General features: G+C 74.3%; 99 protein-coding genes, 2 tRNA genes, 3 pseudogenes and 1 riboswitch (2 of these 105 only partly in view). Of the genes and pseudogenes, 60 read left to right on the forward strand and 44 right to left on the reverse strand.

Translation table 11 applies throughout. The features are described from left to right. The 4 genes from CP974_RS20530 to nudC form a co-directional block, all read left to right on the forward strand. Window positions 1-1,501 carry the end of an ATP-dependent helicase gene (locus CP974_RS20530; RefSeq protein WP_150485840.1) on the forward strand. 2,177 nt of this gene lie to the left of the window's left edge, so the window shows 1,501 of its 3,678 coding nt (coding positions 2,178-3,678); its start codon lies beyond the left edge, outside the window; it ends in the stop codon at window positions 1,499-1,501. 97 nt (window positions 1,502-1,598) lie between these two features. After that, complete coding sequence (locus tag CP974_RS20535; RefSeq protein WP_150485841.1) at window positions 1,599-5,267, forward strand: ATP-dependent DNA helicase; 3,669 nt, start codon at window positions 1,599-1,601, stop codon at window positions 5,265-5,267. Window positions 5,268-5,277: 10 nt separating this feature from the next. Beyond that, complete coding sequence (locus CP974_RS20540) at window positions 5,278-6,684, forward strand: dipeptidase (RefSeq protein ID WP_031133610.1); 1,407 nt, start codon at window positions 5,278-5,280, stop codon at window positions 6,682-6,684. A 49-nt stretch (window positions 6,685-6,733) separates the two neighbouring features. Continuing rightward, window positions 6,734-7,669: an NAD(+) diphosphatase gene (nudC, locus tag CP974_RS20545; RefSeq protein ID WP_031133612.1), complete on the forward strand. Its 936-nt coding sequence runs from the start codon at window positions 6,734-6,736 to the stop codon at window positions 7,667-7,669. Between the two features lie 213 nt (window positions 7,670-7,882). Here the strand turns inward: nudC and CP974_RS20550 are convergent, their stop codons facing one another. Continuing rightward, on the reverse strand, window positions 7,883-8,140 hold the full coding sequence (locus CP974_RS20550) for a mycoredoxin (RefSeq protein ID WP_031133614.1): 258 nt from the start codon (window positions 8,138-8,140) through the stop codon (window positions 7,883-7,885). Between the two features lie 168 nt (window positions 8,141-8,308). Between CP974_RS20550 and CP974_RS20555 the strand changes: the two genes are divergently transcribed. From CP974_RS20555 to CP974_RS20570, 4 genes are all read left to right on the forward strand, one after another. Beyond that, on the forward strand, window positions 8,309-10,492 hold the full coding sequence (locus CP974_RS20555) for an ATP-dependent DNA helicase UvrD2 (protein ID WP_031133616.1): 2,184 nt from the start codon (window positions 8,309-8,311) through the stop codon (window positions 10,490-10,492). Between the two features lie 169 nt (window positions 10,493-10,661). After that, a complete protein-coding gene (locus CP974_RS20560) occupies window positions 10,662-10,997 on the forward strand; it encodes a hypothetical protein (protein WP_031133617.1) in 336 nt (111 codons plus the stop codon). A gap of 169 nt (window positions 10,998-11,166) precedes the next feature. Further along, a complete protein-coding gene (locus tag CP974_RS20565) occupies window positions 11,167-11,535 on the forward strand; it encodes a WhiB family transcriptional regulator (protein WP_031133619.1) in 369 nt (122 codons plus the stop codon). Continuing rightward, a complete protein-coding gene (locus CP974_RS20570; RefSeq protein ID WP_031133620.1) occupies window positions 11,532-11,858 on the forward strand; it encodes a putative WhiB-interacting protein in 327 nt (108 codons plus the stop codon). Before CP974_RS20565 ends, CP974_RS20570 begins: the two co-directional genes overlap by 4 nt. 366 nt (window positions 11,859-12,224) lie before the next feature. On the opposite strand, the gene CP974_RS20575 is transcribed toward CP974_RS20570, so the two are convergent. After that, window positions 12,225-13,574 carry an ABC1 kinase family protein gene (locus CP974_RS20575; protein WP_031133622.1) on the reverse strand — a complete coding sequence of 450 codons (1,350 nt, stop codon included), beginning with the start codon at window positions 13,572-13,574 and terminating at the stop codon, window positions 12,225-12,227. Between the two features lie 62 nt (window positions 13,575-13,636). Continuing rightward, window positions 13,637-14,989 (reverse strand): TOMM precursor leader peptide-binding protein, encoded by a 1,353-nt coding sequence (locus CP974_RS20580; RefSeq protein WP_373276707.1) that lies wholly within the window; start codon window positions 14,987-14,989, stop codon window positions 13,637-13,639. 328 nt (window positions 14,990-15,317) lie between these two features. On the opposite strand from CP974_RS20580, the gene CP974_RS20590 reads away from it, so the two are divergent. From CP974_RS20590 to CP974_RS20610, 5 genes are all read left to right on the forward strand, one after another. Further along, window positions 15,318-15,830 carry a M48 metallopeptidase family protein gene (locus CP974_RS20590; protein ID WP_085921258.1) on the forward strand — a complete coding sequence of 171 codons (513 nt, stop codon included), beginning with the start codon at window positions 15,318-15,320 and terminating at the stop codon, window positions 15,828-15,830. Between the two features lie 117 nt (window positions 15,831-15,947). Beyond that, on the forward strand, window positions 15,948-17,606 hold the full coding sequence (locus tag CP974_RS20595) for a TerD family protein (protein ID WP_150485842.1): 1,659 nt from the start codon (window positions 15,948-15,950) through the stop codon (window positions 17,604-17,606). 14 nt (window positions 17,607-17,620) lie between these two features. Further along, complete coding sequence (locus tag CP974_RS20600; RefSeq protein ID WP_031132557.1) at window positions 17,621-18,301, forward strand: AIM24 family protein; 681 nt, start codon at window positions 17,621-17,623, stop codon at window positions 18,299-18,301. Window positions 18,302-18,323: 22 nt separating this feature from the next. After that, entirely contained in the window at window positions 18,324-19,079 is a 756-nt protein-coding gene (locus CP974_RS20605) for an AIM24 family protein (protein WP_031132559.1), read from the forward strand. 182 nt (window positions 19,080-19,261) lie between these two features. Then, window positions 19,262-19,735: a GNAT family N-acetyltransferase gene (locus tag CP974_RS20610; RefSeq protein ID WP_031132561.1), complete on the forward strand. Its 474-nt coding sequence runs from the start codon at window positions 19,262-19,264 to the stop codon at window positions 19,733-19,735. A gap of 71 nt (window positions 19,736-19,806) precedes the next feature. Here CP974_RS20610 and CP974_RS31020 read toward each other — a convergent pair. The 3 genes and pseudogenes from CP974_RS31020 to CP974_RS20630 all read right to left on the reverse strand — a co-directional run. After that, window positions 19,807-19,908: pseudogene (locus CP974_RS31020) on the reverse strand (integrase); the annotation flags it as partial. 376 nt (window positions 19,909-20,284) lie between these two features. Beyond that, the gene (locus tag CP974_RS20625; RefSeq protein WP_031132563.1) at window positions 20,285-20,800 is read right to left on the reverse strand and encodes an NUDIX hydrolase; all 516 of its coding nucleotides are present in this window, start codon (window positions 20,798-20,800) and stop codon (window positions 20,285-20,287) included. Further along, complete coding sequence (locus CP974_RS20630; protein ID WP_031132565.1) at window positions 20,797-22,314, reverse strand: zinc-dependent metalloprotease; 1,518 nt, start codon at window positions 22,312-22,314, stop codon at window positions 20,797-20,799. Before CP974_RS20630 ends, CP974_RS20625 begins: the two co-directional genes overlap by 4 nt. A 190-nt stretch (window positions 22,315-22,504) precedes the next feature. Here CP974_RS20630 and CP974_RS20635 point away from each other — a divergent pair, with 190 nt between their 5' ends. The 4 genes from CP974_RS20635 to CP974_RS20650 all read left to right on the forward strand — a co-directional run bounded on the left by CP974_RS20635 (window position 22,505) and on the right by CP974_RS20650 (window position 25,739). After that, entirely contained in the window at window positions 22,505-23,614 is a 1,110-nt protein-coding gene (locus CP974_RS20635) for an SDR family oxidoreductase (protein WP_031132567.1), read from the forward strand. A 140-nt stretch (window positions 23,615-23,754) separates the two neighbouring features. After that, on the forward strand, window positions 23,755-24,216 hold the full coding sequence (locus CP974_RS20640) for a molybdenum cofactor biosynthesis protein MoaE (RefSeq protein WP_031132569.1): 462 nt from the start codon (window positions 23,755-23,757) through the stop codon (window positions 24,214-24,216). A gap of 202 nt (window positions 24,217-24,418) precedes the next feature. Continuing rightward, window positions 24,419-24,625: a hypothetical protein gene (locus tag CP974_RS20645; RefSeq protein ID WP_031132571.1), complete on the forward strand. Its 207-nt coding sequence runs from the start codon at window positions 24,419-24,421 to the stop codon at window positions 24,623-24,625. Window positions 24,626-24,650: 25 nt separating this feature from the next. Further along, a complete protein-coding gene (locus CP974_RS20650; RefSeq protein WP_031132572.1) occupies window positions 24,651-25,739 on the forward strand; it encodes a YlbL family protein in 1,089 nt (362 codons plus the stop codon). Window positions 25,740-26,054: 315 nt separating this feature from the next. Here the strand turns inward: CP974_RS20650 and CP974_RS20655 are convergent, their stop codons facing one another. After that, window positions 26,055-26,612 carry a PPA1309 family protein gene (locus CP974_RS20655; protein ID WP_031132574.1) on the reverse strand — a complete coding sequence of 186 codons (558 nt, stop codon included), beginning with the start codon at window positions 26,610-26,612 and terminating at the stop codon, window positions 26,055-26,057. Between the two features lie 153 nt (window positions 26,613-26,765). Between CP974_RS20655 and CP974_RS20660 the strand changes: the two genes are divergently transcribed. The 4 genes from CP974_RS20660 (at window position 26,766) to CP974_RS20675 (ending at window position 32,291) form a co-directional block, all read left to right on the forward strand. Next, entirely contained in the window at window positions 26,766-29,822 is a 3,057-nt protein-coding gene (locus CP974_RS20660) for a UPF0182 family membrane protein (RefSeq protein WP_031132576.1), read from the forward strand. A 103-nt stretch (window positions 29,823-29,925) separates the two neighbouring features. Continuing rightward, window positions 29,926-29,999: transfer RNA gene (locus CP974_RS20665), tRNA-Met, on the forward strand. Window positions 30,000-30,191: 192 nt separating this feature from the next. Beyond that, window positions 30,192-32,141: a tetratricopeptide repeat protein gene (locus CP974_RS20670; protein WP_031132578.1), complete on the forward strand. Its 1,950-nt coding sequence runs from the start codon at window positions 30,192-30,194 to the stop codon at window positions 32,139-32,141. 76 nt (window positions 32,142-32,217) lie between these two features. Then, window positions 32,218-32,291, forward strand: a tRNA-Met gene (locus CP974_RS20675). Window positions 32,292-32,466: 175 nt separating this feature from the next. Here the strand turns inward: CP974_RS20675 and CP974_RS20680 are convergent. After that, window positions 32,467-32,883, reverse strand: coding sequence for a Fur family transcriptional regulator (locus CP974_RS20680; RefSeq protein WP_031132580.1), 417 nt, complete (start codon window positions 32,881-32,883; stop codon window positions 32,467-32,469). A gap of 144 nt (window positions 32,884-33,027) precedes the next feature. Here CP974_RS20680 and CP974_RS20685 point away from each other — a divergent pair, with 144 nt between their 5' ends. Continuing rightward, window positions 33,028-34,479 (forward strand): catalase, encoded by a 1,452-nt coding sequence (locus CP974_RS20685; protein WP_031132582.1) that lies wholly within the window; start codon window positions 33,028-33,030, stop codon window positions 34,477-34,479. A gap of 84 nt (window positions 34,480-34,563) precedes the next feature. Here the strand turns inward: CP974_RS20685 and hisN are convergent, their stop codons facing one another. The 5 genes from hisN to CP974_RS20710 form a co-directional block, all read right to left on the reverse strand. Then, complete coding sequence (gene hisN, locus CP974_RS20690) at window positions 34,564-35,364, reverse strand: histidinol-phosphatase (protein WP_031132584.1); 801 nt, start codon at window positions 35,362-35,364, stop codon at window positions 34,564-34,566. A 32-nt stretch (window positions 35,365-35,396) separates the two neighbouring features. After that, entirely contained in the window at window positions 35,397-35,720 is a 324-nt protein-coding gene (locus tag CP974_RS20695; protein ID WP_031132586.1) for a DMT family transporter, read from the reverse strand. Window positions 35,721-35,973: 253 nt separating this feature from the next. Next, window positions 35,974-36,984, reverse strand: coding sequence for a ribosome small subunit-dependent GTPase A (gene rsgA, locus CP974_RS20700; protein WP_031132587.1), 1,011 nt, complete (start codon window positions 36,982-36,984; stop codon window positions 35,974-35,976). 5 nt (window positions 36,985-36,989) lie between these two features. Continuing rightward, window positions 36,990-38,336, reverse strand: a complete 1,347-nt coding sequence (gene aroA, locus CP974_RS20705) for a 3-phosphoshikimate 1-carboxyvinyltransferase (protein WP_031132589.1) — start codon at window positions 38,334-38,336, stop codon at window positions 36,990-36,992. 27 nt (window positions 38,337-38,363) lie between these two features. After that, complete coding sequence (locus tag CP974_RS20710) at window positions 38,364-39,068, reverse strand: M50 family metallopeptidase (protein WP_031132591.1); 705 nt, start codon at window positions 39,066-39,068, stop codon at window positions 38,364-38,366. Window positions 39,069-39,116: 48 nt separating this feature from the next. Here CP974_RS20710 and CP974_RS20715 point away from each other — a divergent pair, with 48 nt between their 5' ends. The 9 genes and pseudogenes from CP974_RS20715 (at window position 39,117) to CP974_RS20755 (ending at window position 48,754) form a co-directional block, all read left to right on the forward strand. Then, window positions 39,117-39,932 (forward strand): SOS response-associated peptidase, encoded by an 816-nt coding sequence (locus CP974_RS20715; RefSeq protein ID WP_031132593.1) that lies wholly within the window; start codon window positions 39,117-39,119, stop codon window positions 39,930-39,932. Between the two features lie 449 nt (window positions 39,933-40,381). Further along, a complete protein-coding gene (locus CP974_RS20720) occupies window positions 40,382-41,023 on the forward strand; it encodes an alpha/beta hydrolase family protein (protein ID WP_031132596.1) in 642 nt (213 codons plus the stop codon). Window positions 41,024-41,331: 308 nt separating this feature from the next. Further along, window positions 41,332-42,000: a sigma-70 family RNA polymerase sigma factor gene (locus CP974_RS20725; RefSeq protein ID WP_031132598.1), complete on the forward strand. Its 669-nt coding sequence runs from the start codon at window positions 41,332-41,334 to the stop codon at window positions 41,998-42,000. Next, on the forward strand, window positions 41,997-42,296 hold the full coding sequence (gene rsrA, locus CP974_RS20730; protein WP_031132599.1) for a mycothiol system anti-sigma-R factor: 300 nt from the start codon (window positions 41,997-41,999) through the stop codon (window positions 42,294-42,296). Before CP974_RS20725 ends, rsrA begins: the two co-directional genes overlap by 4 nt. 189 nt (window positions 42,297-42,485) lie before the next feature. Then, window positions 42,486-44,033, forward strand: a pseudogene (locus CP974_RS20735) (HD-GYP domain-containing protein); the annotation flags it as partial. Window positions 44,034-44,677: 644 nt separating this feature from the next. Then, window positions 44,678-45,958 carry an HD-GYP domain-containing protein gene (locus tag CP974_RS20740; RefSeq protein WP_223844356.1) on the forward strand — a complete coding sequence of 427 codons (1,281 nt, stop codon included), beginning with the start codon at window positions 44,678-44,680 and terminating at the stop codon, window positions 45,956-45,958. Between the two features lie 97 nt (window positions 45,959-46,055). Further along, a complete protein-coding gene (locus tag CP974_RS20745; RefSeq protein WP_031133977.1) occupies window positions 46,056-47,036 on the forward strand; it encodes a tetratricopeptide repeat protein in 981 nt (326 codons plus the stop codon). Between the two features lie 74 nt (window positions 47,037-47,110). Beyond that, entirely contained in the window at window positions 47,111-47,761 is a 651-nt protein-coding gene (def, locus tag CP974_RS20750; RefSeq protein WP_031133974.1) for a peptide deformylase, read from the forward strand. Between the two features lie 255 nt (window positions 47,762-48,016). Then, complete coding sequence (locus CP974_RS20755; protein WP_031133972.1) at window positions 48,017-48,754, forward strand: D-Ala-D-Ala carboxypeptidase family metallohydrolase; 738 nt, start codon at window positions 48,017-48,019, stop codon at window positions 48,752-48,754. A 120-nt stretch (window positions 48,755-48,874) separates the two neighbouring features. Here CP974_RS20755 and CP974_RS20760 read toward each other — a convergent pair whose 3' ends face one another. From CP974_RS20760 to CP974_RS20770, 3 genes are all read right to left on the reverse strand, one after another. After that, window positions 48,875-49,831: a ribonucleotide-diphosphate reductase subunit beta gene (locus tag CP974_RS20760; RefSeq protein ID WP_223844355.1), complete on the reverse strand. Its 957-nt coding sequence runs from the start codon at window positions 49,829-49,831 to the stop codon at window positions 48,875-48,877. A gap of 53 nt (window positions 49,832-49,884) precedes the next feature. Next, complete coding sequence (locus tag CP974_RS20765) at window positions 49,885-52,263, reverse strand: ribonucleoside-diphosphate reductase subunit alpha (RefSeq protein WP_031133968.1); 2,379 nt, start codon at window positions 52,261-52,263, stop codon at window positions 49,885-49,887. Window positions 52,264-52,406: 143 nt separating this feature from the next. Beyond that, window positions 52,407-52,537, reverse strand: a riboswitch (cobalamin riboswitch). Window positions 52,538-52,573: 36 nt separating this feature from the next. Next, window positions 52,574-53,089, reverse strand: coding sequence for a GNAT family N-acetyltransferase (locus CP974_RS20770; protein ID WP_031133966.1), 516 nt, complete (start codon window positions 53,087-53,089; stop codon window positions 52,574-52,576). Window positions 53,090-53,258: 169 nt separating this feature from the next. Between CP974_RS20770 and CP974_RS20775 the strand changes: the two genes are divergently transcribed. Further along, a complete protein-coding gene (locus tag CP974_RS20775; RefSeq protein ID WP_031133963.1) occupies window positions 53,259-53,498 on the forward strand; it encodes a hypothetical protein in 240 nt (79 codons plus the stop codon). Between the two features lie 31 nt (window positions 53,499-53,529). Next, on the forward strand, window positions 53,530-53,802 hold the full coding sequence (locus CP974_RS20780) for a type II toxin-antitoxin system PemK/MazF family toxin (RefSeq protein ID WP_231717363.1): 273 nt from the start codon (window positions 53,530-53,532) through the stop codon (window positions 53,800-53,802). Window positions 53,803-53,864: 62 nt separating this feature from the next. On the opposite strand, the gene mctP is transcribed toward CP974_RS20780, so the two are convergent. The 4 genes from mctP to CP974_RS20800 all read right to left on the reverse strand — a co-directional run bounded on the left by mctP (window position 53,865) and on the right by CP974_RS20800 (window position 57,199). Then, window positions 53,865-55,487, reverse strand: a complete 1,623-nt coding sequence (gene mctP / locus CP974_RS20785) for a monocarboxylate uptake permease MctP (RefSeq protein ID WP_031133960.1) — start codon at window positions 55,485-55,487, stop codon at window positions 53,865-53,867. After that, a complete protein-coding gene (locus CP974_RS20790) occupies window positions 55,484-55,750 on the reverse strand; it encodes a DUF3311 domain-containing protein (RefSeq protein WP_031133958.1) in 267 nt (88 codons plus the stop codon). The genes mctP and CP974_RS20790 overlap by 4 nt, the downstream gene beginning before the upstream one ends. A gap of 164 nt (window positions 55,751-55,914) precedes the next feature. Beyond that, the gene (locus tag CP974_RS30390) at window positions 55,915-56,232 is read right to left on the reverse strand and encodes a hypothetical protein (protein WP_085921577.1); all 318 of its coding nucleotides are present in this window, start codon (window positions 56,230-56,232) and stop codon (window positions 55,915-55,917) included. A 181-nt stretch (window positions 56,233-56,413) separates the two neighbouring features. Beyond that, window positions 56,414-57,199 (reverse strand): GntR family transcriptional regulator, encoded by a 786-nt coding sequence (locus tag CP974_RS20800; RefSeq protein ID WP_031135438.1) that lies wholly within the window; start codon window positions 57,197-57,199, stop codon window positions 56,414-56,416. 294 nt (window positions 57,200-57,493) lie between these two features. Between CP974_RS20800 and CP974_RS20805 the strand changes: the two genes are divergently transcribed. From CP974_RS20805 to CP974_RS20820, 4 genes are all read left to right on the forward strand, one after another. Beyond that, the gene (locus CP974_RS20805; RefSeq protein ID WP_069977930.1) at window positions 57,494-58,777 is read left to right on the forward strand and encodes an extracellular solute-binding protein; all 1,284 of its coding nucleotides are present in this window, start codon (window positions 57,494-57,496) and stop codon (window positions 58,775-58,777) included. A 75-nt stretch (window positions 58,778-58,852) separates the two neighbouring features. After that, the gene (locus tag CP974_RS20810; protein ID WP_031135434.1) at window positions 58,853-59,863 is read left to right on the forward strand and encodes a carbohydrate ABC transporter permease; all 1,011 of its coding nucleotides are present in this window, start codon (window positions 58,853-58,855) and stop codon (window positions 59,861-59,863) included. A 122-nt stretch (window positions 59,864-59,985) separates the two neighbouring features. Beyond that, window positions 59,986-60,774, forward strand: coding sequence for a carbohydrate ABC transporter permease (locus tag CP974_RS20815; RefSeq protein ID WP_223844354.1), 789 nt, complete (start codon window positions 59,986-59,988; stop codon window positions 60,772-60,774). An 8-nt stretch (window positions 60,775-60,782) separates the two neighbouring features. Beyond that, window positions 60,783-62,306 (forward strand): glycoside hydrolase family 3 protein, encoded by a 1,524-nt coding sequence (locus CP974_RS20820; RefSeq protein ID WP_031135431.1) that lies wholly within the window; start codon window positions 60,783-60,785, stop codon window positions 62,304-62,306. A 164-nt stretch (window positions 62,307-62,470) separates the two neighbouring features. Here the strand turns inward: CP974_RS20820 and nagB are convergent, their stop codons facing one another. Further along, on the reverse strand, window positions 62,471-63,256 hold the full coding sequence (gene nagB / locus CP974_RS20825) for a glucosamine-6-phosphate deaminase (RefSeq protein ID WP_031135429.1): 786 nt from the start codon (window positions 63,254-63,256) through the stop codon (window positions 62,471-62,473). 887 nt (window positions 63,257-64,143) lie between these two features. Between nagB and CP974_RS20830 the strand changes: the two genes are divergently transcribed. Continuing rightward, window positions 64,144-65,607 (forward strand): sensor histidine kinase, encoded by a 1,464-nt coding sequence (locus tag CP974_RS20830; RefSeq protein WP_031132421.1) that lies wholly within the window; start codon window positions 64,144-64,146, stop codon window positions 65,605-65,607. Window positions 65,608-65,767: 160 nt separating this feature from the next. On the opposite strand, the gene CP974_RS20835 is transcribed toward CP974_RS20830, so the two are convergent. Together CP974_RS20835 and CP974_RS20840 are read right to left on the reverse strand one after the other, a co-directional pair. Next, window positions 65,768-66,025: a WhiB family transcriptional regulator gene (locus tag CP974_RS20835; RefSeq protein ID WP_003953983.1), complete on the reverse strand. Its 258-nt coding sequence runs from the start codon at window positions 66,023-66,025 to the stop codon at window positions 65,768-65,770. Window positions 66,026-66,342: 317 nt separating this feature from the next. Beyond that, a complete protein-coding gene (locus tag CP974_RS20840) occupies window positions 66,343-67,311 on the reverse strand; it encodes a diacylglycerol/lipid kinase family protein (protein WP_031132423.1) in 969 nt (322 codons plus the stop codon). A 215-nt stretch (window positions 67,312-67,526) separates the two neighbouring features. Here CP974_RS20840 and CP974_RS20845 point away from each other — a divergent pair, with 215 nt between their 5' ends. After that, entirely contained in the window at window positions 67,527-67,949 is a 423-nt protein-coding gene (locus CP974_RS20845) for a hypothetical protein (RefSeq protein WP_031132424.1), read from the forward strand. A 99-nt stretch (window positions 67,950-68,048) separates the two neighbouring features. On the opposite strand, the gene CP974_RS20850 is transcribed toward CP974_RS20845, so the two are convergent. The 3 genes from CP974_RS20850 to CP974_RS20860 all read right to left on the reverse strand — a co-directional run bounded on the left by CP974_RS20850 (window position 68,049) and on the right by CP974_RS20860 (window position 70,578). After that, entirely contained in the window at window positions 68,049-69,026 is a 978-nt protein-coding gene (locus tag CP974_RS20850; protein ID WP_078915644.1) for an RNA polymerase sigma factor SigF, read from the reverse strand. Continuing rightward, window positions 69,023-69,436: an ATP-binding protein gene (locus CP974_RS20855; protein WP_028963827.1), complete on the reverse strand. Its 414-nt coding sequence runs from the start codon at window positions 69,434-69,436 to the stop codon at window positions 69,023-69,025. Before CP974_RS20855 ends, CP974_RS20850 begins: the two co-directional genes overlap by 4 nt. Before the next feature lie 263 nt (window positions 69,437-69,699). Then, window positions 69,700-70,578 (reverse strand): 1-aminocyclopropane-1-carboxylate deaminase/D-cysteine desulfhydrase, encoded by an 879-nt coding sequence (locus CP974_RS20860; protein WP_051839517.1) that lies wholly within the window; start codon window positions 70,576-70,578, stop codon window positions 69,700-69,702. A 391-nt stretch (window positions 70,579-70,969) separates the two neighbouring features. On the opposite strand from CP974_RS20860, the gene CP974_RS20865 reads away from it, so the two are divergent. From CP974_RS20865 to CP974_RS20880, 4 genes are all read left to right on the forward strand, one after another. Then, window positions 70,970-72,394 (forward strand): family 2B encapsulin nanocompartment shell protein, encoded by a 1,425-nt coding sequence (locus CP974_RS20865; protein WP_031132430.1) that lies wholly within the window; start codon window positions 70,970-70,972, stop codon window positions 72,392-72,394. Between the two features lie 94 nt (window positions 72,395-72,488). Further along, on the forward strand, window positions 72,489-73,622 hold the full coding sequence (locus tag CP974_RS20870) for a family 2 encapsulin nanocompartment cargo protein polyprenyl transferase (protein ID WP_078915646.1): 1,134 nt from the start codon (window positions 72,489-72,491) through the stop codon (window positions 73,620-73,622). 290 nt (window positions 73,623-73,912) lie between these two features. Next, a complete protein-coding gene (locus tag CP974_RS20875; protein WP_031132434.1) occupies window positions 73,913-74,500 on the forward strand; it encodes a dihydrofolate reductase family protein in 588 nt (195 codons plus the stop codon). 422 nt (window positions 74,501-74,922) lie between these two features. Beyond that, window positions 74,923-75,405 carry a DUF6304 family protein gene (locus tag CP974_RS20880; RefSeq protein WP_174887733.1) on the forward strand — a complete coding sequence of 161 codons (483 nt, stop codon included), beginning with the start codon at window positions 74,923-74,925 and terminating at the stop codon, window positions 75,403-75,405. Between the two features lie 202 nt (window positions 75,406-75,607). On the opposite strand, the gene snpA is transcribed toward CP974_RS20880, so the two are convergent. Further along, window positions 75,608-76,282 (reverse strand): snapalysin, encoded by a 675-nt coding sequence (gene snpA, locus CP974_RS20885; RefSeq protein ID WP_051839511.1) that lies wholly within the window; start codon window positions 76,280-76,282, stop codon window positions 75,608-75,610. A 199-nt stretch (window positions 76,283-76,481) separates the two neighbouring features. On the opposite strand from snpA, the gene CP974_RS20890 reads away from it, so the two are divergent. After that, window positions 76,482-77,435, forward strand: a complete 954-nt coding sequence (locus CP974_RS20890) for a LysR family transcriptional regulator (protein WP_031132440.1) — start codon at window positions 76,482-76,484, stop codon at window positions 77,433-77,435. 185 nt (window positions 77,436-77,620) lie between these two features. On the opposite strand, the gene CP974_RS20895 is transcribed toward CP974_RS20890, so the two are convergent. Next, complete coding sequence (locus CP974_RS20895; protein ID WP_223844348.1) at window positions 77,621-78,898, reverse strand: alpha/beta hydrolase family protein; 1,278 nt, start codon at window positions 78,896-78,898, stop codon at window positions 77,621-77,623. On the opposite strand from CP974_RS20895, the gene CP974_RS20900 reads away from it, so the two are divergent. The 5 genes from CP974_RS20900 to CP974_RS20925 all read left to right on the forward strand — a co-directional run bounded on the left by CP974_RS20900 (window position 78,897) and on the right by CP974_RS20925 (window position 84,594). Beyond that, on the forward strand, window positions 78,897-80,126 hold the full coding sequence (locus CP974_RS20900) for a LysR family transcriptional regulator (protein WP_223844347.1): 1,230 nt from the start codon (window positions 78,897-78,899) through the stop codon (window positions 80,124-80,126). The two genes, CP974_RS20895 and CP974_RS20900, sit on opposite strands and share 2 nt — an antisense overlap. Window positions 80,127-80,155: 29 nt before the next feature. Next, window positions 80,156-80,698 (forward strand): ATP-binding protein, encoded by a 543-nt coding sequence (locus tag CP974_RS20910; RefSeq protein WP_031134542.1) that lies wholly within the window; start codon window positions 80,156-80,158, stop codon window positions 80,696-80,698. 674 nt (window positions 80,699-81,372) lie between these two features. After that, window positions 81,373-81,723, forward strand: a complete 351-nt coding sequence (locus CP974_RS20915; protein ID WP_140160840.1) for a hypothetical protein — start codon at window positions 81,373-81,375, stop codon at window positions 81,721-81,723. A gap of 73 nt (window positions 81,724-81,796) precedes the next feature. Further along, a complete protein-coding gene (locus CP974_RS20920) occupies window positions 81,797-82,456 on the forward strand; it encodes an ABC transporter ATP-binding protein (RefSeq protein WP_031134544.1) in 660 nt (219 codons plus the stop codon). Next, the gene (locus tag CP974_RS20925) at window positions 82,453-84,594 is read left to right on the forward strand and encodes a hypothetical protein (protein ID WP_031134546.1); all 2,142 of its coding nucleotides are present in this window, start codon (window positions 82,453-82,455) and stop codon (window positions 84,592-84,594) included. The genes CP974_RS20920 and CP974_RS20925 overlap by 4 nt, the downstream gene beginning before the upstream one ends. 166 nt (window positions 84,595-84,760) lie before the next feature. Here the strand turns inward: CP974_RS20925 and sodN are convergent, their stop codons facing one another. Continuing rightward, entirely contained in the window at window positions 84,761-85,156 is a 396-nt protein-coding gene (gene sodN, locus CP974_RS20930; RefSeq protein ID WP_031134548.1) for a superoxide dismutase, Ni, read from the reverse strand. 153 nt (window positions 85,157-85,309) lie between these two features. On the opposite strand from sodN, the gene sodX reads away from it, so the two are divergent. Continuing rightward, window positions 85,310-85,738: a nickel-type superoxide dismutase maturation protease gene (gene sodX / locus CP974_RS20935; RefSeq protein WP_037938758.1), complete on the forward strand. Its 429-nt coding sequence runs from the start codon at window positions 85,310-85,312 to the stop codon at window positions 85,736-85,738. Here the strand turns inward: sodX and CP974_RS20940 are convergent. The 4 genes from CP974_RS20940 to CP974_RS20955 form a co-directional block, all read right to left on the reverse strand. Beyond that, on the reverse strand, window positions 85,642-86,271 hold the full coding sequence (locus CP974_RS20940; protein WP_031134552.1) for a CGNR zinc finger domain-containing protein: 630 nt from the start codon (window positions 86,269-86,271) through the stop codon (window positions 85,642-85,644). The genes sodX and CP974_RS20940 overlap by 97 nt on opposite strands. Before the next feature lie 268 nt (window positions 86,272-86,539). Then, entirely contained in the window at window positions 86,540-87,307 is a 768-nt protein-coding gene (locus CP974_RS20945; RefSeq protein ID WP_031134554.1) for an amino acid ABC transporter ATP-binding protein, read from the reverse strand. Then, window positions 87,304-88,242 carry an amino acid ABC transporter permease gene (locus CP974_RS20950; RefSeq protein ID WP_051839808.1) on the reverse strand — a complete coding sequence of 313 codons (939 nt, stop codon included), beginning with the start codon at window positions 88,240-88,242 and terminating at the stop codon, window positions 87,304-87,306. Before CP974_RS20950 ends, CP974_RS20945 begins: the two co-directional genes overlap by 4 nt. A gap of 42 nt (window positions 88,243-88,284) precedes the next feature. Further along, window positions 88,285-89,274, reverse strand: a complete 990-nt coding sequence (locus CP974_RS20955; RefSeq protein ID WP_031134558.1) for an ABC transporter substrate-binding protein — start codon at window positions 89,272-89,274, stop codon at window positions 88,285-88,287. A 935-nt stretch (window positions 89,275-90,209) separates the two neighbouring features. Here CP974_RS20955 and CP974_RS20960 point away from each other — a divergent pair. Beyond that, complete coding sequence (locus tag CP974_RS20960; protein WP_031132605.1) at window positions 90,210-91,433, forward strand: NAD(P)-dependent malic enzyme; 1,224 nt, start codon at window positions 90,210-90,212, stop codon at window positions 91,431-91,433. Window positions 91,434-91,642: 209 nt separating this feature from the next. On the opposite strand, the gene CP974_RS20965 is transcribed toward CP974_RS20960, so the two are convergent. Further along, entirely contained in the window at window positions 91,643-91,906 is a 264-nt protein-coding gene (locus CP974_RS20965) for a GntR family transcriptional regulator (RefSeq protein WP_174887732.1), read from the reverse strand. Between the two features lie 268 nt (window positions 91,907-92,174). Here CP974_RS20965 and CP974_RS20970 point away from each other — a divergent pair, with 268 nt between their 5' ends. From CP974_RS20970 to CP974_RS20995, 6 genes and pseudogenes are all read left to right on the forward strand, one after another. After that, a complete protein-coding gene (locus CP974_RS20970) occupies window positions 92,175-92,369 on the forward strand; it encodes a hypothetical protein (RefSeq protein WP_037938122.1) in 195 nt (64 codons plus the stop codon). Beyond that, window positions 92,366-92,629: a hypothetical protein gene (locus CP974_RS20975; RefSeq protein ID WP_031132609.1), complete on the forward strand. Its 264-nt coding sequence runs from the start codon at window positions 92,366-92,368 to the stop codon at window positions 92,627-92,629. Before CP974_RS20970 ends, CP974_RS20975 begins: the two co-directional genes overlap by 4 nt. A gap of 254 nt (window positions 92,630-92,883) precedes the next feature. Continuing rightward, window positions 92,884-94,465, forward strand: a pseudogene (locus tag CP974_RS20980) (serine/threonine-protein kinase). Window positions 94,466-94,584: 119 nt separating this feature from the next. After that, window positions 94,585-95,151, forward strand: a complete 567-nt coding sequence (locus tag CP974_RS20985) for a Uma2 family endonuclease (RefSeq protein WP_031132611.1) — start codon at window positions 94,585-94,587, stop codon at window positions 95,149-95,151. Between the two features lie 310 nt (window positions 95,152-95,461). Continuing rightward, on the forward strand, window positions 95,462-96,430 hold the full coding sequence (locus CP974_RS20990; protein ID WP_031132613.1) for a zinc-binding dehydrogenase: 969 nt from the start codon (window positions 95,462-95,464) through the stop codon (window positions 96,428-96,430). 91 nt (window positions 96,431-96,521) lie between these two features. Beyond that, window positions 96,522-97,985 (forward strand): glycoside hydrolase family 5 protein, encoded by a 1,464-nt coding sequence (locus CP974_RS20995; protein ID WP_031132615.1) that lies wholly within the window; start codon window positions 96,522-96,524, stop codon window positions 97,983-97,985. Window positions 97,986-98,116: 131 nt separating this feature from the next. Here CP974_RS20995 and CP974_RS21000 read toward each other — a convergent pair whose 3' ends face one another. Next, window positions 98,117-99,256: a PadR family transcriptional regulator gene (locus CP974_RS21000; protein ID WP_031132617.1), complete on the reverse strand. Its 1,140-nt coding sequence runs from the start codon at window positions 99,254-99,256 to the stop codon at window positions 98,117-98,119. Window position 99,257: 1 nt separating this feature from the next. Next, the gene (locus CP974_RS21005) at window positions 99,258-100,151 is read right to left on the reverse strand and encodes a DUF4097 family beta strand repeat-containing protein (protein WP_051839539.1); all 894 of its coding nucleotides are present in this window, start codon (window positions 100,149-100,151) and stop codon (window positions 99,258-99,260) included. Window positions 100,152-100,330: 179 nt separating this feature from the next. On the opposite strand from CP974_RS21005, the gene CP974_RS21010 reads away from it, so the two are divergent. Further along, window positions 100,331-101,179, forward strand: a complete 849-nt coding sequence (locus tag CP974_RS21010; protein ID WP_051839541.1) for a hypothetical protein — start codon at window positions 100,331-100,333, stop codon at window positions 101,177-101,179. A 281-nt stretch (window positions 101,180-101,460) separates the two neighbouring features. Here the strand turns inward: CP974_RS21010 and CP974_RS21015 are convergent, their stop codons facing one another. The 7 genes from CP974_RS21015 to CP974_RS21045 form a co-directional block, all read right to left on the reverse strand. Beyond that, window positions 101,461-101,640, reverse strand: coding sequence for a DUF6104 family protein (locus tag CP974_RS21015; RefSeq protein ID WP_023586593.1), 180 nt, complete (start codon window positions 101,638-101,640; stop codon window positions 101,461-101,463). Window positions 101,641-101,798: 158 nt separating this feature from the next. Continuing rightward, window positions 101,799-105,692: a multifunctional oxoglutarate decarboxylase/oxoglutarate dehydrogenase thiamine pyrophosphate-binding subunit/dihydrolipoyllysine-residue succinyltransferase subunit gene (locus CP974_RS21020; protein WP_085921551.1), complete on the reverse strand. Its 3,894-nt coding sequence runs from the start codon at window positions 105,690-105,692 to the stop codon at window positions 101,799-101,801. A 300-nt stretch (window positions 105,693-105,992) separates the two neighbouring features. Beyond that, window positions 105,993-107,039, reverse strand: coding sequence for a HAMP domain-containing sensor histidine kinase (locus CP974_RS21025; RefSeq protein WP_031129024.1), 1,047 nt, complete (start codon window positions 107,037-107,039; stop codon window positions 105,993-105,995). A 380-nt stretch (window positions 107,040-107,419) separates the two neighbouring features. Continuing rightward, window positions 107,420-108,157, reverse strand: coding sequence for a response regulator transcription factor (locus CP974_RS21030; protein ID WP_031129023.1), 738 nt, complete (start codon window positions 108,155-108,157; stop codon window positions 107,420-107,422). An 82-nt stretch (window positions 108,158-108,239) separates the two neighbouring features. Further along, window positions 108,240-108,971 (reverse strand): spermidine synthase family protein, encoded by a 732-nt coding sequence (locus CP974_RS21035; protein ID WP_031129022.1) that lies wholly within the window; start codon window positions 108,969-108,971, stop codon window positions 108,240-108,242. A gap of 129 nt (window positions 108,972-109,100) precedes the next feature. Further along, window positions 109,101-109,757: a GNAT family N-acetyltransferase gene (locus CP974_RS21040; protein WP_031129020.1), complete on the reverse strand. Its 657-nt coding sequence runs from the start codon at window positions 109,755-109,757 to the stop codon at window positions 109,101-109,103. A gap of 56 nt (window positions 109,758-109,813) precedes the next feature. Beyond that, entirely contained in the window at window positions 109,814-110,314 is a 501-nt protein-coding gene (locus CP974_RS21045; protein ID WP_031129019.1) for a YfbM family protein, read from the reverse strand. A gap of 180 nt (window positions 110,315-110,494) precedes the next feature. On the opposite strand from CP974_RS21045, the gene lon reads away from it, so the two are divergent. Next, complete coding sequence (gene lon, locus CP974_RS21050; RefSeq protein ID WP_051838983.1) at window positions 110,495-112,924, forward strand: endopeptidase La; 2,430 nt, start codon at window positions 110,495-110,497, stop codon at window positions 112,922-112,924. 586 nt (window positions 112,925-113,510) lie between these two features. Here the strand turns inward: lon and CP974_RS21055 are convergent. Beyond that, on the reverse strand, window positions 113,511-114,566 hold the full coding sequence (locus CP974_RS21055) for a helix-turn-helix transcriptional regulator (protein ID WP_031129016.1): 1,056 nt from the start codon (window positions 114,564-114,566) through the stop codon (window positions 113,511-113,513). Window positions 114,567-114,721: 155 nt separating this feature from the next. Here CP974_RS21055 and CP974_RS21060 point away from each other — a divergent pair, with 155 nt between their 5' ends. Beyond that, window positions 114,722-114,909, forward strand: partial view of a M4 family metallopeptidase gene (locus tag CP974_RS21060; RefSeq protein WP_031129015.1) — the 5' end (the start) only. The gene runs 2,845 nt beyond the window's last position; only the first 188 of its 3,033 coding nucleotides appear in the window; the start codon lies at window positions 114,722-114,724; its stop codon lies beyond the right edge, outside the window.

A 114,909-nucleotide genomic window follows, 5' to 3' on the forward strand; every position in this document is an offset into this window, starting at 1 on the left:
CCTCGACGCGGTGTGCGCGCTGTTCGACACCGCGGCCCGCGCCGAGGAGCGCACCGGCGGGCGCGGCGCCCTGAACTTCCTCGCGGAGCTGGAGGCGCAGGACATCGCCGCCGACACGCTGTCCAGGCGGCAGGTCCGCCCCGACGCCGTACGGCTGATGACCGCCCACCGGTCCAAGGGCCTCGAATGGGGCCTCGTGGTCGTCGCGGGCGTGCAGGAGGGGCTCTGGCCCGACCTCCGGCGGCGCGGCTCGCTGCTGGAGGCCGACCGGATCGGCCGCGACGGCCTGGCCGAACCGCTCACCCCCGGCGCCCTCCTCGCGGAGGAGCGCCGCCTGTTCTACGTCGCCGCCACGCGCGCGCGGGACCGGCTCGTCGTCACCGCCGTCAAGGCGCCCGCCGAGGACGGCGACCAGCCGTCGCGGTTCCTCGCCGAGCTGGGCGTCGAGCCGAAGGACGTCACCGCCCGCCCGCGCCGTCCCCTCGCGGTCGCCGCGCTGGTCGCGGAGCTGCGCGCCACCACCGTCGACCCGGACGCGTCGCCCGCCCTGCGGGACGCGGCGGCCCGCAGGCTGGCCCGGCTCGCCGCGCTCGCCGACGACGAGGGCCAGCCCCTGGTCCACGCCGCCCACCCGTACCGCTGGTGGGGCCTGTACGACCCCACGCACGCCCCCGCGCCGCTCCGGGACCGCGACCGGCCCGTCGCGCTCTCCGGCAGCGCCCTGGACCAGCTGGTCCACACCTGCTCCCTCCAGTGGTTCCTGGGCCGGGAGGTGAAGGCGGACGCCCCCGCGACCGCCGCACAGGGCTTCGGCAACGTCGTGCACGTGCTGGCCGACGAGGTCGCCTCCGGCCGTACCCCCGCCGACCTGGCGGTCCTCATGGAGCGCCTCGACTCCGTGTGGGAGGCCCTGGCGTTCGAGGCGCCCTGGAAGTCCGCTCAGGAGAAGGAGCACGCGCGCGCGGCCCTGGAGCGCTTCCTGCGCTGGCACGTGATGGACCGGGGCGGGCGTGCCGTCGCCGCCACCGAGCACGGCTTCGACGTGACCCTGGAGGCGGGGGGGTACGAGGTCCGCATCCGCGGCTCCATGGACCGTGTCGAGCGAGACGAGCTGGGCCGGGCCTACGTCGTGGACTTCAAGACGGGCAAGCAGGCCCCCACCAGGGACGAGGTGGCCCGCCACCCCCAGCTCGCGGTCTACCAGACCGCGGTACGGGAGGGCGCCGTGGACGAGGTGTTCGACGGCCGGCGCCCCGAACCGGGCGGCGCCGAACTGGTCCACCTGCGGCAGGCCGCCCCCAAGAGGGAGGGCGGCGACGCCCTGCCGCGCGTCCAGGCGCAGGAGCCGCCGTCCGAGGAGTGGGTGGCCGACCTGCTCGCCACCGCCGCGGGCCGCGTCCTCGACGAGCGCTTCACGCCCAGCACGGGCCAGCACTGCACGAACTGCGCCTTCCGCGCCTCGTGCAGCGCCCTCCCCGAAGGCCGCCACGTCGTCGAGTAGCGCACCGCCCGCGCGGCCGGAACGCTCCGGTGAGCGCCGGATGAGGGGTTTTCCACAGGCGGCCCGGACTGTCCGCGCCCCCGGCTAGCCTGCATGGGTGACCTCACGCATCACCGACCCCGAGCAGCTCAAGGAGCTGCTCGGCATCCCGTTCACCCCGGAGCAGACGGCCTGCATCACCGCGCCGCCCGCCCCGCAGGTCATCGTGGCCGGAGCCGGGTCGGGGAAGACGACGGTGATGGCCGCCCGCGTGGTGTGGCTGGTCGGCACCGGCCAGGTCGCCCCCGAGCAGGTCCTCGGCCTGACGTTCACCAACAAGGCCGCCGGTGAGCTGGCCGAGCGGGTCCGCTCGGCCCTGGTCCGCGCGGGCGTCACCGATCCGGACGCGGCGGGCCCGGACGACCCGCCTGGCGAGCCCCGCATCTCGACCTACCACGCCTTCGCCGGGCAGCTCCTCACCGATCACGGCCTGCGCATCGGCCTGGAGCCCACCGCCCGCCTCCTCGCCGACGCCACGCGCTTCCAGCTGGCCGCCCGCGTCCTGCGCGAGGCGCCCGGCCCGTACCCGGCGCTCACGCGGTCGTTCCCCACGCTCGTCAGCGACCTCCTCGCCCTCGACGCGGAGCTGTCCGAGCACCTGGTCCGCCCCGAGGACCTGCGGTCGTACGACTCCGCGCTGCTCACCGCCCTCGCCTCGGCCCGCCTCGGCAACGCCGACCTCCGCAAGGTCCCCGAGGCCTCCGCCGCCCGCCGCGAACTGCTCGACCTGGTCGTCCGCTACCGCGCCGCCAAGCGGGAGCGGGACCTGCTGGACTTCGGCGACCAGATCGGCCTCTCCGCCGAGCTGGCCCTCACCCGCCCCCAGGTCGGCGCGCAGCTGCGCGACGAGTTCCGCGTCGTCCTCCTCGACGAGTACCAGGACACGTCCGTCGCGCAGCGGCGGCTCCTGTCGGGCCTCTTCGGCGGCGGCACGGGCCACCCGGTGACCGCCGTCGGCGACCCCTGCCAGGCCATCTACGGCTGGCGCGGCGCGTCCGTGGCCAATCTGGACGACTTCCCCGAGCACTTCCCTTACGAGGACGGGCGCCCCGCCTCCCGGTACGCGCTCAGCGAGAACCGGCGCAGCGGCGGGCGGCTCCTCCAGCTCGCCAACGGCCTCGCCGAGCCGCTGCGGGCCATGCACGCGGGGGTGGAGGCGCTGCGGCCCGCCCCTGGAGCCGAACGCGACGGCGTCGTGCGGATCGCGCTGCTGGCCACGCAGGCGGAGGAGACCGCCTGGCTCGCGGACTCCATCGCCCACCTGGTCCGCACGGGCAAGGAGCCCGGCGAGATCGCGGTCCTGTGCCGCACGGCGACCGACTTCCCGCAGATCCAGGCCGCCCTCGTCGCGCGCGACGTGCCGGTCGAGGTGGTCGGCCTCTCCGGGCTGCTGCACCTCCCGGAGGTCGCCGACCTGGTGGCCGTCTGCGAGGTCCTCCAGGACCCGGGCGCCAACGCCTCCCTGGTCCGGCTGCTGACCGGCCCCCGATGGCGGATCGGCGCCCGCGACCTGGCCCTGCTGGGCCGCCGCGCCCGCCTGCTGGTGCACCGTGCCGCCGACGAGGCGGCCGACGCGGACGAGCGCCTGGCCGCGGCCGTGGAGGGCGTCGACCCGGCCGAGGTGGTCTCCCTGGCGGACGCGCTGGACACGTTCCTGGACAACGGCGGGCACGACGACGGGCTGCCCTTCTCGGCGGAGGCCCGCGTCCGCTTCGCGCGCCTCGCCGCCGAGCTGCGCGACCTGCGGCGCTCGCTCGCCGACCCGCTGATGGACGTCCTGCACCGCGTGCTGGCCACCACCGGCCTGGAGGTGGAGCTCTCCGCCTCTCCGCACGCCCTGGCCGCCCGCCGCCGCGAGACCCTGTCGAACTTCCTGGACGTCGCCGCCCGTTTCGCCTCCCTCGACGGCGAGGCGACGCTCCTGGCGTTCCTCGGGTTCCTGCGGACGGCGGCGCAGTACGAGAAGGGCCTGGACAACGCGCTCCCCGGCGGAGAGAACACCGTCAAGGTGCTCACCGCGCACAAGTCCAAGGGCCTGGAGTGGGACGTGGTCGCCGTGCCCGGCCTGGTCACCGGCCAGTTCCCCAGCAGCAGGTCCCGTGAGGCGTGGACGTCCCAGCCGCAGGTGCTGCCGCACGCCCTGCGCGGCGACGCCGACACCCTGCCCGGCATCGACGGCTGGGACGCCGGGTCGCTGAAGGCCTTCAAGGAGGCCATGCGCGACCACCAGCACACCGAGGAGCTGCGCCTCGGGTACGTGACGTTCACCCGCCCCCGCTCGGTGCTGCTCGGCTCCGGCCACTGGTGGGGGCCCACGCAGAAGCGCCGCCGCGGCCCGTCCGACTTCCTGCACGCGCTGTACGACCACTGCGCCGCCGGGCACGGCGAGATCGAGGCGTGGGCGGACGAGCCCGACGAGGACGCCGAGAACCCGGCGCTCAGCGAGGCCGTCCGCGACCAGGTGTGGCCGCTGCCGCTGGACCCCGACTCGCTCGCCCGCCGCCGCGCGGCCGCCGACACGGTCCTGGCCTATCTGGAGCACCCGCCCGCGGAACCGGACGAGCCGGCCGGCCAGACCCCGCCCGCCGGGCAGGCCACGGCCGACCCGGGCGACCTGCTGTGGCCCGACGACGCCCCCTGGCCCGACGACGCCTCCTGGCCCGACGACGCACCGCCCGAGGAGGACCCTTCCACCGACGCCTTCACCGACCCGTTCCCCGCCTTCACCGACCCGTTCCCCGACGTCCCCGGCGCCCAGGACCCTCCGCCGGTCGAGCCCCCCACCGGTCCCGCTGCCGACGCGGACGGCGAGGAGCCGTCCCGGCCGCCGGCCGCCCACGCGGGCCCGCGCCCGACGGCCGCCCCCCACCCGCCCGCCTTCCCCCACCAGCGCGAAGCCCCCGCCGACGCCCCCGCGAGCGCCCCCGCCGACGCGCCGACCCGCGCCCGAGGCCCGGCCGCGCGATCCGCTGCGGCACCCAGCACCGGCGCCCCGGCCCCGCTCACCCCCGAGGAGGCCCGCACGGTCGCCTCCTGGGACCGCGACCTCGACGCGCTCACCGGCGAGCTGCTGCGCGCCCGCGCCACCACGCGCGAGGTGCCGCTGCCCGCCTCGCTCTCCGCCTCCCAGCTGCTGCGCCTCGCCGCCGATCCGGACGGCTTCGCGGCGGAGCTGGCCCGCCCCATGCCGCGCCCGCCGCAGCCGGCCGCCCGGCGCGGGACGCGCTTCCACGCCTGGGTCGAGTCCCGGTTCGAGGAGGTGCCGCTGCCCATGCTGGGCCCCGACGAGCTGCCCGGCGGCGACGTGTACGCCGACGAGCCGGAGATCGCCGACGAGCGGGACCTGGCCGCGCTCAAGGAGGCGTTCGAGGACACCCCGTACGCCCACCGCACCCCGTACCGCGTCGAGGCACCGTTCCAGATCACCCTCGCCGGGCGGGTGGTGCGCGGCCGCATCGACGCCGTCTACCGCGACCCCGGCACGGGCGCGTACGAGATCGTCGACTGGAAGACCAACCGCCACCGCACCGGCGACCCGCTCCAGCTCGCGGTGTACCGGCTCGCCTGGGCGGAGCTGCACGGCCTGCCCCTCGACGCCGTCACCGCCTCGTTCGTCTACGTCCGCACCGGCGAGGTCGTGCGCCCCGAGGCGCTGCCCGGCCGCGAGGAGATCGAGCGGCTCCTGCTCGGTGAGACGGCCGACGGCCCGCCCCCCGGCGCCGGATAGGCTCGGAAGCATGAGCGACACCCCGGACAGCGCCGTCCGCACCGTACGGAAGTACATCGAGCAGCACCGCGCCGCCTTCCTCGACGACCTCGCCGAGTGGCTGCGCATCCCCTCCGTCTCGGCCCGGCCCGAGCACGCCTCCGACGTGCGGCGCAGCGCCGAATGGCTCGCCGCGCGCCTCACCGGCACCGGTTTCCCGGTCGTGGAGGTCTGGGAGACGGACGGCGCCCCCGCCGTGTACGCGGAGTGGCCCTCCGCCGACCCCGGCGCCCCGACGGTCCTCGTCTACGGCCACCACGACGTGCAGCCCGCGGCGCGCGAGGACGGCTGGCACACCGACCCGTTCGAGCCCGTGGTCCGGGACGGCCGGCTCTACGCGCGCGGGGCCGCCGACGACAAGGGCCAGGTGTTCTTCCACACCCTCGGCGTCCGCGCCCACCTGGAGCTGACCGGCCGCACCACCCCGGCCGTCAACCTGAAGCTGCTCGTCGAGGGGGAGGAGGAGTCCGGGTCCCCCCACTTCCGCGCCTTGGTCGAGGCGAGGCGCGACCGCCTCGCCGCCGACGCCGTGGTCGTCTCCGACACCGGCATGTGGTCCGAGACGACGCCCACGGTCTGCACCGGCATGCGCGGCCTCGCCGACTGCGAGATCGAGCTGTACGGTCCCGACCAGGACATCCACTCCGGGTCCTTCGGCGGCGCCGTGCCCAACCCGGCGACCGTCGCCGCCCGCCTGGTCGCCGCCCTCCACGACGAGCACGAGCGCGTCACCGTCCCCGGCTTCTACGACGGCGTGGCCGAGCTCACGGAGGCCGAGCGGGCGCTCATCGCGGAGCTGCCCTTCGACGAGGCCGCCTGGCTCGCCACCGCCCGCTCCCACGGCACGCTCGGCGAGGCCGGCTACTCCACCCTGGAGCGCGTCTGGGCCCGTCCCACCGCGGAGGTCAACGGCATCGGCGGCGGCTACCAGGGCCCCGGCGGCAAGACGATCGTCCCGTCGTCCGCGCGGCTGAAGCTGTCGTTCCGGCTCGTCGCCGGGCAGGATCCCGACCGGATCGAGCGGTCGGTGCGCGACTGGGTCGCCGCCCGGGTCCCCGACGGCGTCCGCCACGCCATCAGCTTCGGCGCGGCCACGCGGCCCTGCCTCACCCCGCTGGACCACCCCGCGCTCCGCGCCGTCACACGCGCCATGAGCCTCGCCTTCGACGGCGCCGCGATCCGCTACACGCGCGAGGGCGGCTCGGGCCCCGCCGCAGACCTCCAGGACGTGCTGGCGGCTCCGGTGCTGTTCCTCGGCATCTCCGTACCGTCCGACGGCTGGCACGCGCCGAACGAGAAGGTGGAGCTGGACCTGCTGCTGAAAGGCGTGGAGGCGTCCGCCCACCTGTGGGGCGGGCTCGCCGACGCGCTCCGCTGACCACGACGCCGAACAGACACCCAGACATCCGGGGGAGTTGGAAGCACCAGTGAGCACCATCAGCAACGAGGCCGGTCCCCGCCCGATCGGCTTCACCGCCCCGAGCGGTATCGACCGCGCCGCCCACCACCGCCTCGACGAGGCGTGGCTCGCGGCGGCGTGGAGCCACCCCACCACGCGCGTGTTCGTCGTGTCCGGTGGCCAGGTGCTGGTCGACGACACCCCGGACGGGCGGACCGAGCTCGTCATGACGCCGTCCTTCGAAGCGCCGCTGACCGAGACCCACCGGTACTTCCTGGGCACCGACGACGACGGCGTCAGCTACTTCGCGCTCCAGAAGGACTCGCTGCCCGGCCGCATGGACCAGTCCGCCCGCCCCGCCGGGCTGCGGGAGGCCGGCCTGCTGCTGGACGCGCGCGACGCGGCCCTCATGGTCCACGCGGTCGCCCTGGAGAACTGGCAGCGCCTCCACCGCTTCTGCTCCCGCTGCGGCGAGCGCACGGTCATCGCGGCGGCCGGGCACGTCCGCCGCTGCCAGGCGTGCGGCGCCGAGCACTACCCGCGCACCGACCCGGCGGTGATCATGCTGGTCACCGACGAGCAGGACCGGGCGCTGCTCGGCCGGCAGGTGCACTGGCCGGAGGGCCGCTTCTCCACCCTGGCCGGGTTCGTCGAGCCGGGCGAGTCCATCGAGCAGGCCGTCGTCCGCGAGGCGTACGAGGAGGCCGGCGTCACGGTCGGCGAGGTGCGGTACGTCGCCAGCCAGCCGTGGCCGTTCCCGTCCAGCCTCATGCTCGGGTTCACGGCCCGCGCCACCTCGTCCGACATCGACGTCGACGGGGACGAGATCGAGGAGGCCCGCTGGTTCTCCCGCGACGAGCTGGCTGCCGCCTTCGCGTCCGGCGAGGTCCTCCCGCCGTACGGGATCTCCATCGCCACCCATCTGATCGAGACCTGGTACGGCAGGCCGCTGCCCAGGCCGTAGACCGCCTTGCCCCTCCGGTCGCCCCGTCCCTCCGCCCGCCCCCGCCCCTCAGGTCGTCCCGCCTCTCCGGGCGCTCCCGGCGCGCCGGCCCCCTCGGCCGCTCGCGCCCCCCGTGCGGTGATCCCCGCCCCGGCCCGCGCTCGGGGCGGCGGCACAGCAAAGCGCCCCCGCCGGGCCACCGGACGGGGGCGCTCGCGCCGAGGTGCCGCCGGATCAGCCGGCGAGGGCCTGCCGCACCTGCATCAGGCTCGGGTTGGTCATGACGACGTCCTCACCGCCGCCGTGCGGCGTGATCAGCACGGTCGGCACGGTCTGGTTGCCGTTGTTGACCTTCTCCACGAAGGCGGCGGACTCCGGGTCCTGCTCGATGTTGATCTCGTTGTACGCGATGCCCTCGCGGTCCATCTGGCTCTTGAGCCGCCGGCAGTACCCGCACCAGGTCGTGCTGTACATCGTCACAGTGCCCTGCATCGTCTCTTCCGCTCCTCGGATGACTGGAGTGTGGCTGGAGTGCCCGAACGCATCCGGAGAACATACGCCCACCTCACCGGCATTCCCCGCCCGGCTCCGGTATGACCGGCGTCCCACCCCTGTGGACGACGGGCACGGGCCGTTCCGGGGACCTGGCAGCATGGCAGGGTGACACCAGCGACCCACTCCACCCTCTTCCCGCAGGTCCCCGACTCGGCCGACGCGGTGCTCGACGGGCTCGACCCGGAGCAGCGCGAGGTGGCGACGGCCCTGCACGGCCCGGTGTGCGTCCTGGCGGGCGCCGGCACGGGCAAGACGAGGGCGATCACCCACCGCATCGCCTACGGGGTGCGCGCCGGGATCCTCCAGCCCGCCAGCGTGCTGGCCGTCACGTTCACCAACCGCGCCGCGGGCGAGATGCGCGGCCGGCTGCGGCAGCTCGGCGCGGGCGGCGTCCAGGCCCGCACGTTCCACTCCGCGGCCCTCCGGCAGCTCCAGTACTTCTGGCCGAAAGCCGTCGGCGGCGACCTGCCGCGGCTCATCGACCGCAAGGCCCAGCTCGTCGCCGACGCCGCCACCCGCTGCCGGATCCGGCTGGACCGCACCGAGCTGAGGGACGTCACGTCCGAGATCGAGTGGGCCAAGGTCACCCAGACCGTCCCCGCCGACTACCCGGCGGCCGTCGCCAAGGCCCAGCGCGACGCCCCCCGCGACCCCGCGGAGACCTGCCAGGTCTACGCCATGTACGAGCAGCTGAAGCGGGAGCGCGACGTCCTCGACTTCGAGGACGTGCTGCTGCTCACGGTCGGCGTCCTCCAGGACCGGCACGACATCGCCGAGCAGGTCCGCCGCCAGTACCAGCACTTCGTCGTGGACGAGTACCAGGACGTCTCCCCGCTCCAGCAGCGCCTGCTCGACCTGTGGCTCGGCGACCGCGACAGCCTCTGCGTCGTCGGCGACGCCAGCCAGACGATCTACTCCTTCACCGGCGCCACCCCCGACTACCTGCTGGACTTCCGCACCCGCCATCCGCACGCCACGGTCGTCAAGCTGGTCCGCGACTACCGCTCCACCCCCCAGGTCGTCCACCTCGCCAACGGTCTCCTCGCCCAGGCGAGCGGCCGCGCCGCCGACCACCGGCTGGAACTGGTCTCCCAGCGCGGCCCCGGACCCGAGCCCGTCTACACCGAGTACGGCGACGAACCCACCGAGGCGGAGGGCACCGCCCGACGCATCCGCGACCTCGTCGCCTCCGGCGTCCCGGCGGGCGAGATCGCCGTGCTGTACCGGGTGAACGCCCAGTCCGAGATCTACGAGCAGGCCCTCGCCGACGCGGGCGTCCCCTACCAGCTCCGCGGCGCCGAGCGGTTCTTCGAGCGCCAGGAGGTGCGGGAGGCGGGCGCCGCCCTGCGCAGCGCCGCCCGGTTCGGCGGGAACGACTCGCTCCTGGACGACGTCGTCGACCTGCCGTCCCAGGTCCGCGCCGTGCTCTCCACCAAGGGCTGGACGACCGAGCCCCCCGCCGGTTCCGGCGCCGTACGGGACCGCTGGGAGTCGCTGGCCGCGCTGGTCCGCCTGGCCGAGGACCTCGCCCGCGCCCGCCCGCAGGCCACCCTCGCCGACCTGGTGACCGAGCTCGACGAGCGGGCCGCCGCCCAGCACGCCCCGACCGTCCAGGGCGTCACCCTCGCCTCCCTCCACGCGGCGAAGGGCCTCGAATGGGACGCCGTCTTCCTCGTCGGCCTCACCGAGGGCATGCTGCCCATCACCTACGCCCGCACCGACGAGCAGGTGGAGGAGGAGCGACGGCTGCTCTACGTCGGCGTGACCCGCGCCCGCAGCCATCTGAGCCTGTCGTGGTCGCTCTCCCGCTCGCCCGGTGGCCGGCCCCACCGCGAGCCGTCCCGCTTCCTGAAGGGGCTGCGCCCCGGCAGCGGGTCCCCCGCCCCGCGCACCGTCCGCGCGGCCGGCGGCGCCGAGCGCGGGGCGGCGGGGCCGGCCCGCGCCCGGCGCGCCCGGGGCCCGGTCCGCTGCCGCGTGTGCGGGACGACGCTCACGGTCGCGGGCGAGATGAAGCTGATGCGCTGCGAGGACTGCCCGTCGGAGATGGACGAGGGGCTGTACGCGCGGCTCCTCGACTGGCGTGCCGCCCGGGCCCGCCGGATCGGGCAGCCCGACTACTGCGTCTTCACCGAGAAGACCCTCATCGCCATCGCCGAGACCGTCCCGTCCACCGACGCCGAACTGGCCGCGATCCCCGGCGTCGGCATCCGCAAGCTCAACCGCTTCGGAGCCGAAGTGCTGGCCATCTGCGCAGGTGGGGAAGGGGTGGACGAGGACGGCGAAGACTGATCACAACTCGTCGGAAAAATAGTTTGCGCCTGCCCCACGAAGCCCCATAGGTTCTTAACCACGCGAACAGCGGCTTCCTTGAAGCCCTGTCGTCGTGCTGTACTTATCCGAATACCCGCGGGCCCGGTTCCGGCCGGTCCCCCCGAGACGCCGAGAGGAGGCGATTCCAGTGATCAGCATCAAGACCAGCTTCGTCAGCACCGCCAAAATGACCGATCGCTCGGTCGTCTCCGCCTGCGCGCTCGGCCTTTCCGGTTCGGCGTTCCTCGGCAGCGGTCTGTCCGGCTTCCGGGCCTTCCGCCTGCCGTCGTCCCCGCTGGCTCTCCCCGTCGTCGAGGGCTTCGAGGGCAATGAGCGACCGACCAAGGCACTGGAAGCAGGAGTAGCAGCGGCGCAGGCCCCGGCCTATGCCCTTGCGGCGACCGGTGCCGAGAAGACGAAGCAGACGCAGCACCACACGATGTGGGCCTTCCGTGGGCTCGAACCCTGGAGTGATCCAGCCTGATCCAGGATCAGGCCGGCGCCTTCAGGGCCGCGGAACCCCATCAGGGATCCGCGGCCCTTCTGTTTTGCCCGAACGGGTGAAGCGGCCGAAGGCGCCTCGGGACCAGCAGAACCCGGTACCAGCCCACCGGCCGACCAGCCGGACCGACCAGACGAGGAAAACCACCACCGTGCAACTCGAAGCGCACGCCCCGTCCGTACCGCCTTCCCAGACGCTCCCCCCGCCCGGCCTCACGGAGGACCACGACGTGACCGCCCTCACCGCGCTCACCGCACTCGACGACGCCATCGAGAACCTCGGCGTGCCCGTCCCGTGCCGCACCTACGACCCGGAGGTCTTCTTCGCGGAGTCCCCGGCGGACGTGGAGTACGCCAAGTCCCTCTGCCGCACCTGCCCGCTGATGGCCGCCTGCCTCGCCGGGGCCAAGGAGCGGCGTGAGCCGTGGGGTGTCTGGGGCGGTGAGCTGTTCGTCCAGGGCGTGGTCGTCGCCCGGAAGCGGCCGCGTGGCCGCCCGCGCAAGAACCCGGTCACGGCATGAACACCGTCGCCGGAACCATCGACCGCCCCCTCACGCACGACCCCCAGAAGCAGGCCCCGATGACCTCTTCCGCGAGCGAGCCCATGGGCTCCGCCACCCCAGACGTCACCACCCTCGGCGCGCACGCCGCGCGCCAGAACAGGAACCGAGAGATGCAACTCATCCCAGAAGCCCTGGCCCGCGCACATATGCGCGAGCGCCTGAGGCAAGCCGACGAGCAACGCCAGGGCACGCGCCTGATCGCCGCCCGCCGGATGCAGCGCCGCGCGGAGCGCGCGTCACTGCGCGCCCGCCGTGCGCTGGCCATGGCGGTCATGCAGTAGCCGGCCACGGCGCCCACACGCACCTGTCGTCCCCGCGGGGGCCGGTCCACCGGACCGGCCCCCGCGCCGCGTGCGGGAACCGGTCCCCCGGCGGGGCACCCCCGCCGACCGGGCGCCACGGATACGGACCGGGTGCCCCGGGCCGCCGCCCCGTCCCGCCCGTCCGGCTTACCCACCCGGCTCGGGCCGTTGCGGGCGGTCGCCCCGAGGCCCGGCCACCAGGCCGGTCCTCGGATCCGGCCACCAGGCCGGGTCGGGAACGAACCGGCGGGACGGTCAAGAACGGGCGGGTGGCCGTGAGCGGGCGCGGCCGGAACGGTCGTCCGAACGGGCGCGCGGAACGGGCCGGCCGAGCGGGCCGGTGGGTCAGGCGGGCTGCTTCGACTGGTCCTCCGGGAGGAAGCCCGGCAGCCACTCCTCCAGCTCGTCGCGGAGCCGGACCGTCGCGTTCAGCTGGCACAGGACGCCGATCGTGCTCAACGTCACCCGGTGGATCAGCAGATACGCGGGCGGCAGGTTCATCTGCTTGCCCAACTGGTGCGCGGGGGAGCGGGGGTCCGCGATCCGCGCGGCCTGCGCGCGGATCCACTCGCGGCCGAACGGGAACGCGTCCACCCCGGCCGGCTCGATGATCGGCAGCAGGTAGTCCAGCACCGCGTCGGGGTCGAGGTCGATCGACTCCTTCACGAACCCCTCGTCGCACAGCAGCTCGTAGACCGTCTCCGCCTCTCCCTCCAGAGCCATCCGCAGGCAGACGCCGATCGTCTCCGGCAGCCCGCCCGGCAGCCGGTCCACCGTGCCGAAGTCCAGCACGCCCAGCCTGGGCCGGCCGCCGTCCTCACCCGGCAGCAGGCGGAAGTTCCCCGGATGCGGGTCGGCGTGCAGCAGCCCCGTGCGCGCCGGTCCCGAGAACAGGAACCGCGCCAGCAACTGCCCCGCCCGGTCCCGCTCCTCCGGCGTCCCGCCGGCTATCACCTCCGACAGGGGCACCCCGTCGATCCATTCCGTCACCAGCACCTGGTCCGACTGGAACACCACACCGGGGACCACCACGTCCGGGTCGTCGGCGAACTCGGCCGCGTGCGCCCGCTGCGCGCGCGCCTCCAGCTCGTAGTCCAGCTCCTCCGAGACCCGGTCGCGCATCTCGGCGATCAGCGGCTTGATGTCCATGCCCGGCACCAGCGGACCCAGCAGCCGGGCGAAGCGGCTGAGCTGCGTGAGATCCGACAGCAGGGCCTCGCCCGCCCCGGGGTACTGCACCTTCACCGCGACCCGGCGCCCGTCCTGCCACACCGCCCGGTGCACCTGGCCGATCGACGCAGCCGCCGCGGGCTTGTCGTCGAACTCCAGGAACAGGTCCCGCCACTCCTCGCCCAGGCGCTCGGCGAGCACCCCGTGGACCGTGCGCGCGGGCATCGGAGGCGCCGCCTCCTGGAGCTTCGTCAGCGCCGCCCGGTAGGGCCCGGCGACCTCCTCCGGGAGCGCCGACTCGAAGACGGACAGGGCCTGCCCGAGCTTCATCGCCCCTCCCTTCAGCTCGCCCAGGACCTTGAAGAGCTGGTCCGCCGTGCGCTGCTGAAGCTCCCGCGCCACGATCTCGGCCGACTTGCCCCCGATCCGCTTGCCGAGCCCCCACGTGGCCCGGCCCGCGAACCCCAGGGGCAGCGCGGCCAACTTGGCGGTACGGGTGACCGCCTTCCGGGGAAGATCAGACATACGCCCCTCCAAAACCCAGACTGCCGTGCCGCGTTGCCTGACACGCGCCCCGCTGACGGCGGTTACCCCGCCATTGTGTCCTGCCGGTCGCCGGCGTCCGAGGCCCGCTCCCGTTCCCACCACTCCGGCTCCCCGGACCCCCTCTCCCGCCTGCGTCCCGCCGCCCCGCACGGGCACGCGCCGTGCGGGCGCAGCCGCCACGAACGCCACTCCAGCAGCGGCGACGACACCTCCCAGCGGGCGCCCGCACTCGCCGGGGCGCCCCCGTCGAGGAACGCCAGCGCGTGCGCCGCGGTCAGACCCGCCACCACCGCCGCCAGCCCCACGTCGCCCGCCGGCACCCGGCCGCTCCGGCCGCCCGAACGCCACTGGGCCAGCAGCCGCGGCCACGCCGGGTCGGCGTCCACCCGCTCCAGTTCCGCGCACCGCGCACACGCGGTCTCGCCGGGCACCACCAGCGGTCCCACCACGCCCGTGGCCTCCAGGACACCCGCGAACAGATGCGGTGTGCCCGTCTCCACCCAGGTCCCGGCCGTCACCGGATCCGGTGCGTACGCCGCGAGACCGTCCCGCGGAGCGACGACGACCAGTGACAGCCCCGGCTCCGGCCCGCCGACCGGACCGGCCGCCCAGGCCCCCCGCCCGGCGCGCGTCCAGGCCCTGCCCGGCGACGCCCTCGCCACCAGCCGCCCGGCCGCCGCGTCCCGCCGCTCGCCGACCGACTCGGGCGGCAGCCCGCCCGGCGCCGCGTCCCACGGCTCGACCCGGCCCCCGTCCAGGACGTCCACCCGGCCCACGCCCGCCGCGGACAGCAGCGCCGCCACGGTCGCACCCACCCGGCCCGCGCCCCGCACCTGCACCCGCATGGCGCTCCGCGCGGCCAGCCGCCGCAGGGGCTCGCCCGGCCCGCGGTGCACCACCGACAGCGACCCCAGATCGGGCCGCAGCCGGTCCGGCACCCCCGCCCCCGGACCGGACACACCCGTCGCGGAGCCCGCGCGGGCCGAACGGGAGCCGCGCTCGTCCCCGTCACCCCCATCCGAGTGGGCCGGTGCCCGCCCCCCTCGGGTGCGCCACCCGCTCCCGCCAGGCCCGCCCGCATCCGGTCCGCCCGTCCCCGCCCCACCCGCTCCGGTCGCCCCGGCTCTCCCGTCGGTGCCCCCGCCACCCCCGGTCTCCTCCAGCAGGCCGGCCCGCGCCAGCCGTCCCAGCAGTCCCTCCAGCCAGTCGTCCGGCAGGCCCAGTCCACGGGCCTCCTCCCGTAGTCGCGGCAGGTCGCGCGTCCCGTCGAGCAGCGCCAGCAGACTCCCCGTCGCCATGTCCAGCGGCCCCACCACCACCGCGTGCGCGGGCGCGACCCCGAACTGCACATGGTGGAGGTCCCGCCAGGCACGCCGCAGCGCCGGCCTCACCATCGGACGCACGCCCGTCCCCCCGTCGAACCCCATCCCGGCCCACCTCCATGCCCCTCGCCGTCATCCGTCACGAGTCAGCATGCGAGCCGACGCCCCACCCGTGCCGCGCCCCGTCCACACCCCCGGTCGTCTCGTCGTACGAATGGTTCGGCCTGTGGACGGGCGGTGCGCGGCGGGCTGCGGCAAGGGGACGCTGTACGGGTCGCGCGGGTACGGTCGACGCGTGCCCGCCGAACCGCAGAGCAGCCCGACCACCGAGACCGGCCCGACCACCGAACACAGCCCGACCACCGCCCCCTCCGGCGCCCGGCGCACCCCGGCCGTCGAAGTGCGCCGCAGCTCCAGGCGCCGACGGACCGTCTCGGCGTACCGGGAGGGCGACCGCACCATCGTCATGATCCCCGCCCGGATGTCGGAGGCGGAGGAACGGCGCTGGATCCGGGTCATGCTCGACAAGCTCGCCGCGCAGGAGCGGCGGCGCAGGCCGGGCGACGCCGAGCTGGTGGAGCGGGCCGAGCGGCTCTCCGGCCAGTACATGGGCGGCCGGGCACGCCCCGCCTCTGTGCGCTGGGTCACCAACCAGAACACGCGCTGGGGTTCCTGCACCCCCGCCGAGGGGAGCATCCGCCTGTCGCACCGGCTGCAGGGGATGCCCGAGTACGTCGTCGACTACGTGCTGCTGCACGAGCTCGCGCATCTGCTGGTGCCCGGTCACGGGCCGGACTTCTGGCGGCTGTTGGATGCCTACCCCCGCACGGAGCGGGCGCGGGGCTACCTGGAGGGCGTGGCCGCCGCCGCCCGCCTGCCGCACCCGCCGGCCGGCGCGCCGGAGCCCGGCTGACGATCACCGGGCCTGTACCGAGTCCGTACCGAGTCGGTTGCCGGCGTGTCCGGTGTCCGAGCCAGCGGTTAGCCTGGCGCGACGCACATCAATCGGGATGGGGGACGGTCGTCACGCATGTCCAGGGAATTCCAACGGGGCCACAAGGCCCGGATCAGTGACCTGACCGCCGGGACCGATCTGTACGTCGGCGTGCAGATCGGGGGCCCGGGGCTGACCTTCGACATCAGCTGCTTCGGCCTCGACGCCGACGAGCGCCTCTCCGACGACCGGTACTTCGTCTTCTTCAACCAGCCGAAGTCGCCCGAGGAGTCCATCCAGCTCCTGGGGGCGCAGGCCGGCGACACCGAGTCGTTCCGCGTCACGCTCGACCGCGTCCCCGACTCGATCCACAAGCTGTCCTTCACGGCGACGATCGACGGTGCCGGGCAGATGTCCCAGGTCGGTCCGGGATACATCCGGATCGTCGCGGGCGGTGAGGAGGTCGCGCGCTACGCGTTCGGCGGCGCCGAGTTCAGCACCGAGCGCGCGGTCATGCTCGGCGACTTCTACCGCAAGGACGGCTGGCGCTTCGCCGCCGTCGGGCAGGGCTTCGACGGCGGGCTGGAGGCGCTGCTGAAGAACTTCGGCGGTGAGGTCCTGGAGGAGGAGCCCCCGGCTCCGCCGCAGGCCCCGCAGCCGGCGCCCGGTTTCGCCGCGCCGGGTTTCGCGCCCCCGCCCGGCGGCCCCGCCCCGGCGCAGCCGCACCCGGCGCCGGGCTTCGCTGCCCCCGCTCCGGCCCCGGCGGCGGCTCCCGCCCCCGCGCCGGCCCAGCCGCAGCACCCGCTGCACGCCCAGCCCACCATGGTGGGCCCCCTGCCCACCCCGCCCCCGGCCCCGCAGGCGCCCACCCCGCCCCCGGCCCCGTACGGCGTCCCGCCGCAGCACCAGCCGGGGCCCCACGGGCACGCGCCCGGCCAGACGCCCCCGCACGGAGCCCCCGCCCCGCACGGAGCCCCCGCCCCGTACGGGCAGAGCGCCCCGTACGGCCAGCCGCCCATGGGCATGCCGCCCGGCGCCCACCAGGCCCCGCCGCCCGGCGCCCACCCGGGCATGCCGCAGGGCGCCCCGCAGGCGCCCGGCCTCGCCGCCGCGCTCCAGAAGTACCGCGAGACGCCCACCGGCCAGCGCTGGACCGCGCAGAACGCGCAGCTCATACGGGTCGACCTGGCCATGGGCCAGACCCCCGTGCTCGCCCGCCAGGGCAGCATGGTCATGTACCAGGGCAAGGTCGACTTCGGCTACAAGGGCGCCGGGTTCGCCGGCCGCGTCGTCGGCAACGCCACCGGCCAGGAGATGCAGCTCATGCGCTGCACGGGCCGGGGACAGGTGTTCCTCGCCGAGAGCAACGCCCATCTGCACCCGATCGAGCTCCAGGGCGACGCCATCTGCGTCTCCGCCGAGAACGTCCTCGCGTTCGACGAGTCGCTGCACCACGAGGTCCGCCGCATCGAGGGCCACGGCATCCCGGGCGGCGCCCTGTTCACGATGGTGTTCCAGGGCACCGGCACCGTCGTGGTGAAGACCCAGGGCGTCCCGGTCGTCCTGCCGGTCACCCCCACCACGTTCGCCGACTGCAACGCCGTCGTGGCGTGGTCGGCCGCCGCCCAGGTGGTCCTGTCCAGCCAGGTCCGGCTCCGCCGCAACGCCTATCCGGGCCACAGCGGCGAGACCGTGAACCTCCAGTTCCGGGGCGCCCCCGGCAACTTCATCGTCGTCCAGCCGTACGAGGTCTGAGGGAGCCCGACACCATGAACCAGCAGCTCGCGGGCTATGCCCCGACCCCGGCCGCCGCGCGCATGGAGAACCACGGCAGCGCCATGCTGAAGGTCGCCATGGCCACCGGCCAGGACCTCTTCGCCCGCTCCGGCTCCGTCGTCGCCTACGAGGGCTTCATCCAGTACGAGCCCAACCCGCCCGCGGTGCGGCAGATCGCCTCCTCGTGGGTCACCGGCGAGGGCGCGCCGCTGATGAAGTGCTCCGGCGACGGCCTGCTCTACCTGGCGGACTACGGCGCCGACGTGGTCGTCGTCCACCTCGACAACGACGCCCTCTCCGTCAACGGCACCAACGTCCTCGCCTTCGACGCGCACCTCCAGTGGGGCGTCGAGCGGGTCAAGGGCATGGCGAAGTTCGCCGGCCAGGGCCTGTGGAACGTGCAGATCAGCGGCACCGGATGGGTCGCGCTCACCTCGCGCGGCACGCCGGTCGTCGTCGACTGCGGCCGGGGCGACGACGAGACGTACGTCGACCCCGACGCGCTCGTGGCCTGGTCGCCCGGCCTGAAGGTGAAGGGCAAGCGCAGCTTCAAGGCGTCCTCCCTGATCGGGCGGGGCAGCGGCGAGGCGTACCAGATGGCCTTCTCGGGCCAGGGCATCGTCGTCGTGCAGCCGAGCGAGGACAGCACGGACCGCCTGCGGATCCGGCACTGAGCCGGGGGGAGCGAAACAGATCATGCAGAGCCCGCTTTTCAGCCACACGGAACAGCAGAGCCAGGAGCGGTACACCGTGCAGAACCCGCAGCTCCTGCGGGTCGCGCTCACCGGTCACGACGACGTCCTCGCCCGCAAGGGCGCCATGGTGGCCTACCAGGGCATGATGGACTTCGACGGCGAGTACCAGAACCCCAACCAGCGCCGGGCGCGCGCGCAGACGGGGGAGGGGCTCGACCTGATGCGCTGCTCCGGGCAGGGCACCGTCTACTTCGCCAACCTGGCGCAGTACATCCACGTCGTGGACGTCGACCAGGACGGGCTGACCGTGGACAGCGCCTATGTGCTGGCGCTCGATTCGGCGCTGCACACCGAGGTCATCGCCGTCGACAGCCAGTACGGCATCTCCGGCTCCGGCAAGTACCAGCTCAACATCTCCGGCCGCGGCAAGGTCGCCCTCATGACCTCCGGGCAGCCGCTGATGCTCCAGGTGACCCCGGAGAAGTACGTCAACGTCGACGCGGACGCCATCGTCGCCTGGTCGTCGTCGCTGCGGGTGCAGATGCAGGCCCAGACGCACGCGTCGAGCATCCGGCGGCGGCGCGGCAGCACGGGCGAGGGCTGGGAGCTGAACTTCCTCGGCCAGGGCTTCGCCCTCGTCCAGCCCAGCGAGGTCATGCCGCCGCAGCACGCCCAGATCGGGCAGGGCGTCGCCGCCCAGTTCGGCGTCGGCCAGCACGGCGCGCACGGGCAGAACCGGAACAACGCCTGGAGCTGACCGCGCGGAGGACGGTGCCCTGGAGCCCCCAGGGCACCGGGGCCGGGGGGCGCGGGGCGCGGCACGCGGGCACGCGCGCGAGCCCTGCGGGACACGAGGGGCGAGAAGCTCGTGCTGTGAGCGGCAAGGTTCACCGGGTCAACCGTTGGATGGAGTCCCCGACCGCCTTGGAGGTTTCCGGTGTGAGCGACGACGGCAGAACGCGGATCCGATTCGCATCGGAGGCGGACGCAGGGGTGATCGCGCGCATCCACATGACTTCTCGGTCGGTGGCTATGCCCTATCTGCCGCCGCAGAAGCGCGATCACGAGCAGGTGACCCGATGGGTCCGGGGCGTTTTGCTCAAGCGTTGTCGCGTGTGGGTCGCAGTGCGTGAGGCGGAGATCACCGGCTACGCTGCCCTTGACGGCGACATGCTCGAGCACCTCTATCTGCGCCCCGATGTCCGTCGGCAAGGCATCGGCACGCTGCTCCTCAACGAGATCAGGCGGCACAGCCCGGACGGGGTCTCTCTGCACGTCTTTCAGCAGAACACCGACGCTCGCGCGTTCTACGAGCGCCACGGTTTCACCGTTCTCGACACCAGCGACGGTGATCGCAACATGGAGAGCCTGCCGGACATGACCCTTCGTTGGACTCCCGCCTGTGCCCGGTGAACCGTGCCGCCTGGACGAGCTGCATGGCATGACCGGTCTGTTTACGCCGCGTCGGCGCGGGGGCGGTCCGCTCAGCTGCGGATGCCCTTCTCGCCGCGGATGCGGGCGCGTTCCCCGCGTTGGGCGGCGAGGACGTCGGAGTGGCGGGCGTTGCCGTTGCGCCAGCGCAGGTACCGCTAAGCTCGCGGGTCTGGACGGAGTCCTCATCGGCCTGTACCAGTTGGGCGACCACCGGCACGCGGTTCCCGCCGACCGAGGCCAGCAGCGTCATTCCCCTTCGGTAGTGCACCGAGTTCGCGCTGCCTCGGCGCGCGATCCGCTGCAACCGCCGGCCCTCCTGGTCGGTCAGCCTGCGGACCCTGACCGGCTCCGTCGTCCCCGCCTCCCGATGCGCGCTCGCACGTCATCCGACATCCGAGCGCGCCACGCTCCAGAAAGCCATCAGTAACCCGGCGGACCTGTCCGGTCGCGGCACCAGGTACGGAACGCGAGGGGCGGTGGGGGCCGCCGTCCCGGTGGCCCCCACCGCCCCTGCTGCCCGTCCCGGCGCTACAACCGGGCCAGGGTGCGCTCCACCAGCCGGACCACCGACGTGTCGGCGACCCCCGCCACGTCGTCGTACGGGAACCAGCGCAGGTCCAGCGACTCGTCGCTGATCGCCTCCACCGCGTCCGGCGGCGCCACCGCCGCGTACTGCACGTCCAGGTGCCAGGCGCAGGGCGTCGCGTGCCGGTCCAGCCGCACCGGGCCGCCCGGCAGCAGCGTCAGGCCCGGGATGCCGGACTCCTCCGTCGCCTCCCGCAGCGCGGCCTCCGCCAGGGTGCGGTCCCCGGGCTCGCAGTGGCCGCCCGTCTGGAGCCACATGCGCAGCTTCCCGTGCAGGGTCAGCAGCGCCCGGCCGCGCCGGGGGTCCACCACCAGCGCGCTGGCCGTCAGGTGCCCGGCCGCGCACGCCTTCCACATCGCGTCCTCGTGGGCGGCGAGGTGGTCCAGGTAGGCGAGGCGCAGCTCCTCCTGGTCCTCGTACGCCTTCAGGACGAGGACCGCGTCGGCGTGCAGGCTCACCGGTCGCCGCCGCCCTGACCGCCCTGCCCGCCGGCGCCGCCGTCCTCGCCGTCGCCGCCGCCCTCGGAGCCGCCGCCTCCGCCGGAGGCGCCCGCGGCGCCCTTCCCGTCGTCGGCGGAGCCGCCCGTGCCGCCCTCCGCGCCGGGGCGGCCGGTCCGGTCGGAGGTGCCGGCGGCCTCGCCGAGCATCTTGTCCAGCTCGGAGAAGTCCAGGTGCTCGCGGTGGACGAAGCCGTCGGGGTCGTCCAGGTCCGTGGCCGTCGGCAGCATGTCGGGGTGCGCCCACAGGGCGTCCCGGCCGTCGACGCCCCGCGCGTCGGTCAGCGACGCCCAGAGCCGCGAGGCGTCCCGCAGACGGCGCGGGCGGAGCTGGAGGCCGATCAGCGTGGCGAACGTCTGCTCGGCGGGGCCGCCCGAGGCGCGCCGCCGGCGCAGCGTCTCGCGCAGCGCGTCCGCGGAGGTCAGCCGGGAGCCGGCCGCCGCGTGCACGACCGCGTCCACCCAGCCCTCGACCAGCGCGAGCGCCGTCTCCAGCCGGGCCAGGGCCGCCTTCTGCTCGGCCGTGTCCTCGGGCTGGAACATGCCCTGCTGCAACGCCTCCTGGAGCTGCTCCGGGTTGGCCGGGTCGAGCTGCGCGACCGCGTCCTCCAGCTTGGAGGTGTCGACCTTGATGCCGCGCGCGTACCCCTCGACGGCGCCGAAGAGGTGCGAGCGCAGCCACGGCACGTGGGCGAAGAGCCGCTGGTGGGCGGCCTCGCGCAGCGCCAGGTAGAGGCGCACCTCGTCCAGCGGGACGCTCAGGTCGCGGCCGAACGCCGCCACGTTCGCCGGCAGCAGGGCGGCCTTCCCGGACGGGCCGAGCGGCAGGCCGATGTCCGTGGACCCGACCACCTCGCCGGCCAGCACGCCCACGGCCTGGCCGATCTGCTGCCCGAACATGGCGCCGCCCATGGAGCGCATCATGCCGATCAGCGGGCCCGCCATGGCCTGCATCTCCTGCGGCAGCACCTCACCCATGGCCGTGCCGACCCGCTCCGCGACCGGATCGACGAGCTGCCGCCACGCGGGCAGCGTCGCCTCGACCCACTCCGCACGCGACCAGGCGACCGCCGTGGCGGAGCCGGAGGGCAGGGACGTCACGCCGTCCAGCCACAGGTCGGCCAGGCGCACGGCGTCCTCGACGGCCGTCCGCTCGGCGGAGCCCACGCTCGCGTCCTTGGTGCCGTCCGGGGTGCCCTGGGCGACCGTCTGGCGGGCGATGGTCTGGGCCATGTCCCAGTTCACCGGGCCGCCCTCGTAGCTGAGCATCTGGCCGAGCTGCTGGAAGGCCGCGCCCAGGTCGGCCGGGTTGAACGACCCGAACATCGCGGCGAACGGATTGTCCGCGCCGCCCTGGCCGCCGGGCAGACCGCCGAACCCGAAGGGGTTGGCACCACCCTCGGGCTTCTTCTTGCCCTCGTCGCCGTCGTCCGGCTCCTCCGGCGGAAGGCCGAATCCGAATGGGGTGTCGCTCACGGGTTTCCTCGGCTCGTTGGGCCGCCGGCCTCACGCCGACGGCGGCTGCCCGACATCACATCCAGCGTAGACATCCCGGGCGGGTCTGGGGCTCGGTGCTCCACCCGCGCCACGGCTGCGGCAGGATGGACGGCACCTGTACGTGCGCGTCGTCCGCGTACGTACTGAAGACAACCGCTGGAGACGCCTGGTGAGTTCCCCAGATCCGCGGGTTCGCGCAGCGCGAAACCGCTCGACCCCGTCCGCCGCGCGGGGCCCCGTCGTCGCGGTCACCGGCGCCGCGTCCGGCGTCGGCGACCTGCTGACCCGGCGCCTCGCCGCGTCCGGGGAGATCAAGCAGGTCATCGCGATCGACGAGCGCCGCGGCGAGGCCGCCGACGCGCTGTGGCACATCCTCGACGTACGGGATCCGGCCATCGCCGAGAAGCTGCGCGGCGCGGACGTCGTGGTGCACCTGGCTCTGGACCTCGACCTGGAGACCGACCCGGCCGCCCGTACCGCGTATAACGTACGCGGTACGCAGACGGTGCTCACGGCCGCGGCGGCGGCGGGGGTCCGCCGGGTCGTCCTGTGCACCTCCGCCATGGTGTACGGGGCCCTGCCCGACAACGACATCCCACTCTCGGAGGACGCCGAGCTGCGGGCCACCGCCGAGGCGACGGGGGTGGGCGACCTGCTGGAGATCGAGCGCCTCGCGCGCCGGGCGCCCCGCGCGCACCCGGGGCTCAACGTCACCGTCGTACGGCCCGCCACCCTCGTCGGGGGCACCGACACGGCCCTGACCCGCTACTTCGAGTCGCCCCGGCTGCTGGTGGTCGCCGGATCCCGGCCGGCGTGGCAGTTCTGCCACGTCGAGGACCTGGTCAGCGCGCTGGAGTACGCGGCGCTGGAGAAGGTCGACGGGGAGTTCGCGGTCGGCTGCGACGGATGGCTGGAGCAGGAGGAGGTCGAGGAGCTCAGCGGCATCCGGCGCATGGAGCTGCCGTCCGCGGTGGCCCTGGGCGCCGCCGCCCGGCTGCACCGGATCGGCCTCACCCCGTCGCCGGCCGGGGACCTGGCGTACACGATGCACCCCTGGGTCGTCAGCGTCGGGCGGCTCCACGACGCCGGGTGGCGGCCGTCCTGGACCAACGAGGAGGTGCTGGCCGCGCTCCTGGAGGAGGTCGCCGGACGGCACACCGTCGCGGGCCGCCGGCTGGGCCGCAAGGACGCCACCGCCGCGGGGGCCGCGGGCGCCACGGTCGCGCTGCTCGGCACGGCGGCCCTCGTCCGCCGCGCGCGGCGCCGCCGGGGTCTGTGACGGACACGGCCTGTGGCCGGGTCCGTCCGGCCCGGCCCGTGGGACGCGCGCGGCCGGCGCCGGGCCGGGGGGAGGCGGAGAGGTGTCCGCGGGGTGGGCCGGCGGTGCCGGGGGGCGGGCGCGTACGGCACGATGGGGGCATGGCTGCCCTCCACGACCATCCCGGCGAGCGCGCCGCCGACGCGCCCGTGCGGCTGCTGGCGATCCGCGACACGCCGCTCTCCCTCGACGAGGTGTTCCGCGCGGTCGGCGACGACGCCGCCGGCGGCACCGCCCTCTTCGTGGGGACCGTCCGGGACCACGACGGCGGCGCCGCCGTGGACGCGCTCGGCTACTCCAGCCACCCCACGGCCGAGGCCGAGCTGCGGCGCGTGGCGGAGAAGGTGGCGGCGGACTTCCCCGTGCGGGCCATGGCCGCCGTGCACCGCACCGGCGAGCTGGCCGTCGGCGACATCGCGGTGATCGTCGCCGTGTCCTGCCCGCACCGGGCGGAGGCGTTCGCGGCGTGCCGGAGGCTGATCGACGACCTCAAGCACGAGGTGCCCATCTGGAAGCACCAGCGCTTCTCCGACGGCACCGAGGAGTGGGTCGGCTCCTGCTGAGCCCGCCCCCCGCGGAGCCCGCGCGAAGCCCGGCGGACCACCCCGCACAGCCGAGGACGAGTCCCCCGTGCGGGCTGTGCGAAACACCGACTCGGAGTAGCGCCCGCCCCGATTTGCGTAACCGGCCTCCCGGCAGCAGCGTTGAAACGACAGCTGGTTAATCTGCTGATCAGCCAGTCGCTTTCACTCTGGGGAGGTCGTGATGGCAGCACTCGCCTGGTTGCTGATTCCGCTGTCCGCTGCCCTCGGCGCCGCGATATGGGGCGGCTGGGCCGCGCGCACCCGCACCACCGAGGACATGGTCGAGCTGGACGGCTACGCGCGCTTCCGCGACGCGATGGACCGGGCGCACGCGCCCGCCGCGGACCCCTCTGACCAGCCACGGACGGCGGCCCCGAGGGTGCACTGACGGACCGTTCCCGTACTGTCGTTCCATGCCACGCCGCACCGCGACGCTGCTCGCCGCCACCCTCTCCCTGATCGCGCTGCTCTGCGCGGGAGTGCTCATCCCGGTGCCCTATTCCGAGATGAGCCCCGGCCCGACGGTCAACACGCTCGGCGACTCCGGGGGCGAGCCGGTGCTGAGCATCTCCGGCCACGAGACGTACCCGACATCCGGCCATCTCAACATGACGACCGTCAGGGTCACCGGAGCGGAGTACCGGATGAACCTGGCCGAGGCCGTCGCCGGATGGCTCTCCCGCGACAGCGTCGTCGTCCCGCACGACACGCTCTACCCGGACGGCAAGACCGAGGAGCAGTCCACACAGGAGAACGCCGAGGAGTTCAGCCAGTCGCAGGAGAGCGCCCGCGTGGCCGCGCTCCGCCAGCTCGGCCTCCCCGTGGCGACGCGCGTGGTCGTCTCCTCCGTGCAGAAGGGCAGCCCCGCCGAGGGCCTGCTGCACGCCGGCGACGTGATCAAGGAAGTGGACGGCGTGCCGGTCCGCGAGCCCAAGGACGTGGCGGCCGTCGTCAGCAAGCGCAAGCCCGGCGCCCCGGTCGACTTCACCATCGTCCCGGCCAAGGACGCCGCCGCGGCGGAGAAGGCCGGCCGCGAGCCGACCACCGGTGGGAAGGTCACCGTCACGACCCGGCGGGCGGACGAGGAGGACCGGGCGATCGTCGGCATCCAGGCCGGTACGGACCACACGTTCCCGTTCCGGATCGACATCCGGCTGGAGGACGTGGGCGGGCCCAGCGCGGGCCTGATGTTCGCGCTCGGGATCGTGGACAAGCTGACCCCGGGCGCGCTGACCGGCGGCCGGTTCGTCGCCGGTACGGGCACGATCGACGAGAGCGGCAAGGTCGGCCCGATCGGCGGCATCGAGATGAAGCTGGTCGGCGCGCGCGAGGCCGGGGCGGCGTACTTCCTGACGCCCGCGGCCAACTGCCCGGCCGCCGCAGAGCGGACTCCGGAGGGGCTGACGCTGATCAAGGTCGAGACGATCGCGGACGCGGTGAAGTCGCTGGACAAGGTGCGGGAGGGGGACACGGCCGCCCTCCCCGCCTGCTCCCGCGGCTGACGCGCGGGGCCGGGGCGCGGGCGGAAGCGACCGGCGCGGGGGCGTGGGCGCCATCCGCGCGTACGTCGCCTCGCCCGCCGGGCGGCCGGGCGGCGGCCGCCCCGCCGAGCGGTTCGCGCACGGCCGCCCCGGCACCCGGCGCCCCGCCTGCACGAGCCCTGCGCCCGGCCCCACGCGGCGCCCCCCGCCGTCCTCACCGCGCGCCGTCCTCACCGCGCGGCGCCCTCACCGCGGGGCGCCGCACCTCACCGCACCGCGCCCTCGCCGTGCGGTCTCCTCACCGCGCGGCGCCCCCGACCACCCGCCGCCGGGTGCTCACTCCTCGAAGGTGGCCGCCAGGGCGTCGGCCAGGCCCGGCACCAGGTCGGAGCCGGTCAGGACCTCCGCCGGGGAGTCCTTCTCGCGCAGCCGGATCGCCGACTCGCGCGCCCCGTCCCGCAGGACGGCCACGGTCATCCGCACCTCCTGCCGGTCCGGGTGGGCGGCGACCCACCGCGCCAGCCCGGCCTCGTCGAGCCCGTCGGGCACGGACCCCTCGGCGGACGGCGGGAGCATCAGCCGCTCCACGGTCAGGGCGCAGCCGGTGACCGCGTCGGGCCAGGCGACCGTGGCGAGGAACTCGTCCAGCGGGGCGCCCGCCGGCAGCTCGTCCTGCTCGATCGGGGTGAGCGGGGCGGCGGCGTCGTCGGAGTCGAGGCCGAGCTGGGCGGCGAGGCCGGGCTCGTCGGAGCGCAGCCGCACCGTGTCGACCAGGGCGAACAGGCGGGCCGGCCGGTCCCACCCGAGCCCGGAGGCGTACTCGTCGATCTCGAGGACCGCGCGTGTGAGCGGACTGGCGGCCATCGGGGGGCCGGAGGGGGATTCACTGGGCATGGTCACTATCCTGCCCTTTCCCTACCCGGAGACGGGAACCAGGTAAAGCCTTAGTAAGTTGCATGAGTGGGGCCCCGTGGAAATCGGGGCCGCAGCACCACCACAGGCAGCACACACGACCGCGAACTCGAGGGGCGCACGTTGGCTTTCCAGATGCCGGACCGCGGCGGAGGCCCGACAGGGCCACGGATCAGAGTCGGCCGGCCGTCCCGGCGGGCCCGCACCCTGCTCATGACGCTGGGGGTGCTGGCCGTGCTGGCCATGCTCTTCGTCATGTTCGCCGGGTTCTGGACGGACTGGCTCTGGTACCGGTCCGTCGACTACTCGTCGGTCTTCACCACCACCCTGTGGACGAAGGTCGGCATGTTCGCCGTCTTCGGCCTGCTGATGGGCCTGGCGGTCGGGCTGAACATCTGGCTCGCGCACCGGCTGCGGCCGCCGCTGAGCGCGATGTCGCTGGAGCAGCAGAGCCTCGACCGGTACCGCATGGGCGTCGCCCCGTACAAGAAGTGGGTGCTCCTCGCGATCACGGCGCTCGTCGGCCTGATCGCCGGGGCCTCCGCCGCGGGCCAGTGGCGCACCTGGCTCATGTGGGTGAACGGCGTGGCGTTCGGCGAGAAGGACCCGCAGTTCGGGATGGACGTCGCGTTCTACGCGTTCGACCTGCCCTGGTACCGGTTCCTGCTCGGCTTCGGCTTCGCGGCGACGGTGCTCTCGCTGATCGCCGCCGCCCTGACGCACTACCTGTACGGCGGGCTGCGCGTCACCAGCCCGGGCGCGCGCGCGACGGCGGCGGCCACCGGGCACCTGTCGGTGCTGCTCGGCGTCTTCGTGTCGCTGAAGGCCGTGGCGTACTGGCTCGACCGGTACGGCCTGGCGGTGAAGTCCAGCGACTTCAAGGCGGCGGGCAACTGGACGGGCCTGCGGTTCGTCGACGCCAACGCCTACCTGCCGGCGAAGACCATCCTGTTCTGCATCGCGGTCATCTGCGCCGTGCTGTTCTTCGCGACGCTGTGGCGCCGCACGTGGCAGCTCCCGGTCATCGGCTTCGGCCTGATGGTCCTCTCCGCCATCCTGATCGGCGGGCTCTACCCGGCGATCGTGCAGAAGTTCCAGGTCCAGCCGAACGAGCAGGCCAAGGAAGCGCCGTACATCAAGAAGAACATCGAGGCGACGCGCAAGGCCTACGCGATCGACGGGACGGTCCCCGAGAACTACTCGGGCAAGGCGACCGTCAAGGCGAAGGAGCAGCTCCGCAAGGACGCGGACGCGGCGGCGAGCTACCGCCTCGTGGACCCGAACATCGTCTCGCCGACGTTCCAGCAGCTGGAGCAGAAGCGTAAGTACTACCAGTTCCCCGTCACGCTCGACGTCGACCGGTACGACGGCAAGGACACCGTCGTCGGCCTGCGCGAGCTGAACATCAAGGGCATCCCGAAGCGGAACTGGATCAACGACCACTTCACCTACACCCACGGCTACGGCGCGATCATGGCGACGGGCACGTCGGTGGACGCCACGGGCTCCCCGGTCTTCACGGAGAGCGGCCTGCCGACCTCCGGCCAGATGCCCAAGTACGAGCAGCGGATCTACTACGGCGAGAAGACCGAGCAGTACTCGATCGTCGGCGGCCCGCAGAAGGAGCTCGACTACGAGGCGAACGGCGAGCGGACCACCAGCTACCGCGGCGACAGCGGCGTCAGCCTCTCGAACGCCTTCAACCGCGCCGCGTACGCGGTGGCGTTCAGCGAGCCGCAGATCCTGTACTCCGGGGCGATCGGCGACGGTTCGCGCATCCTCTACAACCGCACGCCCAAGGAGCGGGTCGAGGCGGTCGCCCCGTGGCTGACCATCGACGGCGACGCGTACCCGGCGGTCGTCGGGGGCCGCATCCAGTGGATCGTCGACGCGTACACGACGACGAACGGCTACCCGTACGCCTCCCGCACGACGCTCGGTGACAGCACGGCCGACTCGCTGACCGCGGGCAACCAGGCCCGCACGGTCGTCGCCCAGCAGAACCAGGTCAACTACATCCGCAACTCGGTCAAGGCGACCGTCGACGCCTACGACGGCACCGTGAAGCTGTACCAGTGGGACACCAAGGACCCGGTCCTCAAGACCTGGATGAAGGCGTTCCCCGGCACGGTCGAGCCGAAGAGCGCCATCAGCGACGACCTCAAGTCCCACCTGCGGTACCCGCAGGACATGTTCAAGGTCCAGCGCGAGCTGCTGACCCGCTACCACGTGCGCGACGCCGCCCAGTTCTACAGCGGCTCCGACGCGTGGCAGGTGCCGGCGGACCCGACGAAGAAGGACGGCAACGCGGTCCCGCCGTACTACCTGAGCCTGAGGATGCCGGGCGACGACCAGCAGCGGTTCTCCCTGACGACGACGTTCACGCCGAACGGGCGCCCGAACCTGGGCGCGTTCATGGCGGTCGACGCCGACGCGGACAGCGAGGAGTACGGCCGCATAAGGCTGCTGCGGGTCACGTCCGACGTGCCGGGCCCCGCCCAGGTGCAGAGCAAGCTCAACAGCCTCCCCGACGTGGCGACGTTCGTCCGGGACATGAAGGGCGCCGACTCGGAGATCGAGTACGGCAACCTGCTCACCGTGCCGATGGACGGCGGCTTCCTCTACGTCGAGCCGGTGTACGCGCAGGGCCGCAGCGCGCTCTACCCGCTGCTGAAGAAGGTGGCCGTGTCGTACATCGACGCGAGCAAGCCGGAGGGAGACGCCACCAAGGACACGACGGTGTTCGAGAACAGCCTCGCGGGCGCGCTGAACGCGGTGTTCGGGGTGGAGGGCGAGGCGCCCACGACCCCGCCGTCGGACACCCCGACCCAGCCGAGGCCGCCGGTGACCGGCGACGCCGCGCTCAAGCAGGCCATCGCGGACGCCCAGAAGGCGTACGAGGACGGTGAGGCGGCGCTGAAGAAGGGCGACTGGGAGGCGTACGGCAAGGCGCAGCGGGCGCTCGCGGAGGCCCTCCAGCAGGCCGCCCGGGCGGACGCCGAGCGCAAGGCCGCCGACCAGCCGGCGCCGGGCTCCGCCCCCGGCGGGCAGGCGCCCTCCGGCGCCCCCGCGAAGCCGGCGGACGCCGCGAAGCCCGACGGCGCCGCGAAGCCCGAGGGCACTGCGAAGCCCGACGCCGCCGCCGAGCCGGCGGGCGCCGCGCAGAGCGGCGCCGAGGGCAGCGGCGGCTGACCGGTTCGCGGCCCTCTCGCCGGGTCCCTCCTTCGAGGGGAACCCCGGCGGGAGGGCCGCGAAGAGCACCCCCCGCACCGTGATACGGTGGACAGCACAACGACGCGGGGTGGAGCAGCTCGGTAGCTCGCTGGGCTCATAACCCAGAGGTCGCAGGTTCAAATCCTGTCCCCGCTACTGAAACCAGGGGCCCGGATCCTTCAAGGATCCGGGCCCCTGGTCATGTGTGGGACCCAAAGCCGTGTTGGAGAGGGGGAGTTGGCGCCCGACGTGTTTGACTTGTCTCTCTGTGGGCATGTCGACAAAACGCTGAAGTGACCTCACTGGCTGCGGTATACCAGGTGTAGGCGGGTTGCGGGTGGTGCGACGATGGAATGCATGGGGGACAGGGCGACGCTGTTGGACACCGGGCGGTTCGAGCGACAGCACGCCGGAGAGGCCGCGGAGGCGTTCGACCACGCCGACGCCGACGCCGCACCGGAGGCCACGGGGGGCTGGCACGCCGCCGCGATGGACGCCGCGATGGACTTCGCGGAGGCCGCCGCCGACACCGTGGAGACCGAGGCACGGCACCGCCGTGCCGCCGACGACGGGGACGCCGCCTCGATGAGCGTCCTCGGCGCCATGCTGCTGCGCCGCGGCGACCTGGACGGCGCCGAGCCCTACCTGCGCGCCGCCACCGCGGCCGGCGACCGCGCCGCCGCCAACAACCTGGGCGTCCTGCTCCACCAGCGCGGCTACCCCGACGAGGCCGCCGGGTGGTGGCGCGTCGCCGCCGTCGCCGGCTCCGCCGCCGCCGCGCACGCGCTGGGCCGCCACCACCGGGAGCGCGGCGACGAGCCCGCCGCCGAGTACTGGCTGCGCCAGTCCGCCGAGCAGGGCCACGCCCTCGGCGCGTACGCGCTCGCCGACCTCATGGAGCACCGGGGCGACACCGGGTACGAGGGCTGGCTGCGCGTGGCCGCCGAGCAGGGCCACCGCGAGGCCGCGTACCGCCTCGCCCGCGCCCTGGAGCGGCGCTTCCCCAGGAGGGAGCCGGTGGACACCCTCACCGGGGTCGCCGTCACCGTCGACGTCCCGCCCCCGGACGACGGCGACGGTGACGACGACACGGCGGGCAGCGTCGAGCAGTGGTACCGGCAGGCCGCCGCGCGCGGCCACCGCCGGGCCGCGCTGCACCTGGGCGCGATCCTGGAGAAGCGCGGCGAGGTGAAGGAGGCCGGCCGCTGGTACCTGATGGCCGCCAAGGACGGCGAGCCGCGCGCCGCCTGCGCCCTCGGCTTCCTGCTGCGCGACGCGGGCGACGAGGAGAGCGCCGCCGTGTGGTGGCTGCGCGCCGCGCAGGACGGCGACGGCAACGCCGCCAACGCGCTCGGGGCCCTGCACGCCGCCCGCGGCGAGTACCAGACCGCCGAGCGCTGGTACCGGGCCGCCACGGACGCCGGCGACGTGAACGGCGCCTACAACCTCGGCCTGCTGTTCGCCGCCCAGGGCCGCACCGCCCAGGCCGAGCAGTGGTACCGCCGTGCCGCGTACGCGGGGCACCGCGAGGCGGCCAACGCCCTGGCGATCCTGCTCCTCCAGGGGGGAGACCCGCACGGGGCGGAGCCGTGGTTCTCCAAGGCCGCGGAGGCGGGCAGCGTCGACGCCGCCTTCAACCTGGGCATCCTCTACGCGGGCCGCGACGACGACCGCACGGCCCTGGGCTGGTACGAGCGGGCCGCGGCGGCCGGCCACACGGAGGCCGCCCTCCAGGTCGGCATGGCCCGGCTGCGCGACGGCGACGAGCGGGAGGCCGAGCGGCACCTGCGCTGCGCGGCGGGCAGCGGCAGCGCGGAGGCGGCGTTCCGGCTGGCCACCGTGCTCGACGCGCGCCAGCCGCCGCCGGAGCCGCACACGCTCGGCCAGCCGCGGGCGCCCAAGACCGAGTGCGAGGAGTGGTACGAGCGCGCCGCCGAGCAGGGGCACCGCCGCGCCCAGGTGCGGGTCGGCATGCTCGCCGCCGCGCGCGGCGACGTGGCCGAGGCGGCCCGCTGGTACCGGGAGGCCGCCGAGGCCGGCAGCCGCAACGGCGCCTTCAACCTCGGGCTGCTGCTCGCCCGCGAGGGCAACGAGCGGGAGGCCGCCCTGTGGTGGAGCCGGGCCGCGCGGGCCGGGCACGGGCGGGCCGCGCTGCGCCTGGCGCTGCTGGCCGCCCGGCGCGGCGAGCTGGCGGAGGGCCGGCGCTGGTGCGCCCGCGCGGTCGAGCTCGGGCCGGCGGAGGTCGCCGAGCGGGCGGCCCGGCTGAGCGAGGCGCTGCACCAGGAGCTGACCGCGTAGTGGGGGCGGTGGGGGCGGAGGGCGTGGAAGCGGATTTGCGCTGGTCCGCGGGGTCCCGTAAGGTGGTGTTCACCGACGCGGGGTGGAGCAGCTCGGTAGCTCGCTGGGCTCATAACCCAGAGGTCGCAGGTTCAAATCCTGTCCCCGCTACTGAAACCGAAGGCCGGATCTCATCGAGATCCGGCCTTCGGTGTTGTCGCGTTCCGCCCTGCCCGCCGCCCTCGGGTGCGATGGCGCGCCGCGGGCGAGGGCCGCGAGGTGGCGGCCGGGGCGGACAGGGCGAAGCCCCCGGCGCCGAGGCGGCGGGGGCTCGCGCGCGGTCCCGTCAGGCGGACGCGCACCGGGGGCAGAGCCCGCGGTACGTGACCTCCACGTCGGAGACCGTGAAGCCGAAGCGCTCCGAGTCCGGCAGGTCCGACAGGGGGTTTCCCGTCGGGTGCACGTCGCGGATCGCGCCGCACCGCGCGCAGACCAGGTGGTGGTGCGGGCGGTGCGCGTTCGGGTCGTACCGCTTGGCGCGGCGGTCCGTGGTCACTTCGAGGATCTCGCCCAGGCCGACCAGCTCGCCGAGGGTGTTGTACACGGTCGCGCGGGAGATCTCGGGCAGTCGCTCGGCGGCGCGCGCGTGGACCTCGTCGGCCGTCAGGTGGACGTGGTCTCCGTCCAGGACCTCGGCCACGACGCGGCGCTGCGCGGTCATCCGCCAGCCGCGGCCGCGCAGGCGTTCCAACAGGTCACTCATGCGTTTCAGCCTAACAGGCGGGGGATCGCAGTCCCGAATGGGTGTGGCTTTGGATGCGGGCTTGACTTAGACAATGTCCATTGTAGGATCGGGAACGGCTTTGGCCAAGGGACAGGATTTGTTGCCGCTACGCAGGAGGCGCACGTGACGCAGGGACCGCTCACCACGGAGGCCGGCGCGCCGGTCGCCGACAACCAGAACAGCGAGACCGCGGGCATCGGCGGACCGGTCCTGCTCCAGGACCAGCACCTGCTGGAGAAGCTCGCGCACTTCAACCGCGAGCGCATCCCGGAGCGCGTGGTCCACGCGCGGGGCGCCGGCGCGTACGGCACGTTCACCGTGACCGGCGACGTGACGCCGTACACGCGGGCGGCGTTCCTCTCCGAGATCGGCAAGGAGACCGAGGTCTTCCTGCGCTTCTCGACCGTGGCGGGCAACCTCGGCGCGGCGGACGCGGTGCGCGACCCGCGCGGCTTCGCGCTGAAGTTCTACACCGAGGAGGGCAACTACGACCTCGTCGGCAACAACACCCCGGTGTTCTTCATCCGGGACGCCATCAAGTTCCCCGACTTCATCCACACGCAGAAGCGCGACCCGTACACCGGCTCCCAGGAGGCGGACAACGTCTGGGACTTCTGGAGCCTGTCGCCCGAGTCGACGCACCAGGTGACCTGGCTGTTCGGCGACCGCGGCATCCCCGCCAGCTACCGGCACATGGACGGCTTCGGCTCGCACACCTTCCAGTGGAACAACGAGGCCGGCGAGGTCTTCTGGGTCAAGTACCACTTCAAGACCGACCAGGGCATCAGGAACCTCACCCAGGCCGAGGCCAACAGGCTCGCCGGTGAGGACCCGGACTCGCACCAGCGCGACCTGCGCCAGGCGATCGAGCGCGGCGAGTACCCGACGTGGACGGTGGGCGTGCAGATCATGCCGGCCGCCGACGCCGCCACGTACCGCTTCAACCCGTTCGACCTGACCAAGGTGTGGCCGCACGCCGACTACCCGGTCATCGAGTTCGGCAGGCTGGAGCTGAACCGGAACCCGGAGAACATCTTCGCCGAGGTCGAGCAGTCGATCTTCTCCCCGGCGCACTTCGTGCCCGGCATCGGCCCGTCGCCCGACAAGATGCTCCAGGGCCGCCTCTTCGGGTACGGGGACGCCCACCGCTACCGGGTCGGCATCAACGCCGACCACCTGCCCGTGAACCGCCCGCACGCCACCGAGGCGCGCACCCACAGCCGGGACGGCTACCTGTACGACGGCCGCCACAAGGGCGCCAAGAACTACGAGCCGAACAGCTTCGGCGGCCCGCACCAGACCGACCGCCCGCTGTGGCAGCCGGTCGCGGTCACCGGGCTGACCGGTGACCACCCGACGCCCGTACACGCCGAGGACAACGACTTCGTCCAGGCGGGGAACCTCTACCGGCTCATGTCGGAGGACGAGAAGGGCCGGCTGATCGACAACCTGGCCGGCTCGCTCTCCCAGGTCTCGCGCGACGACATCGTCGACCGGGCCGTCAACAACTTCCGTCAGGCCGACGGAGACTTCGGCAAGCGGCTGGAGGCCGCGGTCCAGGCCCTGCGCGGCTGACAGCACTGGACCGCTTGCCGCAGGCGGAAGGGCCGGCGCCCCCCGGGGCGCCGGCCCTTCCCGCGTGCGTACGGCGCGGGGGCGTCAGCCGCGTGCGCCCAGGTACCCCAGCAGCTCCTCGTGCAGCAGGCCGTTGGACGCCGCCGCGTTGCCGCTGTGCGGGCCCTCCCGGCCGTCCAGCCCGGTGAACCTGCCGCCCGCCTCCTGCACCACGACGGCGGTCGCCGCCATGTCCCACAGCGACAGCTCCGGCTCGGCGCACAGGTCCACCGAGCCCTCCGCGACCATCATGTACGGCCAGAAGTCGCCGTACGCGCGGGTGCGCCAGCAGGCCCGCGACAGCTCCAGGAAGCCGTCGAGGCGGCCCCGCTCCTCCCAGCCGGTCAGGGACGAGTACGCGAACGAGGCGTCCGGCAGCGCGGCCACCTTCGACACGTGGATGCGCGTACCCGACGCCGCGTCCCGCCCCGTGTACGCGCCCAGGCCCCTGGCCGCCCACCAGCGGCGGCCGAGCGCCGGGGCCGAGACCACGCCCACGACCGGCTGGTAGCCGTCGTCGCCCTCCTCCATCAGGGCGATGAGCGTGGCCCACACGGGCACCCCGCGCACGTAGTTCTTGGTCCCGTCGATCGGGTCGACCACCCAGCGGCGCGGGCCGCCGCCCTCGACGCCGTACTCCTCGCCGAGGATCGCGTCGTGCGGGCGCTCCTGCTGGAGGCGGCCCCGGATCAGTTCCTCGGCGGCCCGGTCCGCCTCGCTGACCGGCGTCATGTCCGGCTTCGTCTCCACCTTGAGGTCCAGGGCCCGGAACCGCTCCATCGTGGTGGCGTCCGCGGCGTCCGCCAGGGCATGGGCGAGACGCAGGTCATCGTGGTAATCGGCCATGGGCCGACTCTATCGCCGGGGCTCCGCGCGGCTCAGTGCGAGGAGCCCGAGAGCTGGAGTCCGACCACGCCGACGACCACGAGCGAGATCGAGACGATCTTCAGCGTGGAGACCACGTCCCCGAGGAACACCATCCCGTACACGGCCGTCCCCGCCGCGCCGATCCCGGTCCACACCGCGTAGGCGGGCCCGACGTCCAGCCTGCGCAGCGCGAGCGTCAGCAGGCCGAAGCTGCCGAGGGCGAAGGCGGCGAAGGCGAGGGTCGGCCACAGCCGGGTGAAGCCGTGGGAGAGCTTCAGACAGACGGCGAACCCCGTCTCCAGCAGCCCGGCGACCACCACCAGCAGCCACGCCATCGTCCCTGCCTCCCACGCCGTCGCCGCCGGCCGGCGCACGGGCCGCCCGCCCGCGCCCGCTCCGTGAGCCGTGCGCGCCGCACCCCGTGCGCGCCGCACCCCGTGCGCGCCGTGCGGCGAGCGTACGCGCTCCCGGGCCGCGATCCCGGCAGACCGGCCGGACGTCCGGCGCGGCCGCCCGGCCGGCGACCCCGGCGGTACCGGCCCCGCCCCGGCGCGGCCGCCCGGCGAAGGGGGGGGAGAAGCGGGCGGATCAGTCGCCCTCGTGCCGCTCCCGCGTGGCCAGCAGCCGCCGCAGCGAGTACAGCCGCGCCCGGTCCGCGTGGCCCTCCTCGACCCACGCGTCCAGCGCGCAGTCCGGCTCGTCGTGGCTGCACGCGCGCGGGCACCCCTCCGTGCCCGGCTCCAGGTCGGGGAAGGCGTGGATCACCCGCGAGGGGTCCACGTGGTTCAGCCCGAACGACCGCACGCCCGGCGTGTCGATCACCCACCCCCCGGCGCCCGCCAGCGGCAGCGCCAGCGCCGAGGTGGTGGTGTGCCGGCCGCGTCCCGTCACCGCGTTGACACGGCCCGTCGAACGGCGCCGCTCCTCGGGGACGAGCGCGTTGACCAGCGTCGTCTTGCCGACGCCCGAGTGCCCCACGAACGCCGTGGTCCGGCCCGCCAGATGCGCGCGCACCCGGTCGGCGGCGCCCCCGTCGTACAGCTCGTCGCGGCTGGTCACGACGTACGGGATGTCCAGCGCCCCGTACAGCTCCAGGAGCTTCTCGGGCGGGGCCAGGTCCGACTTGGTCAGCACCAGCAGCGGCTCCAGGCCGCCGTCGAACGCCGCGACCAGGCAGCGGTCGATCAGCCGGGGCCGGGGCTCCGGGTCGGCGAGCGCCGTGACGATGGCGAGCTGGTCGGCGTTGGCCACGACCACCCGCTCGTACGGGTCGTCGTCGTCCGCAGTGCGGCGCAGCACCGAACTGCGCTCGCCGATCCGCACGATCCGGGCGAGCGTGTCCTTCCCTCCCGACAGGTCGCCGACGAGGGACACCCGGTCGCCCACCACCGCCGCCTTGCGACCCAGCTCGCGGGCCTTCATGGCCAGCACCGTGCGGTCCTCCACCAGGCAGGTGATCCGCCCCCGGTCCACGGTGAGGACCATGCCGTCGGCGGCGTCCTCGTGCTTGGGGCGGATGCTGGTGCGGGGGCGGTTGCCCTTGCGGTTGGGGCGTACGCGTACGTCGTCCTCGTCGGCGTTCCTGCCGTAGCGGCGCATGGCGCTCAGTCCTCGATCGCGAGCATCTCGGTCCACATCTGGGGGAAGTCCGGCAGGGTCTTGGCGGTCGTCGCCACGTTCTCCACGCGCACGCCGTCGACGGCGAGGCCGATCAGCGCGCCGGCCGTCGCCATCCGGTGGTCGTGGTACGTGTGGAACACGCCGCCGCGCAGCGGGCGGGGCCGGATGCGCAGCCCGTCCTCGGTCTCCGTCACGTCGCCGCCCAGGGCGTTGATCTCCCGGGTGAGCGCCGCCAGCCGGTCCGTCTCGTGCAGCCGCAGGTGCGCCACGCCGCGCAGCGTGGACGGCGAGTCCGCGAGCGCGGCCACGGCGGCGATGCCCGGCGTCAGCTCGCCCACCTCGCCGAGGTCCACGTCGATACCGCGGATCCGACCCGAACCGGTGAAGGTGAGACCGGCGTCCGTCAGCTCGCAGGAACCACCCATCTCGGTGAAGATCTCCCGCAGCGCGTCGCCCGGCTGCGTCGTCCGCGCCGGCCAGTCCGGGATCGTCACCCGGCCGCCCGTCACCAGCGCCGCCGCCAGGAACGGCTGGGCGTTCGACAGGTCCGGCTCGATCACCAGGTCGCGGCCGAGCAGCGCCGACGGGGAGACCCGCCACACGTTCGGCTCGCCGCCCGTCTCCGGCTCGTCCACCTGCGCGCCGACGGCCCGCAGCATGTCGACCGTCATCCGGATGTGCGGCATCGACGGCAGGCGCGGCCCGGTGTGCCGCACCTCCACGCCCTGGTTGAAGCGCGGCGCCGACAGCAGCAGCGCGCTGACGAACTGCGACGACGACGAGGCGTCGATGTCCACCTTGCCGCCGTCCAGGGCGCCCCCGCCGTGCACGGTCATCGGCAGCGCGCCCCGCCCGCCGTCGTCGATCCGGGCGCCCAGCGCGCGCAGCGCGTCGATCACCCCGTGCAGCGGGCGCTCGTGCGACCGGGCGTCGCCGTCGAAGTGGACCGGGCCGTCCGCCAGCGTCGCCACCGGCGGCAGGAAGCGCATGACCGTGCCCGCGTTGCCCACGTCCACCGACGCCGGGCCGTGCAGCCCCGCCGGGATCACCCGCCACGCCTCGCCCCGCCCGTCGGGGGCGCCCGCGGCGGTCGAGCTGGACGACACCGTCTCCTCGATGCCGACGCCCAGCGCGCGCAGCGCCTCCGCCATCAGCAGGGTGTCGCGGGACCGCAGCGGACGGCGCAGCCAGCCCGGCTCGGAGGCGAGGGCGGCCAGGACCAGAGCGCGGTTCGTGACCGACTTGGAACCGGGCACGGAGACGGTCGCGTCGACCGGGCCGCTCGCGTGCGGGGCCGGCCAGAGGTCAAGGTGGGCGGGGGTATCGGTCATAGCCCTCACTTTAGTGGCCCGGGCAGGTCACAGACCGAGCAGCCAGCGGCCACCGCCGATCAGCGACGAGAGCGACACCGCGTGGAAGAGGAACACCCACGCCCCCGCGGGCGCGTGCGTCAGCCGGGCGAGCTGGTCCGCGTCCGAGTCCCGCGCCTCCCCGCGCCGCCGCTTCGCCTGCAGTTCGAACACCGGCCGCACCCCGCCCAGCAGCAGGAACCACACCGCCGCGTACGCGAACGCCGCCTGCACCCCGGGGTCCGTCAGCCACGACACCAGCAGGAACGCCCCGCCCGTCACCACGACCGACAGCACCCCGTACGCGTTGCGCACCATCAGCAGCATCAGGATCAGCAGCGCCGTGGCCACCCACAGCAGCAGCGTGATCCGGTGCGCGGCCAGCAGCCACGCCCCGCCCAGGCCCAGCAGCGACGGCGCCGTGTACCCGGCGGCGGCCGTCAGGATCATGCCGGGACCGGTCGGCCTGCCCCGGCTCACCGTCAGCCCGCTGGTGTCCGAGTGCAGCCGGATCGCCTCCAGGCGCCGCCCGGTGAGCAGCGCCACCAGGCCGTGGCCGCCCTCGTGGGCGATGGTCACCGCGTTCCGCGCCGGCCGCCACAGCAGGTTCGGCACCGTCACCAGCAGCGCGGCCAGCCCGGTCGCCACCACCAGCCACAGCTCGGGCGCGGGCTGGGTGCCCAGGACATCGTCGAGGATCTTCGTGGTGGCCATCTGGCGAAGGGCTCCGGTGCGGCTCGGGGACGTGGCAGGGTGGGCGGTATGTGCGGACGTTACGCGGCCAGCCGGAGGCCAGAGGACCTCGTCGGCGTCTTCGGCATAGAGAAGTGGGAGCCGAAGGAGGCTCTGGAGCCCGACTGGAACATCGCCCCGACCAAAGAGGTGTACGCGGTGCTCGACCGTCCTGTGAAGGACGCCGCCACGCCCCGCCCGGTTCGCCAGCTGCGCGTCCTGAGGTGGGGACTGGTGCCGTCCTGGGCGAAGACCCCCGAGGGCGCCGCGCGGATGATCAACGCGCGGGCGGAGACCGTCCACGAGAAGCCCGCCTTCCGCCGCGCCTTCGCCGCCCGGCGCTGCGTCCTCCCCGCCGACGGCTACTACGAGTGGGTCACCGGCGGCGACGAGCGGCGCCTGGAGGTCGAGGGGCGCAGGAAGCGGCCCCGCAAGCAGCCGTACTTCGTCACGCCCGCCGACGGCACGGTCTTCGCGATGGCCGGGCTGTACGAGTTCTGGCGCGACCCGGCGCTGCCGCCGGACCACGCGAACGCCTGGTGGGCGACCTGCTCGGTGATCACCACCGAGGCCGAGCGGAGCCCCCTGGGCGTCGCCCCCGCCGAAGGGCCCCGGTCGCTCGCCGACATCCACCCCCGGATGCCGCTGATGCTCACCGAGGACCGGTGGGACGCCTGGCTCGACCCGGCCCGCACCGACCCGGAGGAGCTGCGTGCCCTCCTCGCCCCGCCGCCCGGCGGGCTGATGCGGGCGTACCCGGTCTCCACGGCCGTCAGCAACGTCCGCAACAACGGCCCCGAGCTGCTCACCGAACTGGAGGCCCCGGAGGAGGGCACCCTCTTCTGACGGCGACCGGGGCCGGCCGCCTTCGGCCCCGTGCCCGTGCCCCGGCCCCGTGCCCCGGTCCGGGCACGGGCAACGCCATGGCGGGCACCGGCACGCGGTACCGGCACGGGCGCCGGCTCCGGGCACCGGCCACGTACCGGCACCGGGCACCGGCACAGCCGCGGGCACCGTCCGGCGGCACCGGCACCGGCACCGGCACCGGCACACGTACCGGCACACGTACCGGCACCAGGCACCGGGCACCGGCACCGGGCATCGGCACACGTATCGGCACCAGGCACCGGGCACCGGCACCGGGCATCGGCACCGGCACACGTACCGGCACCAGGCACCGGGCACCGGCACCGGGACACGTACCGGCACCGGCACCGGCACCGGGCACCGGGATCCGCCGCAGTGCCGGGCGGGGCGGGTGCGCCCGCGGGGGCGGCCCGCGCGAGGATGGGGCGGTGACACAGACCGAGACCATTCCCACCGGGGCCGGCGACGCGCGGATCACCTGGTACGCCGCCGGGAGCGGCGCCCGGTTCGTCGTCGCCCTCGGCCACGGCGCCGGGGGCGGGATCGAGGCCCGCGACCTCCAGGCCCTCGCCGCCCGCCTGCCGGAGGCCGCCGCGGCCACCGTCGCCCTCGTCGAGCAGCCCTGGCGGGTCGCGGGGAGGAAGCTGGCGCCCGCCCCGAAGACCCTCGACGCGGCCTGGCGGGACCTGTGGCCCGCCCTGCGCGCGCCCGGCCTGCCCGTGGTCGCCGGAGGGCGCAGCGCCGGGGCGCGCGTGGCCTGCCGCACCGCCCGCGACCTGGGCGCCCACGCCGTGCTCGCCCTGGCGTTCCCGCTGCACCCGCCGGGCAGGCCCGAGAAGACCCGTTCGGACGAGCTGGCGGGCACCGGTCTGCCCACGCTCGTCGTCCAGGGCGGCAACGACCCCTTCGGGAGGCCCGCCGAGTTCCCGGAGGGCGCCCACCGGCTGGTCGAGGTGGCGTGGGCCGACCACTCCTTCGCCGTGCCCAAGCGGGCCGCGACGACCCAGGAGGACGCCCTGAGGACCGTCACCGACGGCGTCGCGCGGTGGCTGCGGGGCCTGCCCGCCTGACCGGCCGCCGATCCCCGGCCGCCGCTTCCGCACCACCGGGAATGGGCGGCCGGTGCCCGCTGTTGTCACCATCGTCGGTGAACGACATCACGACATTCAGGCCAGGAGAGGGAGTCCGTCGCATGGGTTCGACCATCTGCCCGAACCGGTCGCGCGCCACCGAGCTGGACTGGACGGTGCTGTCCGGGCCGGCGGCCGGGTCCGTGCGGGTGACGGGCGAGACGAATCGAAGGGGAACGCCGGCGGAGGGTCGACTATCCTCCGATTCGAGCGGGTCCGCACTCGGTCTCGCCGCGGCTCTGGAGGAGGTGGGTCCGGTCACTGGGACCGACAGGGGGGCCGGCGAAGGCCCCGCGGAGACGGACGTGGAGACGGATGTCGAGCGCAACGCGCGCTTCGAGCGTGACGCCCTCGGCTACCTCGACCAGATGTACTCCGCCGCCCTGCGCATGACGCGGAACCCGGCGGACGCCGAGGACCTGGTGCAGGAGACGTTCGCCAAGGCGTACGGCTCGTTCCACCAGTTCCGCGAGGGCACCAACCTGAAGGCGTGGCTGTACCGCATCCTCACCAACACCTTCATCAACTCGTACCGCAAGAAGCAGCGCGAGCCGCAGCGCAGCGCGGCCGAGGAGATCGAGGACTGGCAGCTCGCCCGCGCCGAGTCGCACATGTCGACCGGTCTGCGGTCGGCCGAGTCCCAGGCGCTGGACCGCCTCCCCGACTCCGACGTGAAGTCGGCGCTCCAGGCGATCCCGGAGGAGTTCCGCATCGCCGTCTACCTGGCGGACGTCGAGGGCTTTGCCTACAAGGAGATCGCGGACATCATGGGGACGCCCATCGGCACCGTGATGTCGCGACTCCACCGCGGGCGCCGCCAGCTGCGCGGCATGCTCGAGGACTACGCCCGCGAGCGCGGCCTGGTCCCCGCGGGCGCCGGAGAGTCGACGGACGGACGGAAAGGCTCGGGCTCATGAGCTGCGGAGAGCCGCACGAGACGGACTGCTCGGAGGTCTTGGACCACCTCTACGAGTTCCTCGACCGGGAGATGCCCGACAGCGACTGCACCAAGTTCGAGGTGCACTTCGAGGAGTGCTCCCCGTGCCTGGAGAAGTACGGGCTCGAGCAGGCCGTGAAGAAGCTCGTCAAGCGGTGCTGCGGGCACGACGACGTACCGACGGACCTGCGCGCCAAGGTCATGGGGCGGATCGAGATGATCCGCGCCGGGGAGCCGGTCCCCGGCGAGGACGTCTCCGCCGCCGCCCAGGAGTGACGGCACCCGATACGACATGAGGACGGGGCGCCGCCGCGGGACACACCGGGGCGGCGCCCCGTCCACGCGTGTTTTCACCCGAAGGTGCTAATCGGGTCGGACCCGCCGCCACGGGCACACCCGCTCGTTAGCCTGCCAGCCAGACGCTCGGTCCGGGCGAACGGGAGGCGAACGGAAGGCGGAGGGGTCGTGGCGGGCATTCCGGTGGCGGCGCGCGTGTACCTCGCCTGCGCCGCGCTGGGCGCCACCGCCTGCACGCTCCCGGCCCTCGCCCCCGGCTCCTCCCCGCGCCCCTGGGGAACGGCCGCGCTCCTCGCCGGGCTGTACGCGTTCTGCACCTCCCCGGCCGGCAGCCGCCTCACCGCGGTCCCCGCGCGCCCTGCGCACCCCGGGAGTCCGGTGTTCCCCGGGAGTCCGGTGCGCCCCGCGAGCCGCGTGAGCGCCGCGGGCGCCGCCGCTCCCGGCCCGCCGGGCGCCCCGGGCCGCCTCGACCCCCCGGGGAGCCCGGCGGCGGCCGGCGTCGCGTCCGGCCCCGCGGCCGACCGCGGCGGCGCCGCCGACGGCGGGGCGCCCGGCGGGGACGTCGGCCGGGAGGACGGCCTCGCCACGACCCGTGACGCGTCCGCCGCCGCGTGCGGCTTCGCACTGCTCCTCGCCGCCGCGCTCCTGCTGCCGCCCTCCCTCGCCGCGCTCGCCGCCGTGCCCGGCGCGCTCCTCGCCCCCGTCGGCCCCCGGACCCCCGCCGCGCCCCGCCGTGTGTGGCGGGCCGCGCGGCAGGCCCTCGCGGTGTGGGCCGCCGCGCGGGCCGCCGCCCTCCTCGGCGGGCCCGCGGCCGTCGCCCCCGCTCCCGATCTGCCGTACGCGCTGCTCCCGGCGGGCGCGGCCGTCCTCGCGTACTGCGCCGCCCTCACCGCCCTCGACGGCGGCATCCTCGCCACCGCCGCGCGCGTGCCTCCCCGCGACGCCTGGCGCGGCCTGCTCGGCCGGTCGCTCGCCGCGCACACCGCGCACGGGCTCGTCGGGCTGGCCGCCGCCGTGCTGTGGCGCAGCCCGTACGGCTGGCCCGCCGCGCTGCTCACCCTGCTGCCCATGTACGTGACCGGCTGGGCGTTCGCCCAGCACCACCGGGAGCGCGCCGCCCACCTGGCCGCCGTACGGGCCCTCCTCCAGGCCGTCGACCTCAAGGACGCCTACACGCGCGGCCACAGCGAACGCGTCGGCCGCGCCTCCGTCCTGATCGGGCGGGAGCTCGGCATGGCAGAGGACCGGCTGGAGGTCCTCCGCCTCGCCGGCACCCTCCACGACGTCGGCAAGATCGGGGTCCCCACCCGCGTCCTCCGCAAGGACGGGCCGCTCACCCCGCAGGAGCGGCGGACCGTCGAACTGCACCCGGAGCACGGGCACGAGGTGGTGCGCGGCATCGGCTTCCTCGCCGAGGCGCGGACGGCGATCCTCCACCACCACGAGCGCCTCGACGGCAAGGGCTACCCGTACGGCCTGCGGGGCGCCGAGATCCCGGAGCCGGCGCGGGTCGTCGCGGTGGCCGACGCCTTCGACGCGATGACCTCGACCCGCTCCTACAGCCGCGCCCGCCCCGTGCCGGCGGCCCTCGCGGAGCTGGCCCGCTGCGCCGGGACCCAGTTCGACCCGGTGATGGTCCGCGCCCTCGCGACGGCGCTCGGCCGCCACGGCTGGCGGACGGCCGCCGCCTCCGGCGAACCCCCGCCCCCGCCGCCGCCCGCCCCGCCCGCACAGGCACCGGCGCCCGGCGCCGCGGCGGCCTGGCACGTCGGCTGCCCGTTCTGCCCGGCCGACCCGGAGGACGGCGGCGCGGGGGTCCGGACGGGGGCGCTCGGATTCGGTGCGGCCCCCGCGGAGCCGAGGGGGCGCGCGGGTGACGGGAGGCCGATCGCGCGGAGGCGCGGAGCGCCGGGCACGTTCGGACTCCCGGCGCAGGCGGGCGCCCCGGAGACGGAGCGAGCCGCGGAGAGAGGCACCGGCCGGCCCGGCGCGCCGGGGGAGCGGTGAGCGCGGCCACCGCGGCGGCCGGGGTGCGGGTGTGCGCCGGGGCCGTGGCGGCGGGCGGCCTGGGGTGGACCCTCTGGCAGGGCGTGCACCGGCCCGGCGACGCGCTCGCCTTCGGGGCGCTGGTCGCCGTGGGCGTGCTGACCTGCTGGTGCCCCGGCCCGCCGCCGGACGCCCGCGCGTCCGGTGCGGGACCGTACGAGCCGGCCCCGGAGGCGTACGGCTCGGCTGCGGAGGCGTACGGGACGGAGCCCCAGGGGCACGGGCCGGGGCCGACGGCGTGCCGGCCGGCCGCCGGGCCCCCCGGAGCGGCCGCCGGACCCCCCGGACCGGCCTCGGCGGCGCCCGGAACGGCCCTGGTAGGGGCGCGCGGGCTGGTCCCACCCGAGACCGCCCCCGCCCCCGTCGCACACCCGGCCGCCCCGGTCCCGGCCGGGACCGCCCCCGCCTCGACCGCCCCCGCCTCGACCGCCCCCGCCCCGCCCCCGGCCGCCCCGCCCCCGGCCGGGACCGCCCCCGCCCCGCCGCCCGTCGCCGGGCCGCCCGGTGAGCGGGAGCCCGCGCCGCTGGCCGCCGCCGGGGCGCTCGCCTACGCCCTGGTGCCGGGCGGGCAGCCCGCCCCGCAGGTCGTCGCCGTCGTCCTGGCGGGCGCTCTCGCCGGGGCCGTACCGCACATCGCGCGCGGCCGGGTGCCCGACCCGGACCGCACCGCCGTCCGGCTGCTCACCCTGGCGTTCGCCGCGCTGTGCGCCCAGCCCCTGCACGCCCCGCACGCCCCGACCGGTCCGCGCCAGGTGCCCGCCCTGCTGGGCGTGCTCGCCCTGACCGCCCTGTGCGACGCGGCCCTCACCGCCCTGACGCGCCGCGCCCGCCCGGCACCCCGGCCCGCCGCGCCCCCGCCGACGGCGCCCCCGCCCCTCGCGCCCCGGTACGCGGCGCTCCTGCGCCAGGAGGTGCGGCGGATGCGGGGCGCGGGGCCCGCCGTGTGCGCGACCGGCGCCGTGCTGGCCCTCGGCGTGGCCGCCGCCGGGCTGTGGGCGCTGCCCGTCCTGTGCGTGCCGCTGCTCCTGGCCCGGCTGGCGCTCCGCCGCCGGGACGCCGTGCGGCGCACGTACCGCCAGACCGTCGCCTCCCTCGCGCGGGCCACCGAGGTCGCCGGCCACACCCCGCCCGGCCACGCCCACCGGGTCGCCGCGCTCAGCCTCGCCGTCGGGCGCGAGCTGGGCCTGCCGGCGGACGAGCTGGCCGTCCTGGAGTACGCGGCGCTCCTGCACGACATCGGCCAGCTCTCCCTCGTCGACCCGGTCCCCGGCGGCGCCACCGCCCCGCTGCCGGACGCCGAGCGGCGCCGCATCGCCCTCCTCGGCGGCGCCGTCGCCCGCCAGGCCGGTGTCCCCGCGGCCGTCGCCGTCGCCGTGGAGCGGCAGGCCGCCCCGTACCGCGGGCAGCCGACGGCCGCGCGGATCGTCCGCGCCGCCAACGCGTACGACGAGCTGCGCGGGCGGACCGCCCCCGAAACGCTCCGCGCACTGGAGCACCTCCGGCACGGGGCGGGCCGCGACTACGACCCGGCGGTGGTGGAATCCCTCGCCCGCGTCGTCGCGCGCGGCCGCGTCGGAGGGCCGGGGACGGGGTAACCCATGGGTAATGAGCGGGCGCGCGACCGGGCATGGTTGGATGCCAACGAGAGGGTGTCCGGGGGCAGTGACCTTCAGCGACCGGCAGGCGGGAATCGTGAGGATCTTCGGGAAGGTACGGCATCGGCCCTCCGCCTCGTGGCGGCAGGCCACCGACCGCGCGTTCACGCTGATCGGGGACGGGCGGTACGAGGACGCGGGCGCGCTGCTGACGCGGGCGGCGGACCTGGAGCCCTGGCTCTCCGAGTCCTGGTTCAACCTGGCGCTGCTGCACAAGTTCCGGCACGACTGGGAGCAGGCGCGCGCCGCCGGGCTCCGCGCGGTCGCCCTCCTCGACAAGGAGGCCGGGGCGCCCGACTGGTGGAACGTCGGCATCGCCGCCACGGCCCTCCAGGACTGGCCGCTGGCCCGGCGGGCCTGGCAGGCGTACGGGATGAAGGTGCCGCCGGGGGACGCGCCGGGCGGGGAGCCGACCGGCATGGAGCTGGGCAGCGCGGCCGTACGGCTGTCGCCGGAGGGCGAGGCGGAGGTCGTGTGGGGCCGCAGGCTCGACCCGGCCCGCGTCGAGGTGCTGTCGATCCCGCTGCCGTCGTCGGGGCGCCGCTGGGGCGAGGTCGTCCTGCACGACGGGGTGCCCAACGGCGAGCGCACCACCGCGTCCGGGCACAGCTTCCCCGTCTTCGACGAGATCGAGCTGTGGGCGCCGTCGCCCGTGCCGACCTGGGTCGTCCTCCTGGAGGCCGCGACGGAGGCCGACCGGGACGCCCTGGAACGGCTCGCCTCCGACGCCGGGTTCGCCGCCGAGGACTGGTCGTCGTCCGTGCGGCTGCTGTGCCGCACCTGCTCGGAGTCCCGGATGCCGAGCGCCGAGGGCGACGGCGAGCACCTGGACCCGCACGACCACAGCGAGCCCGGCCACCCCGGCCCGCTCGGCCACCGCACCGCGGGCGACCTGTGGGTGCCGGAGCGGGAGTGCGGCATCGCCGCGCCCGCCGGGCTGGTGCGCGGGCTGCTCGACGGCTGGGTCGCCGACAGTCCGGACAGCCGGGAGTGGCGGGATCTGGAGGAAGTGTGCTGATGCCCGTCGGCGCGGGCCCGTAGGCTGTACGGGCACATCGCAACGGGTATCCAAGGGAAGGCGCGAAACCGGACATGGCGCAGCAGGAGACGGACCAGCAGGGCTACGGGCCCCTCCCCGTGGACGACGAGGGGTTCGTCGTGGACACGGAGGACTGCGAGGAGCGCGAGCGGACGTACCGCGAGCGCGGCACGTCGCGCCCCATCACGGTCGTCGGGAACCCGGTGCTGCACAAGGAGTGCAAGGACGTCACCGAGTTCGGCGAGGACCTGGCCCGCCTCGTGGACGACATGTTCGCCAGCCAGCGCACCGCCGAGGGCGTCGGCCTCGCCGCCAACCAGATCGGCGTCGACCTGAAGGTCTTCGTCTACGACTGCCCCGACGACGAGGGCGTGCGCCACGTCGGCGTCGTCTGCAACCCGGTCCTGGAGGAGCTGCCGCCGGAGCGGCGCGCCCTGGACGACTCCAACGAGGGCTGCCTCTCCGTGCCCACCGCGTACGCCTCGCTGGCCCGCCCCGACTACGCGGTGGTGCGCGGCCAGGACGTGCGGGGGAACGCGATCAAGGTGCGCGGCACGGGCTACTTCGCCCGCTGCCTCCAGCACGAGACGGACCACCTGTACGGCTACCTGTACATCGACCGGCTGTCGAAGCGGGACCGCAAGGACGCCCTGCGGCAGATGGCCGAGGGCACGCCGCGCTACCCGGTCGTCCCCAACGACTGAGCCCCGCCGCCCGGTTCGCGACTCCGCCGGGCGCGGCGACCCCGCGCCCGGAAGGGGCCGCCCCGGCGGCGTACCGGCGGCTTCCGCCGGCTCTGCCCGGCTCCGCCCGGCTCTCCCCGCTCCGGCCCCCTCTTCTGACGTCCCTTCACCATTCCGTCACCACCCCGCCCCGCGGCATTGGCGCACGGCCTGTTGACGCGCGTTGAACGTCCCGCCAGTCTCTGGCGTACACCGTTCTCACAGCAGGGAGACGCAATGCTGAGACGCACGGCCCGCCTTCTGTTGTCCATCGTCATGGTCGCCGTCGCCGGCCTCGCCGGGGTGGTCGCCACGGCCGGGCCCGCCCAGGCCGACGACTGCTACACGTGGTCGCGCACCCTGTCGCAGGGCGCGACCGGCTCCGACGTCACCCAGCTCCAGATCCGCGTCGCCGGCTACCCGGGCTACGGCGGGGTGCTCGCCGTCGACGGCTCGTACGGCCCGGCGACCACCGCCGCCGTCAAGCGCTTCCAGGCCGCGTACGGGCTGACGGCCGACGGGGTCGCCGGTCCCGCCACGTTCAGCAAGATCTACGCGCTCCAGGACAGCGACTGCACCCCGGTCCACTTCAGCTACGCCGAGCTCAACCGCTGCAACTCCACCTGGTCCGGCGGCGCCGTCAGCGCCACCACCGCCAAGGCCAACGCGCTGCGCACCATGTGGAAGCTGGAGGCCCTGCGGCACGCCCTCGGCGACCAGCCGATCACCGTGACCAGCGGCTTCCGCTCGTACTCCTGCAACAGCGCGGTCGGCGGGTCGTCCAGCAGCCGCCATCTGTACGGTGACGCGGCCGACCTGGGCGCGGGCCCGCACTCGCTGTGCAAGCTGGCCCAGGCGGCCCGCAACCACGGCTTCAACGGCATCCTCGGTCCGGGCTACCCCGACCACAACGACCACACCCACCTCGACCACCGCTCCAGCCGCTTCTGGTCCGCCCCGACCTGCGGCATCTGACGCACCGGACCCCGCCGGACGGGCCCGCGGCACGGGCCGCGTCCGGGCGGGGAACGACGGCGGCCCGCACCGCCCCCGCGAGGGGAGGTGCGGGCCGCCGTACGCCCGGAGGCGGACCGGTCAGAAGTCCTCGTCCAGGTCGACCGAACCCTCGACGGCCACCTGGTACGCGGACGGGCGCCGCTCGAAGAAGTTCGTCAGCTCCTGCACGCCCTGGAGCTCCATGAACGCGAACGGGTTCTCCGAGCCGTACACCGGGGCGAAGCCCAGCCGCGTCAGGCGCTGGTCGGCGACGCACTCCAGGTAGGCGCGCATCGACTCGGTGTTCATGCCCGGCAGGCCGTCGCCGCACAGGTCGCGGGCGAACTGCAGCTCGGCCTCCACGGCCTCCGCCAGCATCGCCGTGACCTGCCGGCCCAGCTCGTCGTCGAACAGCTCCGGCTCCTCCTTGCGGACGGTGTCCACCACCTCGAAGGCGAAGCTCATGTGCATCGTCTCGTCGCGGAAGACCCAGTTGGTGCCGGTCGCCAGGCCGTGCAGCAGGCCGCGCGAGCGGAACCAGTAGACGTACGCGAACGCGCCGTAGAAGAACAGGCCCTCGATGCACGCGGCGAAGCAGATCAGGTTCAGCAGGAAGCGGCGCCGGTCCGCCTGCGTCTCCAGCCGGTCCATCTTCTCGACGGAGTCCATCCACCGGAAGCAGAAGGCGGCCTTCTCGCGGATGGACGGGATGTTCTCGACGGCGGCGAACGCGGCGGCGCGGTCGTCCGGGTCGGGCAGGTAGGTGTCGAGCAGCGTCAGGTAGAACTGGACGTGCACGGCCTCCTCGAAGAGCTGGCGCGAGAGGTAGAGCCGCGCCTCCGGGGAGTTGATGTGCTTGTACAGCGTCAGCACCAGGTTGTTCGCGACGATCGAGTCGCCCGTCGCGAAGAACGCCACCAGCCGGCCGATGAGGTGCTGCTCGCCGGGCGTCAGCTTCGCCAGGTCGGCGACGTCGGAGTGGAGGTCGACCTCCTCGACGGTCCAGGTGTTCTTGATGGCGTCGCGGTAGCGCTCGTAGAAGTCCGGGTAGCGCATCGGCCGCAGGGTCAGTTCGAAGCCCGGGTCGAGCAGGTTCTGGGGTCGGGTGGTCACTGGCAGGCCTCGCAGGACTCGGGGTTCTCAAGGGAGCAGGCGACGGCGTCCGGCTCGGACACCTGCTGGACGGGCACGGTGGTCGCGGACGCGGCGCGGGCGATCCGCGTCGCGGGGCGGGAGCGCAGGTAGTACGTGGTCTTCAGGCCCTGCTTCCAGGCGTACGCGTACATCGACGACAGCTTGCCGATGGTCGGGGTCTCCAGGAACAGGTTCAGCGACTGCGACTGGTCCAGGAACGGCGTGCGCGCGGCGGCCATGTCGATCAGGCCGCGCTGCGGGATCTCCCACGCCGTGCGGTACAGCTCGCGCACGTCGGCGGGGACCCAGGTGAAGCCCTGCACCGAGCCGTTGGACTCGCGCAGCGCCTCGCGGGTCTGCGCGTCCCACACGCCGAGCTCCTTGAGCTCGTTCACCAGGTAGGAGTTGACCTGGAGGAACTCACCCGACAGCGTCTCGCGCTTGAACAGGTTGGACACCTGCGGCTCGATGCACTCGTACACGCCCGCGATGGACGCGATCGTCGCGGTCGGGGCGATCGCCAGCAGCAGGGAGTTGCGCATGCCGGTCGTCGCGACGCGCTCGCGCAGCGCCGCCCAGCGCTCGGGCCAGGCCAGCTCCACGTCGTAGTGGTCGGGGTGCAGCACGCCGCGCGCGGTGCGGGTCTTGTCCCAGGCCGGGAGCGGGCCGCTGCGCTCGGCCAGGTCGGCGGACGCCTCGTACGCGGCGAGCATGATCCGCTCGGCGATCCGCGTGGACAGGGCGCGGGCCTCCGGCGAGTCGAAGGGCAGCCGCAGCTTGAAGAAGACGTCCTGGAGGCCCATCGCGCCCAGGCCCACCGGCCGCCAGCGGGAGTTGGACCGGGCGGCCTGCTCGGTCGGGTAGAAGTTGATGTCGACGACCCGGTCGAGGAAGGTGACGGCGGTGCGGACGGTCTCGTCCAGCCGCTCCCAGTCGATGGAGTCCCCGGCGACGAACGCGCCCAGGTTCACCGAGCCCAGGTTGCAGACCGCCGTCTCGCCGTCGCCCGTGACCTCCAGGATCTCGGTGCACAGGTTCGAGGAGTGGACCGTGTGGCCGGGCTCGGCCGTCTGGTTGGCGGTGCGGTTCGCGGCGTCCTTGAACGTCATCCAGCCGTTGCCGGTCTGCGCGAGCGTCCGCATCATCCGGCCGTACAGGTCGCGGGCCGGCATCGTCTTGCGGGCCAGGCCCTTCGCCTCGGCGGCCCGGTAGGCGGCGTCGAAGGCGTCGCCCCACAGGTCGACCAGCTCCGGCACGTCCGACGGGGAGAACAGCGACCACTCGGCGTCCGCCTGGACCCGGCGCATGAACTCGTCCGGGACCCAGTGGGCCAGGTTCAGGTTGTGGGTGCGCCGGGCGTCCTCGCCCGTGTTGTCGCGCAGCTCCAGGAACTCCTCGATGTCGGAGTGCCACGTCTCCAGGTAGACGGCGGCGGCGCCCTTGCGGCGGCCGCCCTGGTTCACGGCGGCGACCGAGGCGTCGAGCGTCTTCAGGAACGGCACGATGCCGTTGGAGTGCCCGTTGGTGCCGCGGATGAGCGAACCGCGCGAGCGGATGCGGGAGTACGACAGGCCGATGCCGCCCGCGTGCTTCGACAGCCGTGCCACCTGGTGGTAGCGGTCGTAGATGGAGTCCAGCTCGTCCTGCGGGGAGTCCAGGAGGTAGCAGGACGACATCTGCGGGTGGCGGGTGCCCGAGTTGAAGAGGGTGGGGGAGGACGGCAGGTAGTCGAGGCGGCTCATCAGCCCGTACAGCGCCTCCACCTCGGCGAGCGCCCGCTCCGAGTCGTCCTCGGCCAGGCCGCAGGCCACCCGCAGCAGGAAGTGCTGGGGGGTCTCGACGACCTTCCGGGTGATCGGGTGGCGCAGCAGGTAGCGGGAGTACAGGGTGCGCAGCCCGAAGTAGCCGAAGCGGTCGTCGGCCGCCGGGTCGGCCACCGCGTCCAGCCGGTCGGCGTGGCGGGCGACGAAGTCGGCGGTCCGGTCGGCGATGAGCCCCTCGCGGTGGCCGACGGCGACCGACGCCGAGAACGCCACGGCGCCCTGGCCGGCCGCCTCGTCGCGGATCGTGCGGGCCAGCAGGCGGGCGGCGAGCCGGGAGTACGCCGGGTCCTCGGCGATCAGGCCGGCCGCCGCCTCGGTCGCCAGCTCCCGCAGCTCGGCCTCGTCGGAACCGGCGTGCCGGCCGCGCAGGGCGGCGGCGGCGACCCGGCCGGGGTCGGCGTCGGGAAGGTCCGCGGTGAGGTCGGTCAGGGTCCGCAGCAGCGCGGTGCCGGGGGCGTCGCCTCCGGCGGCGTCGCCTCGGGTGGCGTCGGCTTCGGTGGCTGAGGCCGGATCCGCTGGCGCGATGGTCACGTGGGGGCTCTCCCTCGCTCGGCTCGGGGCCGCGCGGCGGGAGGCGGGAGCGGGCGCGCGTGAGCCCCGGGCACGGGGGCGTGCGTGACCGCGTCCGCCGGCCCACTCCGCGAGGCCCGGACGTCTGGGCACCCGGACCGGATGGTCCGCGTGCGCTGCCGGCAGGTCGTCGGACTTGCGGGGTACGCGTAGGGCACACCGGTACACCGTTGCGGGACAGTTCCGGACTCGCACCGGATTCCCCTGCCGCGGCAGCGAGGATGAGCATACATGTGGGGGGCGGTCGTTACGGCACCCCCCACATGTTGTGTCAGAGTGTCATCTCGTACGCGAGGAGTGGCAGGCCGGGCAAGGGCTCCCAGTCCCGGTGCGGGGCCCTGGCGAAGCCCGTCCGGTCGTACAGCCGCCGGGCCGCGACGGCCTGTGGGGTGACCGACAGGACGAGGCGCAGGCACCCCTCGCGGGCGCGCGCCCGGTCCGCGCACGCCCGTACGAGCGCCTCGCCCACGCCCCGCCCGCGCGCCGCGCCGGAGACGGCGAGGACCCGGAACTCGGCCTCGTCCGGGCCCGCGATGTCCGCCCACGGGGCGCCGCCGCGCGACACGAACGTGACCCCGCCGAGGAGGGTGCCGTCCACGTCCACCGCGACCAGCACCTCCGCCTCGGCGGCCCGGCGCGGCACGTCGCGCAGCACGTCCAGGTACGGGTCGTCGGCCCCGTGGGCGAGGAGCCCGCCGTCGAGGTAGGCGCAGGCGCTGATCTCGCCGAGCGCCTGGTGCTCGCCGGACCGTACGGGGCGGATGGCGAAGCCGGGATCAGGTGACATGACTGGGGAGTGCGGTGCGTTTGAGCCGTGCGGCACCATGAGAGTGGGGGTGGAGGGGGTATGTGCGACCGATGTGCCGGGGGCGAGGCGAGCGGTGTCCATGTCGGGCAGTCTGCCTCGGCTGCCCTCGTGACGCACCGTGTAATGCGTTTCGTATTACACTGGAGGAATGACGCCGAAGACGATCAGCTTCCGCACCGACTCGGAAACCCACCGCGAACTGGAGGTCCTCGCACAGCTCCGGGACGTCACCGCGTCCGACGCCATAAGGCTGGCCATCCACGAGGCGTACGTGAGAGAGCAGTACCGTCAGGCGGCGGCCGAGCTGGCGGAGTGGCGGAACGACCCTGCTTACCATCAGGAGCTGGCCGAGGCCCAGGCCGACATGGACGACCTTCGTGCGTGGTGACGTCTATCGTCTGCGCGCCCGCAGGGACGCCGTGGGCCATGAGCAGCGCGGAGCGCGCTACGCGGTCGTCCTGCAGACGCAGGCGATCGCTACCTCCACCTTGATCGTCGCGCCGACCTCGACCAGCGCGGCTCCCGGCTTGCTGCACCCGAAGCTGGACATGGGTGGAACCCCCACCGTGGTCCTCGTGGAGCAGATGGGCGCCGTCGACGGGCAGCGCCTTGGTGACTTCGCGGGGCGGGTCGACCCCGGGGAGTGGACCGATATCGAGCGGGCGGTCAGGGTGATGCTCGGGCTGCTGTGAGGCGTTCAGCGTCGGGGGCACCGCACCAGCCGGTGTGGTGCCCCCGACAGGAGTGCCGTGCCTCAGTGGCCCGTGCCCACCTTGGGCAGTTCGGGGCTGACGCCCGGGTCGCCGGCGTCGGCCGTGTAGTCGGACTCCGCCGTCTCGTCGACGCCCTCCGGGGCCTTGACCGCCCGCAGGGCGAACGTCATGACGACCGTGACCGCGAGGTTCAGCACGAAGGCGGTCAGGCCGATGTAGCCGATCTCGCCGATGCCGGGGATCGCCGCCGACGAGCCGCCGAAGTGCTTCTGCGTCGGGCTCGCCACGTTGTACGCGGTCCACGTGCCGTAGACCATGCCGACCGCCCACCCGGCGAGCAGCGCCCAGCGGTGGAACCAGCGGGTGAACAGGCCGCCGACCAGCGCGGGGAAGGTCTGGAGGATCCAGATGCCGCCCAGCAGCTGGAAGTTGATGGCGACCGTCTTGTCCATCGTCAGGACGAAGGCGAGCGCGCCCACCTTGACCAGCAGCGACACCAGCTTGGACACCTTGGTCTCCTGCTCCGGCGTGGCGTCCGGCTTCAGGAAGTCCTTGTAGATGTTGCGGGTGAAGAGGTTGGCCGCGGCGATGGACATGATGGCCGCCGGGACCAGCGCGCCGATGCCGATGGCGGCGAAGGCCACCCCGGTGAACCAGTCGGGGAACATGTCCTCGAAGAGCTGCGGGATGGCGAGCTGGCCGTTCTGCACCTTGATCCCGGCGGCGATGGCCATGAACCCGAGCAGCGCCAGCAGGCCCAGCATCAGCGAGTACAGCGGCAGGATCGTGGTGTTGCGGCGGATCACGTCACGGCTGCCGGACGACAGGGTCGCCGTGATCGAGTGCGGGTACATGAACAGCGCCAGCGCGGAGCCGAGCGCCAGCGTGGCGTACGTCCACTGGCCCGCCTCGCCCGGCACGAGCGCGCCGCGCGGCTTGTCGGTCGCCGGGTTGACCTCCGCGAAGGCGTCCCCCGCGGCCTGGAAGATCGCGTCGAAGCCGCCCAGCTTGATGGGGATGTAGACGATGGCGACCGCGATGACCAGGTAGATCAGCGTGTCCTTGACGAAGGCGATCAGCGCGGGCGCGCGCAGCCCCGAGGAGTACGTGTACGCCGCGAGCACGCCGAAGGCGATGAGCAGCGGCAGGTCCTTGATGAACCAGTGCGTCGACTCGCCGCCGCCCACGCCCATCACGTCCAGCACCGCCTGGATGCCGACGAGCTGGAGCGCGATGTACGGCATGGTGGCGAGGATGCCGGTGAGGGCGACCGCCAGGGACAGGCCCTTGGAGCCGAACCGGCCGCGCACGAAGTCCGAGGTGGTGACGTACCCGTGCTTGTGCGACACCGACCACAGGCGGGGCAGGAAGGTGAAGATCAGCGGGTAGACGAGGATCGTGTACGGCACGGCGAAGAAGCCGGCCGCGCCCGCCGCGTAGATCGCGGCCGGGACGGCGACGAAGGTGTACGCCGTGTAGAGGTCGCCGCCCAGCAGGAACCAGGTGACCCAGGTGCCGAACGAGCGGCCGCCCAGCCCCCACTCGTCGAGGCTGTTCTCGTTCTCGGCCCTGCGCCAGCGGGCGGCCATGAAGCCGAGGACCGTGACGACCAGGAAGAAGAAGACGAAGACGGCGAGCGCGACGCCGTTGACACCGTCCTTCATCGCTCGCCACCCGCCTTCCGGGCGGCGGCGCGGGCGCGCTGCTCACGGTGGAAGAGCTTGTACGCGATCATGGTCAGCGCGGTCGACACCACGACCCACAGCATCTGGTACCAGTAGAAGAACGGGATGCCTGCGAGCGCGGGCTCGACGCGGGCGTACGAGCCCACCCACAGCATCGCGGCGAACGGGGCGAGCAGGCAGAGCGCGATCACCACCCGGACGGGTGTGACCACCGGTTGTTTCCCTTGTGTCACCTCGGACATGGCGAACCGTCCCCTCACTGATCAGCCGAAGATGCGGTGAATCTAGGGGACGGCCCGGCCCCAGGGAAGCCGTCTTCGATAACGGTGTTGCTGCGATGATCGCGGTGCCCGCTGAGGCGCAAGTGGCGTGTGTGGCGCGGGAGATGGCCGGAAATCGCCCCCCTTCAGGCGCGGGCCGGAGCCCGGCCCGGGGTGCGGATCGGGCGGGCGGCCAGCAGGGCGGCGACGGTCAGGAGGGCCACCACCACGCCCACCAGGAGCACCCGGTCGGTGCCGAACGCTCCGACCGCCGGGCCGGCCGCCGCGGGGCCGGCCGCCGCGGGGCCGGCCGGCGCGGGGCCGGCCGGCGCGGGGCCGCCCGGCGCGGTGAACGCCTCGGAGATCCGCAGCACCCCGTTGGCGCCCCGCACGTCCCGTGCCACGAGCGGGACGGTGGAGGAGGCGCCCGGCCGGAACATGGCGTTGGCGGTGCCGGCCACCATCGGCAGCCCGTACGGGTGCCAGAGGTGGTGGCCGGCACCGCGAACCGGTACGTGGCCGGCGAACGGCGAACGGCCACGCCCGGAGAGCCGGGCGCGGCCGCTTTCGGCGTGCGGGGCGCGGTGCGCCGTGCCGCCGTGCCGGGCGCCGGGGGCGCCGTACGGGCACGCGGCGCCCTCGGGGCTACTCGGCGGCGGGCCGCTTGAGGCGCGCCACGAACTTGTAGCGGTCGCCCCGGTACACCGACCGCACCCACTCCACGGGGGCGCCGTGCTCGTCGAAGGAGTGGCGGGACAGCATGAGCATCGGCAGCCCCACGTCCGTGCCGAGCAGGTCGGCCTCGCGCGGGGTGGCCAGCGAGGTCTCGATCGTCTCCTCGGCCTCGGCCGGCCGGACGTCGTACACCTCGGCGAGCGCGGTGTAGAGGGAGGTGTACTTCACCAGGGAGCGGCGCAGCGCGGGGAAGCGCTTGGCCGACAGGTGCGTCGTCTCGATCGCCATGGGCTCCCCGCTGGCGAGGCGGAGCCGCTCGATCCGCAGGACGCGCCCGCCGGGCGTGATGTCGAGGAGTCCGGCGAGGGTGTCGTCGGCGGTGACGTACCCGAGGTCCAGGAGCTGGGAGGTCGGCTCCAGGCCCTGGGCGCGCATGTCCTCCGTGTAGGAGGTGAGTTGCAGCGCCTGGGAGACCTTGGGCTTGGCGACGAAGGTGCCCTTGCCCTGGATGCGCTCCAGCCGGCCCTCGACGACCAGCTCCTGGAGGGCCTGGCGCACGGTGGTGCGGGAGGTGTCGAACTCGGTGGCGAGGGTGCGCTCCGGCGGCACGGGTGTGCCGGGGGGCAGCGTCTCCGTCATCTCCAGCAAGTGGCGCTTGAGCCGGTAGTACTTGGGCACGCGCGCCGTGCGGGTCGCCGTCCCGTTCTCGGGCGGGAGCTCGTTCGCGGCCTCCGTGCCGCCACTGTCCGTGGCCATGGCCTGCCTTTCCGACTCCTGTACTGCTGCCGTCACCGGCTCCTCCGTCTGTCGCGGCTCACATGGTGGCACGGACCGGTCACGGGTCGTCGCCCCTCTTCAGGTGTCGGTCCGATAACGGACGCAACAGCCCCTCTTATACACCCTTGACACCCCCAAAGGTCTAGGCCAAGCTCCGGGTTACTGGTCTAAACCATTAAAGACCAGGTCCCAGCCCCACGAGCAGTGTTCGTCGTTCGTCGTACGTGCGTCTTCGCGGTGGGCGGGTTGGCAGGCATCCCTGAGGAGGGTGGCGTGAAGCGCAAGCTCATCGCGGCGATCGGCGTCGCGGGCATGATGGTCGGCGTCGTCGCGTGCGGCGGTTCGGACAAGGGTGGGGACGGCGGCAAGGCCGGCGGCGCCAAGGAGCTCACCGTCTGGCTGACCGTGGACGCGCAGAACAACTGGCCCGAGCTGGTCAAGGCGGCCGACGACGCCATCGCCAAGAAGTACCCGGGCATCAAGATCAAGCACGAGTACTACGGCTGGCCCGACAAGAACACCAAGCTCGACGCCGTCCTGGCCACCGACAAGGCCCCCGACGTGGTCGAGATGGGCAACACCGAGATGATCGGCTACATGGCGAAGGGCGCCTTCGCCGAGGTCGACCCGAAGAAGTTCGCCAACTCGGACCAGTGGCTCGACGCCCTCAAGGCGTCCGTCACCTACAACGGCAAGACGTACGGCGTCCCCTACTACGCCGGCGGCCGCGTGGGCACCTGGCGCAAGGACATCGCCGCCGAGGTCGGCGTCAAGACGGCCCCGAAGACCTGGGCCGAGCTGACCTCCGCCCTCGACAAGATCCAGGCGAAGAAGGGCGACAAGTTCAGCGCCTGGTACCAGCCCTCGCCGGACTGGTACGGCGCGATGGCCTTCGTCTACGGCGCCGGCGGCTCCATCGCCGAGCAGAACGGCGAGACCTGGAAGGCGAACCTCTCCTCGCCGGAGTCGGTCAAGGGCCTCAACGAGTACAAGAGCATCCTCGACAAGTACATGCACGGCGACAAGACGAAGGACGAGTCCGACCGTCCCGTCGTCTTCGGCCAGGGCAACGCCGCCACCATGTTCGCCGCCGGCTGGGAGGGCGCGACCGCCGCCGACCCGAAGAACGACAAGGTCGGCGGGCTCAAGGACAAGCTCGAGAACTTCGTCATGCCCGGCCCGTCGGGCCAGGCCCTCCCCGTCTTCCTCGGCGGCTCCGACCTGGCCGTGCCGGTCAAGTCGAAGAACCAGGAGGTCGCGGCCGAGTGGATCGCCGCCTTCACCGGCCCCGAGGGCCAGAAGGGCCTCGCCGCCAAGGGCAACCTGCCCAACAACAAGACGGACCTCGCCCCGCTGAAGAACGACCCGGCGACCGCCGTCCCGGCCACCGCCGCCGAGTCCAGCTGGTTCGTCCCGACCGCGCCCGGCTGGGGCCAGGTCGAGAAGGGCCAGATCCTCAAGACGATGCTCATCGAGATCGCCAACGGCAAGAAGTCCGTCGAGGCCGCCGCGAAGGACGCGGACGCCGCGATCGACAAGGTCATCAACACCAAGTGACCTGTGGGCCGGGCCCCGCCGCGCGGCGGGGCCCGGCCGCCCGTACGCACGAGAGGGATCGCTGAGGAGCTCGGGATGAGTGCCGCTGAGACAACCACCGCGAAGGCGCCGGCGGTGCGCCACGCGCCACCGCCCGGCCCCGGAGCCGGACCCACCGCAGGAAAGCAGTCCGGACGGCAGGACGGAGGCCGCCGCGGCCCCGGCGCCGGAGTGCCGTGGCTGCTCCTCGCCCCCTGCCTGACCGTCCTGGTGCTGGTGCTCGGCTACCCGCTGGTGCGGCTGGTCGCCCTCTCCTTCCAGAAGTTCGGCCAGCCCCAGCTGTGGGGCTTCCAGGAGGCCGAGAACGTCGGCCTGGAGAACTTCACCCGCATCCTCGGCGACGGCGAGTTCTGGGCGGTCGTGCTGCGCACCGTCGTCTTCGCCGGCGGGGCCGTCATCCTCACCATGGTCCTCGGCATGCTGATCGCCCTGCTGCTCCAGCGGGTCTCGCCGTGGGTGAAGGCCCTGATCAGCATCGTCCTGGTGGCGAGCTGGGGCATGCCGATCATCGTCGCGACCGCCATCTTCAAGTGGCTGTTCGACGCCGACTACGGCGTGCTCAACTGGCTCATCGACAAGCTGCCCGGCGTCGAGATGATCGGCCACAACTGGTTCGCCAGCGGCCCCCAGGGCCTCGCCGTCATCATGCTGCTGGTCGTCTGGGGCGCCGTGCCCTTCGTCGTCATCACGCTCAGCGCGGGCCTCACCCAGGTCCCCAAGGAGCTGGAGGAGGCCGCCCGCCTCGACGGCGCCGGCGCCTGGGGCGTCTTCCGCTTCGTCACCCTGCCGATCCTCAAGCCCATCATCGTCATGCTGACGACCCTCTCCGTGATCTGGGACATGGGCGTCTTCCCGCAGGTCTACGTGATGCGCAACGGCCACCCCGAGCCCGAGTTCCAGGTCCTGACCACCTACTCCTTCGACAAGGCGTTCGTGGTCAACGACTACGGCACCGGCTCCGCCATCGCCCTCGTCACGGTCTTCCTGCTGCTCGGCGCGGTCGCCGTCTACATGCGTCAGATGCTCAAGATCGGAGAGGTGGAGTGAGCGCCAACGCCACGGTCGCCACGGCCGACCCCGCGACCCCGGCCGCACCCGCGGCCCCGGCCGCCAAGGCCCCCCGGACCGCCACCCGTCCCCGGCGCTCGGGGAAGCTCGGCTGGAACGCACTGGGCCTCCTCGTCTTCGTCACCCTCGGCTTCCCCGTCTACTGGATGGTGAACACGGCCTTCAAGCCGGCCAAGGACGCGATCGACCCCGACCCGCACTTCTTCCCCTCCACCTTCACGCTGGAGAACTTCCGGCGCGCCCTGGAGATCGCCGACTTCTGGGGGCCCGTCGGCCGCTCCCTCGTCGTCTCCCTGGTCGTCGTGATCATCGGCATCGCCGTCGGCATGCTCGCCGCGCTCGCGATCTCCCGCTTCGCCTTCCGCGGCCGCAAGATCGTCATCGTCGGCATCCTCGCGGTCCAGATGGTCCCGCTGGTCGCGATGATCATCCCGGTCTTCCTGCTCCTCAACGACCTGGGGCAGTACGACCGGCTGACCGGCCTGATCATCACGTACCTCACCTTCATCCTCCCGTTCACGGTGTGGACCCTGCGCGGCTTCATCGTGAACATCCCCAGGGAGCTGGAGGAGGCGGCCATGGTCGACGGGTGCACCCGCACCGGCGCCTTCGTCCGCGTCGTCTTCCCGCTGCTCGCGCCGGGCATGGTCGCCACGTCCGTCTACGGCTTCATCCAGGCGTGGAACGAGTACCTCTACGCGCTGATGCTGATGAGCCAGCAGAACCAGACCGCCACCGTCTGGCTCGGCAACTTCATCACGAAGAACGGCACCGAGTACGCCCCGATGATGGCGGGCTCCACCATGATGGCCGTCCCGATCGTGATCCTCTTCCTCCTCGTCCAGCGCAAGATGGCCGCGGGTCTCACGGCCGGCGCGGTGAAGGGATGACCGGCCCCATGACCACACTCGTACACGGCACGCCGGACACGCTCACCCGCGACGCCCTGACCGTCCTCCAGCCCGGCTTCGTCGGCACCACCCCGCCGGACTGGCTGCTCCGCCGGGTCGGCGAGGGCCTCTCCGCCGTGGGCCTCTTCGGCCGCAACATCACCGGCCCCGAGCAGCTCGCCGCGCTCACGGCCCGGCTGCGCGCCGAGCGCGAGGACGTCCTCGTCGCCATCGACGAGGAGGGCGGCGACGTCACCCGCCTGGAGGTCCGCGCCGGCTCCTCCTTCCCCGGCAACCTCGCGCTCGGCGTCGTCGACGACCCCGACCTGACCCGCGCCGTCGCCCACGAGCTGGGCCGCCGCCTCGCCGCCTGCGGGGTGGACCTCAACTGGGCGCCCTCCGCCGACGTCAACTCCAACCCGGACAACCCGGTCATCGGCGTACGGTCCTTCGGCGCCGACCCCGCGCTCGCCGCCCGCCACACCGTGGCCTACGTCGAGGGCATGCAGGCCGCGGGCGTCGCCGCCTGCACCAAGCACTTCCCCGGCCACGGCGACACCAACGTCGACTCGCACCTGGCGACGCCCCGCATCGACGTGGACCTGGACACCCTCCACGCCCGTGAGCTGGTGCCCTTCCGCGCCGCCATCGCCGCGGACACCAAGTCGGTGATGAGCGCCCACATCCTGCTGCCCGCGCTCGACCCCGACCGCCCCGCCACCCTCAGCCCGCGGATCCTCACCGGACTGCTGCGCCGGGAGCTGGGCTACGAGGGGCTGATCGTCACCGACGGCATGGAGATGCAGGCGATCTCCGCGGTGTACGGCATCGAGCGCGGTTCCGTCCTCGCGCTCGCGGCGGGCGCCGACGCCATCTGCGTCGGCGGCGGCCTGGCGGACGAGGAGACCGTGCTGCGCCTGCGCGACGCGCTGGTGACGGCGGTGCGGACCGGTGAACTGCCCGAGGAGCGGCTGGCCGACGCGGCGGCGCGGGTGCGCGCCCTGGCGTCCTGGACCCGGGCGCACCGGGCGAGGGGGGCCGGCCCGGAGCCGGGCGCGGAGGTGCAGGAGGGGACCGCGCCCGGCACCGGCATCGGCCTGGAGGCGGCCCGCCGCGCGCTGCGGGTGACGCCGGGGGCGCAGCCGTACGCGCCGCCCGCCGCGGGCGCGTACGTGGCGTCGTTCACCCCCGTGGCCAACATCGCCGTCGGCGACGAGACCCCGTGGGGCGTCGGCGCCGAGCTGGAGCGGCTGCTGCCGGGGACCCGGACCGGGTCGTACGGCCCTGAGGCCGCCGCCGAGGACGTGCTGCGCGCGGCGGGGGAGCGCCGCGTCGTGGCCGTCGTGCGCGACGCGCACCGTCACGCCTGGATGAGGGAGGCGCTGGACGGGCTGCTCGCCGCCCGCCCCGACACGGTCGTGGTGGAGATGGGCCTGAACCAGGCTCCGCCGCGCGGGGCCCTGCACATCGCCACGTACGGGGCGGCGCGGGTCTGCGGGACCGCGGCGGCGGAGGTCGTCGCCGGGGTGTAGCGCACACGGGGAAGGGGCCGGGCACCCGTCGCGGGTGCCCGGCCCCTTTCGCGTCCCCCGCCGCGGACGCGCCCGCCCGCACGGTCGGGGGTACGGGCGGGCGCGCGGCCGGGGAGTGCGGCCCCGCCGGTCCGGGCAGCCGTGCCGGCGGGGCCGCGCGTCGCCTAGAGCCCCTGCCAGGAGGGCTTGGCGGCGTAGGTCTGCCGGAAGTACCCGGCGAGCTTCAGCTTGGAGGCGGCGGCCTCGTCCACGACGACCGTGGCGTGCGGGTGCAGCTGGAGGGCGGAGGCCGGCACCAGCGCGGCCACCGGGCCCTCCACGGTCGCTGCGACCGCGTCCGCCTTGCCCTCGCCGGTCGCCAGCAGGACCAGGTGGCGGGCCTCCAGGATGGTGCCGATGCCCTGCGTGATCACGTGGTGGGGCACCTGGTCGAGACGGCCGTCGAAGAACCGGGCGTTGTCGATCCGGGTCTGCTCGGTGAGGGTCTTGATGCGGGTGCGGGAGGCGAGCGAGGAGCAGGGCTCGTTGAAGCCGATGTGCCCGTCGGTGCCGATGCCGAGTATCTGGAGGTCCACGCCGCCCGCCTCCGCGAGGGCCCGGTCGTACGCCTCGCACGCCGCCTGCACGTCCTCGGCGGTGCCGTCCGGGCCCAGGAAGGCGCCCCGGTCCAGCCCGAGCGGCTCCACGACCTGGCGCAGCACCGTGGAGCGGTACGACTCGGGGTGGCCGGCGGGCAGCCCCACGTACTCGTCGAGCTGGGCGATCCGGGCTCGCGAGACGTCGACGGCGCCCGCGCGCACCTTGGCGGTGAGCGCCTCGTAGACGGGCAGCGGCGTCGAGCCGGTGGCCACGCCGAGCAGAGCGTCGGGCTTGCGGCGCAGGAGGTCCGCGATGGCCTCCGCGATGAGCTCGCCGCCTGCCTTGGCGTCCTGGACGATGACAACTTCCACGCTGGGCCTGCCGATCTGGAGGGAGGGGGAAAGGGAGTCACACGGAAGGTGGTATAGACCAATCTAGCAGAACGGTCCCGACGCCCCCACGCCCCGCGTGCCCCTTTTCCCCCGCCCCAGACCCCCCTCCGGAACCCTGCCCGGCGGGGTCCCGGGCGGGGTGCCCCGGCCGGCCCCCGCCCGGCCTCCGCCCGGCCTCCGCCCGGCCCGGGGCGGTGCCCGCGGGGCCGCCTCCGTCAGGCGGCTGCGCGGGTGCGGGTGGGGCTGCGGGCGCGCGGCGGAGTGGCCGGCGGTGGCGCGCCCGGCGGTGGGGCGGCGGCCGTGCGGGCGCGGTACCGGGCGTGGCGCGGCGAGGCCGTGGAGGGCGGTGCGAGGGCGTCCGCCCGGCGCCGGGGCCCGGCGTGGGGCGACCGCCGCGGCGGCGAGGCGGGCGGCGGAGGGCGACGGAGGGCGGCGTGGGCCCGGCGGCGGGCGGTACGGGCTGCCGTGCGGGCGGGGTCCGGCGCGCGGGGGTGGGCCCGCACGGGCGGCCCCACGGGCGGCGGCCCTAGGTGCCGTACGCGCGGCGCGCACGGCCCGGAAAGACCCGCGGGCCGCGGCGCCGCGACGGGACCCTCAACCCGTCCGGCACCGCAGCCCGGAGTAGCAACGGCCGAGGGTGTGCGGTCCCGCGGCCGCGGGTGAGACCTCGACGCAGTCAGGGCAGAGAGCGCCGGGGTCCCGGTCCACCCTCCTGTGCGGGGAGGATGGAAGCTGTACACCACCATTGTGGACTAGACCAATTCTGTCTGTCCATCCTCATGGCGGGTGGTCGCCCCCCATCCTCCCCCACGGACCGGCAAAGCACCAGGTTCGACGTCACGGGTACGCTCGCAGGCGTGCCGTCCATGAACGACCTCGTCCGCCAGCACACCGCCCTCGGGGAGTCCGACCTCGAGTGGCTCCACCTGCTGGTCTCGGAGTGGCAGCTCCTCTCCGACCTCTCCTTCGCCGACCTCGTGCTGTGGGTGCCCACCCGCGACGGCACGCGCTACGTCTCCGTCGCGCAGATGCGCCCCAACACGGGCCCCACCTCCTACCAGGACGACATGGTGGGCCACCTCGTGCCGCGGGGCCGGCGCCCACTCCTGGACGCGGCCCTGGACGAGGGCCGCATCGTGCGCGAGGGCGACCCGGAGTGGCGCGAGGAGGTCCCCGTACGGGTCGAGTCGATCCCGGTACGGCGCGAGGGCCGCGTCCTCGGCGTGATCGCCCGCAACACCAACCTGCTCACGGTCCGCACCCCCTCCCGGCTGGAGCTCACCTACCTCCAGTCCGCGTCCGACCTGGCCCAGATGATCGCGGCCGGGGCCTTCCCGTTCCCCGAGCAGCAGGTCGACATGGACGCCTCGCCGCGCGCCGGCGACGGGCTGATCCGCCTGGACGCCGACGGCTTCGTCCAGTACGCCTCGCCGAACGCCCTCTCCGCGTACCACCGCCTCGGCCTCGCCGCCGACCTGGTGGGCCAGCACCTCGGCCAGATCACCGCCGAACTGGCGCCCTCCCGCGGCCCGGTCGACGAGGCCCTGGTCAAACTGGCCTCCGGCTACGCCCCGCGCGAGACGGAGGTCGAGGGCAACGGCGGCGTCATCCAGCTGCGGGCGATCCCCCTCAAGCCGAAGGGCACCCGCATCGGCTCCCTGGTCCTGCTGCGCGACGTGACGGAACTGCGCCGCCGCGAGCGCGAGTTGATCACCAAGGACGCCACCATCCGGGAGATCCACCACCGGGTGAAGAACAACCTCCAGACGGTCGCCGCGCTGCTGCGGCTCCAGGCCCGCCGCATGGACTCCGACCGGGGCCGCGAGGCGCTGAACGAGGCGGTCCGCCGGGTCGGCTCGATCGCCATCGTCCACGAGACCCTGTCGCAGAACCTGGACGAGCGCGTCGAGTTCGACGACATCGCCGACCGGGTGATCTCGATGGTGGCGGAGATCTCGCCGGGCAAGGTGGCCTGCCGCCGGAGCGGCCGCTTCGGCATCCTCGACGCCGAGGTCGCCACGCCCCTGTCGATGGTGCTCACCGAGATCCTGCAGAACGCCCTGGAGCACGCCTTCGCCCCGGCCGAGCGGGGGACGGTGGAGGTCACGGCCGTCCGGGGCGAGGGGCGCGAGGCCCGGCTGCTGATCACCGTGCAGGACGACGGCCGCGGACTGCCCGAGGGCTTCGACCCCCAGCGCACCGGGAACCTCGGGCTGCAGATCGTACGGACCCTGGTGGAGGGGGAGTTGGGCGGCTCGTTCGACATGCGCCCGGCGCCGGAGCGGGGCACGCGCGTGGTGCTCGACCTCCCGGTCCGCACCCGGCGGTAGCACCCCCGGCGCCCCGCCCGGCCGGCGCCCCGGCTCACGGGCTCGCCCCCGGGCGGCGCCGCACACGGCAGCGAGCCCCGGACCGTTTCGCACGGTCCGGGGCTCGAACGCTGTGGGTTACTGCTGCGCGCTGCTACTCGTGGAGGCGCGGTGGCGGTGCTCAGGCGCTGGCGTTACGCGCCCGGTTACGGGCGGCGCGGCGCTTCATCGCGCGGCGCTCGTCCTCGCTGAGGCCACCCCAGACGCCGGAGTCCTGGCCGGACTCGAGCGCCCACTGCAGGCACTGCTCCATCACGGGGCAGCGACGGCAGACGGCCTTGGCTTCCTCGATCTGCAGCAGCGCAGGACCGGTGTTGCCGATGGGGAAGAACAGCTCGGGGTCTTCCTCACGACAAACGGCGTTGTGACGCCAGTCCATGGCTGCTACCTCTCCTTGGTGTTGCATGCAAGTTGCTTGTGAATGTGAACGCTTTCACGAATCCCCCCGCAAGGGAAGGGCCGACGGCCAGACGAGCTGGTGTGGTCCTGGTTTGAGGAGGGGTTCTGGCTTTCGCTGGAGGCCGGTGCTGCGGGCCGTCCCGATCGCCACGTAGAGATTCGCAAACCTCGGCGGCGGATACAACCCCTTCCGGAAAGTTTTTTACGATTCCTCGGTGTCGGCTGCGTCACAGCCGTACTTCTATGGGGTGGATCCCAGTCCGTACGTTCGAGATAAAGGGCCAAGGGCCCTTCCACTCACACAATCACACCCAGTGCACGGCGAACGCCTGTGAACGTCACGCTCGTACGGAGCCCCAGGTGGTCACCGTCCATCTGAAACGGCAGTGGAACCTTGGAATGCAAGGTGAAGTCGATCAGGTCGTGCAGGGAGACGGCGTGCCTGCCCCGCGGGCCCCGCTCCGGGCTCGACGTCAGCAGCTGCGTGCCGTACCGGGCGACGGCCGGGCCCGACAGCCGGGACAGCCCCAGCACGTCGAGCCCCTTGTCGAAGGACGCCTCGGGCGAGGCGTACACCGGCTTGTTCCCCAGGTACGTCCACGGGGACGTGTTGCAGACTATCGACAGGACCAGCTCCCGGACCGGGTCGTGGCCCGGCCGCTCCAGGGTGATCGTGCCGTGCCGCCGGTGCGGGTCCACCAGGAGCTGGCGGACGACCTGGCGCAGGTACAGCGCGTGCGTCGACCGCTTTCCGCGCTCCCGCTGCTGCTCGACCCGGCCGATGACACCCGCGTCGAACCCGAGCCCCGCGCAGAAGGTGAACCAGCGGGCCGGCGCCGCCTCGTCCTCCGTGCCCGGCGTGCCCGCCGCCAGGCCCAGCCCGACCGTCCGGCTCCGCTCCTCGCGCAGGGCGTCCAGGATCACGCCGGTCGCCTCCACGGCGTCGTTCGGCAGGCCGAGCGCGCGGGCGAAGACGTTCGTGGAGCCGCCCGGCACCACCGCCAGGCGCGGCAGCCGGTCCGGGTCGGGACCGGCGTGGAGCAGGCCGTTGACGACCTCGTTGACCGTGCCGTCGCCGCCGAGCGCCACGACCAGGTCCACGTCCCCCGCGTCGGCCGCCCGCCGGGCCAGGTCGCGCCCGTGGCCCCGGTACTCCGTGGTCACCGCGTCCAGCTTCATCTCGCTGGCCAGCGCGTGGATCAGCACGTCACGGGTGCGGGCACTCGTGGTGGTGGCTGCCGGGTTGACCACGAGGAGTGCGCGCATGCCCGCCAGATTACCTACCGCGCGGTACCCGGGCCCAGGCGCCGGGGGTACGACCCCCCACCCGCGCCCCGGACCGGGGCCCTGGTCACCGCGCCCGGACCGGGGCCCTGGTCGCCGGGCCCGGACCGGGGCGCCGCCCCCACCTCCCGGACCGGGGCGCCGCCCCGCCCACCGCGCCCCCGAGGGGGCCGGGCGCGGCGGCTACCCTTGCCGGGGTGAGCAGCAGCGAACAGAACCCCGCCCCCACGCCGCGCCCCGCCCGTGTGACGGCGGCCGCCGCGGTGGCCGGACTCCAGGCGCTCGCCCTCTTCGCGGGGGGTGTGTACGTCCTGGTCAACACCCTGACCGGTACGCCCGACGGCTTCACCCAGGCCCTCACGGGCGGCGCGACCCTGATCGCGCTGGGCCTCATCCCGCTGCTCGCGGCGCGGGGCCTGCTGGGCTGCCGCAGCTGGAGCCGCGGCCCCGCGATCATCACGCAGCTCATGGCGCTCCCGGTCGCGTACACGCTCCTGACGGGCGTGGGCGCGGCGATCCCGGCGGGCATCGCGCTGGCCGCGGCGGCGGTGACGGGGCTGGTGCTGCTGGTCCACCCCACCACCACCAGGGCGCTCGGCATCGGCCGCCCCGCGCCGTGACGCGGGGGTCCCTCCGGCGGCGGCTGTGACGGGACGTGATCGGCGAGCACCGTACGTACGGGAGGCCGCGCTCAGCCGAGCCCTCGTCCGGGGCCCGGCCTACTCCTCCACCAGCAGCCGCTCGCGGAGCTGCGCCAGGGTGCGGGCCAGCAGCCGGGAGACGTGCATCTGGGAGATGCCCACCTCCTGCGCGATCTGCGACTGCGTCATGTTCCCGAAGAACCGCAGCAGCAGGATCCGCTTCTCCCGCGGCGGCAGGCCCTCCAGCAGCGGCTTCAGCGACTCCCGGTACTCGACGCCCTCCAGCGCCTCGTCCTCCGCGCCCAGCGTGTCCGCGACGGCCGGCGACTCGTCGTCCGTGTCCGGCACGTCCAGCGACAGCGTCGAGTACGCGTTGGCCGATTCCAGGCCCTCCAGGACCTCCTCCTCGGAGATCCCGAGCTTCTCCGCCAGCTCGTGCACGGTCGGTGACCGTCCGTGCAGCTGGGACAGCTCCGCCGTCGCCGACGTCAGCGACAGCCGCAGCTCCTGGAGCCGCCGGGGCACCCGGACCGCCCAGCCCTTGTCGCGGAAGTGCCGCTTGATCTCGCCGACGACGGTCGGCGTCGCGTACGTCGAGAACTCGACGCCCCGCTCCGGGTCGAACCGGTCGACCGACTTGATCAGGCCGATCGTCGCGACCTGGGTCAGGTCGTCCAGCGGCTCGCCCCGGTTGCGGAACCGGCGCGCGAGGTGCTCGACGAGCGGCAGGTGCATCCGCACGAGCTGGTTGCGCAGCTCGGCCCGCTCCGGCGAACCGTCCGGCAGGCTCCGCAGCCGCACGAACATCGCCCGCGCGCCGCTCCGGTCCTGCGGGTCGGGCCGCCGGCTCCCGCCCCGCTGCTCGTCGTCGTTCCCGCTCATCCGCGCCGCCCGCTCCACCCGCGCCCGCTCCGGCGCCTCCGCCCGGCCGTCCGCCGGACCGTCCACCGGGTGCGGCCGCGCCTGCTGCTCCGGGATGCCCGCGACGTCCTCCGCCGCGCCCGCGGCCCGCGGGCCGCGCTCCTCGTTCCGCACCGGACCGTCCCCGTCTCTCACGCCGGCCCGGGTCCCGCGCCGCGCTGTTTGTACAGGCTGATGGAGACCGTGCGGTCGTCGGCGACCGACGAGTCCACCTTGCCCGCCAGGGCGGACAGGACCGTCCACGCGAACGTGTCCCGCTCCGGCGCCCGGCCGTCCGTCGTCGGGGCGGACACCGTCACCTCCAGCGAGTCGTCGATCAGCCGGAACACGCAGCTCAGGACCGACCCGGCCACGGCCTGCTGCAGCAGGATGGCGCAGGCCTCGTCGACCGCGATGCGCAGGTCCTCGATCTCGTCGAGGGTGAAGTCCAAGCGCGCCGCGAGGCCGGCCGTGGCCGTACGCAGCACGGACAGGTAGGCACCCGCAGCGGGCAGCCGGACTTCCACGAAGTCCTGGGTCCCGGGCTCGCCTGCGATCTGGGACACCCTCACCTCCAAGGTGGCACAAACTCGTTCGGGGACCGGAGGGAGCGAGATCCCCCCGGAACCGTGCGGTACGCAGGAATGCGTAGTCGCCGTGACGCTATCGCGATCCATGCCGCCGTGTCGCCGTGGACCCCGAGCCGACGTGCGTCACCCATCGTAAACACATGGGCACGCACAGTGGCTAGGGGGTCGCGGTGACCAATCCTGTGGATCCGGCGGAGGATTGACGTACCCAGGCGCCGGGCGGTCGAACCGTCCACCTCTCACCCCCTGGACCCCGTGTCCGGATCCGGCCGTCCGGTCACCACCGCGGCGACCGTCGTACCGGGTGCGAAGGCGCCCTCCTCGGCGAGCGCGACCAGCGCGTACAGCATCTTGGCGACGTACAGCCGCTCCACCGGCAGCCCGTGCCGCGCCGAGAAGTCCGCCGCGAACGCCGCCAGCTCCGGCGCGACCCGCCCGTACCCGCCGAAGTGGAAGCGGTCGTCCAGGCTCCACGTGCCGGCCGGCCCGCCGAAGGCGGACTCCTGCAGCGCGCGCACCTCCGCCCCGAGGAAGCCGCCCCTGAGCACCGGCACGCCCAGCGCCCGCTGCCCGGGCGCCAGGCCCGCCGCCAGCCCGGCCAGCGTCCCGCCGGTGCCGCACGCCACCGCCACCACGTCCGCGCGGCCCCGCAGCTCGCGGCCCAGCTCCGCGCAGCCGCGCACCGCCGCCGCGTTGCTGCCGCCCTCCGGGACGACCACCGCGCCCTCCGGGGCCTCCCGCAGCAGCCGGGCCACCACCCGCGGGTCGCGCTTGGCCCGGTACGTCGCCCGGTCCACGAACACCAGCCGCATCCCGTCCGCCGCGCACTGCTCCAGCACCGGGTTGAGCGGCCGGCCGGCCAGCTCGTCGCCCCGGACCACCCCGACGGTCGGGAAGCCCAGCAGCCGCCCGGCCGCGGCCGTGGCCCGCAGGTGGTTGGAGTAGGCCCCGCCGAAGGTGAGGACCGGGCGCCCCGCCGCCCCGGCGAGGTTCGGTGCCAGCTTCCGCCACTTGTTGCCCACCAGCTCCGGGTGGATCAGGTCGTCCCGCTTGAGCAGCAGCCGCACGCCCCGCCGGGCGAACCGCTCGTCCTCGGCCGCCCGCAGCGGCGACGGCAGCCGGGGTGCCGGCGCGGCCGGGGGCGCGGCCGGGGCCCCGGCCGGGGCGCCGCGTGTGCCGGGGGACGTGCCGGGGCCGCTCGTGCCGGGGCGGTTCGTGCCGGGACGGGGGACCGGGCCGGGGGCGGTGGCCGGACCGGGAGTGGGGGCCGGGCCGGGGGCGGGGGAGCCTGCGGGTGTCACCCGTCCATTGTGCGCGGCGCCCGCCGGTACGGGCCGATCCGGACACCGGGCGCGGAAGCCGGCCGGTTCAGCGGGCCGGGAATCGAAAGCGCGGCTGACCTACCCGTACGCGCCGCCTTCCATTCCCACTCATGTGGGTAATGGCGTCGTCACACCATGTGTTGAAAAGCTTCCCCGGCAAGCCGTTGGGATCATCGAGAGGGACAACATGTCGGTTGGTTCGGTTGACTCGGTCGGCGACGACGTACGGGCCGGTCAGGCTCCCGCGCAGAAGAGCCTCGGCACGGACGCGGCGCGGAACCTGGCGACCACCACCAAGTCGGCGCCCCAGATGCAGGAGATCACCTCCCGGTGGCTGCTGCGCATGCTGCCGTGGGTGCAGGTCCAGGGCGGCGCGTACCGGGTGAACCGCCGGTACGCCTACGCCGTGGGCGACGGGCGCGTGACGTTCGTGCAGACCGGGGAGCGCGTCGAGGTCATCCCCGCCGAGCTGGGCGAGCTGCCCGCGCTGCGCGGATACGGCGACGAGGCGGCGCTCGGCGAGCTGGCCCGGCGCTGCACGCAGCGCGCGTACGCGCCCGGGGACGTCATCGTGGAGGCCGGCGCCCCGGCGGACCGGGTCTTCCTGCTGGCGCACGGCCGGGTGGAGAAGGTCGGCTCCGGCCCGTACGGCGACGAGGCGGTCGTCGACGTCCTCGCCGACGGCGGCTACTTCGGCGACGGCTCGCTCCTCGACGGCGAGGCGACCTGGGAGCACACCCACCGCGCCGCCACCGCCTGCGTGATGCTGGAGCTGACCCGCGCCGACGTCCTGAACCTCGCCGAGCGCGCCGAGTCCCTCGCGGGGCACCTCGCCTCCGCCGCCGCGATCCCGCGGCAGCGGACCAACAAGTACGGCGAGAAGGCCATCGACCTCTCCGCCGGCCACCGCGGCGAGCCGGTCATCCCGCAGACCTACGTCGACTACGACCCCGCCCCCCGCGAGTACGAGCTGAGCGTCGCCCAGACCGTGCTCAAGGTCCACACGCGCGTGGCCGACCTCTACAACCAGCCGATGAACCAGACCGAGCAGCAGCTGCGCCTGACGGTCGAGGCGCTGCGCGAGCGCCAGGAGCACGAGCTGGTCAACAACCCCGAGTTCGGCCTCCTCGCCAACTGCGACTACGGCCAGCGCATCCAGCCGCACGACGGCGTCCCCGGCCCGGACGACATGGACGAGCTGCTCTCCCGCCGCCGCGGCAGCAAGCTGTTCCTCGCCCACCCGAAGGCCATCGCCGCCTTCGGCCGCGAGTGCAACCGGCGCGGCCTGGTGCCCGAGAGCATCGACGTCGGCGGCAACCGCATCCCGACCTGGCGCGGTGTCCCGATCTTCCCCTGCAACAAGATCCCGATCAGCGACGCACGGACCACGTCGATCCTCTGCATGCGCACCGGCGAGTCGGAGCAGGGCGTCGTCGGCCTCCACCAGACCGGCATCCCCGACGAGATCGAGCCGAGCATGTCCGTGCGATTCATGGGTATCGACGAACAGGCGATCATCTCGTATCTGGTCACGGCCTACTACTCCGCGGCGATCCTGGTGCCGGACGCCCTGGGTGTCCTGGAGAACGTCGAGATCAGCCGCTGGAGGTGAGGACCGGGTACGGGCGGGGGCGTCCCGCACCGGCGTCCCCGCCCGCGCCCCTGCCCCGGGGACGCAGGCACGAGCGGAGGAGAAGACCGTGACCATGATTGACGCGGACACGACGGACATCGCGGGCGTGACGGGCCTGACGGGCCTGACGGGCGTGCGGTCCGGGGACGGCGGCCGGGCGGCGGCGCCCCTGCCGCCGGGGCCCGGCGGCCCGGACGCGGCGGCCCTGCTCGACCGCGCCCACGCCGCGGTCGCGCCCCGGCTGCGCGCCGACCTGACCGCCCTCCCCGCACCGCTGCGCCGCGTGGCGATGTACCACTTCGGCTGGGAGCGCGCCGACGGCACGCCGGTCGCGGGCCGGGGCGCCGGCAAGGCCGTCCGCCCCGCCCTCGTACTCGCCGCCGCCCGCGCGCTCGGCGGCGACGCGGACGCGGCCGTCCGGGCGGCGGCGGCCGTGGAGCTGGTGCACAACTTCACCCTGCTCCACGACGACATCGTCGACGAGGACCGCACCCGGCGCGGCCGGCCCACCGCGTGGACGGTCTTCGGCACGCCCGACGCCCTGGTCACCGGCGACGCCCTGCAGGCCCTCGCCCTGACCGTCCTCGCCACCGACCGGCACCCCGCGGCGGCGGCCGCGGTGGCGCGGCTCGGCGCCTGCGTGGTGGAGCTGTGCGCGGGGCAGCAGGCCGACGTCGCCTTCGAGCGGCGCGACCCGGCGGACGTGACACTGGACGAGACCCTCGCCATGGCCGAGGCCAAGACCGGCGCGCTGCTGGGCTGCGCCTGCGCCCTGGGCGCCCTGTACGCGGGCGCGGGGGAGGCCGAGGTCGCCGCGATGGACGCCTTCGGGCGGGAGGCGGGCCTGGCGTTCCAGCTCATCGACGACCTGATCGGCATCTGGGGCGACCCCGCGCGTACCGGCAAGCCGGCCGGGGCGGACCTGGCGGCCCGCAAGAAGTCGCTGCCCGTCGTCGCCGCGCTCACCTCCGGCACCCCGGAGGGCGCGGAGCTGGCCGCGCTCTACGGGCGGGCGGAGCTGGACGGCCGGGGCGTGGCGCTGGCGGCCGACGCGGTGGAGCGGGCCGGGGGCCGCGACTGGGCGCAGGCGGAGGCGGCCGACCGGATGGCGAGGGCGGTGCAGCAGCTCTCCGGCGCGGTGCCGGACCTCGGGGCGGCGGAGGAGCTGCTGGCGCTGGCCGAGTTCGTGACGCGACGCAGCCACTGAGCGGCGGGCGACGGGCGGACACGCCGGCGGGCGGCTGTGCCCGCGGGCGGACGTGCCGGCGGGCGGACGTGCCGGCGGGCGGACGGGTGGGCGGGCCGTACCGGCGGGGGCGGAGCGCCGGGACGGCCGCCCGCGGCGCCTCCCCGCCGGGCATCAGGTGCCGGCGCGGCCGGGAAACCCGCTGGCGGGACGACCGCTCCTGTAGCAGGGTGGCGGGGATCGCCCGCCCCGCCCGCCCCGCCCGCTCCGCTCCGGGGCGCGGAGCCACGCACCCACCCGAAGGACGCGGTTTGCGCACTCTGACGTACCTGGTCGCCTGCTCGCTCGACGGCTTCATCGGCGACCCCGGCGGCGACGCCACCTCCATGTTCCGGTACCTGGACGAGGAGTACCTCGCCTTCCTGACCGGCGAGTACCCCGAGACCGTCAGCGCCGAAGGCCGCCGCGCGCTGGGCATCGCCGACGCCCCGAACAAGCACTTCGACACGGTCGTCCAGGGCCGCGGCAGCTACCAGGTCGGCCTCGACGCCGGGGTGCCCAGCCCGTACGGGCACCTCCGCGAGATCGTCGCCTCCCGCACCCTGGAGACCTCCCCGCACCCGAACGTCGAGATCGTCTCCGGCGACCTGGTCGCCCGCGTCCGCGCCCTCAAGGCGGAGGACGGTCCGCTCGGCATCTGGCTGTGCGGCGGCTCGGGCATCGCCGGGACGCTGATCGACGAGGTCGACGAACTGGTGATCAAGTCGTACCCGCAGGTCTACGGGGCGGGGATGCCGATGTTCGGCGGCGCCGCCTTCGCGGTGTCCGACTTCGACCTCCGCGACGTCCGGTCCTTCGGCAACGGCGTCGTCGTCCGCCGGTACGGCCGCGTCCGCTGAGCCGCACTACGCTGGAACCATGACCGGAGGTGAGGGGCGCCGGACCGCACGCCGCCCGCACCCGGCCGGTCCCGCGGGCGAGCCGGTGTGCCCCGCCTGCGGACGGCCGGTCGGCGAGGTGGTGCACCGGCGCAAGGTCCTCGGCGCGTGGGTGCCCGCATGGGAGCCGCGCCCCTGCGGGACACCGGGGTGCGAACGGTACGGCCTGACCCCGCGCGCGGGGCGGTAGCGGACCGTACGCGGCGCGGGACGGCCGGGCGCCGCCCCGCCCCCGGACACGTCAGGCGGGCTCCGCCCGTGACCGGGCCCGGCGGCGCCGAGGAGGCGTGCAAGCCGGGCATGCGCGCCGCTATCGGCCGAAGTCCGGCACGGAGGGCGTCCGGCGTCACGCCGGGCCCCCGCGTACCGCTACAGTCCGCGCCATGTCAACGCAGTCAACGGAGTCATCGGAGTCGCCGGCACCTTCGGGGCCGGCCGAGGTGCGGACCGGCTGGTACCGGGACCGCCGCGGGGCGGAGGCCGTCCGCGTCACGTCGGACGGGCGGGGCGTCAGCGCCGTGGTCAGGGGCGTGCGGTACGAGGGCGGCGGCTTCGCCGCCCTGCGGGCGGCCGAGGAGGACGGCGGCCTCCCGCTGGCGGGCTGCGTGCTGGAGTGGGACCAGCCGCTGTCCGTCCTGACCGACGGCGTGACCGAGCCCGGCACCCTGAGCTGCCTGCTCACCCTCGGTGAGGCGCTGCCCGACGGCACGCCGGAGCGGGTGGAGCTGCACCTGACGCTGCACTGCGCCGGAGCGGCGTACGAGTCGGGGGTCACGGACGGGGACTTCGACCGGGCCCTCGGGCGGATCCTGCGCCAACTGCCCCCCGGCGCCCGCTTCGCCCGCGACCTAATCCAAGCGGCGTAGGCGCACCCGGCGGGGCGCGCCCGGCGGGCCGTACGCGCGTGTCCGGCAGCTCCGGCAGCTCCGGCAGCTCCGGCAGGTCCGGCAGGTCCGGCAGCTCCGGCAGGTCCGGCAGGTCCGGCCGGGCCCGAACGGACCGGGCCCACGCGCGCGAGGGCGCCCCGCGGACCTGCCGCGGGGCGCCCTCACGCGCGTGCGGTACGGCTCAGGCGGCCGGGGCGGCCGCCGCCGCGAGGCCGTAGCGCCACAGGTAGTCGACGCGCGAGCGCTCCTGCGCGTTCGGCGTGGCGTTGGTGCACGACGGGCCGGGGCCGCCGCCGGACATCAGCTCGCTGCACGGACCGGAGTAGTTGTCGGGCAGGCCGAGGACGTGCCCGGTCTCGTGGGTGGTGACGCGGGTGGAGTTGTAGATCTGGTTCTGCCGGTAGTCGAGGAAGATGTAGCCGCGGCCGTGCCCGTCCGTGCTGGCGTACGAGCCGCGCGAGTCGTTGCCCTCGTAGTACCGGAAGTCCGGGTTGCTGCCCTCCTGGAGCTTCACGTTGCTGACGGAGCTGTTCCAGATCTGCGTGGAGCGGGCTATCTGGGTGCGGAAGCTGGGCGCGTTGGCCGCCGAGTACACGACCGTCACGGCCTGGGTGCCGGGGACGGCGGCGCGCTTCTGAGCCACGGACTTCATGACCGCGTCGAAGAACGCCCGGTTCGCCCGCGCCTCCTCGGACGAGCCCGAGTACGCCGAGAACGCGGCGGCGGCGACGGTCTCCTGGGCGGTGCCCGCCGGGGCCGGGGCGGCGGTGGCGGTCGCGGCCGGCACGGCGGCGAGAGCGGCGGCGGCACTCAGCGCGGCGGCCAGCAGGGCACGGCGGTGCATGGGGGGCTTCATGTGGGGGCTCCTACTCGTCCTGAACGCCTGGGGACGCGTTCGGTTGGAGAGAGTGTCGGGGAGCCCCGGCCCCGCGCGGATGATGGCAAACGGCGATAGCACCAGCACATCACCCGCCACAACTCCCTTCCGGCTGAAGGCGATCGACCAGGTCACGGCGTCTGGTGCGGTGCACGGCGGGCGTCCTACCCTCTGGGGCATGGAGCTGGAGGTGAGACACCTGAGGGTGCTGTGCGCCATCGCCGACGCGGGCAGCCTGCACAAGGCCGCCCGCTCCCTCGGGATGAGCCAGCCGTCGCTCACCACCCAGCTGCGGCGCATCGAGAACGCCCTGGGCGCCCAGCTCTTCAGCCGGGAGCGCACCGGCTGCCGGCCCACCCCGCTCGGCCTGGACGTCCTCAGCCGCGCCCGGCCCCTCGTCGCCCAACTCGCCCTGCTCGTCAGCGAGACCCGCGCCGCCGCCGCCCGCGTGGACGGCGCCCGGCTGCGGATCGGCTCCACCGCCAGCCGCGCCCTCGCCGGATGGCTGCGGCGGTTACGGAAGCGGCTGCCCGGTACCGACATCAGCCTCCACATGGACGTGTCCGCCGGCGCCCTGCTCCGCGCGCTCGCGGCGGGCCAGCTCGACGTGGCGTTCGTCCACGAGGTGGAGGGCTGCCCCCTGCGCGTCCCGGACGGGCTGGAGCGGCGGGTCCTGGTCGACCGGGAGCCGCAGTTCATCTCCATGGCCCGCGACCACCCGGCCGCCGCCGCGCCCGTGGTGGACGTGGCCGACCTGGCGGAGGACCGGTGGATGGTCGATCCGAGCGTCGACGGGGAGTGGGACGGGCTGCGCCGGGTCCTCGGCGCCGCCGGGATCGACCCGCCGGTCCTGCACGCCGACTACCACACGGCCGCGTCGCTCATCGTGGCCGGCGAGGCCGTCGCCCCCTGCCAGCCCACGTCGGGCCCGCGCGACGACATGGCGATCCGCCCCCTGCGCGACGACCCCCTGGCGGTACGGCTGCTGCTCTACCACCGGCCGGGCGGCTGCTCCCTCCACGACGCCGCCTACGCCGAACTGGCCGCCGCCTACCGCGAGGCCGCCCTGCGCACCGCCGCCTACCGCCACTGGCTCCTCCGCCACGACAGCCCCCTGCTCCGGGCGGCGTGACGAGGCGCCACGGCGCCACGAGACCGCGGCCGCACGGCGGCACCGAGCGCGCCGCGCCGCCCGTAGGGCGACACGGCTCTCGTGCCGGGTCCCGCCTCCGGCTCCTCTCGCGGCCGCCGCGACCGGACCTCCACGGTCCGCGCGCGCCCTCCCGGCCGCACCCCCGTGGTGGCCGGGAGGGCGGGTCAGCGCGGCCGCCGCGGCGCGGTGGCGACGGCGCTCGCGCCGAGGCGGTCGGCCAGCCAGTCCGCGGTCCGCGGCAGCCAGTCGGGGCGGCAGTTGCCCAGCAGGTGGTCGCCGTGCGGGACCGTCAGGAGCGTGGCGTCCGGGGCGGCGGCGGCCAGCGCGGCGCCACCGGTGACGCCCGGTATGGCGTCCGTGCCGCCCTCGACGACCAGCAGCGGCCGGTCGATGCGGGGCGCCGCCTCCGTCAGGTCGACCCGCCCGGCGAACTCCCGCGCCGCCGCCACGCTCCCGCAGCGGCCGGCCAGCGTGTCCCGCACGAACAGCGGCAACCCGTCCCAGTCCAGCCGGTACGGGCCGCTCACCGCCACCGCCGCGCGCAGCCGGGGCTCGTACGCCGCCGACACCGACGCGTAGTAGCCGCCCAGGCTGAGCCCCAGCACGCCCGCCCGCGACACGTCCACGCCCGGCCGCGCCGCCACGGCGTCCAGGACCTCGCCGAGCACGTGGGGGAAGTCCGCGCGCGGCGCCCGTACCGCCGCCATCACGCCCTGTCCCGGCCCGTCCACGGAGCAGACCGCCACCCCGCGCGCCAGCAGCGCGTCGGCCACCGTGTGGAACTCCTCCTTCGCGGAGTCCAGTCCCGGCACCACCACGACCACCGGCACCGGCTCCCCGGCGGCGCCCCGCCCTCCCCGGACCGCCACCGCGCCGCCCGCCACCGCGCTACCCTCCACCGCGCCGCCCGCCGGTGCGACGTCCGCCGTGCCACCGGAGGCGTCCGCGCCGGCCGGCCGACGCAGCCACCCCGCGAAGGACGCGCCCTCGACGCGTCCCGCCGAGGGCTCCGTGAGGGCCAGCGCCCGGTGCATCGCCCGGTCCGCCGCCCGCGCCGCCCTGGCGGTCGCCTGCCTGTCCGGGTGCGGCAGCAGGGTCGAGAAGTGCAGCCAGCGGGCCGCACCGCGCAGCGCCGCGCCCGCCGAGACGGCCCGGCCCCGCCCCGCGTGCTCCTCCGCCGCCGAGAGCAGCCGGTCGCCCTCCGCGCGGAACGCCGCGGGCCAGTCGTACAGGGAGCGCAGCGTGCCCGTCACCCGCTCGTACGCGAACGGGTCCAGGCCCGCGCCGAACGCGCGGGAACGGTTGCCCGCCACGAAGGGGGCCAGGACGTCGGGCTGGTCGAGGAAGCGCATGCCCCCATCCCAGCCGCGCGGCCACCGCCCGTCCAACAACCGCCACCGGCCGGGCGACAACGGGACGTTGTCGCCTATGGTGAGGCGCATGCAGCACGCCCCGGACCCGGACTCGCGCGTGGCCCGCCACACCTCCACGGCTCCCGGTCCGGACCCGCGCCCGCCCGTCCCCGCCCCCGATCTCGACCTCGGCCAGGTGCGCGCCTTCACCGCCGTGGCGCGGCTGCGGCACTTCGGCCGGGCCGCCGGGGAGCTCGGCCTCACCCAGCAGGCGCTCTCCCGGCGCGTCGCCCGCCTGGAGTCCCGGCTCGGCGTCCGGCTGCTCGACCGGGGGGACGGCCGCGGCGTGCGGCTCACGGCGGCGGGGGAGCGGTTCCTCGGGCCCGCCCGGCAGACCCTGGAAGCCGGTACGGCCGCCGTGGCCGCCGCCCTGGCCGTGCCGGGCCCCCGCGTCCGCCTCGACGTGTGGGGGCATCTGTACGCGCCGCTGCGCACCCTCGCCGACGTCCTGGCCGACGCCCCGGGCCTCGGCGTCGAGACCGGCACGGGCCGGGACCACGCGGCCGTCGCGCGGGCGCTGCGGCGCGGCGATGTGGACGCCGGGCTCGGCCGGGTACCGCTGGACGCGGCGGACCCTGCGGGGCCGCCCGCCCGCGCCGCGCTCTCCCACCGCGTCGTACGCCTCGAACCGGTCGACGCCGTCGTCAGCGCCGCCCACCCCCTCGCCGGCGCCGCCTGTCTGCGCCCCTCCGACCTGAGCGGAAGCGTCCTGCGCTGCCCGGCGGAGCCCGGACGGCTGGACTTCCTCACCCGGTTCGCGGACCGCTTCGGTGTCGAGCACCGCGTCGGCGGCCCCAACCTCGGGCCCGCGCCGTTCCTCGCCGCCGTCCGCGACGACCCGGAGTGCTTCACGCTGCTGCCGGCCGACGCCGTCCCCGACACGATCGCGGCCACCCCCGCCCCCGCCCGGACCCGGCCCCCGTTCCTTCCCCCGCCCCCGGCATCGGTCCCGCCCCCGGCATCGGTCCCGCCCCCGGCATCGGTCCCGCTCCCGGCCGCCCGGCCCGGCGGCGCCCCGACCGCCCGCACCGACCTCTCCGCTCCCGCCGTCCCCGGTACCGGCCTGCGCGTCATCCCGCTCGCGGACCCGACCCCGCTCTACGCCTGGTCGCTCGTGTGGTGCGGCGGGCCGGAGGGGACGCCCGCCTCGCGGGCGCTGCTCGACGCGTTCCAGCGCGCCGGGCGTGCCCGGCGCTGGCTGGAGTACCGGCCGGGGCGCGACTGGCTGCCGGAAGGTGGACTTTCGTCAGTGTTCTGACGCCCCGCGCCCCGCGTACGGTCGCCCGTATGGAGAGCACAGGGGGGCGGGGCCCCGTCGTCTGGACCGCGTGGGCCCTGCCGGTGGCGGCGGCCGCGGGGGCGGCGCTGACCGTACGGAGCGACTGGTGGACGGTGCCGACGGCGGCGGCCGCCTTCCTGGCGGGCCGGCGGCCGGGCGGGACGCGGGCGGGCGCCCTCGCGCTGAGCGGCGCGGTCGCGGCGGGCGTCCTCGCGGTCCTGCTGATGCCGTCACTGCTGGTGCACGCCACGGTCTTCGTGGGCGCCCTGGTCGCCGGGGCGATGCTCCCGTGGTTCGCGGGCGCCCCCGTGACCGTGCGGCTCGTCCACGGCGAGGGCGGGACGGAGGTACGGGTGGTGAACGGCCCGCCGGCCCGCGACCGGCCGGGCGCCGCTCCCTCCGGCGGCGGCCGGGGGTTGGTGGGCCTGGACGAGCGGGTACGGCTCGCGGGCGGCACCTTCCGGCACGGCCCGTACGACGGGGGCTTCGCCGTCACGGCGACGCTCCCGCACGGCCGGTGGAAGCATCGGGGCAAGCCGGGGCACTGCTAAATGAGACGGTGCATTGCTGGGCGAAACATGCGCCGTTCAGACTCCCCAACTGGGCCATTGAGGGCTTATCCCCGTATACGGGGTCGTCGTACAGCGACCACGCCGGGGCGCAATCTGCCAAGAACTACCGCGAAAGCGAACCAAACGCTCACTTAGGGTTCGGGACCAGCGCGGCGCACCTGAGCCCTCCGGGCGCGAGCCCCGCGACGGCGCCGCCACCCACCCTGAGCACGGCACCGCCCTCGCCACCCGAGCCGCCCACGTCTGCTTCCGAAAGCCCTTGGCCCATACCGCCGAACAACGAAGCGCCCACTCCCACCCCACCCCCGCCGATCCGCACCCCACCCCCGACGAAAGTCAGAGACCGCCCCGGCGACTCCCGTGCTCAGCTGCCGGACCCTGGATTAGGGCCGCGCACGACCCGCATCGAGCTTGGGCGGATGTGCCGTCGCATCCGAGCGCCGGGGCGCGCTCGGTGGTATGTCACCTCCACCAGCCCGTCCTCAACGGCATCTGATATGAGCGCTGCTCGTATGGAGTCGAGACATAAGGGGTTCCGGTCGTTTTTCGCAAAGTGGCTGATTTTATCCGTTACGGATCTTGTCGTGCTTAATGTGTGTCATACAATTCCGGGGAGTTCGATCTTCGGATAATGGGGGTATCTCATGTCATTCGTGCGACGCACCACCCGCTGGGGTGTAGCCGCAGGTGCTGTCCTGGCCCTGGTTACGGCAGTGCCTGCGTGGGCGGGCTATAAATCGTATGAGGGGTCTGACTTCTCCGAAACGTACAACAGCGACCGCGGACTGCAGGCCTGTGATATGGAGGCCGATCAGAACGCGGTGGAGGGCCAGTATCAGCGGAACGGCAGCGATGCCATCCATCACCTGTGGGACAAAAACGGTGCGGGGCCCGACAACTGTGCGTCCAGCGGTAGCGGCACCGCGCACATAATCAAGCACCGGACATGCGAGCAGCGTTTCGCCGCTCCGGACGTGTGCGGTGCGTGGGCGTGGCGTCCTTGACGATGTGAGTACGGCGGGGTGTGCACCGTGCGCGCCCCGCCGCGTTCTTCGCTGCTGCGGACAGGAGTCGTACATGGTGGTCGCCCGGCTGCGGGCCGTGTCCCACACGATCGCGGACCGTGTGTTGTTCGATCGGCTGAGCCTGGAGGTCGCGGCCGGTGAGTCGGTGGCGGTGATGGGGCCGAGCGGGACCGGGAAGACCACGCTGCTGTCGGTCCTCCTCGGGCTGGTGCGGCCCGCGAGCGGTCTGGTGGAGGTCGCGGGCAGGGACCTCTCCTCCATGGGGGCATCGGCCAGGGCCCGCCACCGCGCCGGCCATGTCGGCATGGTCTTCCAGTTCGGTGAGCTGCTGCCGGAGTTGTCGGCCATGGAGAACGTCATGCTCGCCGCGATGCTCGCCGGGAGGCGCCGTGGCCCCAGCCGCGACGACGCCCGAAAGCTGCTCGCCGCACTGGGCATCGAGGACGTGGGTGTGCCGGCCGGAGCCATGTCGGGCGGCGAGCGCCAGCGCGTGGCGATAGCCCGTGCCGTGATCAACCGGCCGCGGCTCGTCCTGGCGGACGAACCGACCGGCGCCCTGGACGCGGCCAACCGCGACCACGTGGCCGAGCTGCTGCACGCGCTGCCCCGCCAGTGGTCGTGCGGGGTCGTGGTCGTCACCCATGACGAGAAGGTGGCGTGGGGCGCCGACCGTGTGGTCGCGTTCGCCGGGGGCCGCCTTGAGGGGTCGTGACCGCCCGCTCACTGCCACGGCAGCTCGTCACCATCGGGTCGGCCGCGTCGAGGGCGGGGAAGGGGCACCGGCTGCGCGTGACCGGGCTGCTGCTCGCCTCCTTGGTGTGGTGTCTGGCCGTCGGCGCGTGCGCCGTCGCCCACGCCACCGGACAGACCGGTGACGACAGGGCCCTGGCGCGGGGCCCCCGCCTGACTGCCGTGCACCCCGGTGAGCCCCAGACCGCGTGGTGGAAGGAGCGGGCCGACACCGTGGCGGGGCTTCAGCACCGGGTGGTGTTCATCGAACCCGTCACCTCCCGCGCCCCTTTGCCGCCGGGCCTGGACCGGTGGCCCGCACCCGGCCAGGCCGTCCTGTCGCAGGCGCTCGCGGACGCGGGCGAAGCCGTCGTCGGCCGCTACGGAGCGGACGCCGGCCGTATCGGCCCGGAGGGGCTGGTGTGGCCCGGGGAGCGGTTCGCCTATGTACGGCCCGCCCCCGCACGGGCGGAGTGGTCGGAGGACGACCGGATCTCCGGCTTCGGCGGCGCCCACCGGGTGACCGACGACTGGGTGGTGGACCCGGACGGGTTCATGGTGGCCGTGGCGGCCTTCGCCGGGTTCCCGGCGGCCGTACTGATGGTGACCGCCGCGCGTACGGGGTCGCACGAGCGTGACGCCAGGACGCGCGTGGTGCACGCCCTGGGCGGGACGCGCCGCCACATGGTGCTGCTGTCGGCGGGCGAGGCCGCGGCGCCCGTGGCCGCGGGCGCGGCGGCGGCGAGCGCGGTGTTCGCGCTCGCTGCCCTGACCGATGTGACGGTGCCCCTGACCGGATGGACCGTGGAGGCCGCCATGGTCCGGTCGTGGCTCGGAGTGATCCTGGCCGCCGTCTGGCTGGCCGCCCTGTCGGCCGCGGTGTGCGCCGTCGCCGTGACCCGCGCCGGTGACGGGCGGAGCGTACGGGCGCCGGTGGCCCGCAGGCCCCGCCGCCGGTGGCCGGTGCTGTGCGCGGTGGGGGTCGTCCTCGCGATGCCGATGGAGGTCGGGCCGCTCGCGCTCAATCAGCACACCAGCCTCCTGCAGTACGGGGTGGGCATCGGGCTGGCGCTCTGGTCCCTGCCCGGCGTGGTCGCGTGGATCACCACCTGGTGGGGGAGGCGCCTGGCGGACCGCGCCGGCACGCGGGCCGGACGCCTGGTCGCCGGGCGGTGGCTGGCCGCGTATCCGGGCGTGGTGATGCGGCTGGTGGCCGCCGTGGTGGTGGGTGTGGGGCTGGTCAGCCAGGTGCAGCTGTGGAGCAGCCGGGGAACGGCGGCCACCGTACACGCGCAGGCGGTGTTCGACCGGCTGGGTTCCCGTGTGCTCGTGGTGTCCGCACGCAGCGCGGCCATGGAGGGACTGGGCGCCTTCACCGCGGAGTTGGGGGACTCGCGCGCGGTGTTCTCCCTGCACCCCGGCCCCTCGGGCGGTGTGGTGATGACCGGCTCCTGTCAGGCGTGGCGCCTGCTGAGTGAGCCGTGCCCCGCGCGTGCGACGCCCTGGGGCGGTGCGGGCGGCGACGCCGGGCTGAAGGCGGTCGGCACCTGGGAGGCCGCGAACCGGCCCCTGCTGCTCGCACCGGGGGCGCCGGTGGCCCGCGGGGCCGTGGCACGGCTGGTGGTGGTCTCCCCGGCGACGGACACCGACGCGGCGGGCGACGTCAAGCGGGCCGCGTACCGGCACCTGGGCATGGCCCCGTACACCGACGTGATCGCCGGAAGCCGGGTGGACGGCTCGCTGCGCCATGGCGTGATCACCCGGTGGACGCTGGTCCTGGGCGCGGCCGGTGTGGTCGCCCTGGCGCTCGCGGCGGCCGTGGCCGCGCTCGACGCGTTCGCCGCGGTGGCCGAACGCATGGTGCCCCTCAGCGTCCTGGCCGGGAACGGCACGCTGTTCCGGGCGACGGCGTGGTGGTACCTCACCGTGCCGTTCGCCCTGGCCGGGATGCTGGCGGTGGCCGTGGCCTCGGTGCTGGGCCACCCCATGGTGGCCCGAGGCGGCGCCGTGTGGTCCGGCGGGTTCACCTGGGGCGTCATGGCCGGTACGTGCGTGCTGGGCGCGGTGGTGGGCCGGGTGGGCGCGCGGCTGGTCGCGGTGCGGACGCGCGGCGGACTGTAGCCGCCGGGCGCCGCGGGGACGCGCCCGAACGGGAGGAGGGGGCGCCGCCTCCCCGGACAAGCACCGCACCCGGCCGGCACGGGCGCTTGTGGGCGGCTCCGTGCGGACCGGGTGCGGGGCGGGACCGGGCGGTCGGGGAGACCGCGGTCGGGCTGATCGGTGGCGATCAGGCCTTCTTGGTCTCCCAGAAGATCTTGTCGATCTCGGCGATGAGCTCCAGGGCCTTCTCACCGGTCTTCGGGTCGGTCGACGCCTTGGCGGCCGAGAGGGCCTTCAGGGTGTCGTTGACCAGCTGGTGGAGGTTCGGGTACTTCTCGAAGTGCGGGGGCTTGAAGTAGTCGCTCCACAGCACGGACACGTGGTGCTTCGCGAGCTCGGCGCGCTGCTCCTTGATGACCGTGGCGCGGGCCTGGAAGTGCGGGTCGTCGTTCGCGGCCATCTTCTCCTGGACGGCCTTGACCGACTCGGCCTCGATGCGGGCCTGGGCCGGGTCGTAGACACCGCACGGCAGGTCGCAGTGGGCGCTGACCTTCACCTTCGGGGCAAACAGGCGGGAGAGCATGCAGCTGTCCTTCCTCGTGATCGTCTTCTCAGGTGGGACATTACTCGGTGAGTGGACGGTTTTCGCGAGTGCCCCCTGGGGCTTAGGACAAAAGTCCGGGACGATCATGGGACTCGTGAAGGAACGCGCGGCGAGCCCGGCAGGTGGTGGACGGTGACGACGGAACGAGGGCGAGGGCCCTTGCTGCCCTTCGGGGTCGCGGAGGTGACGGGCCCCTCCATGGTGCCCACGCTGCACCACGGCGACCGGCTGCTGGTGCACTACGGGGCGCCGCCGCGGCCGGGCGCGGTGGCCGTGCTGCGCCATCCGCTGCAGCAGGACCTGCTGATCGTGAAGCGGCTGGTGGAGCTGCGCGACGGGGGGTGGTGGGTGCTCGGCGACAACCGGGCCGCCGAGGCGGTCGACAGCCGTTCCTTCGGGGCCGTCCCGGCCGAGCTGGTGCTGGGCCGGGTCCGGGCGCGCTACCGGGGCGTCCGGCCCGGACGTCAGCGGTCGGCGGGCGTCGTGCTGGCGTGGCTGTTCTCGGCGGTGCGGCCCGTGCCGGCGGAGCGCTCGGTCTCCTGGCGCTTGCGGGCCCGGTAGGCGGCGACGTTCGCGCGGGTGGCGCAGCGGTCGGAGCAGTACCGGCGGGAGCGGTTGGTCGAGGTGTCCAGGTAGGCGTTGCGGCACGGGGCCGCCTGGCACAGGCCGAGCCGGTCCGCGCCGAACTCCGTCAGGTGGAACGCCACGCCCATGGCGGCGATCGCGGCGTACCCGGCGGTGGCGTTCGACGGGTGCTCGGCCAGGTGCATGTGCCAGCGGGGGTGGCCCTCCTCGTCGAGCATGTCGTGGCCGGAGATCTGCGGGCTGACGGGGAACTCCAGGAGGAGGGAGTTCAGGAGGTCCACCGCGCGGGCGTGGTCGCCCTCGTCGGCGGAGGTGAAGACGGCCCGCAGCCGTGCCCGCACCGCGCGGAAGCGGGTGACGTCGGCGTCGGTCGCCCGCCGCGCCATCTGGCTCGTCTCGCCGAAGAGGGCCCGTACCGCGTCGACGGACGTCAGGCAGTCCTTGCCGCGTGCCGGTTCCTCGGTGTTCACCAGGCGTACGGCGTAGTCCGAGTAGGAGGCCAGTTCCACTAGAAGTCCTTACCGGAGCGGTCTCGGGTTCGACGGGTCAAGTGTAAGGGATGCGTGGTGATATGGGGTGTTACTGGCGGGTTTGTCGCCAGGCTGCGGGAGGGGGCGGGGCGGTCGCCGGGCGGTGCGGTGGCGGGAGTGGGCGCGGGCCGGATCCCGGGCGGCGAGGCGGCGGGCGGGCGGCAGCCGGGGTGTTCCGGGCACGCGGCAGGGGCGGTACGGGTGCCGTGCACCCGTACCGCCCCTCTGCGTCCGGCACCCGGGCCGGTCAGAGCACCTTCGACAGGAACGCCTTCGTCCGGTCGTGCTGCGGGTTCGTCAGGACGTCCCGCGGGTTGCCGGACTCGACGACCACACCGCCGTCCATGAAGACCAGCGAGTCGCCGACCTCCCGGGCGAAGCCCATCTCGTGCGTGACGACGACCATCGTCATGCCCGACTCGGCCAGGTCCCGCATGACGTCCAGGACGTCGCCGACCAGCTCCGGGTCGAGCGCCGACGTGGGCTCGTCGAACAGCATCAGCTTCGGCTCCATGGCCAGCGCGCGGGCGATGGCCACCCGCTGCTGCTGGCCGCCGGACAGCTGCGACGGGTAGTGCCCGGCGCGGTCGCCGAGGCCCACCCGGTCCAGCAGCTTCAGCGCCCGCTCGCGGGCCACCGCCTTGGTCTCGCGCTTGACCTGGACCGGCGCCTCCATGACGTTCTCGACGGCCGTCATGTGCGGGAACAGGTTGAAGCGCTGGAACACCATGCCGATGTCCCGCCGCTTCAGCGCGACCTCGCTGTCCTTGAGCTCGTACAGCTTGTCGCCCTTCTGGCGGTAGCCGACCAGCTCGCCGTCGACGTACAGCCGCCCGGCGTTGATCTTCTCCAGGTGGTTGATGCAGCGCAGGAACGTCGACTTGCCGGAGCCGGACGGGCCGATGAGGCAGAACACCTCGCCCGGCGCGACCTCCAGGTCGATGCCCCGCAGGATGTGGGCGGCGCCGAAGGACTTGTGGACGCCCTCGGCCTTCACCATGGCGTTCGCGGTCATGCCTTGCCTCCCTGCCGGCTGGAGAACGACAGCAGGTGCGTCTTCACCTTCTGCCACGGGGTGGCCGGGAGCGCGCGGGAGCTTCCGCGTGCGTAGTACCGCTCCAGGTAGTACTGCCCGACGCTGAGGACCGAGGTCATGATCAGGTACCAGGTGGCCGCCAGGAACAGCATCTCCACCGGGGCGCCGGACGTCTGGCCGATGTCCTGGGCGTTGCGCAGCAACTCGTAGTACTGCACCGCCGCCACCAGCGAGGTCGTCTTCAGCATGTTGATGACCTCGTTGCCCGTGGGCGGCACGATGACGCGCATGGCCTGCGGGATCACGATGCGGCGCAGGGTCTTGCTGTGGCTCATGCCCAGCGCGTGCGAGGCCTCGGTCTGGCCCTCGTCGACCGCGAGGAGGCCCGCGCGGCAGATCTCGGCCATGTAGGCGGCCTCGTTCAGGCCGAGCCCCAGGAGCGCCGTCAGGAACGGCGTCATGAAGTCGGACCACTCGTCCTTGTAGAACGGGCCGAGGTTGATGTACTCGAAGACCAGTCCCAGGTTGAACCAGACGAAGAGCTGGACCAGGACCGGGGTGCCGCGGAAGAACCAGATGTAGAACCAGGCGATCGACGACGTCACCGGGTTGCGCGAGAGCCGCATGACGGCCAGCAGGACGCCGCCGACGATGCCGATGGCCATCGACAGGACCGTCAGCAGCAGCGTCTGGCCGACGCCCTCGATGATGCGGTCGTCGAAGAAGTAGTCGGGGATCGCGTCCCAGTTGATCTGGCCCTGCGCGAACGCGTAGATGATGGCGGCGAACGCCGCCAGGGCGACGACGGCGCTGACGTACCGGCCGTAGTGGCGGACCGGGATCGCCTTGATCGCCTCCGGGCCGGAGGGCGGGACCGAGCCCTCCGGGCCCTGCTTCTTCAGGTCAGTTGTCACAGTGGTGGTGCCTCTCAGGGGCCTGTCGGTGCCGGCCGGGGATCAGGAACCGCCGTTGATCTTCGCCTCGGTCACGGCGCCCTCGGCGACGCCCCACTTGTCGAGGACCTTCTTGTACTCGCCGTTGGCGATGATCGCGTCCATGGCGGCCTTGATCGCGTCGCGGAGCTGGGTGCTCTGCTTGGCGACGGCGATGCCGTACGGGGCGGCCTCGACCTGCTCGCCGACGATCTGGAAGTCGTTGCCGCCACCGGAGGTCTTCACCGTGTACGCGGCGACGGGGAAGTCGGAGGAGCCGGCGTCGGCGCCGCCCGCGCGCAGGCGGGTCTGGGCCTGCTGGTCGTTGTCGAAGGCCTCGATCGCGATGGCGGGCTTCTTGCCGTCGGTGCACTTCTTCGACTCGGACTTGGCGAGGTCCTCGGAGACCGTGCCGCGCTGGACGACGAGCTTCTTGCCGCAGAGGTCCGCCCAGGTCTTGATGCCCTTGTCGGCGCCCTTCTTGGTGTAGATCGAGACGCCCGCGTTGAAGTAGTCGACGAAGTCGACGCCCTCGCCGACCTTCTTCTTCGTCTCCGAGTCGATGCCCTCCTGGCGGTCCTTCGTGTCCGTCATCGCCGACATCGCGATGTCGTACCGCTTGGCGCGCAGGCCGGTGATCAGGGTGTCGAAGGTGCCGTTCTCGAACTGGAAGGTCACGCCGAGCTGCTTGCCCATGGCCTCGGCGAGGTCCGGGTCGATACCGGTGGTCTTGCCGTCCTTGTCCTTGAACTCGACGGGCGCGTACGCGATGTCCGAGCCGACCTTGATGACGCCCTTGTCGCGGATGTCCTTGGGGAGCTTGTCGGCGAGCGGGGCGGAGGCCGCGGCCGACCCCTTCGTCTCCTTGTCGGAGGAGCCGCTCTGCGTCTGGTCGCCGCACGCGGTGAGCAGCATGGCGCCGGCGACCGCGGTCGCAGCGACCGCGACGGTCCGGGACGGTCGCTGCGTCCGGGTCTTCGCGGCGGTCGAGCGTCGGGTGGTGCTTGCGGTCATGGTCGGGTTCCTCCGGCGGGTGAAAGGAATACCAATGGGTCGGGCACGCACCTTCGGGTGTCGCGACCTCGTGTGATTACGGCATCTTGCCATTCGGACCGCCAGGAACAAGGGGCTCACCATGTCAAAATCGGATAACGGGTGGCTCCTGAACCTCAACGACCCCGGCCCATCAGGCCGGACCTTCTGCGGAGAGGCCCCCGTCGAGCCGAAAAATCTCCTGCTGATCTCGTCATCTGGACGGGATTGGGGTTGCATTCCGGAACCGGAGGGGACTTGTCCAGACATTCGCCTATGAGTCATGTCACCGGGGCCCGGCTGTCCTGAGCCGAGATATCCGGATTTGCCACCGGGGTGCGCGCGTGCGGCGAAGTGCGCCGACGGGGGGAGAGCCGTTACGCCGGGTAACCGGCTGTGCGGCCCGGGGTGGCGGTGCGCGGACCCCGGTGGGTGGTGCGCCGGTGGCCCCGGTGGGTGGTGCGCCGGTGGCCCCGGTGGGTGGTGGTCGGCGGGGCGTCGGGGCGTCGGGCGGGGTGGCTCGGCGGAGGCATGGAGGAGGGGTGCGTGAGGGGTGCGCGGGGAGGGGCGGCGGGAGGGTTGAGGAGGGGCGCCGCGGGGGGCGCCGTGGGGCGGGAGGGGCGCGTGGGGAGGGGTGGCGCGGCGGCCCGGAGGAGGGGCGGCGCCCGGGGCCGGGGCGGGGGTGACGTGGCTCGCCGTGAATCCGACTCGTCGGCGCGGCCCTCCGTCGGGTAAGAAGGATCCTTACACCCCTCACCCGGGGCTCAGGGCGCGTTGTGCGGCGCGCCCGCGCGTTCGTACCAGTCCCCGCGGGGGTGGGCCAACCGCCTGTCGCGAGGCACGGACGCGGTGCCCGCCCACCCCTCCTCAACCAGGAGTGGCCACCCTCGATCATGAAGAATTAAGGGGTCAACCCAATGGCAGCGGAGATCGTCAACCCTCGTAGCGACAGCGATACCGACGGCGGTACGCGCGGCGCTTCGGACGAACCCTTCGACCCGGCATTCGCCCTCCACCGGGGCGGCAAGATGGCCGTGCAGGCCACCGTCCCGGTCCGCGACAAGGACGACCTGTCCCTCGCGTACACGCCCGGCGTGGCGAAGGTGTGCAGCGCCATCGCCGAGCGTCCCGAACTCGTCCACGACTACACCTGGAAGTCCCAGGTCGTCGCCGTCGTCACGGACGGCACGGCCGTCCTGGGCCTCGGTGACATCGGGCCCGAGGCCTCCCTCCCCGTGATGGAGGGCAAGGCCATCCTCTTCAAGCAGTTCGGCGGCGTCGACGCGGTGCCCATCGCGCTCGCCACGACCGACGCCGACGAGATCGTCGAGACCGTCGTCCGGCTCGCCCCCTCCTTCGGCGGGGTGAACCTGGAGGACATCTCGGCGCCGCGCTGCTTCGAGATCGAGCGGAAGCTCCAGGAGCGCCTCGACATCCCGGTCTTCCACGACGACCAGCACGGCACGGCCATCGTCACCCTGGCGGCCCTGCGCAACGCGGCCAGGCTCACCGGGCGCGGTCTCGGCGACCTGCGCGCCGTGATCTCCGGCGCGGGCGCGGCCGGCGTGGCCATCGCGAAGTTCCTGCTGGCCGCCGGCCTCGGCGACGTCGCGGTCGCCGACCGCAAGGGCGTCGTCAGCCGCGACCGGGACGACCTGACCCCGGTCAAGCGGGAGCTGGCCGAGCTGACCAACAAGGCCGGCCTGTCCGGCCCGCTGGAGTCGGCCCTCGCCGGCGCGGACGTCTTCATCGGCGTCTCCGGCGGTACGGTGCCGGAGGCGGCGGTCGCGTCGATGGCGCCGGGCTCGTTCGTGTTCGCCATGGCCAACCCGAACCCGGAGGTCCACCCCGACGTCGCCCACAAGTACGCGGCGGTCGTGGCCACCGGCCGGTCGGACTTCCCGAACCAGATCAACAACGTGCTGGCCTTCCCCGGCATCTTCGCCGGCGCCCTCCAGGTGCGGGCCTCCCGCATCACCGAGGGCATGAAGATCGCCGCGGCCGACGCGCTGGCGGACGTGGTCGGCGACGACCTCGCCGCCGACTACGTGATCCCGTCGCCGTTCGACGAGCGCGTCGCCCCGGCCGTCACCGCGGCCGTCGCGGCGGCCGCCCGCGCGGAGGGCGTCGCCCGCCGCTGACGCGCGAGCCGGGCGCCCGTACCCGCGGGCCCCGGCCCCCGCGCCGGCATGAGCCTGAAGGGCCGTGTTCCCTCCCCGTGCGGGGGAGGGAACACGGCCCTTCGGCAGCTCGGCCACGCGCCAGTCGCCGTGGTCGGACAGGAGGGTGCCGAGGCGGTCCGAGTCGGTGTGGGGCCCGGTGGCCTGGGCGGGTCGCCGACCGACCTCGGCTACGCGGAGGGAGCGGGGGTCCCGGGGGAGGGCGGCAGGGGGTCGGCGACGAAAGTCCCCAGCCCGACCTCGCCCCGCGTCCACCCCTGCTCCCTGACATGCCGCATCGCCTTCGCCGCTGTCGCGTTCACCACGCCGAACTCCTGGGCGATTTCCAGAGTGGAGGGCACGCGGCTTCCCGGCGGATACGTGCCGTTCTGGATGCGCCGGATGATCTCCGCTGCGATCTGCCGCCAGAGGGGGCGTGTGCGGTCAAGCTCCATGACATCAGCGTGGGTGACCACAGGTTTCCGTGCATCCGTAGTTATCTGCGGTTATCCGCGCTACTGTAGGTTCCCTATGCAGAGCGGCCCCGACGGGAAGCGGCTACTTCCCTGCCGGGGCCTCAGCCGACTGATTGGGAGTCGACCTATGCGCACCCTACTGGCCGGGATTCTGGCCCTCTTCCTGCCCGCCCGCGGTGCCCACCGCTCCGCAGCACCGCCATCACTGCCCCTCACCGTCTGTCCGCCCGCTCCGGAACACCCGCCCGTGATCACACGTCCGCGCCCGGCGGACCTCATCACCGCCGACGGCATGCCCCTGGTCCGGCCGTACGTCGTCGAAGGGGAACGCGAGCGGGACGAACGTGACCGGCGGCGTCTCCAGCGCGAGCGGCGCAGGGCGGCGGTCCTGGCGACGCTGGGGCAGGACTACGTTCCGGTTCCGTGGGAGGCCGCCGCATGAGCACGGATACGCCGCGTCTGCGCAGTCTCGGCCTCGACCCGGCCACCGGCAAGGAGGCCCTGGCGGTCACACACCCCGGCGGCCGTCTCGAGGAGCTGGCCGACGTGCACGCGCTGAAGGCCGCCGCCGTCCTGGTGACGGTCGTCGGCGCGGTGCTGGAGGTGGGGAAGGCGTCGGACGCCGAGCTCGCCGCCTTCGTGACGCCGTTGCACGCCGCGCTCGAGGAATGCGTCGGCATCATGGCGGCGGACAGGGAGTGACGGCGTAGCGGCAAGTCGGCCGCAGGGCCGGTGGTGCCGTGGGTGCCCGGGGGATCCTCCCGAGCACCCATCATCCACCGACCCGCGGTACGCGTCTGTTCCCGCGGCGGGAGGCCGGCCGCCGCACCCTCCTGCCCGTCGCCCACCGCCGGGCCCGTGCCCCCCTCGCACCGCGAACCCTGGACGGCATCCTGACGCAGCGGTCACACTTGACCCCTGACCGTGACCGTTCGTCACGCATACCGTGGGGCAAGGTGCCGCAGGAGGCGATCTCCGACCGTTACGAACTCCTGGAGGAGCTCAGCCACGGCGGCATGGGCGACGTGTGGCGCGGCTACGACGCCGTGCTCGACCGGCCCGTCGCCGTGAAGCCCATCCGGCAGGCGTCGGTCACCTCCCCGCAGCCGGCCGAGGAGTTCGCCAAGCGCTTCCGCCGCGAGGCCCGCATCACCGCGCGCATCCAGCACCCCGGCGTGCCGCAGGTGTACGACGCGGTGCTCGACGCCTCGTACGAGCGGCTGTTCCCGGTGATGGAACTCGTCGACGGCGTGCCGCTGTCCGCCTACCTCGACCCCGGCCGGCCCCTGCCGGTGGGCGGCCGCCGTCGCCGCGCAGATCGCGACCGTGCTGTCGTACGCGCACGACGTGCCGGTGATCCACCGGGACCTCAAGCCGGGCAACATCCTCGTCGCCCGCGACGGCACGGTGAAGGTCCTCGACTTCGGCATCGCGGCGATCCTGCGGACCGACGTCACCAAGCTGACCGCCACCGGCAGCCCCATCGGCACCCACCAGTACATGTCGCCCGAGCAGGTCCGCGGCGGACGCATCACCCCGCAGACCGACCTGTACGCGCTCGGCTGTGTGCTGCACGAACTCCTCTGCGGGCGGCTCGTGTTCGAGGCGGAGAGCGAGTACCTGCTGATGTACCAGCACGTCAACGCCGCCCCCACCCCGCTGCGGCAGCTGCGGCCCGACGTCCCCGAGGCGCTGGAGGAGCTGGTCCTGCACCTGCTGCGCAAGGCGCCCGAGGCGCGGCCCGCCGACACGCAGGAGGTGTACGCGCGGCTGCTGCCGTTCCTCCCGCCGCCGGGCCAGGACCCCGGCACGGCGGATACGGGGCCGGCCGGCGCGCCCGACCCCACGGGCGTGTTCCGCCGTCCGTTCGCGCCCCGCGCCCGCGCCCAGGCCCCCGCGCCCGGCGGTCCGGCGCCGACGGCCGTCCTCCCGGGGGCCCCGCCGGTGCCCGTCCCCGCCCGGCTGCGCGAGGACATCGAAGAGGCGTACGCGCATTCCGACGCCCTGCTGGAGGAGGAGCGGTTCGCGCAGGCCGCCGAGGTGCTCGGCGAGGTCATCGCACCCGCCGCCCTCGCCCTCGGCTCCGAGAGCAGGCAGGTCCTGGCGCTGCGCCGCCAGCGAGCGGCGATCCGCCTCCTCGGCGGCGACTACCGGGCCGCCCTGCCCGAGTTCGACGCCCTCGCCGACGCCTACGCCCGTATCGCCGGGCCCACCGGCGAGCAGGCCCGCGCCTGCCGCGCCCAGGCGGCCCGCTGCCGCGCCGAGCTCGGCCAGGTCACCGACGCGCTGGCCGCGCTCCAGGGCGTGCTGAACGTCGTACGGGCCGTCGACAGCGACGTGAGCGAGGAAGCCGTGGAGCTGCGGCACAACATCGGGATGCTGCTGCTCGCCCAGGGCCGGACCGCCGAGGCCCGGCAGGTCCTCGAACCACTCCACCAGGACATGTGCATGGTGTTCGGCCCGGAGGACGAGATGACCGTCGAGATCGCCGAGGCGCTCGCCGTGATCCGCCTCGACCTCGACGGTACGGCTTCCTGACCGCTTCCCCCGGGGCCGACGGGGGGAGCGCGAGCGAGATCAGCGTGCCGGAAGGACGGCGGACAGTACGCTGAATCCAGCGGGATCGGACCCGCGGCACAGTGTCCGGGAGGTGCTTCGTGACGGCCGAGATGGTGGCTCCGGCATGGATGCATGAGCAGATCACGGCGGAGGAGTACGACTCCTGGTCCGAGGAGCAGTGCGCCGGTATCGAGATCGTGGACGGGATGGTCGTCGTGAGTCCGAGTGCGTCCAAGCGGCACAACCGGCTCGCTCGGATTCTGGCGAACGCCCTGGATGCCGCCGCGGGCCCGGAGTGGAACGCCGACACGGGCTTCGACGTCCGGCTCCGGGACGTCCCGCTGACCAATCGCCGCCCGGACGTCATTGTGTACCGCGCGGACACGATCGACATCACCCCCACTCGCCCCGAGCACGTGCTGCTGGTCGCGGAGGTGGTGTCGCCGGGCTCGGAGACCACCGACCGGATCGTGAAGGTCGATCAGTACGCCAGGGCAGGCATCGGCTTCTACTGGCGGATCGAGCAGGCCGCGACAGGCGTTCCTCTCGTGTACACCTACCTTCTCGACCCCGCGACGAAGACCTACCGGGACGGGGACGTCTTCACCGGCGTCCTCAAGGTCGCGGCCCCCTTCCCGGTGGAGATCGACCTCGGCCGGGTCTGACCATGCGCCGCCTGGCAGTCGGCGACGCGTGAGCGACGCGTGAGCGGACGCCCTCTGATGCGTTCCAGGTCGGCCATGGGGTCATCGTGCCGGCGAGCGGCCCTGCGGGCGGCGTAGGGGTTCGGGGGCGGGTGAGGCGGTCCGGCGCCCGGTGTCCGGGTCGGCCGCCGCCCGCCGGGTGCTGCCTTGAGGGGGCTGCGGGCTCCGGGGGTTGTGCCGTCCGGGGGCGCTCCGGGGTGCCGAGGGAGGGACACGCGTCACATGGGGGCGTGGTTCCGCCGGGGTGTCGCGCACGCCTAGTCTCAGGGCCATGTTCGCTGCCTATGCCGCACGTATCGACCGCGATCAGCCCCTGAACGGCCTTGAGCTGGGCGACCGCCCGGAACCCGAGGTACGGCCGGGCTGGACCACCGTCACCGTCAAGGCCGCCTCCCTCAACCACCACGACCTGTGGTCCCTGCGCGGGGTCGGCCTGCCCGAGGAGAAGCTGCCGATGATCCTCGGCTGCGACGCCGCCGGTGTCGACGAGGACGGCAACGAGGTGGTCATCCACTCCGTCATCGGCCAGACCGGCCACGGCGTGGGGCCCCGCGAGCCCCGCTCCATCCTGACCGAGCGCTACCAGGGCACCTTCGCCGAGCGGGTCGCCGTGCCCGCCTGGAACGTGCTGCCCAAGCCCGCCGAGCTGAGCTTCGAGGAGGCCGCCTGCCTCCCGACCGCCTGGCTCACCGCGTACCGCATGCTCTTCACCAACGCCGGGGTCCGCCCCGGCGACTCCGTGCTCGTCCAGGGCGCGGGCGGCGGTGTCGCCACGGCCGCGATCGTGCTGGGGAAGGCCGCCGGGCTGCGGGTCTTCGCCACCAGCCGCGACGAGGCCAAGCGCAAGCGCGCCGTCGACCTCGGAGCCGTCGACGCGTTCGAGCCCGGCGCGCGGCTGCCGCAGCGCGTGGACGCCGTCATCGAGACCGTCGGCGCCGCCACCTGGTCGCACTCGGTCAAGTCGCTGCGCCCCGGCGGCACCCTGGTCATCTCCGGTGCGACCAGCGGCGACCGGCCCTCGCACGCCGAGCTGACCCGGATCTTCTTCCTGGAGCTGAAGGTCGTCGGTTCGACCATGGGATCGAAGGACGAGCTGGAGGACCTGCTCTCCTTCTGCGCCACCACGGGGGTCCGGCCCGTCATCGACGAGGTGCTGCCGCTGGACCGGGCGCGCGACGGCTTCGCCAAGATGGCCTCCGGCGACCTGTTCGGGAAGGTCGTGCTGACGCCCGTCTCCTGACGCGTGCCTTGAGGGTTCGTCACTTCTGCTGTGGGATCTCCGGCATCGCGTCGCGTACGAGCGTCACGTCACGCCCTGCCGGAGGTCACCCATGCGCAACCGCACGCGTACCACCGTCTGCGCCGCCGTCCTGACCGCCCTGCTCGCCGCGGCCGGCCCACCCTTCGCGGGGGCGGCCGGGCGGGAGGACCGGGCGGCCGCGACCGGGGAGCGGGCTTCCGGGGCGGCGCAGGAGCCCGCCCGCGAGGCGGCCGGTGAACCGGGCATCCCCCCGCTCACCGACGGCCTCGGGCGCGTCCTCACCCTGCGCGGCTGGAACGTCGAGGACAAGGCCCACCGCGGCGACGCCGCCCTCTCCGCCGTCACCGAGCGGCACTTCCGCGACCTCGCCGCCCACGGGTTCGGCTTCGCCCGCATCCTCGTCTTCTGGGACGACCTGGAGCCGCAGCGCGGCCGGTACAGCGAGACGTACCTGCGGAAGATCGAGCGGGTCCTGGGCTGGGCCCGGAAGCACCGCGTCCGGGTGGTGATCGACGCCCACCAGGACGTCTTCGGCCCGGCCTTCGGCCACCGGGGCGTACCGGAGTGGGCCACCCGCACCGACGGGCTGCCCTTCACCCCGCGCCCCGGCGACTGGTTCTCCGAGTACTTCGAACCGGCCGTCCAGCGGGCCTTCACCCACCTCTACGAGGACGAGGACCTGCGCCGCGCCCAGGCGGCGATGTGGCGGGTCCTCGCGGCCCGGTTCGCGGACCACCCGGCGGTCCTCGGGTACGACCTGATCAACGAGCCCATGGGCGAGCTGCGCCCCGGCGAGGACCTGCCGGCCGCCGCCCGCCGCATCGAGGCCGAGCAGCTCACGCCGATGTACCGGCGGCTCGCGCGGGCCGTGCGCGGCGTGGACCGCGACGCCTGGCTCTTCGTGGAACCGACGCCCATCGTCGGCGAGGGCGTCCCCACCGGACTCGGCCGCGTCGACGACCCGAAGGTCGTGTACGCCCCGCACTTCTACGACACCGCCATGGAGGCGGGCGCCGACTACGACCCGGCCGCCGGGTGGATCGAGGCGTACGAGAAGGCGGTCGTGGAGTACCCGAAGCGCCACCGGGTGCCGGTCGTCGTGGGGGAGTGGGGGCCGCTGAACAACGCCCTGCCCCACATGGGCCTCTTCTACCGCGACGCGCTGGCCTCGCTGAACCGCTACGCCTCCGGCTGGGCGGGGTACGTGTGGTGCTACGGCGGCGGGTACTGCGCGCTGGACGCCGAGGGCCGCTTCCGCACCAACAAGGGCGCGACCGCCGCCCCGTACGCCCCGGCCGTGGCGGGCGCGGTACGGGCGGAGGCGCACGGGCCGGAGACGTACCGGGTCACCTACACCGCCCGGCCCGGTGTGACGGAGCTGTCCCTGCCGCCCTCGCCGCGCGGCTGGCGGGTGGCGGTGGAGGGGCCCGCCCGGCCGAGCCGCGCGGAGGTGCCGGCGGGGGAGCGGGCGGCGCGGGTGACGGTGCGGGCCGTACCGGGTGCGACGGTCACGGTGCGGGTCGGCCCGCGCTGAGGCGGGCGCGGCCGTGGCGGCCGGGTGGCCGGGAGGGCGAGGGTGGTCGGGTGGCCGGGGCGGCCCCGGCGGCCGGGTGGCCTGTGGGGGCCGAGGCCGCCGGGTTGCCGGGCCGCCCGGCCGCCGGGCCGTCAGGCGCCGGGGCGGAGGAGGGCCGTGAGGCGGGCCGCCGCCGTGCCCAGGTGGTGGCGGGCCTCCGTGAGCTGCGCCTCGGTCACCCCGTGGTCGCGGGCCGCGTCCCGGACCTCGTCGCGCAGGCGGTCCAGCAGGCGCTCCAGCTCGCGAGCGGGGTCGCCGCCGGTGCCCGGCTCCGCCGCCCACGCCGGGAAGCCGGCGGCCGGGTCGGCCTTCTCGTACGGCCCCCGGGAGCCGGCCCGCGGGCCTGCCGCCGTGGAGGCGGTCGCCGTACCGGAGCCGGTACCGCCCCCGGAGCCGTTCGCCGTCCCGGTCCCGGTCCCGGTCCCGGAGCCCGAGCCGCCGCCGGTGGGCGTCCCGGTCCCCGAGCCGCCGCCGGAGCCGGTGGCCGGTCCGGAGTCCTTGCCGGCCCCGGTCCCCGGCGCCGCCGTGCCGTTGCCGGGGGCTCCGAACAGGCCGCCGAGGCGGGTCGTCAGGTCGGCCAGGCCCTCCCGGACCCCGGCGGGCCAGTCGCCGCGCGCCAGGTGCTCCTGGACCTGCTGGGCGACGCGCTGCATCTCGCGGCGCGCCCGGTCCTGCGCCTCCTCGGCCTGGCGCCGGGCGGCCTGCGCCTCCTCGCGGGCGCGGCGCGACTCGTCCCGGGCCCGCCGGGCCTGCTCGCGCCACTCCTGCTGGGCGCGCCGCAGCTCCTCCTTCGCGACGCGCCACGCCTCGCCCTCCTGGCCGCCGCCGGGCCGGTCGGCCGTGCGGCGGGTCTCGCCCGCCGCGGCGCGCATCTCGCTGCGCAGCCGCCCGGCGGCGCCCCGCACGTCGGCGCGGATCTCGGCGGCCAGCTCGGAGACCGAGTCCCGGATCTCCTGCTCCAGGTCGGCCAGCTCCCCACTGCGGCCCGCCAGTTCCGCGCGGCCCGCGTCGGTGATCGAGTAGACCTTGCGGCCGCCCTCGGAGGTGTGCCGGACCAGGCCCTCGGCCTCCAGCTTGGCGAGCCTCGGGTAGACCGTCCCGGCGGAGGGCGCGTACAGGCCCTGGAACCGCTCCTCCAGCAGGCGGATCACCTCGTAGCCGTGGCGGGGGGCCTCGTCGAGCAGCTTCAGCAGGTACAGCCGCAGTCGGCCGTGGGCGAAGACGGGGGGCATGTCACAGCGCCTTTCCGGAGGAGGGGAGGTCGTCACTCGTACCGGCCCCGCTCCCGCCGGGCCCGGAGGGCTCCGGGCGGCGCAGCAGGGCGATCGCGCCGGACATGGTCGTCGCCTTCAGCGTGCCCGTACCAGCTCCCAGGGTGCCGCTGATCCGCTTGGCGCCCCACGCCCCGTCGACCCGCAGCCCGTCGAACGCGCTGGCCACCGAGCCGCTCGTGGTGCTGGCCTCGACCCGCGCGTCGGCGCGGTGCGGCAGCCGGATCGCGACCTCGCCGGTGACGGTGGCCACCTGGATGTCGGTGGCCTCGCCCTCCGGGTCCACGTCCACCAGCACGTCGCCGCTGACGGAGTCGGCCCGCACGGACGCCCCCGAGCCCTCGACGACCGTGAGGTCGCCCGACACGGACTGGAAGCGCAGGTCCCCGGTGACCGACTGCGCCTCGACGCCCCCGGACACGGTCTGCGCCCGCACCGGGCCGGAGAGCCCGACGAGCGTCATGTCCCCGCCGACGCCGCTGACCTTCGTACGCCCCCGGACCCCCGACACGACGGCCCCGGCGCCCACCGCCTCGATCTCCACCGACGCGCCCGCCGGCACGGCGAGGGAGACGACGGCGCTGCGCGCGTCGGCCTTGGAGAGCTGGGGGAGCCTGGCGAGCAGGCGGTCCAGCAGTCCGCCCTTGCGGGACAGGTCCGGGTAGCCGACGGTCAGCGTTCCGCCGTCCTGGGTCACGGTCAGGGCCGGGCCCCGCACCTCCGCGACCTCCAGGCGGGCCGGGCCGCCGTCCGTGCCGACCACGTTGACCGCGCCGTTCACGACGCGCACGCGCAGCGCCGTCACGGGATCGTCGAGGGTGAGCTTCATCGGCTCGGTGACGGACCACTCTGGCATGGTGCTGACCTCCTCGGCTCCTGGGCGGCGGACGCTTCCGGCCCCGCCGGCACCGGCGCGGACACGGCATATCGCGTCTGCGTCCACAGACACGATATATCGCGGTACGGTCACGTCAAGGCCGGGGAGAAACGGGGGTAGGCCGTCAAAAGCGGGCGAATTGCCCTAGCGTATGGCTCATGAACGCGACATCGACCGGTGCGCTGCTGCTCTGCCGCGCCGCCCCCGACGCGGTCGCCGCCACGGCCCGCCTGCTGCGCGAGCCCGTCGTCCTCGCCCCGGCGGGCGCCGGCTGGAGCGTCCTCGTCCCGGAGGGCCGCCCCTGGCTCGACGGCTCCGAACCGGTCGAGCGGATCTCCGCCGGATGGGCCGCCGCCCTCGCCGTGGGCGCGCCCTGGCCGGTCATCACCCTGTGGTGGGACGGCGAACGGGCCGGTCACGTCCTCGCGTACGGGTTCCGCCGCCCCGTCGACTACACCTGGCTGGCGGACGGCACCCCCGTCGGCATGGACGAGGCCATGCAGACCTTCGCCGAGCGGCTCGGCCTCGACCCCGTCATCGACGTGCAGGACCTCCAGGCCCTCACCCGCCCCGACCCGGACGCCGACGCCCGCGCCCGCCTCCTCGGGCTCGTCGCGGTCCTGGCCCGGCTCGGCCTGGAGCTGCCGCCCGGCGTGCAGCCCGGCGAGGCCACCACGCATCTGCGGGCCGCGGCCCGGGCCCGCCCCGGCGCCACCGTGGTCGAGGGCCACGGCCTGCGCGACGCCGTGCGCACCGAACTGCTGGGCGGTGGCGCGACGGGCCGGGTGCCGCGCGCGGTGGCGGGCGTCCAGCTCGCCGTCGGCCTGCCGCTCCTCGCCTGGGCGCTGACCCGGCGCCCTCCCAGCCCCGGCTGGGCCGCCGCGGGCGCCCTGCTGGCCCTCCAGGGCGCACTGGGCCTCGCGCGGGAGCGGCGGCGCGGCCACCGCGGCGCGGATGAGGGCGGCGGTGGGGCGCACGGCCCCGGAGGGCGCCGGGAAGCCTCGTAGAGGGCGGGCACGGGCCCCCTGGACCTCCGGGAGGGCGGGCGCGGGCCCCGGACCGACCCCGGACCCTGCGGCGCTTCGGCTGGGGCGGGAAGCTCCTCGACAGGCCCTTGGGTCTCCGGGCTGGCGGCGGCCCCGGGGTCTCCGGGGGGCGGCTTCCCGGGCCTCCGGGAGGGCGGGCGCGGGCCCTCCGGCCCCCGGAGGGCGGCGGGCCCACACCGGGCCCTGCGGGAGAGCCCGGCGGCCTCAGGCGCCCTCGCGGGGCGCCCCGGCGGCCCGCGGGCCTACTCCTCGTCCTCGTCGTCCAGCCGGGCCAGCCAGGTGGCCAGGCGCTCGACCGGCACCTCGAAGTCCGGGTTCAGGTCCACGAACGTGCGCAGCTGCTCGGCGAGCCACTCGAAGGTGACCTCCTCCTCGCCACGCCGCTTCTCCAGCTCCTCGATACCGCGATCGGTGAAGTACACGACTCGTCTCCCGAAAGATCCTGCCGGGCGCGCTCCCCGGACATCCCCCCTCAGGGTAGGGCTCCCGGCGGGGCGCCCCGCACGCCGGAGGGCCCGGCTCCCATGGAGTCCCATGGGAGCCGGGCCCTCTTCGCGGCAGTCCGCGTACGGGTCGCCGGTCAGGCGTCGAAGACCTCGTTCACGAGCTGCATCTGCTCCGCCTGGTGCCGCTTGGCCGAGCCGACCGCCGGCGACGAGCTGTGCGGCCGCGAGATGCGGCGCAGGCGCTCGCCCTGCGGGATGTCGGCGCCGACCGCCAGGTCCAGGTGGTCGATCAGGTTGAGCGCGATGAACGGCCACGCACCCTGGTTCGCCGGCTCCTCCTGCGCCCAGATGTACTTCTCGGCGCCCGCGTACTTGGCGATCTCGGCCTGGAGCTCGGCGCCCGGCAGCGGGTACAGCCGCTCCAGCCGGATGATCGCCGTGTCCGTGACACCGCGCTTCTGCCGCTCGGCCTCCAGGTCGTAGTAGACCTTGCCGGAGCAGAAGACGACCTTCCGGACGGCGGCCGGATCGGCCTTCTCGTCGCCGATCACCGGGCGGAACGAGCCGGTGGTGAACTCGTCCAGCTTCGACGCGGCGGCCTTCAGGCGCAGCATCGACTTCGGCGTGAAGACGACCAGCGGCTTGTGGTGCGGGTTGTGCACCTGCCACCGCAGGAGGTGGAAGTAGTTCGACGGCAGCGTCGGCATGGCGACCGTCATGTTGTTCTGCGCGCACATCTGGAGGAAGCGCTCCGGGCGGGCGGACGAGTGGTCCGGGCCCTGGCCCTCGTAGCCGTGCGGCAGCAGCAGCGTGACGCCGGAGGTCTGGCCCCACTTCTGCTCGGCGGAGGAGATGAACTCGTCCACGACGGTCTGCGCGCCGTTGACGAAGTCGCCGAACTGCGCCTCCCACATGACCAGCGCGTCCGGGCGGGCCAGCGAGTAGCCGTACTCGAAGCCCATCGCCGCGTACTCGCTGAGCAGCGAGTCGTAGACGTTGTACCGGGCCTGGTCCTCGGCGAGGTACAGCATCGGCGTGTAGTCCTCGCCGGTCACCTGGTCCACCAGGACCGCGTGGCGCTGGCCGAAGGTGCCGCGGCGGGAGTCCTGGCCGGCCAGGCGGACCGGGACGCCCTCCATCAGCAGCGAGCCGATGGCGAGGGTCTCGCCCATGCCCCAGTCGATCGTGCCGTCGTAGATCGACTGCGCGCGGCGCTGGAGCTGCGGCAGCAGCCGCGGGTGGACCGTGATGTGGTCGGGGATGTTGACCTGCGACTCCGCGACCCGCTTGACGACCTCCTGCGACACGGCCGTGCTCACGCCGTCCGCCGGGAAGCCGGCCTGCGGGTCGACCCCGGCCGCCGGGCTGGGCTGCGCCGTGGCCTCGCGGACCTCGGTGAAGACCTTCTCCAGCTGGCCCTGGAAGTCCTGGAGCGCCTGCTCCGCCTCCTCCAGGGTGATGTCGCCGCGGCCGATCAGCGACTCGGTGTAGAGCTTGCGCACCGAGCGCTTCTGGTCGATCAGCGTGTACATCTGCGGGTTCGTGAACTGCGGGTTGTCGCCCTCGTTGTGCCCGCGGCGGCGGTAGCAGATGAGGTCGATCACGACGTCCTTGTTGAACGTCTGGCGGAACTCGAAGGCGAGCCGCGCCACGCGGACGCACGCCTCCGGGTCGTCGCCGTTCACGTGGAAGATCGGCGCCTCGATCATGCGGGCCACGTCGGTGGCGTACATCGAGGAGCGCGAGGACTCCGGGGCGGCGGTGAAGCCGACCTGGTTGTTGATGACGATGTGGACCGTGCCGCCGGTGCGGTAGCCGCGCAGCTGCGACATGTTCAGCGTCTCGGCGACGACGCCCTGGCCGGCGAAGGCCGCGTCGCCGTGGAGGGCGACGGGCAGGACGGTGAAGTCCGTGCCGGCCTTGCCGATGATGTCCTGCTTGGCGCGGACGACGCCCTCCAGGACCGGGTCGACGGCCTCCAGGTGGGACGGGTTGGCGACCAGGCTGACCTTGATCTGCTCGCCGTCGAGGCCGGTGAAGGTCCCCTCGGCGCCCAGGTGGTACTTGACGTCGCCGGAGCCGTGCATCGACTTCGGGTCGAGATTGCCCTCGAACTCGCGGAAGATCTGCGCGTACGACTTGCCGACGATGTTCGCGAGGACGTTCAGCCGGCCGCGGTGGGCCATGCCGATGACGACCTCGTCGAGGCGCGACTCGGCCGCCGAGTCGATCACGGCGTCCAGCAGCGGGATGACGGACTCGCCGCCCTCCAGGCTGAACCGCTTCTGCCCGACGTACTTGGTCTGGAGGAAGGTCTCGAACGCCTCCGCCGCGTTCAGCCGGCGCAGGATGCGCAGCTGCTCCTCGCGCTCCGGCTTGGAGTGCGGGCGCTCGACGCGGTCCTGGATCCACTTGCGCTGCTTCGGGTCCTGGATGTGCATGAACTCGATGCCGGTGGTGCGGCAGTACGAGTCGCGCAGGACGCCGAGGATGTCGCGCAGCTTCATCATCGACTTGCCGCCGAAGCCGCCGACCGCGAACTCCCGCTCCAGGTCCCACAGGGTGAGGCCGTGCTCGGTGATGTCCAGGTCGGGGTGCTTGCGCTGGCGGTACTCCAGCGGGTCGGTGTCGGCCATGACGTGGCCGCGGACCCGGTAGGAGTGGATCAGCTCGAAGACGCGCGCGGCCTTGGTGACGTCGTCGTCGTGCGACGCGTCGATGTCCCGCAGCCAGCGGACCGGCTCGTAGGGGATGCGCAGCGACTTGAAGACGTCGTCGTAGAAGCCGTCCTCGCCGAGGAGGAGGTTGGCGACGATCCGCAGGAACTCGCCGGACGCGGCGCCCTGGATGACCCGGTGGTCGTACGTCGAGGTGAGGGTCATCACCTTGGAGACGCCCAGCTTGTTCAGGGTGTCCTGGGACGTGCCCTGGAACTCGGCCGGGTAGTCCATCGAGCCGACGCCCATGATCACCGACTGGCCGGGCATCAGGCGCGGCACGGAGTGGACCGTGCCGAGGCCGCCGGGGTTGGTCAGGGAGACCGTCACGCCGGTGAAGTCGTCCATGGTGAGCTTGTTCGCGCGGGCGCGGCGGACGATGTCCTCGTACGCCTGCCAGAACTCGAAGAAGCCCAGCGTCTCGGCCTTCTTGATGGCCGCGACGACGAGCTGGCGGTCGCCGTTCGGCTTCACCAGGTCGATGGCGAGGCCGAGGTTGACGTGCTCCGGCTTGACCAGGGTCGGCTTGCCGTCCTTGACCTGGTACGACCAGTTCATGGAGGGCATCGCCTTGATCGCCTGCACCATCGCGTAGCCGATGATGTGCGTGAAGGAGATCTTCCCGCCGCGGGCCCGCTTCAGGTGGTTGTTGATGACGATGCGGTTGTCGAACAGCAGCTTCACCGGGACGGCGCGGACCGAGGTGGCCGTCGGCATGTCCAGCGAGGCGTCCATGTTCTTCGCGACGGCGCCGGCCGGGCCGCGCAGCGTCACGAACGCCGGGCCCGCGGCGCCCTCGGCCGCGGGGGCCGCCTTGGCGGCGGGCTTGGCGGCGGCGGGCTTGGCGGGCGCGGCCTTGGCGGGCGCGGGCCGCTCCGCCGGCTCGGCGGGCGCCGCGGGGGCGGCCTGCGCCGGGGCGGGGGCCTGGGCCTGCGCGGGTGCGGCCGGCTGCGGCGCGGCCGGGGCGGGGACCTGGCCGGCGGGTGCCGCCGGCTGGGCGGGCTGGGCCTGGGCGGCCTGCGCGGCGGGGGCCTGTGCGGTGGGCGCCTCCGCCGGCTGGGCCGGCCGCGTCACGGAGCCCGCGGCCCCGGCGGCCTCGCCTGCGGGCTTGTCCGCCGAGCCGGACGCGCCCGGCTTGTAGTCGGCGAAGAAGTCCCACCAGGCGCGGTCGACCGAATTCGGGTCCTGGAGGTACTGCTGGTAGATCTCGTCGACGAGCCACTCATTGGCACCGAAGGCGGCCGCAGGGCTCTGGCCCCGGCCGTCTTGGTCGGTCGAGATGCTCGAGTTACTGGGGGACTGAGACGACACGGCGGCAACCGCCCTCTTCCGCTTCACAAGGTGATGGACAGCGGAAATAAAGGCTACGCCTCTGCGAGCGGAAGGGGCAGGCGGGGCGTGCCATCGTCGCGTACATCACATCGAAAGTCGTGTTTCGGGGCTGGAAATGGCGGGAAACAAGCGTGGTTCGGCGACGGCCGGCCGCGGCCGGGTAGCCCGCGGCGGGGCCGCGACCTGCACGGACCGCACCCCTGCTCGGATCCACCCCTTCCCCGGCGCGCACCCCGTACACGTACGCGGGTCCGGAACGTCTCCCGTTCGAACCCTATGTCAACCGCGCTGCTGGGGAGTCCCCGGAAGGGTGACGAGGATGCGGCAGCCCCGTACGGATTCGGCCACACCTATACGGCCACCGTGCAGATCGACGCACCAGCGGGCGATGGCGAGGCCCAGGCCCGTGCCGCCGTCGCTGCCCGGCCCGTGCGGCGACGGGACGCTGCCCCGGTTGAACCGCTCGAAGACCTTGTGCCGCTCCGACTCGGGGATGCCGGGGCCCTCGTCCTCCACCTCCAGCCGCAGTGACTCCGGGGACGGCCCGCGCCGGGCCCGCACCGTGACCCGGCCGTGCGGCGGCGAGTGCTTCACCGCGTTGTCCACCAGGTTCGCCACGACCTGGTGCAGCCGCTCCACGTCGGCGTGCGCGGTCAGGTCGGACGGCGAGACGTCCAGGTGCAGGTGCACGTCCGTGCGCGCGTGGGCCCGCGCACCCGAGCCGACGGCGCGCTGCGACGCGGCGAGGCTCGCCTCCTTGATCACGCCCGACAGGTACGGCCACACCTCGAAGCGGCGGGAGCGCAGCGGGACGACACCGTTGTCCAGCCGCGACAGATCGAGCAGGGTCTCCACGAGGCGGCCGAGGCGCTCGGTCTGCGCGAGCGCGGTGCGCATCGTCTCCGGGTCGGCGGCCGACACCCCGTCCACGACGTTCTCCAGGACGGCCCGGAGCGCCGCGATGGGGGTGCGCAGCTCGTGGGAGACGTTGGCGACCAGCTCCTTGCGGTGCCGGTCGACGGCCTCCAGGTCGTCGGCCATGCGGTTGATGGTGGAGGCGAGGTCGCCCAGCTCGTCGCGGCGGTCGGCGCCGCGCACGCGGCGGGTGTAGTCGCCGTGCGAGATGCCCTTGGCGACCTTGTTCATCTCGTCGAGCGGGGCGGTGAGGCCGTGCGCGACGAACTGGGTGAGCAGCAGGGTCGCGATCACCGAGAAGACCGTGATGAAGCGCAGCTCCGTCGCGGTGCGCAGCGCCACCAGGAGCAGGCCGGTGGTGATGAAGACGGAGACGACCACGAGGGTGCCGAGCTTCGTCTTGATCGAGATGGTGACGCCGCCGAGGCGCCCGCGCCGCCCCGTACGGCACTCCTCGGTGCCGTACGGGAAGGGGAGCGCGCGACGGGCCCCGGCCCGGGGGCCCTCGCGGCCGGGGCGGGGGCGCGGTGCGTCGCCGCCGTCGCGGGGCGGGCCCTGGGTCCGGCCGCCGTCGTGGGGCCCGCCTGGGGACGGGTCGCCGTCGCGGGGCGGGCCCTGGGACGGGTCGCCGACGCGGGGCCGGCCTGGGGACGGGTCGCCGTCGTGGGGCCGGCTCTGGGACGGGTCGCCGTCGCGGGGCCGGTCGACGCCGCCGTGGGCCCGGTCGTGGTCCGCGCCGTCGCGCGGCACGTCGTCGCCGGAGCGGTCCCGCGACCCGGCACGCCCGCGGCTCACGGCGCCGGGGTCTCCAGCGCGTACCCCACGCCGTGCACGGTGCGGATGCGCTCGGCGCCGATCTTCCGGCGCAGCGCCTTGATGTGGCTGTCCACGGTCCGCGTGCCGGAGGCGTCCGCCCAGTCCCACACCTCGGCGAGGAGCTGCTCGCGGGAGAGGACCGCGCGGGGCGTGTTGGCCAGGCAGACCAGCAGGTCGAACTCGGTCGGCGTCAGGTGCACGTCGTCGTTCCGGACGCGGACGCGGCGCTGGGCGTGGTCGATCTCCAGTTCCCCGAGGCGCAGGATGCCGCTGCGGGGGGTGACCGCCGCCAGCGCGGCGCGCTCGACGCGGCGCAGCAGCACGTGGACGCGCGCCACCAGCTCGCGCATCGAGAACGGCTTCGTCATGTAGTCGTCGGCGCCGACGCCGAGGCCGACCAGCATGTCCGTCTCGTCGTCCCGCGCGGTCAGCATCAGCACCGGCACCGGCCGCTGCGCCTGGACCCGCCGGCAGACCTCCAGGCCGTCGAAGCCGGGCAGCATGACGTCGAGGACCATCAGGTCCGGCTGCCACGCCTCCGCCGCGTCGACCGCGGCCGGCCCGTCCGAAGCGGTCTGCACGAGGAAGCCCTCGGCGCGCAGCCGCGCGGAGATCGCCTCCACGATGGTCGCGTCGTCCTCGACGACGAGGACCCGGCGCTGGGTACCCTGCGCGACCGCGTTGCCGGTGTGGCTGGTGTGTGCGTGCTCCATGCCCCGCCCCTGTCGCGTCCTGCGCGAGCTGTAGTTCCGTGCGCTTGCCGCCAACAACATAAAGGCAGTCGAAGGGTCGAGGCTACGCGGGTCGAACGGCGAGGTGCACCACGTCGGGTACGCCTCGGGCAACCGGGATCTCTTCCGTCCGTACCCCGTGGAAACCGGCATTTCGCAAGGACGCTTCGAAATCCCGGGAGGGTCGCGCGGACCAGACGGCCAGTACGCCGCCGGGGTTGAGGCGGCGCGCGCAGGCGGCCAGGCCGGAGGGCGCGTACAGGCCGTCGTTGCCCTCCGTCACCGTCCAGTCGGGGCCGTTGTCGATGTCGAGGCAGAGCGCGTCGTACGTGTCGGGGACGCGCGGGTCGTGGAGGTGGGCGACCAGGTCGGCGTGGACGAGCACCGTCCGCGGGTCGGCGAGGGCGGAGGCGGAGAGCGCGGCGAGGGGGCCCTCGCGGTGCCAGTCGATGATGGCCTGCTCCCGTTCGACGACGACGATGCGGCCCCAGGCGGGGTCGGCTGCGGCGTGGGCGAGGGAGAAGCCCACGCCGAGCCCGCCGATGAGGACGGAGGGCCGGTCGGGGGCGTCCGCGGCGCGGGCGAGGGCGCCGGGCCGGGCGGGGGCGTCCGCGGCGCGGGCGGGCCGGGAGGCGCGCAGGGCCTGGAGGGCGGCGTCGACGAGGAGCCGCTCGGAGCGGCCGTCGGAGGTGTCCATCAGGAAGGTGCCGTTGGCGATGATCTCGAAGTGGTCGTCGCGCCGCCGCAGCACGACTTCACCGTACGGGCCTTCACGTCGGTCCAGCGTCACGGGCATGCGCTCCAGCCTAGGCAACAAGGCGGCGCGGAGGCATGCGAGTTCGGGTCGTACGCGTCGTTCGGGTCGGAGACGCGGACGCGCGTGCGTGTCGTCGCGTCCGTGTGCGAACGGCGGGGGCGGGGCCGGCTACGGGGCGGTGGCGCCGCCGTCGCGCACGACCCCGGTGAGCGGACCGTGGCAGCGCCACCCCAGGGAGGTGTACAGGGCGCGGCCCTCGACGGTGGCGGCCAGGACGCCGGTGGTGGCCCCGGCATCGGCCGCCGCCGCGTGGAGGAGGCGCATGACGGTGCTGCCGAGGCCGCGCCGCCGGTGCGCCTCGTACGTCTCGACCTGGTCGAACACGGCCGTGCGGCCCGTGGGGGCGACCTGGCCGCGCGCGGCGAGGGAGCCGTCCCCGGCGAGGACGCGCACCAGGTGGACGCCCTCGTGGAGCTCGCGGTGCACCGCGTACCCGGCGGGCGGCGCGGGCGCGGGTGCGCCGGGACCGCCAGGCGCGAGGCGGGCGGTCATCATGAAGCCCGGATCGTCCGGGATGGCCCAGCCGGGGGTGATCCAGTCGGCCACCTCCTCCGGCTCCGCGAGCACTTTCAGCCAGGAGTACGGCCGCGTCACGGACTCGCAGAGGAAGCGGACGGTCGGCTCGTCGGGCTCGGGCAGGACGTGCCGCAGGACGTCGCGCCCCACCTCGATGCGGTACCCCCAGGGCTCCTCGGCGGGCGGCGGGGTGCCGCGGGAGACGGCCCAGCCCCGGACCCAGGCGGCTGTAATATCTGCATCGTGCACAGGCTCATTACACACCGAGGTCGGGGCGGGGCGCCAGGGGTGCCCGGTGGCGGGCTCTAGTCGAGCCACATGAGGACGGCGTCCCCGTCGCGGGCGGCCGCCGCGAAGAACGGCACCAGCGCCTCGTAGTGGGCCGTCACGTACTCCAGGGACTCCTCCCGCTCCCAGGCGATCACCGGGTACACCCCCTCGCGTGCCAGGTCGCGCGGCCCGAATCCGGCCACCAGCCGCTCGGCGGGCATGGCCAGCAGGGCCTCGGCCGCCTCCCGCACGCGCTCGGGGGCCAGGAAGCGCGGCGCGGTGTAGCCCCACTCCTCGGCGCCCGGTATCGCGTCGTCGCCGAAGACGACGTCGACGGGGAAGCCGGCGCGGGTCAGCAGGAAGTCCAGCGCCTCCCACGCCTTGTCGACGTCGAGGCAGCGGGGCTCGCCGTCCCCGCCGCTCCCCAGCTCGGCCTCGACCAGCTCGTCCACCCGCTCCTCGGCCCACTCGGGGTCGCGCAGCGCGCGGGCGAACTCGTCGGGGGTCAGTCGTGCGTACTCTCCGATCATGCTCATGAGCGGATCGTATGCGCCGCCACTGACATCGCCCCCCGGCTGCGGCTCCTTCGCCCGGCGGGGCCCGCGTGCGCGGTCCGTGTCGACCCGTTCGCTCAGGGCGAACGGGGTGCGGGGAACACCGGGCGGCTCAGGTGCATTGAGTCGGTGTAGCTCAACTTGACTGCCGAAGGGGAGATCATGGCTTCGACGCCCGCACCGCTCACCCTGCCCGTGCTGCCGCTCGACGGCGAGGTCGTGCTGCCGGGGATGGTGGTGCCGCTGGACCTGTCCGACAACGAGGTGCGCGCCGCCGTCGAGGCGGCCCAGGCCGCCGTACGGGAGGGCAGCGGCAAACCGCGGGTGCTGCTGGTGCCGCGCGTGGACGGGACGTACGCCGGGACCGGCGTCCTCGGGACCGTCGAGCAGGTCGGGCGGCTGTCCGACGGCGACCCCGGCGCCCTCATCAGGGGCGTCGCGCGCGTGCGCATCGGCGCCGGGACGACCGGGCCGGGCGCCGCCCTGTGGGTGGAGGGCACCACCGTCGAGGAGAGCGTGCCCGACCCGCTGCCCGGCGCGGTCGCCGAATTGGTCAAGGAGTACAAGGCCCTCGCCACGAGCTGGCTGCGCAAGCGCGGCGCCTGGCAGGTCGTCGACCGGGTCCAGCAGATCGAGGACGTCGCCGCCCTCGCGGACAACTCCGGGTACTCCCCGTTCCTCACCACCGCCCAGAAGATCGCCCTCCTGGAGACCGCCGAGCCCGTCGCCCGGCTGAAGCTCGCCACCGAGCAGCTGCGCGACCACCTCGCCGAGCAGGACGTGGCCGAGTCCATCGCCAAGGACGTGCAGGAGGGCGTCGACAGGCAGCAGCGCGAGTTCCTGCTGCGCCGCCAGCTCGAAGCCGTCCGCAAGGAGCTGCGCGAGCTGAACGGCGAGGACGCCGAGGGCGGCACCGACGACTACCGGGCCCGCGTGGAGGCCGCCGACCTGCCCGGGAAGGTCCGCGAGGCGGCCCTCAAGGAGGTCGACAAGCTGGAGCGCGCCAGCGACCAGTCCCCGGAGGGCTCCTGGATCCGCACCTGGCTCGACACGGTCCTGGAGATGCCGTGGAACGAGCGCACGGAGGACCGGTACGACATCCGCGGCGCCAAGGAGGTCCTCGACGCCGAGCACGCCGGCCTGGAGGACGTCAAGGAGCGCATCACCGAGTACCTCGCCGTCCGCAAGCGCCGTGCCGACCGGGGCCTCGGCATCGTCGGCGGGCGGCGCGGCGGCGCCGTGCTGGCCCTGGTCGGCCCGCCCGGCGTCGGCAAGACCAGCCTCGGCGAGTCCGTCGCCCACGCGATGGGCCGCACCTTCGTGCGGGTCGCGCTCGGCGGCGTGCGGGACGAGGCGGAGATCCGCGGCCACCGGCGCACCTACGTCGGGGCCCTGCCCGGCCGGATCGTCCGCGCCATCAAGGAGGCCGGGTCCATGAACCCGGTCGTCCTCCTGGACGAGATCGACAAGGTGGGCTCCGACTTCCGCGGCGACCCGGCCGCCGCCCTGCTGGAGGTCCTCGACCCGGCGCAGAACCACACCTTCCGCGACCACTACCTCGAAGTGGAACTGGACCTGAGCGACGTCGTCTTCCTCGCCACGGCGAACGTCCTGGAGGCCGTCCCCGAGGCGCTGCGCGACCGGATGGAGCTGGTCCGCCTCGACGGCTACACCGAGGACGAGAAGGTCGTCATCGCGCGCGACCACCTGCTGCCGCGCCAGCTGGAGCGGGCCGGGCTCGACCGGGACGAGGTCGTGATCGAGGAGGCCGCCCTGCGCAGGCTCGCCGGGGAGTACACCCGCGAGGCCGGCGTGCGGAACCTGGAGCGGTCCGTCGCCCGGCTCCTGCGCAAGGTCGCCGCCCAGGCGGAGCTGGGCGACCGCGAGCTGCCGTACACCGTCCGCGCGGACGACCTGCGGGACCTGATCGGGCGTCCGCACCACGTGCCCGAGTCCGCCCAGGACCCGGCCGAGCGCCGCACCTCGGTGCCGGGCGTCGCGACCGGTCTCGCCGTCACCGGCGCGGGAGGCGACGTGCTGTTCGTCGAGGCGTCCCTGGCGGACGCGGAGACCGGAGCGGCGGGGCTCACGCTCACCGGGCAGCTCGGCGACGTGATGAAGGAGTCCGCGCGGATCGCCCTGTCCTTCCTGCGCTCCCACGGCGCGGAGCTGGAACTGCCGGTGACCGGCCTCAAGGACCGCGGCGTCCACATCCACTTCCCCGCGGGGGCCGTGCCGAAGGACGGGCCGAGCGCCGGTGTCACCATGACCACCGCGCTCGCCTCCCTGCTCAGCGGCCGGCTGGTCCGCACGGACGTGGCGATGACCGGCGAGGTGTCCCTGACCGGGCGGGTGCTGCCCGTCGGCGGCGTCAAGCAGAAGCTGCTCGCCGCCCACCGGGCCGGGATCACCACCGTCGTCATCCCCAAGCGGAACGAGGCCGACCTCGACGACGTCCCCGCCGAGGTCCTCGACGGGCTCCGGGTCCACATGGTGACGGACGTCCGGCAGGTCCTGGACATCGCCTTGGCCCCCGCGGAGCTCCGGGACGGTGCCGGCGACCCGGCGGACGCGGCCTCCGTCGCCGCCTGACCGGGCCGGGGCCGCCTGACCGGCCGGACACCGGGGGCCGCCCGGCCGGTCCCGGCGTCCGGCCGGGTGGTCCGTTCGGGGACCCGGCCCGGTGCCCCGGCGGGGGCCCGTCCCGGTCGGTCTGTGCGGCGGGGCGGGGCTCGTCCGCCCGGCCGGTCCGGGCCCCGGCCTGCCTGGTCCGGGCCCCCGGCCGGTGTCGCCCGGCCGGACTCGCGTGGTCCGTCCGCGCCCGGTGGGGGCTTGTACGGGAGCGGCCGGCCGGCCGGGCTTGTCCGGCAGGAGCGGCAGGAGCGGCAGGAGCGGTGGGCCGGGCCGACGGCCGTATGGCATCGCGGCCTGTCGGCCCGTGCCGGGGCCCGCCGCGTGGGGCCGTTCCTTCCGGTTGTTCCGTTCGGCCCTTCCGTCCTGCCCTTGTCGTTCGGTCCGGGGCGCACGGGCCGCCGCGTGGGGCCGGTCCGCGCCGGCTGTTCGCCGGGAGGCCCGCTCCGGGCGGTGCCTTCGCCGGGGCTGTTCCGCCGCTCCCGCGGTGCGGTGGCCGGGCACCGACCGGAGCGGCGGCCCGTGCGCGCCCGGCAGGTGTGGGGCGTCAGGTGTCCAGCCAGCCCCTGGCCGTCGCGCGGGCGCCCGCCTGGAAGCGGGTGCGGGCGTCCAGGCTCTCCAGCAGGCGGCTGATGCGGCGGCGGGCCGTGTGGACGTGGACGCCCAGGCGGCGGGCGATCGCCTCGTCCTTGAGGCCCGCCGCGAGCAGCCGCAGCAGCTCCCGCTGCTCGGGCCCCTCCTCCCGGCCCCCGCCCCCGTCCCAGGGCGCGGCCCCCTCCCACACCGCCTCGAACAGCGCGGCCAGCGCCTCCCGCAGCCGCGCGTCACCCACCGCCAGCGCGTACGCCCTCGGGTCCGCCGCGTCCGACGGGGGCAGCAGCGCCACCCGCCGGTCCACCGCGAGCAGCCGCGTCGGCACCCCCGCCGCGACCCGCACCCGCAGCCCCCGCCGGACCAGCGCGGCCACCGCCCGCGCCCGCCCCGGCGCCGCCAGGCCCGCCCGGTCCAGTACCGCCCGCACCTGAACGCCCCGCGCCAGCAGCCCGCCCACGTCCAGGTCCGCGTAGGGCGCCCGGTCCATCAGCAGCACCTCGCGCTCCGCCCCGGCCAGCAGCCGCCCGGTCCGCTCGCCCGCCGCGCCGCGCCCCGCCAGCCGCTCCACCGCGCACCCGGCGCCCGCGCCGTCCCCTCCGGCGCTCACCCCGCCGCCGCAGCCGGGCGTTCGCGGGGCGGCCGACCGGTCGGCGGCGAGCCGCTCCGCCGCCAGCCGCTCCGCCGTGAGCCGCAGCCGCTCCAACTCCGCGGAGCGCCGGTGCAGTTCGGCCGACCGGCGGTGCAGTTCGGCCTGCCGGCGGTCGATCAGGATGCGGATCGCCGCCGCCGGGGCCGCCGGATGCGGCAGCCCGCCGCCGTCCACCGGGTCCGGGGGCCGGGCGAATCCGTGCTCCACCAGTCGGTCCAGCGCGGTGTCCACCCGCTTCCTCGGCAGGTCGAGGAGGCGCGCCAACTCCTCCACGTGATCGGCCCGTTCCAGCAGCAAAGCCTCATACGCCCGCTCCTCGGCCTCCCCCAGGCCAAGTGGGGGCAATCCCCCCTTGATCATGCGTCGGATTCTCACCGGGCCCTCGCCGGACACACAAGTGGGCATGCCCACTTCTCCGCGGGCTTGGCTCATTGCCGCCGCCGGCCGGCGCCGCTTGCATGGCCCCGACCACCCGAGAACGGCTCTGACCAAGCACGTAGGAGGGGTACGCAACCGTGCGCGAACCAAGGACCACCGCGGCGCGAACCGGCAGGCGGAAGGGGGCGGCCGCGACCGGGGGAGCGGCGCTCGCCGCCGCCGGGCTGCTGATCACCGCGATACCCGCGGCCCACGCCACCGCCGCCACCGGGCCCGCCCCGCGGGCCGCGCTCACCGCCCACGACACCGGGGCCCGCACCGCCGG

The sequence above is a fragment of the Streptomyces fradiae ATCC 10745 = DSM 40063 genome (assembly GCF_008704425.1).
GTDB classification, from domain to species: Bacteria; Actinomycetota; Actinomycetes; order Streptomycetales; family Streptomycetaceae; genus Streptomyces; species Streptomyces fradiae.

Bases quoted from the DNA above. Each gene is read 5' to 3' on its own strand.
- CP974_RS20640 (WP_031132569.1), top strand. From the start codon at position 23,755: ATGGCTGCCCTCCACGACCATCCCGGCGAGCGCGCCGCCGACGCGCCC.
- CP974_RS30390 (WP_085921577.1), bottom strand. From the start codon at position 56,232: ATGGTGGCCGGCACCGCCAACGCCATGTTCCGGCCGGGCGCCTCCTCC.
- CP974_RS20605 (WP_031132559.1), top strand. From the start codon at position 18,324: ATGCAGAGCCCGCTTTTCAGCCACACGGAACAGCAGAGCCAGGAGCGG.
- CP974_RS20800 (WP_031135438.1), bottom strand. From the start codon at position 57,199: ATGGCCACGGACAGTGGCGGCACGGAGGCCGCGAACGAGCTCCCGCCC.
- CP974_RS20760 (WP_223844355.1), bottom strand. From the start codon at position 49,831: ATGCGCTACCCGGACTTCTACGAGCGCTACCGCGACGCCATCAAGAAC.
- CP974_RS20540 (WP_031133610.1), top strand. From the start codon at position 5,278: ATGAGCGACACCCCGGACAGCGCCGTCCGCACCGTACGGAAGTACATC.
- CP974_RS20900 (WP_223844347.1), top strand. From the start codon at position 78,897: ATGCAGCACGCCCCGGACCCGGACTCGCGCGTGGCCCGCCACACCTCC.
- CP974_RS20890 (WP_031132440.1), top strand. From the start codon at position 76,482: ATGGAGCTGGAGGTGAGACACCTGAGGGTGCTGTGCGCCATCGCCGAC.
- CP974_RS20695 (WP_031132586.1), bottom strand. From the start codon at position 35,720: ATGGCGTGGCTGCTGGTGGTGGTCGCCGGGCTGCTGGAGACGGGGTTC.
- CP974_RS21035 (WP_031129022.1), bottom strand. From the start codon at position 108,971: ATGCCCGTGACGCTGGACCGACGTGAAGGCCCGTACGGTGAAGTCGTG.
- CP974_RS20840 (WP_031132423.1), bottom strand. From the start codon at position 67,311: ATGCGCGCACTCCTCGTGGTCAACCCGGCAGCCACCACCACGAGTGCC.
- CP974_RS20955 (WP_031134558.1), bottom strand. From the start codon at position 89,274: ATGACCGCAAGCACCACCCGACGCTCGACCGCCGCGAAGACCCGGACG.
- CP974_RS20820 (WP_031135431.1), top strand. From the start codon at position 60,783: ATGACCACACTCGTACACGGCACGCCGGACACGCTCACCCGCGACGCC.
- snpA (WP_051839511.1), bottom strand. From the start codon at position 76,282: ATGAAGCCCCCCATGCACCGCCGTGCCCTGCTGGCCGCCGCGCTGAGT.
- aroA (WP_031132589.1), bottom strand. From the start codon at position 38,336: ATGACCGATACCCCCGCCCACCTTGACCTCTGGCCGGCCCCGCACGCG.
- CP974_RS20830 (WP_031132421.1), top strand. From the start codon at position 64,144: ATGAACGACCTCGTCCGCCAGCACACCGCCCTCGGGGAGTCCGACCTC.
- CP974_RS20910 (WP_031134542.1), top strand. From the start codon at position 80,156: ATGGAGAGCACAGGGGGGCGGGGCCCCGTCGTCTGGACCGCGTGGGCC.
- CP974_RS20975 (WP_031132609.1), top strand. From the start codon at position 92,366: ATGAGCACGGATACGCCGCGTCTGCGCAGTCTCGGCCTCGACCCGGCC.
- CP974_RS20960 (WP_031132605.1), top strand. From the start codon at position 90,210: ATGGCAGCGGAGATCGTCAACCCTCGTAGCGACAGCGATACCGACGGC.
- CP974_RS20920 (WP_031134544.1), top strand. From the start codon at position 81,797: ATGGTGGTCGCCCGGCTGCGGGCCGTGTCCCACACGATCGCGGACCGT.
- CP974_RS20770 (WP_031133966.1), bottom strand. From the start codon at position 53,089: ATGTCACCTGATCCCGGCTTCGCCATCCGCCCCGTACGGTCCGGCGAG.
- CP974_RS20715 (WP_031132593.1), top strand. From the start codon at position 39,117: ATGTGCGGACGTTACGCGGCCAGCCGGAGGCCAGAGGACCTCGTCGGC.
- sodN (WP_031134548.1), bottom strand. From the start codon at position 85,156: ATGCTCTCCCGCCTGTTTGCCCCGAAGGTGAAGGTCAGCGCCCACTGC.
- CP974_RS20650 (WP_031132572.1), top strand. From the start codon at position 24,651: ATGCCACGCCGCACCGCGACGCTGCTCGCCGCCACCCTCTCCCTGATC.
- CP974_RS20995 (WP_031132615.1), top strand. From the start codon at position 96,522: ATGCGCAACCGCACGCGTACCACCGTCTGCGCCGCCGTCCTGACCGCC.
- CP974_RS21000 (WP_031132617.1), bottom strand. From the start codon at position 99,256: ATGCCCCCCGTCTTCGCCCACGGCCGACTGCGGCTGTACCTGCTGAAG.
- mctP (WP_031133960.1), bottom strand. From the start codon at position 55,487: ATGAAGGACGGTGTCAACGGCGTCGCGCTCGCCGTCTTCGTCTTCTTC.
- CP974_RS20550 (WP_031133614.1), bottom strand. From the start codon at position 8,140: ATGCAGGGCACTGTGACGATGTACAGCACGACCTGGTGCGGGTACTGC.
- CP974_RS20965 (WP_174887732.1), bottom strand. From the start codon at position 91,906: ATGGAGCTTGACCGCACACGCCCCCTCTGGCGGCAGATCGCAGCGGAG.
- CP974_RS20775 (WP_031133963.1), top strand. From the start codon at position 53,259: ATGACGCCGAAGACGATCAGCTTCCGCACCGACTCGGAAACCCACCGC.
- CP974_RS20990 (WP_031132613.1), top strand. From the start codon at position 95,462: ATGTTCGCTGCCTATGCCGCACGTATCGACCGCGATCAGCCCCTGAAC.
- CP974_RS20790 (WP_031133958.1), bottom strand. From the start codon at position 55,750: ATGTCCGAGGTGACACAAGGGAAACAACCGGTGGTCACACCCGTCCGG.
- CP974_RS20670 (WP_031132578.1), top strand. From the start codon at position 30,192: ATGGAATGCATGGGGGACAGGGCGACGCTGTTGGACACCGGGCGGTTC.
- CP974_RS21030 (WP_031129023.1), bottom strand. From the start codon at position 108,157: ATGGAGCACGCACACACCAGCCACACCGGCAACGCGGTCGCGCAGGGT.
- CP974_RS20595 (WP_150485842.1), top strand. From the start codon at position 15,948: ATGTCCAGGGAATTCCAACGGGGCCACAAGGCCCGGATCAGTGACCTG.
- CP974_RS20580 (WP_373276707.1), bottom strand. From the start codon at position 14,989: ATGGTGAGGCCGGCGCTGCGGCGTGCCTGGCGGGACCTCCACCATGTG.
- CP974_RS21005 (WP_051839539.1), bottom strand. From the start codon at position 100,151: ATGCCAGAGTGGTCCGTCACCGAGCCGATGAAGCTCACCCTCGACGAT.
- CP974_RS21010 (WP_051839541.1), top strand. From the start codon at position 100,331: ATGAACGCGACATCGACCGGTGCGCTGCTGCTCTGCCGCGCCGCCCCC.
- CP974_RS20865 (WP_031132430.1), top strand. From the start codon at position 70,970: ATGTCGGTTGGTTCGGTTGACTCGGTCGGCGACGACGTACGGGCCGGT.
- CP974_RS20895 (WP_223844348.1), bottom strand. From the start codon at position 78,898: ATGCGCCTCACCATAGGCGACAACGTCCCGTTGTCGCCCGGCCGGTGG.
- CP974_RS20575 (WP_031133622.1), bottom strand. From the start codon at position 13,574: ATGTCTGATCTTCCCCGGAAGGCGGTCACCCGTACCGCCAAGTTGGCC.
- lon (WP_051838983.1), top strand. From the start codon at position 110,495: ATGGCTTCGACGCCCGCACCGCTCACCCTGCCCGTGCTGCCGCTCGAC.
- CP974_RS20600 (WP_031132557.1), top strand. From the start codon at position 17,621: ATGAACCAGCAGCTCGCGGGCTATGCCCCGACCCCGGCCGCCGCGCGC.
- CP974_RS20680 (WP_031132580.1), bottom strand. From the start codon at position 32,883: ATGAGTGACCTGTTGGAACGCCTGCGCGGCCGCGGCTGGCGGATGACC.
- rsgA (WP_031132587.1), bottom strand. From the start codon at position 36,984: ATGCGCCGCTACGGCAGGAACGCCGACGAGGACGACGTACGCGTACGC.
- CP974_RS20835 (WP_003953983.1), bottom strand. From the start codon at position 66,025: ATGGACTGGCGTCACAACGCCGTTTGTCGTGAGGAAGACCCCGAGCTG.
- rsrA (WP_031132599.1), top strand. From the start codon at position 41,997: ATGAGCTGCGGAGAGCCGCACGAGACGGACTGCTCGGAGGTCTTGGAC.
- CP974_RS20755 (WP_031133972.1), top strand. From the start codon at position 48,017: ATGCTGAGACGCACGGCCCGCCTTCTGTTGTCCATCGTCATGGTCGCC.
- hisN (WP_031132584.1), bottom strand. From the start codon at position 35,364: ATGGCCGATTACCACGATGACCTGCGTCTCGCCCATGCCCTGGCGGAC.
- CP974_RS20945 (WP_031134554.1), bottom strand. From the start codon at position 87,307: ATGACCGCGAACGCCATGGTGAAGGCCGAGGGCGTCCACAAGTCCTTC.
- CP974_RS20570 (WP_031133620.1), top strand. From the start codon at position 11,532: ATGAACACCGTCGCCGGAACCATCGACCGCCCCCTCACGCACGACCCC.
- CP974_RS20880 (WP_174887733.1), top strand. From the start codon at position 74,923: ATGTCAACGCAGTCAACGGAGTCATCGGAGTCGCCGGCACCTTCGGGG.
- CP974_RS20660 (WP_031132576.1), top strand. From the start codon at position 26,766: ATGCCGGACCGCGGCGGAGGCCCGACAGGGCCACGGATCAGAGTCGGC.
- def (WP_031133974.1), top strand. From the start codon at position 47,111: ATGGCGCAGCAGGAGACGGACCAGCAGGGCTACGGGCCCCTCCCCGTG.
- CP974_RS20810 (WP_031135434.1), top strand. From the start codon at position 58,853: ATGAGTGCCGCTGAGACAACCACCGCGAAGGCGCCGGCGGTGCGCCAC.
- CP974_RS20645 (WP_031132571.1), top strand. From the start codon at position 24,419: ATGGCAGCACTCGCCTGGTTGCTGATTCCGCTGTCCGCTGCCCTCGGC.
- CP974_RS20870 (WP_078915646.1), top strand. From the start codon at position 72,489: ATGATTGACGCGGACACGACGGACATCGCGGGCGTGACGGGCCTGACG.
- CP974_RS20710 (WP_031132591.1), bottom strand. From the start codon at position 39,068: ATGGCCACCACGAAGATCCTCGACGATGTCCTGGGCACCCAGCCCGCG.
- CP974_RS21055 (WP_031129016.1), bottom strand. From the start codon at position 114,566: ATGATCAAGGGGGGATTGCCCCCACTTGGCCTGGGGGAGGCCGAGGAG.
- CP974_RS21045 (WP_031129019.1), bottom strand. From the start codon at position 110,314: ATGAGCATGATCGGAGAGTACGCACGACTGACCCCCGACGAGTTCGCC.
- CP974_RS20655 (WP_031132574.1), bottom strand. From the start codon at position 26,612: ATGCCCAGTGAATCCCCCTCCGGCCCCCCGATGGCCGCCAGTCCGCTC.